A 109,123-nucleotide genomic window follows, 5' to 3' on the forward strand; every position below is an offset into this window, starting at 1 on the left:
TGCCCTGGCCCTCGATCCGCCCGCCCGCCCAGTCGCCGTCGTAGACATAGCCGTCGTGGCCGCGGAAGGTGCCCTTGCCCTGGCGCGCGTCGTTCGCGAAGCCGCCTTCGTAGACATCGCCGTTGGCATAGGTGACCTTGCCGGTGCCGTGGCGCTTGCCATCGGCCAGAAGCCCCTCGTAGACGTCGCCGTTGGGCTGGGTCAGCTTGCCGAGGCCGTTGATCTGGCCTTCCTTCCAGGCGCCTTCGTAGATCAGCCCGTCCGCGGTCGTCAGCTTGCCCTGTCCGGCGCGCTGGCCGCGCAGCATGTCGCCCTCGTAGACGGCGCCGTCGGGGTAGGTGATGCGGCCCTTGCCTTCCTTCACCCCCATCACCCAGTCGCCTTCGTAGACATAGCCGCCGGGGCTTTCCATCCGGCCCTTGCCGTGGTGCAGCGCCTTGACGAAGCCGCCGGTGTAGGTGACGCCATTGGCATAGCGGGCCACGCCCTCGCCCTCGATCTCGCCTGCGACCCAGTCGCCCTCATAGGTGCCGCCGTCGGCGAAGGTGATCTTGCCCTTGCCCTGCGGCTTGCCCTTGACGAAGGCGCCCTCGTAGACCGAGCCGTTCGGATAGCGCGCGATGCCCTGGCCGAGGATCTCGCCCTCGACCCAGTCGCCGGAGTATTCGTAGCCGTTGGGCAGCCGGTAGGTGCCGCGTCCGTGCTGCTTGCCGTCCTTGAAGGTGCCTTCGTAGATGCCGCCGTCCTCGTACTGCTTGGACACCACATCCTGCGCCGCAGCCGGGCCCCAGGCGCAGGCAAGCGCCAGCGCCAGACCACAAGCCGCAATACCCTTCGTCACCATGACTGCCCCCGCAATACCCGATTGCTCCGCCGGAACCATCCCCGGCGAAGCGTCTTGCCGGAAGCCTATTGAAGGGTAGAGGCAGAGGCAAGCACCCCGCGCCTCGTGCCCCGGTCCCGCGCCGGGTGGCCGCCTTGCCGCTTCCGCTGGCGCGCCAGTCTGCTAAGAGGGGGCAAACGCATGGGGTGCCGCATGTCCGACACGTTCCGCCTGACGCTCGCGCAGCTCAACCCGACGGTGGGCGCGATCGCGGCCAATGCCGCGAAAGCTCGCGCCGCCTGGGAGGCCGGCAAGGCCGCGGGTGCGGCCATGGTCGCGCTGCCCGAGATGTTCGTCACCGGCTACCAGACCCAGGACCTGGTGAAGAAGAACGCCTTCACCCGCCACGCCATGCGCGCGGTCGAGGAGCTTGCGCGCGATTGCGCCGATGGGCCGGCACTGGGCATCGGCGGGCCCTGGCTGGACGACGAGGGACGGCTTTTCAACGCCTGGTACGTGTGCGAAGGCGGGCGCGTCGCGGCCCGCATCCTCAAGCACCACCTGCCGAACTACAGCGTCTTCGACGAAAAGCGGCTGTTCGAATCGGGCCCGGTCTCCGGCCCCTACCGGATCGGCCCGCTCCGCATCGGCACGCCGATCTGCGAGGACGCGTGGTTTCCCGACGTCTGCGAGACGCTGGCGGAGACGGGGGCCGAGATCCTTCTGGTCCCCAACGGCTCGCCCTATTACCGCGGCAAGTTCGACCGGCGGGTGAACCTGATGGTGGCCCGCGTGGTCGAGACCGGCCTGCCGATGGTCTACCTGAATTTCGTCGGCGGCCAGGACGACCAGCTGTTCGACGGCGGGTCCTTCGTGATCAACCCCGGCGGCGCGCTGGCCGCCCAGCTGCCGGTCTGGGAAGAGACGATCGCGCATGTCGATTTCACCCGCCATGCCGACGGCTGGCGGGCCGAGACGGGCGCGCGTGCGGTCCACCCCGGCGAGTGGGAACAGGACTATCGCGCGATGGTCCTGTCGCTGTCGGACTACATGGCGAAAAGCGGCTTCGGGAAGGTGCTGCTTGGCCTGTCGGGCGGGATCGACAGCGCCCTTGTCGCCACCATCGCCGCCGACGCGCTCGGCCCCGGGAACGTCCGCTGCGTCATGCTGCCCTCGGAATTCACCTCCGCCGATTCGCTCGAGGATGCCGCCGCTGTCGCAGCCGCGCTGGGCTGCCGGCTTGACACCGTGCCGATTTCCGGGCCCCGCGCGGCGGTGACCGAGGCGCTGGGGCCGCTCTTCGAGGGCACGCCCTTCGGCGTGGCCGAGGAAAACGTGCAGTCGCGCCTGCGCGGCCTTTTGCTGATGGCGATCTCGAACAAGTTCGGCGAGATGCTGCTGACCACCGGCAACAAGTCCGAGGTGGCGGTGGGCTATGCCACGATCTACGGCGACATGGCGGGCGGCTACAACCCGATCAAGGACCTTTACAAGATGCGGGTGTTCGAGACCTGCCGCTGGCGCAACGCCAACCACCGCCCCTGGATGAAGGGGCCGGCGGGCGCGGTCATCCCCGGGCGCGTGATCGACAAGGCGCCCTCGGCCGAACTGCGCGCGAACCAGAAGGACGAGGATTCGCTGCCGCCCTATCCGGTGCTGGACGCCATCCTAGAACGGCTGATCGAGGGCGACATGGCGGTGGCCGAGATCGTCGCCGAGGGCTTCGACCGCGCCACGGTGAAGAAGGTCGAACACCTCGTCTACATCAGCGAGCACAAGCGCTTCCAGGCCGCGCCGGGGGCGAGGATCACGCGCAAGGCGTTCTGGCTCGACCGGCGCTATCCGATCGTGAACCGCTGGCGCGACGAGGGCTGAGGCTTTGCCCCCGGCTTGACCCCGCTGAGGGGGCGGGCCAAGGTCGCGCGGACACAGCCGAACCGGGGGACACATGCGAACGACAAGACTGGGGGCGGGTGGGCCGGAGGTGTCGGCCCTCTGCTTGGGAACGATGACCTGGGGCAACCAGACGCCCGAGGCCGAGGCGCATGCCCAGATCGACCGGGCGGGCGAGCGCGGGGTGACCTTCATGGACACCGCCGAGATGTATCCGGTCAACCCGGTCCGGCGCGAGACGGTGGGACGGACGGAAGCGATCATCGGCAACTGGATCGCGAAGGGCGGGCGGCGCGACGACTGGGTCATCGCCACCAAGATCGCGGGCGAGGGGGGGCTTGCACGCGATCCGGGCGAGATCATCGATGGCCCGACGATCCGAAAGGCGCTCGAAGGGTCGCTCCGCCGGCTCAGGACCGACCATGTCGACCTCTACCAGTTTCACTGGCCGAACCGGGGCAGCTACTTCTTCCGCAAGCACTGGGCCTATGACCCCTCAAGCCAGGACCGCGCGGCGACGCTGGCGAACATGGCGGAGTGTCTGGAGACGATCGCGGCCCTGGTGCGCGAGGGCAAGATCGCCCACTGGGGCCTCTCGAACGAGACCGCCTGGGGCATGGCGCAGTGGCTGCGGCTGGCCGATCAGGGGCTTGGGCCGCGTCCCGTATCGCTGCAGAACGAATATTCGCTGCTCTGCCGGCTTTACGACACCGACCTGGCCGAGCTTGGCCACAACGAGGCGGTGACGCTCATGGCCTTCTCGCCGCTCGCCACCGGACTTTTGACGGGCAAGTATGCGGGCGACGTGACGCCGCCGCTGTCGCGCCGGTCGCTGAACCCCGATCTGAGCGGGCGGATCACGCCGCGCGTCTGGGGGGCCGTCGACGCCTACCTGGGTATCGCGCGGGACGCAGGGCTCGACCCGGCGCAGATGGCCATCGCCTGGACGCTGACGCGGCCCTTCCCGGCCTTGCCGATCATCGGCGCGACGACGCTGGCGCAGCTTGACGTGGCGCTGGGTGCTGCGGACCTGGCGTTGCCGGCCGAGGTGCTGGCGGCGATCGCGGGCGCCCACCGGGCCCATCCCCTGCCTTACTGAGGCGGCCCGGCCCGGAGCGCGCTGGCGGTACCGCCGAAACGGGCGCGGAAGGCGCGGGCAAAGGCGGCCTGGCCCGAAAACCCGGTACGCAGGGCGATCTCCTGCAGCGGCAGGCGGCTGTCGGTCACCATCCGCCGCGCCTCCTCGAGCCGGAGGTCAAGGAAGAAGCGCCCAGGCGAGGTTCCGAGGCGGGCGCGGAACAGCATCTCCAGCCGGCGCGGCGACAGGCCGATCCGGCGCGCGATCTCGGCCACCGGCAGGGGGTCTTCGACCGCGGCCTCCATCATCGCCACGGCGCGGCCGAGCGCGGGGTCGGCGCGGGCGATGCGGGCGGCCGACATCGTGCGCTGCGGCGCCGCGGCGGCGTGGACGGGTTCGTAAAGAAGCGTGCCCGCGACGCTCAGCGCCAGTTCCGCCCCCTGCCGCGCGCGGATCAGGTCGAGCATCAGCTCAAGGCTCGGCGCGGCGCCCCCGGTGGTGATGCGGTCGCCGGAGACGACGTAGCGGTCGCGGCGCACGTCGATGGCCGGGAAGGCGGCGGCGAAGGCTTCCAGATCCTCCCAGTGGACGGTGGCGCGGACGCCGTCGAGAAGGCCCGCGCGGGCGAGAAACCAGGCCGCGCCGTCGACCGCCGCCATGGCGCGCAGGCGCGGTGCCAGACGGCGGAGACGCGCCAGCAGCGCCGGCGTGGCCTGTTCGGCCAGCCGGAAGCTCGCCACCAGCACCAGCAGGTCGCAGTCGATGCGCTCGCCTAGCGGTTCGGTCGGCACCTCGATCCCGGCGGTCAGGCGGACCGGGCCGCCCGCGACCGAGTAGTAGCGCCAGAGGTAGTGGCTGCGCCCGGCGCGACGGTTGGCCACGCGCATCGGGTCAACCACCGAGGCGAGGGCAAGCGCGTTCGTCTCCTCCATCACCAGGAGGCCGACGTTGAGGGGGGCGTGATCGGCGGCGAAGATGGTTGCGGGTTTCATCAAGCGATTTCGTATTGCGCAAAGGCAGGTGCACGCAAGCCCGGATGGCATCCGCCCTTGCGCTTTTCGCCCGCGCGTGCGGAGACTGCGACAAACAGGCAAGGGGGCGGGGCGATGCGCAAGGGGCTGAGGTTGGCCGTGGTTCTGGCACTGCTGGCGGGGTGCAGCGTTGGCCCGGTGGCGCCTCTGCGCGACCCCGGCGTGCCGCTGACGTCGCTCGCACTCTTCGACCCGGCGCGGATGGCGGGCGAGTGGCATCTGGCGGCGGCCTTCGCGGGCGATGTCGGCTGCGGGCCGGTCTCCGAACGCTGGGTGCCAAGGGGCGACGGATCGCTTGCGGTGACGGGCAGCGCCTGCCGCGACGGCCGCAGGGTCGCGCTCGACACGGTGGCGATGCCCTCCGGTCCGGGGCGGTTCACCCGCCGCGGCGCGCTGGGGGCAGAGTCGCTGTGGATCCTCTGGGCCGATGCCGACAACCGGGTTGCGGTCGTGGGAACCCCGGACGGAAGCTTCGGGCGCGTGCTGACGCGCGAACCGGTGCCACGCGGCGACCTGATGCAGGCGGCGCGCGACGTGCTGGACTTCAACGGCTACGATCTGGCCCGGCTGGTCGCGGCGACGCCCTGACCTCGTCCTGCAAGGTCTTGAGGAGCGCGGGGAAATCCCGCGCGCCGACTTCGGCCTCGCGCACCAGCCAGTCGAAGTGCTGGGTGATCGCGCCGACCCGCTGGCTGTCGCGAAAGGCGACATAGTGGCGGCCGAGGTAGATCACCGCCAAGAGCGGGCCGAAGACGGTGACGGGCGCCGAGAACACCCGCCGCGCGTCGAAGACGTAAAGCCTCAGGCGCGGATAAAGCTGGTCGCTGATCTGGGCCAGCCGGTCCAGTTGCGCCGCCCGGACCGGGGCGGGCAGGCCGGCATAATAGCCCTCGGCCCGGGCGAAGGCGCGCAGTTCGTGGAGCGGCATGGCAATCTCGTAATCCGAGCGCGCCGAGCGCATCCACTCCAGCCGGTCCTCGCTCGCCCCTATGGCCTGATCGGCGCTGCGGCCCAGTTGCGGCTCGTACTCCCAGCGCAGCATCTCTCGGGTCTTGAGCATGTCGGGCAGGGTCGCGGGCACATGGCGCACCTTGTAGCCGGCCGCCTCCTGGTGCCAGCCGAAAATCGTCTCGTCGATGAGCGCGCGCGGCGCCTCGGTCAGGGTGAGCGAGGTCGCCAGCAGGTTCGCCAGCGGTTCGGGCCGTTCGGTCAGGCCCAGCAGCCAGTCGGCCGAGACGGCCAGCGCCGCCGCGCATTCGGCCACCACCTGCGCGTTCGGAAGCCGCGCCGTGCCGCCCGCCAGAAGCTGAGAGATCGTGGACCGGTCCACCCCCACCTTGCGGGCCAGGCCGCTTTGCGTCTCGGCCTTGTCGGCCATGGCCTGAGAGAGCCGTTCGCGGAACAGCGCGGCGCGATCTCGTTTGTCTGTCTTTTTCAGCATGTGATGATTTTAATCACGGATGATGAGAATTGTTAATCATATTCCGGATACGAAATCTTCGCCCGCCGTCCTAACACGGAAAAAACGGCAGAGGGGCAACATGGACACGCGCGGGCGCACGATTCTGAAGGCGATCTTGTGGAACCTGCTGGGGCTGGTGTCGATGTCGCTGGTCGGGCTTTTGATGACGGGGTCGGCCGCGCTGGGCGGGGCGCTTGCGGTTGCGAACACCGCCCTGGGGTTCGCCGCCTATGTCCTTTACGAACGCTGCTGGGCGCGAGTGTCCTGGGGGCGCCTCGGCGCGGCCGGAGGGCGACGCCATGTCTGAGCGCCAGGGCGGGGTCGAGTGGCCGACGTTTCTTCTGCTGGTGGCGGTGCACCTGGGCTGGGTGCTTGCGACGACGGTGCTGGCAGATATCTGGTTGCCGCTCGCGCTGGCCGTCCTGGTGCTGGCGATCGTCCTTCATTCCTCGCTTCAGCACGAGGTTCTGCACGGCCACCCGTTCCGCATCCGCTGGCTGAACGAGGCGCTGGTCTTCCTGCCGGTGGGGCTCGCCTATCCCTACGGGCGTTTCCGCGATACGCACCTCGCGCATCACCGCGACGAACGGCTGACCGATCCCTATGACGACCCGGAGTCGAACTTCCTCGACCCCGCGGTGTGGGATCGGCTGCCGCGCTGGCGCCAAAGGCTCCTGCGGTTCAACAATACGCTGGCCGGGCGGATGCTGGTCGGGCCGGGGATCGGGGTGGTGTCCTTCATCGCCGGCGACCTGCGCACCCTGCGTTCGGGCGACCGCGTGGCCGCGCGGGCCATCGCGCGCGACTGGGCGCTGCATGGCGCGGGGCTGGTGCTGGTCGCGCTCTGGATCGGCGCCACCGGCTTTCCCTGGGGGGCCTACCTTCTGGCGACCTACGCGGGCATGTCGATCCTGAAGATCCGCACCTACCTGGAACATCGCGCGCACGAACTGGCGCGCGGTCGCACGGTGATCGTGGAAAAGGGGGGCATCCTGCCGTTCCTCTTCCTCAACAACAACCTCCACATCGTCCACCACACCAAGCCCGGCGTCGCCTGGTACCGCTTGCCACGACTTTACGCGGAGAACCGCGCGGCGTTCCTGCAGCGCAACGACGGATATTTCTACGCCTCGTACGGAGAGATCTTCCGCCGCCACCTGCTGAAGGCGAAGGACCCCGTGCCGCATCCGCTGATGCGGCGGAAGTGACCTTTCCCCCCGCGCCGCCGCGTGCGACAAGCGTCGGGCGGGAGGGGCCATGGAACTCTGGATCGTCTTCACACTGGCCGCGGCGGCGATGCAGACGCTGCGCTTCATGCTGCAGAAGGTGCTGCAGGGCGCGGGCCTGTCGACCGGGGGGGCCACCTTCGCGCGGTTCCTTTTCGCCGCGCCGGTCGCCTGCGCCTGTGCAGGGGGCGCGCTCTGGCTCGGCGGGGAGGGGCTTCCGGCGCCCTCGGCGCGGTTCTGGGGCTTTGTCGTGGTGGGTGGCCTCGCGCAGATCGTCGCGACCTTCCTGACCGTGGCGCTGTTCGCGCTGCGGAACTTCGCCGTCGGCGTTGCGTTTACCAAGACCGAGACGGTGCAGGTCGCGCTTTTCTCCGCGCTGGTGCTGGGCGAGCCGGTCAGCGCCTTCGGCTGGGTGGCGATCGGCATCGGCCTTCTGGGCGTGCTGATGCTGTCGCGCGGGCCGGGTGCGGGGGCGCGGATCATCGGCCGCCCCGTCGTCTACGGGGTGCTGGCGGGCGGCCTCTTCGGCATCTCCGCCGTCGGCTACCGCGGCGCCACGCTCGACCTTCTGCCGCTGCCGTTCCTGACCCGCGCGGTCGTGGCGCTGGCGGCGGCGACGGTGCTGCAAAGCCTGGCCATGGGCCTCTGGCTGATCTGGCGCGAGCCTGGGGAGTTGTCGCGCGTGCTGGCGCGCTGGCGGCGCACCGTGCCGGTCGGGCTGACCGGCGTTTTCGGCTCAATGGGGTGGTTCGCGGCCTTCTCGCTCCAGAATGCCGCCTATGTCCGCGCGGTGGGGCAGGTGGAGATTGTCTTTACCCTCATCGCCTCGTCGTTGTTCTTCCGCGAACGGCTCAGGCTGCGCGAAGGCGCGGGCATCGCGCTTGTCGTCGGCTCGCTCCTCCTGATCGTGCTCGCGCTCGGCTAGGCTCAGGCGAGGCGGCGGAACGTCGGCCGGTCGGTCGAATTGTCGAAGAAGGGCACGCTGTCGGGCCGCCCGCCGCGCGCCAGAAGCGCGCCGACCTCGGCCAGAACCACCTCGGTGATGAAGGGCAGGTTCAGCCGCCGCGCCTCGGTGATTGGCACCCAGTGCAGGTGCGACAACTCGTCCGAGGCGCGGGAAAAGTTGTCGGGATCGCCCACGATATCGTCGGCGGAGGCCAGGAAGAAGCGCGCGTCGAAGCGGCGGGTGCGGCCCGGCGGGGTGATCGCGCGGAAGACGAAGGCGAAGGGCCCGGCATCGGGGCGGTGGCCGCTTGCGGCAAAGCCCCGCCAGTCGTCGGGAACCGCGCCGGGCCAGTCCCCGCGCGCGCCGAGGATCAGGCCGGTCTCCTCCCACAGCTCGCGCACGGCGCAGGCCGCGAGCGCCGCGCCAAGGCCGGGTTCCGCGACCTCGCCAAGGCGGCGCTGGCAGGTTTCCGGCAGCGGCCGCGCCAGCGGCACGGCGGCATCGGTCGGGTCGAGCGCGCCGCCCGGAAAGACATATTTCGAGGGCATGAAGGCCGCACCGGCGCCGCGCTGGCCCATCAGGACCGAGGGACCGGCCCCCGCGTCGCGCCACAGGATCACCGTGGCCGCGTTGCGGATGGCGGTCTTGTCGGGCGCGGTCGACGCCTCAGACATGCTCTGGCAGGCCGAAGCCGTGCATGCGCTTGGCCCACTGGATCGCGACGAAGACGCCCTTGAGCCGCGGCAGGAGGTAAAGCGACAGCGCGACGCAGCCGATCGCGAAACTGGTCGAGAGAATCCAGGGGTCGGGCTGGTACTTGGTGAAAACCCAGAGCAGGAGCGGCGCCATCAGGTGGCCGACGATGATGATGGTGACATAGGCCGGGCCATCGTCGGCGCGGTGATGGTGCAGTTCCTCGCCGCAGACGGCGCAGCTTTCGCGCACCTTCAGATAGCCGGTGAGCAGCGGGCCCGATCCGCAGTTCGGGCAACGGCGGCGCCAGCCGCGCAGCATGGCCGGCTTGATCGGCCGTTCGGTTTCGTCGGTGTCGGTCATGATCTCGCGTATCCCTGTGCGGCGCATGTAGCACCCGCCGCCCGTTTTGGGAAGCGCGACCGCCTTGCGCCGGAATGTCGCGGGCCTTGGCGACGGAAACCGGGCGCCGGTGCGTTTGACTTGCTGAGGGCGCACAGGACGTCCGGCGATTGCAAGCAGGAGATGACGATGAAGACCAGAACGATTCTCGTGGCGCTGACCTTGGGTGGCGCAATGATCGGTGCGGGGATTGCCGGTGCGCAGGGCATGGGCCAGGGGATGGGCCAAGGCCAGGGCATGGGCCAGGGAATGGGCATGGGTCAGGGACTGGGCCAGGGCATGGGCATGGGCATGGGCATGGGCTTTGGCCCCGATGACGAGATGATGGGGGGCATGATGGGCGCGATGATGCCGGATTTCGCGACCCTTGACGCCGACGGCGACGGCAAGGTCAGCGCCGAGGAGTTCGCGGCGTACCGGCTGGCCATGGTGTCGGGGATCGACGCCGACAAGGACGGAAAGATTTCCGCCGCAGAGCTTGAGGCGCACATGACCGCCCGCATGGCCGAGCGCGTGAAGGCCATGGCCGAAGCGCGGATCGCCGCGCAGGACCTTGACGGCGACGGCGCGCTCGGCCTTGAGGAGCTGATGGCTCCGCCGATGCCCGCGCGCATGTTCGACCGCGCCGATGCCGATGGTGACGGCGCGGTGAGCGCGGACGAGTTCGAGGCGGCAAAGGCGCGCATGCAGTCGATGCGCGAGGGCCGCGGCCGCGGCGACCGCCAGGGGCACGGCTACGGCCACGGCGGCGGGCACGGCCACGGCATGCATGACGGCGGCATGGGATACGGCGGCCACATGCATGACGGCGGCGGCTGGTTCGGGTGGGGTGCGCCCGACATGTGGAACCGCTAGGATCGCGGCATGAGGTTTCCCTTCCCGTGTGCCGGACCTGCCGGCGCACGGGGCTATGAACGAAGGGCGGGGCAGTCGCGTGCAGTCGGCGGCAGGACGGAAGGCGCGGGAAGGCGCGGGCGAGGCTGCCTCGGACGAGGTGCTTCTGGCGCTTTACGGCGCGGGCGATCCCGCCGCGGCCCGAAGCCTGGCAGACCGGCTTGCCCCGCTCGCCTTCCGGGTTGCGCAGCGCATGCTGGGCGATGCCGCAGAGGCCGAGGACATCGCACAGGAAGCGATGCTGCGGCTCTGGCGGGCAGCACCCGGATGGCAGCCGGGCGGCGCGCGGGTGTCGACCTGGCTTTACCGCGTGGCGGTGAACCTGGCGACCGACCGGTTGCGCCGCCGCCGCACGGGCCCGCTCGACGAGGCGGGCGAGGTGGCGGACGGAAGGCCCGGCGCGGTCTCGGCGCTGATCGAGGCGGACCGGGCCCAGGCCTTGGGCGCGGCGCTGATGTGTCTGCCCGAACGGCAGCGTCAGGCGGTGGTGCTGCGCCATCTGGAGGGCCTCGCCAACCCCGAGATCGCCGAGATCATGGACGTGGGCGTCGAGGCGGTGGAAAGCCTGACCGCGCGCGGGCGGCGCGCCTTGCAGGCGGCACTGTCGGGACGGCGCGATGAACTGGGATACGAGGAGGGCTGAGATGCCTGAAGAGATGGAGCTTGAGACGTTCTTCGCCGCGGCGCGGGCCGATCCGCCGGCCCCCTCGCAGGCGCTTCTGGCGCGCATCGCGGACGAGGGACGCGCGCTGCAGCCGCGGGGGCGGCCCCTTGTGGCTCCGGTACCGCCGCGCGGGAAAGGCACCTTCAGGTCGGTGCTGGACAGCATTGGCGGCTGGCCGGTCCTTGGCGGGCTGATGACGGCGGGATGTGCGGGGTTGTGGCTTGGCCTGTCGGATGCCGGCGGGCTTGGCGGTTATGTCTATGCCGGGGGGTCCGAGGGCTGGCTTTACGGGCCGGCGGACCTGGTCGCGCTGGCGGTGACGGAGGATGGGGTATGAACGAGACGCTCAAGGCCGGGGGCGGTGCCGGGCGCGGCGTGACGGTGGCGCTTGTGGCCTCGCTCGCGCTCAATCTGCTGCTCGGCGGGCTTGTCGCCGGGGCCGCGGTCCGGCATCACCGCGACATGGGGCCGGGCGACCGCGGCGGGCTGGCCTTTGCGCCCTATTTCGAATCGCTCGGCCGTGCAGACCGCGCCGCGATGCGCGAAGAGATGCTGCGCCGGATGCCCGCCCTGCGCGAGATGCACCGCGAGCGGAGCGATGATGTCCGTGCCTTCCTTGAGGTGATCCGCGCCGACCCCTTCGACCCCGAGGCCGCCGGGAAGGTGCTGGAGCACCAGCTTGGCCGCGCGTCCAGGCGGCTTGACGAAGGGCGGGAACTTTTCCTCGAACGTCTGGCCGCGATGACGCCGGAAGAACGGCTGGCCTATGCCGACCGGCTGGAGCAGGCGCTGGGTCGCAAGCGCGACTGACACCGGGCAGATCGCCGGTCGCGCCGTGGCGCGGGCCGGCGGGCGGCCAGGGATACGGCCAGGGGAGCGGCCGGGGGTGCGGCGCCGGCCGAGAGAAGGGCGGCGAAGGTCGTGCCTTTCCCGCCGGTGCCGCGCGGCCGGGTTTGCCCCGAAACATTTCGATGGACGACCCTTCCGCAGGGTTCAGGCGGCGCTGCGGCTGACCGTCACCTGGTTGCGCCCTTCGGTCTTTGACCGCAGGAGCGCGCGGTCGGCCGCGTCGAGCAGGACGTCGACCGAGGGCGATGCCTGCGCCGCGCCGCCCATCGCCAGCCCGATCGAAAGGGTGACGCGGGCGCTGTCGCCGTTGGGCAGGCGCACTGGCAGTTCCTCGACCGCGCGCCGGATGCGCTCGGCCAGGGTGCGCGCCGCGCCGGGCGCGGTTTCGGGGGCCGCGACCACGAATTCCTCACCCCCGATGCGGGCGGCAAGGTCGTCCGGGCGCAGGTTGGCGCGCAGGCGCCGGGCCACCTCGACCAGGACGGCGTCGCCCGCGGCATGGCCGAAGCTGTCGTTGACCGCCTTGAAGCGGTCGAGGTCGAGGACCATCACCGCCAGCGCCGTGCCGGAGCGGCGCGCGGCCTCGTCCATCCGCGCCAGCTGGGGCAGGGCGTAGCGGCGGTTGTGAAGGCCCGTCAGCGGATCGGTCACCGCCAGCCGCAGCCCGTCGGCGAGCGAGGTGCGAATCCGGTCCGCGCGCCGCTTGCGCGCCAGCTGGCAGGAGAGTCTCAGCGCGATCTCGGCGGGCGGCGCGGCGCCGTCGATCAGGTCGTCGGCCCCGAGATCGAGCGCGATGGCCGCCAGCGATCCGGCCGAGCGGGGCAGAAGCAGGCAGACCGCCGAGTGGCGGCTGGCCGGGCGCGAGCGCAGGTCCGACAGAAGTCGCAACGTCGCCTCCGGCCGGTCAGCCTCCATGGCGACGAGAAAGACGTCGGGCACCGGGCCAGCGGCCGAAAGGCCGAGTGCGGCGGTGTCGTCGAGCACGACGATGCGGTCAGCCGTCGCCCGCGCCAGCGCTCGGCGAAGGGCAAGGCCGCGGTCGAGCCGCGGGGTGACGATGGCGACCTGTCCCGGCGCGTCGAACCCCGGTTCGGTTTCTCCGAAGCCGGGAACCGGACACATGGCGCCCCCGATGCCGAACTGCGCGCCGGCATCGCGCGCGCGCAGGAGCGAGCGCAGGCGGGCGAGAAGGAGCGAATCGTCGATCGGCTTCCAGAACACCTCCGCGGCGCCGGCGCGCAGCGACTCGATCCGGCGCGCCTCGTCCTGCCGCGCGGTCACCATCACCACCGGAATCTCGCGGGTGAGCGGGTCGGCCTTCAGCCGCGCGCAGACCTCCGGCCCGCTCATGTCGGGCAGTTCGACGTCGAGGAGGATGAGATCGGGCCGCGCCTGGCGGGCCAAGGCGATCGCCTCGCCCCCGCAAGCGGCCTGAAGCGTCTCGTAAAAGGCCGAGGCAAGCTTGACCTTGAGCACGATCCGGTTCGTCGCGATGTCGTCCACGATAAGGATGCGCTCTGCCATGATACCCGTCTACCCGCTTTACTTGTTTGCACTGTCCGCACATCCTGCGCCCGAACTGGTTAACAAAAGATTTCGGGGCGGCGGCGAAATTGAGCAAGATCCGGCAGGAAGGGGCAGGTGCCGAAACCGTGGCGATCGGGGCGCTGGGCTGGATCGCGGGCGACGCGGAGTTGCTCTCGACCTTCCTCGGATCGTCGGGGTTGATGCCCGAGGATCTTCGCCGGCGCGCGGGCGAACCCGAAGTCCTGGCCGCGGTCCTCGATTTCCTGCTTCTGGACGACGCCTGGGTAATCGCCTTCTGCGATTCCGCGGGGCTGGGCTATGACCGGGTTCGGCAGGCGCGCGCCGCCCTGCCGGGGGCCGCACCCGACTGGGGATGATCGCCGCGTGCGGCGGGGGCTGATCGCCGCGAGCGGCAGGGGCTGATCACCCGGTCGGCCCTTGCCAGCCCTGGGCGAATCCGCCAGTGTCGCGCGGCTTTCAGGGCGGAGGAACCGATGCGCGCGATCCGGGGTCTGGTGTTCGACAAGGACGGAACGCTCTTTGATTTCCGCGCGACATGGAGCGTCTGGACCCGCAGGCTTCTGCTGGAACTGACCGCGGGCGAGGAAGCCCGTGCCGCGGGAATCGGCCGGGCGATCGGCTATGACCTCGCCACCGGCGATTTCGCGCCCGACAGCTACGTCATCGCCCACACCCCGTCCGAGATCGCGGATGCGATGATGCCGCATCTGCCGGGGACGGATCGCGCCGCACTTGTGGCGCGCATGTCCTCGCTGGCGACCGAAACCGACCTGGTCGCCGCGACCGACCTGCCGCCGCTCTTTGCCACGCTGAAGGGGGCGGGGCTCAGCATCGGCCTGGCCACCAACGATTTCGTCGTGCCCGCGCGCGCGCATCTCGAACAGGCCGGGGTGACGCGCTATTTCGATTTCGTGTCGGGCTTCGACAGCGGCTATGGCGCCAAGCCGGAGCCGGGGCCGCTTCTGGCCTTCGCAGCCAGCGCGGGCCTGGACCCGGCCGAGGTGGCGATGGTCGGCGACAGCGTGCATGACCTTGTCGCGGGGCGTGCCGCCGGGATGCAGACCGTCGGTGTCCTGACCGGGATCGCGGGACCGGACGAGCTTGCCCCCCATGCCGACGTGGTCCTTCCCCACATTGGCCACCTGCCGGACTGGGTCGCGCGTGCCGGCGCGGCGGCTGCGGCGGGCTGAAAGCGCAAATACGACACATTCTGTCGCGAAAGTTGGCGAACCCCGCGCACCGGCCTTCGATTGTGCAGGAAAGACGGGGGAGGCCGCGATGTCCGACGATCTGAAACGCAAGCGCAGCGGGGGACGCACCGGCAACGCGCGGCGCGCCGGTGGCCAGGCGATTTCGCAGATGTCCTGGCGCATCCCGGTCAACCCCGACCGGCCGATCGAGCCGATGGGACCGGAGGGGGTCGAGGCGATCCACAAGGGCGCCATGCGCATCCTCAAGGACATCGGCATCCGCTTCCTCAACGACGAGGCGCTGGGCCTGTTCGCGCAGGCGGGATGCCGGGTCGAGGGCCAGACCGTTCGGATGGACGAGGATTTCGTGATGGAGATGGTGGCCCGCGCGCCGGCCGAGTTCACCATCACCCCGCGCAACCCCGACCGGATCCTGCCGATGGGCGGCAAGCACATCCTGTTCGGCAACGTCTCCTCGCCGCCGAACTACTGGGATCTGGAGCGCGGCAAGGTCTCGGGCTTCATGGACGGGTTCCGCGACTTCATCAAGCTGACGCAGTATTTCAACTGCATCCACTTCGCCGGCGGCTACCCGGTGGAGCCGATCGACATCCACCCCTCGGTGCGCCACCTCGACTGCGTCTACGAAAAGCTCGTCCTGACCGACAAGGTCGTGCATGCCTACAGCCTCGGCAAGGAGCGGGTCGAGGACGCGATGGAGATGGTGCGCATCGCCGGCGGCCTCAGCCATGAGGAGTTCCGTGCGACGCCGCGGATGTTCACCAACATCAACTCCGTCTCGCCGCTCAAGCACGATTTCCCGATGATCGACGGCGCGTTGCGGCTGGCACGGGCGGGGCAGGCGGTGATCGTGACGCCCTTCACGCTGGCAGGAGCGATGGCGCCGGTGACGATGGCGGGCGCGGTGACGCTCTCGATCGCCGAGGCGCTCGCGGCCATCGCGCTCATCCAGTATGTCGCCCCCGGTGCGCCGGTGATGATCGGCACCTTCACCTCCAACGTCGACATGAAGTCGGGCGCGCCCGCCTTCGGCACGCCCGAATACATGCGCGCGACCCAGATGACCGGGCAGATGGCGCGTTTCTACGGGCTGCCGCTCCGGTCTTCCGGCGTCTGCGCGGCCAACATCCCCGACGGCCAGGCGATGTGGGAAACCTCGAACAGCCTCTGGGCGGCGGTGCAGTCGGGCACCAACCTCGTCTATCACGCCGCCGGCTGGCTCGAGGGTGGGCTGATCGCCAGCCCCGAGAAGTTCATCATGGACTGCGAAGTGCTGCAGATGATCCAGCGCTACATGGAGCCCGAGGTCTGGGCGACCACGCCCGAGGACATCGCCATCGGCACCATCGCCGAGGTGGGCCCCGACGGCCATTACTTCGGCTGCCAGCACACGCAGGACCGCTACACCACCGCCTTTTACCAGCCCTTCGTCAGCGACTGGCGCAACTTCGAGGCCTGGCAGATCGACGGCGCGGTGTGGACGCCCGAACGCGCCCACCGGATCTTCCGCGCGATCATGGCCGAGTTCGAGGCTCCGCCGATGGATCCGGGTGTGCACGAGGAACTCAGCGCCTTCGTCGCCCGCCGCAAGGCCGAGGGCGGCGCGCCCACCGACTTCTGAGCGCCGGAGCCGCAGCGGGCCGCATGGGGCCGCAGCGATCTTTGCCTTTTCTTAACCCGGCGGACGCTAGGCTTGCGCGAGGAGGGCAGGCTGGCCATGCACGGACTCATCAATCGCTCGATCCAGTGCTTCCTGCGCGACACCTACGGGGCCGCGCTATGGACGCGCGTGGCCGCGGCTACGGATGTCTCGGCCGAGGGGTTCGAGACCATGCTGACCTATGCCGAGGCGCTGACAGACCGGGTGATCGACGTGGCCGCGCGCGAGCTTGACCGGCCGAGGGAGGCGCTGCTGGAGGATCTCGGGACCTACCTCGCCTCGCTCGAACCGCTGCGCCGGCTTCTGCGCTTCGGCGGCGTCGACTACATCGATTTCCTTCATTCGCTCGACGAACTGACCGAACGCGCGCATCTTGCGGTGCCCGAACTTGATCTGCCCGACATCCGCTTGATCCCGGTCGGCCCCGACCGCTACCGCCTCGCCTGCGCGGGGCGTCGCGGCTATGGCGCCGTCTTCGCGGGCATCCTGCGCGCGATGGCCGACGATTACGGCGCGCTCGCGCTCATCGACGCCGAGGAGGGGGCGGAGGCGGTCGGGATCGAACTGTTGCAGTCCCGCTTCGCCGAGGGGCGGCGGTTCGACCTCGCACTCGGGAGCGGGCGATGATGGATGGCCCGCCCCGCCCCGCGCCGGCCGCGATCCCGCTGGACGGGCTGGCGCGGCTCTTGCCGATGCACGCGGTCCTGTCCGAAAGCGGCCATGTCCGCGCGGCCGGCCCGACGCTGCGGCGCATCTGCGGCGACATCGACCTTGTGGGCCGCCGATTCCTCGACTTGTTCGAGGTCACGCGACCCCGGCCGGCCCAATCGCTGTCCGATCTGTTTGCCATCAGTGACCGCAAGATCATGGTCCGCTTCCGCGCCGACCCCGCGCGCCAGCTTCGCGGGCACCTGGTGTGCCTGGGGCCGGGCGAGGGGGCGATCGTCAACCTGTCCTTCGGCATCTCCGCCGCCGAGGCGGTGCGCGACCACGGGCTGAGCCATGCGGATTTCGCGCCCACGGACCTGACGGTGGAACTGCTCTACCTGACCGAGGTCAAGGCGGCGGTGATGGGGGAGCTGAAATCGCTCAACCAGCGCCTGCAGTCGGCCCGCAGGACGGCCGAGGCGCAGGCGCTGACCGACCCGCTGACAGGGCTGTCCAACCGCCGCGCCTTCGACCTGGCGCTGGACCGCGCCGTCGCCGGGGTGGCGCGCGGCGCGACCTTCTCGGTCCTGCATCTCGACCTCGACCGGTTCAAGCAGGTCAACGATGCGCTTGGCCATGGCGCAGGCGACGTGGTCCTGACCGAGGTCGCCCGCATCCTGCGCGCGCAGTTGCGCCAGAACGATGTCGTCGCCCGGGTCGGCGGGGACGAGTTCATGGCGATCCTGACCGGCGCGACCGAGATTGACACGTTGGCCGGGATCTCCGGGCGGATCATTGCGGCGCTGGAACAGCCGATCGACTACGACGGCGCCACCTGCCGGATCTCCGGCAGCATCGGCATCGCCCGTTCGGTCAGCTACGACCGCCCCGATCCGCGCCGCCTGATCGAGGATGCGGACGCGGCGCTCTATCACTCCAAGCACATGGGGCGCGGCCGCACGACGATCGATCGCCCCGACCGCGACGCCGCCGCCTGAGGCTGGACCTGCGGTCGGTCTGCCGCGCGGGCGGCAGGCCGGACATGTCCGGAGCGGAGGGGAAGAATGGCCCGGCGCGGAGGGCGCCGGGTGTGGCCCCCGAACGGGCATTCGCGTGGTATTCAACCGCGGCGGCGCGGGGAAGGGCGCGCCCGCCCACGCAGGTCGCGCGCGGTCTGGCGGCGCCTTTCTAGCGGCGGCCTTGCCGCACGACGGGGCCGGTGCCGGTGCGGTCGATCCACTCCGGGCCGTGACGGGAGCCGGTGCCGATGCCCCTGCCGGTGGCCGGCACGGGCGGGACCGGAGTGGTGCGCCCCCGCCCCCCCTTCTGCCTCTCGCCTCTTCCCGGTCGCGTCCGCGCGTTGCCCGCCCTCGAACGGTCCCGTCCCCGCTCGCCGGCGGGGCAGCCGGTGTGCCCTGGCAGCGGCGCGGGGCGGGGCAGGAACGGGGCCAACTGCGCGCGCCGCGCGGTCTCGCGCCGCCCGCAGCCGCAGAGCGTCGACCCGAAAGGGGCGAATCCGGTTGCCATCGTCGTCGGTTCGTGACGGATTTACCCCTGCGGGCGCGCAGCGGCGGAGGATGGCGATGGGGAACACGGGCGGCGGCACGGGCGGCGGCACGGGGCGACTGCGGGGCAAGACGGTGGTGATGACGGCCTGCGGGCAAGGCATCGGGCGCGCCGCCGCGATCGCCTGCGCAGGCGAGGGCGCGCGCGTGATCGCCACGGATGTGAACACGGAGCTTCTGCGAGGCCTTCAGGGCATGGAGACCGCACGGCTCGACGTGACCGATCCCGCGGCGATCCTCGCCTTCGCGGCCGAGGTGGACGGGATCGACGCGCTTTTCAACGTCGCGGGCTTCGTCCACCACGGCAGCATCCTTGAACTGACCGACGCCGACTGGGACGCCGCCTTCACGCTCAACGTCACCTCGATGATGCGGATGACGCGGGCCTTCCTGCCGGGGATGCTGGCGCGCGCAGAGGCCACGGGAACGGCCGCGATCCTCAACATGGCCTCCATGGCGTCCTCGATCAAAGGCTTTCCGAACCGCACCGCCTATGGCGCGACAAAGGCCGCGGTGATCGGGCTTACCAAGGCGGTGGCGGCGGATTACGTCCGGCAGGGGCTGCGCGTGAACGCGATCTGCCCCGGCACGGTCGACACGCCGTCGCTGCGCGGGCGCATCGCCGCGCAGGCCGACCCGGCGCAGGCGGAGCGCGACTTCATCGCCCGCCAGCCGATGGGGCGGCTTGCCACGGTTGACGACATCACCCCGCTTGTCGTCTATCTGCTGTCGGACGAAAGCCGCTATGTCACCGGGCAGGCGATGCTGGTGGACGGTGGTGCCACGATCTGAGAACAGCGACGGGAACGGGACGATGAAACTTGTGCGCTTTGGCCCGGCGGGGCAGGAACGGCCGGGGATGCTCGACGGCGCGGGCCGCGTGCGCGACCTGTCGGGGCGGATCGACGACCTTGCGGGGGCCGCACTTCTGCCCGAAGGCCTTGCCGCACTTGCCGCGCTCGACCCCGAAAGCCTGCCGCTGGTGCCCGGAACCCCGCAGGCCGACCTCAGGCTTGGCCCCTGCGTCGGCCGGATCGGCAAGTTCGTCTGCATCGGGCTGAACTATGCCGACCACGCCGCCGAAAGCGGCCTGCCGGTGCCGCCGGAGCCGGTGATCTTCAACAAGTGGACCTCGGCGGTCATCGGGCCGGACGACGACGTGGAGATCCCGCGCGGATCGGTCAAGACCGACTGGGAGGTGGAACTGGCCGTCGTCATCGGCAGGCCCGGCCGCTACATCGAGGAGGCGGAGGCACTGTCGCATGTCGCCGGCTACTGCGTGGTCAACGACATTTCCGAACGCGATTTCCAGATGAATCGCGCCGGCACCTGGGACAAGGGCAAGGGCTGCGACACCTTCGGGCCGATCGGCCCCTGGCTGGTGACACCGGATGAGGCGGGTGACATCGACGCCCTGCCGATGTGGCTTGAGGTCGATGGACACCGCTACCAGGACGGATCGACCGCGACGATGGTCTTCCGCGTGCCCTTCCTGATCCACTACGTCAGCCAGTTCATGTCGCTCCAGCCCGGCGACGTGATCTCCACCGGCACGCCGCCGGGGGTGGGCATGGGCCAGAAGCCGCCCGTCTACCTGAAGGGCGGCGAGGTCATGCGCCTCGGCATCGCGGGGCTGGGCGTGCAAACCCAGAGGGTCCGGCCGCCCCGCTGATCGGGCCCGTCAGTCCGGCCGTTTCGTCGTCGGCGCGCCACCCTCGAACCAGTTGGGCCTTGAATAGTCGCAGGGCGCCTCCTGCATCTGCAGGTGAAGGCCGGTCCCGGTGTAGGGATGGGCGCGGGCCAGATCCTCGTCGAACTCGATGCCGAGGCCGGGCGCGTCGGGGACGATGACATGGCCGTCCTCCCACCGGATCGAGTTCTTTATAAGCTTGAGGTGGAAGGCGCCGCCGGTCTCGATCGTCTCGACCATGAGGAGGTTGGGGATCGAGGCGCCAAGATGGATGTTGGCCGCCCATTCGACCGGCCCGGCGTAAAGGTGCGGCGCCATCTGGGCGGTGAAGACCTCGGCGATGGCGGCGATCTTCTTGCATTCCCAGATACCGCCTGCGCGGCCGAGTGCCGGTTGCAGGATGCGCGCGCCGCCGGTGCGGAGCACGGTGGCGAACTCGGCCTTGGTGGTGAAGCGTTCGCCGGTGGCGACGGGAATGCGCACCGCCTTCTGCACCTCGGCGAAGTCCAGGAGGTTGTCGGGCGGGATCGGTTCCTCGTACCAGAGCGGTCCGTAGGGTTCGATCGCCTGCGCAAGCCGCACCGCGCCCGCCACGTTGAACTGGCCATGCGTGCCGAAGAGAAGGTCGGCGCGGTCGCCCACCGCCTCGCGGATGCGCTTGCAGAAGAGGGCGGAGCGGCTGATGTCGGACTGGCTCGGATCGTGCCCGCCGCGGATCGTGTAGGGACCGGCGGGGTCGAACTTCACCGCGGTGAAGCCCATGTCGACGAAGCGCGCCGCGGCCTCTGCGGTCATGTCGGCATTGACCCAGAACTCGCCCGATTCCTTGCCCGGTTCGGGGTAGAGATAGGTGTAGGAGCGCAGGCGTTCGTTGATCTTGCCGCCGAGAAGCGCGTGGACGGGCCGCCCGCGCGCCTTGCCGAGGATGTCCCAGCAGGCGATCTCCAGTCCCGAGAAGGCGCCCATGACGGTCAGGTCCGGCCGCTGGGTGAAGCCCGAGGAATAGGCGCGGCGGAACATCAGCTCGATCATCTCGGGGCTTTCGCCCGCCATGTGACGGTTGAAGACGTCGGTGATCACCGCCTCCATCGCCTTCGGCCCGACCGAGGAGGCGTAGCATTCGCCGTAGCCCGTGATGCCGTCGTCGGTCGTCAGCTTGACGAAGATCCAGTAGCGCCCGCCCCAGCCGGGGGCAGGGGGGGCGACGGTGAAGATCTCGAGATCCTTGAGACGCATGGTTCCTCCGGTTCTGGCGGGGAGCGGGGGGCTTCGCGCCCCCCGGGACTGGGTTCCCCAGTCCCCCCCCCCCCGCGGGATATTTGGGAAAAGAAGAAGTCAGAAGATCAGGACATTGCGGCGGGCAGCTCCCGATCGGGTGTCGGCGATGGCGTCGTTGATCGCGTCGAGGGGCCAGCGGCCGGAGACGAGTTCGTCGAGCCGGAGGCGGCCCTGGCGGTAGAGATCGAGGATCCAGGGGATGTCGCGGGCAAGGACCGTGTCGCCCATGAAGGAGCCGGCGATGGCCTGGCCGGTGGCGGCGAGGACCACCGGTTCCCAAGCCGATGTGGCGCCCGAATGCGGCATGCCGACCGCGACGAGGCGGCCACCGGGGGCGAGGTAGCGGGGGGCGGTGTCGTAGGCGGGGATGGCGCCGACGGTGACGAGGACGGCGTCGGCGCCGCGGCCGGCGATCTTTCGGGCGGCGGACCAGGGCTTCGGGTCGGTGGCGAGGATCCCGTCGGTGGCGCCGAAATCGCGCGCGGCCGCGAGCTTGGCGGGGTTGGTGTCGACGGCGATGATGCGTGCCGCGCCGGCAAGCCGCGCGCCCTGGATCGCGTTCAGCCCGACCCCGCCCGCGCCGATGACCACCGCGACCTCGCCCGGGCGGATGCGGGCGGTGTTGACCGCGGCGCCGAGTCCGGTGATGACTCCGCAGGAGAGGAGGGCCGCCGCCGCCATCGGGATGCCCTCGGGCAGGGGGGCGATCTGGCTTTCATGCACGACCGTGCGTTCGGCGAAGGCGCCGCAGTCGAGGCCCTGCACCACCGGCGATCCGTCGGCGCGGGTGAAGGGCGGCGGCGTCCGTGGCGGATCGGCGCAGAGGGTCGGCCGTCCCGAGGCGCAGCGCGCGCAGCGGCCGCAGGCGCGGATCAGCGTGACGAGGACCGCATCGCCCGGTGCTGCGCCGGTGACGCCCGGACCCACGGCGGTGACACGGCCCGCTGCCTCATGTCCGAAGACGGCCGGAAGGTCGCCGCCCCAGCCGCCGTCGATATAGGTGATGTCGGAGTGGCAGATCGCGCAGGCCTCGATCGACACCTCGACCTCGCCGGGGCCGGGCGCGCGCAGGGTCAGGGTCTCGACCCCGAGGGGCGCGCCGAAGGCATTGCAGACCGCCGCTTTCACCTGAGTCATGGCCGCTCCCCCCCGTTCCGCCTCAAGTCTGGCGGGTGGGCAGGGCGGCCGCGCGCGCGGGCGCGACAAGGATCAGGACGCAAACGACCATGATCGCGGCCGAGAGCATGAACGGGGCGCCGGGCCAGTGATGGGGGGCGCCGGCGCGGGTGAAATGGGCGAAGATCCAGGTCATCAGGAGCGGCGAGGCGGTGGAGGCCACCGCCGAGACCGAGGCGATCACGCCCTGCAGCTCTCCCTGCTGGTCCTCGGGGGTGAGGTTGGTCATGCGGCCCTGCATCGCCGGGCCCGCGACATCGCCGAGTGCCGCGACGGGGGTGAAGGCGATGGCCCAGAAGCCCGAGGTGACGAGGCCGTAGAAGCCGAAGGTCAGCACATGCATGGCCGATCCGTAGACGGCCGTCCGCTCCTCTCCCCAGATGCGGGTGGCGGGGCCGACGCCGAGGCCCTGGACCAGCGCCATGAAGATGCCGAAGAAGGCGAGCGAGAGGCCGTTCCACCAGCCGTCCCAGCCGAACTGCGCGGCGCCGAAGTAGGACCAGACCGCCGGGTAGGCGGTGAAGCAGACGGTGTAGAGGAACATGACCACCAGGTAGCGGCGCAGTCCCGGCAGGTGGCCGATGGCGCGGAACGAGGCGAAGGGATTGGCGCGGGCGATGCTGATCGCGCGGCGGCGGTTTTCGGGCAGGCTTTCGGGCAGGATGAAGTACCCGAAAACGAAGTTCGCGGCGGCAATCGCGGCGGCGGCGTAGAAGGGCGCGCGCACGTCGAGGACCGAGGCCGCGCCGCCGATCAGCGGGCCGAGGACGAAGCCCACGCCGAAGGCCGCGCCGATCAGGCCGAAGTTGCGGGCGCGCGCCTCGGGGCCGGAGACGTCGGCCACGTAGGCGCCCGCGGTCGCATAGGTGGCTGCGGTCGCGCCTGCGACGACGCGCGCGGCCAGCAGCAGCCAGACCGACTGCGCCAGCGCCATCACCAGGTAGTCGAGCGCCATGGTGGCAAGTGCGGCCAGCATCACCGGCCGGCGGCCGAAGCGGTCCGAAAGGTTGCCGACGACCGGGCCGCAAAGGAACTGCATCGCCGCGAAGGCGGTGGCGAGAACTCCGCCCCACAGCGCCGCATCGGCAAGCGAGGCGCCGGTCACGTCGCGCATGAGGTCGGGCATCACCGGAAAGATGATGCCGATGCCGATGGAATCGATGGCGACGGTCGCCAGGATGAAGATGAGGGCAAGGCGGTTCTGCATGGGGGTCCCGGCCCGCGGAAATGCTCGCCGGGCGGGGCCACGCTAGCGAAGGCCGGGCGCGGAGGGAAGGGGGGCCGTGCCGGCGATGTCCGAGAGCATCCGTGCCAGGCGCGCGGGCGCGGTCAGGAAGGGGGAATGGCCGCAGGGCAGGCGGCTGACGGCGGGGCCGAAGGGGCGCGCCATTTCGGCCTGGTACTCGGGGGGGATGGTGTGGTCGTCCTTGCACAGGATGTAATGGCGCGGCTGCGGCGGGGTCTCGGTTCCGGCGGGCAGCGGGGTTGCCTGCGGGGCGATCGGCTCGGGGCAGAGGCGGGGCAGGGCGTCTGCGACCGCGCCTTCGGGGCAGTCGTGGTAGAAGGTGCGCCGGGCGCCCGCGGGATCGGCGGAATAGGTCACCCCGCCCGAATCGGCGCGGACCACGCCGGCAAGCGGCTGGCGCGGCCCGGCGCGGCGCAGGTCGATCATCGACCGGCCGGGGACGGGGACATAGGCGCAGAGGTAGATCACCTGCCCGATGCGGCCGGGCGCAAGGGCTGCGGCCAGCGTGGCCGGATAGCCGCCGGCGGAATGGGCGACGAGAACGGCCGGACCGTCATGGAAACAGGGGTCGTCGGTGGCGGCGAGGATCGCGTCGGCGTAGCCCTGAAGCGTGGCCACCGCCGCGGGCGTCGGGTCGCTGCCGTGGGCGGGCAGGTCGATGGCGCGGGCGGCATGGCCAAGGCGCGCCAGCGCCTCGGCGGTCGCCCGCCAGCACCAGGCGCCGTGGCAGGAGCCGTGGATCAGCAGGAAGCGTGCCATGCCCGACCCTCAGACATGGCCGATCCCGCGCAGGAAACCGGCGAGGACCGCGGCAAAGTCCTCGGGCGCCTCGACCGGGGGCAGGTGGCCCGCGCCGCGGATCAGGTGGAAGCGGCTGCCGCGCACCAGGTCGGCGGTCTCGCGCACGAGGTCGGGCGGCGTCGATCCGTCCTCGGACCCGGCGAGGACGAGTGTGGGGAGCGTCAGCCCAGAGGTGGGGGTGAGGAAGTCCGCCCCCGCGATGGCGGCCGAACAGCCGGCGTAGCCGTCGGCCGGCGTGCGCACCAGCATCGCGCGCCAGCCCTTCAGCTCCGCGGTTTCACGAAACCGGCGCGAGAACCAGCGCTGCATGACCGCGTCGGCGATACCCTCGATCCCCTCGGCTCGGACCGCCGCGATGCGGTCGGCCCAGATCTGCGGCGTCCCGATCTTGGCGGCGGTGTTCGACAGGACCATGGCGCGCACGAGGTCCAGCCGCTTGACCGCCAGCCCCTGCGCGATCAGCCCGCCCATCGACAGGCCGACGAAGGCGCAGTCGCGGATGTCCAGTGCCTCCAGCAGGCGTTCCGCGTCGCGGATGAGCGCGCCCATCGCGTAGGGCCCGGCGGGGCAGGCCGAAAGGCCGTGGCCGCGGGTGTCATAGCGGATCAGCCGGAGGCCCGCGGGCATCAGGGGCACGATCTTGTCCCACATCCTGAGGTCGCTGCCGAGCGCGTGGGAGAAGACCACCGGCGCTCCGGCGAGGTCGCCATCCTCGCGCCAGTGGATATGGGTGTCGCCGAGGTCGAGGATGTTCATGCGTCCCCCAGCATCGACAGGGCGCGAGAGAAGACGGCCGGATCGACGTTGCCGCCCGAACAGACGGCGATCACCGTATCGCCCTCGATGTCGTCGGAGTGGTAAAGGGCCGCCGCCAGCGCCACCGCGCCGCCCGGCTCCACCACGATGCGCAGATGGGCGAAGGCCATCGCCATGGCGCGCAGCGCCTCCTCCTCGGTCACGACAAGGCCGGGGCCGGCGAGACCGGCGAGGATCGGGAAGGTCAACTTGCCCGGCTCCGGCGTCACGATCGCATCGCAGAGCGAGCCGGACAGGCGGGTGTTGCGCAGGATCCGGCCCGCGGCGAGCGAGCGGGCGGTGTCGTCGAACCCCTCGGGCTCGGCGGTGCGCAGGCGAAAGCCCGGCGCCTCGGCCTCGAGCGCGAGCGCGATTCCGGCGGACAGGCCGCCGCCGCCGCAGGGCACCGCGACCTCGGCCCGCGTCACGCCAAGTGCCGCCGCCTGCCGCGCGATCTCGAGCCCGGTGGTCCCCTGTCCCGCGATCACCAGCGGGTCGTCGAAAGGCCGGATCAGCGTCAGGCCGCGCGCCGCGGCGATGGCGGTGCCGATGGCGTCGCGATCCTCGGTCGCGCGCTCGTAAAGCACGACCTCGGCGCCCAGGGCGCGGGTGTTGGCGATCTTCACCGCCGGCGCGTCCGAAGGCATGACGATGACGGCGGGCGCGCCATGCGCCGCGGCCGCGCGGGCAACGCCCTGCGCGTGGTTGCCCGAGGAATAGGCGATGACGCCGCGCCGGCGATCCGCCTCGGGCAGGGCGGAAACGGCCGACCAGCCGCCGCGCGCCTTGAACGACCCGGTGTGCTGAAGGCATTCGGCCTTCACCAGCACCCGCCGCCCGGCGATGGCGTCCAGCGCGGGGGAGGTCAGCAGCGGCGTTTCCCGCACTGCGCCCCTGAGGCGCGCCTCGGCCGCACGGATCATGTCGATGTTCATCGGATGCGCTCCAGCCAGGCCCGGATCGCCTCCAGGCTTTCGGGTTCGTCGAGGAACGGGACATGGGCGCGGCCGGGCACCTCGGCGAATATCATGTCGGGCCGACGGCGCCGCATGTCGGCAGCCGTATCTGGGGTCAGCAGGTCGGAGTTCGCGCCCCGGACCAGCGCCAGCGGCAGGCCCGCGCAGGCGTCGAAGAGCGGCCAGAGATCGGCCACCGGCGCGCGGTAGCCGGCCAGGAAGCTCTCGCGCAGCGCGGGGTCGTAGCGGATCGTCAGCCCGGCCGGCGTCTCCTCGTAAAGCTGGCGGGCGAAGTCGGTCCAGCGTTCGGGCGGGACGCCCTCGAACCCCGGCATGGTGCGGGGCAGCTTCGCCACCAGGTCGGCGATGGTGCGCGCCGCCGGGTTGCGCCCGACATAGTCGCAGATGCGGTCCAGCCCCGCGCGCTCGATCACCGGGCCGATGTCGTTCAGGCAAAGGCCCGCCAGCCGGTCCCTCGCGGTCGCGGCCAGCGCCATGCCGATCAACCCCCCGCGCGAGGTGCCGAGGATCGCCGCCCGGCCGATCCCCAGGTGGTTGAGAAGCTCCAGTGCATCCTGCGCCTCGCGCGGGATGGTGTAGCTTTCCGCCCCCGTCCAGTCCGACGCGCCGCGGCCACGGTAATCCGCCCGGATCAGGCGGACGCCGGGGAGGTACGGCGCCAGGAAGTCGAAATCGGTCGAGGACCGGGTGAGGCCCGCAAGGCAGAGGACGGGCGTGCCCGAGCCCTCGTCCCGGTAGGCGAGGCGGGCGCCGTCCGAGGCGGTGAAATGCCGAAGCGTCATGCGCGGGCGAGGTCCGGGATCGAGGTCAGATCGGCCAGCACGTGGTGCGGCCGTCCGGGCAGCCGGTCCATCGGCTGGCCTGCGCGGTTCACCCAGGCCACGCGGAAGCCGTAGGCCGAAGCTGCCGCCGCGTCCCATCCGTTCGAGGAGACGAAGAGCACCTCGTCCGCGGAACAGCCGAAGCGGTCGGTGACCAGACGGTAGACCGCCGGCGCGGGCTTGAAGACGCCCACGCTTTCGACCGACAGCATGTCGTCGAGCAATGCGCCAATGCCCGCCGAGGAGACCGCGCCGCGGAGCATGTCGGGCGAGCCGTTCGACAGGATCGCGGTGGCAAACCCCTCCGCCTTCAGCCGCGCGAGCATCGCCGGCACCTCCGGATAGGCCGGCAGTTCCCAGTAAAGCGCCAAGAGCCGCTCCCGCGTTTCGAGGTCGGTCAGCCCCGAGGCCTCGAGCGCCCAGTCAAGCCCGTCCTGCGTGACCTGCCAGAAGGGGATATGGGCGCCCATGACCGCGCGCAGCCAGCTGTATTCCAACTGCTTGCGCCGCCAGTCGTCGGCCAGCCGCGGCCAGGCGGCGGCCAGCGCCCCTCGCCCCGGTTCGGCGGCGGCGAGCCGTGCAGCGGCCGCCACGTCGAAAAGCGTTCCATAGGCGTCGAAGATGCAGACCTTGATCGGCATGGTGTCCTCCCTCGGGCGGCAGACTGACGGCGCCGCCGGGCAGGTGCAAGGGCGGAATCGCCCCGCGCGCAGCCTCGTGATCGCGCCGGCGGGCAGGATGGACGGGGCCACTGGCCCCAGCGCCGGTTCCGTGCTGAAACAACCTGGCAGGCAGAAGCGAAACGGAGGCCGCGATGACCAGCCCGTTCGAGCGTCTGAAGGCGCTGCTGAGGGAATCCCGCGCAGAGATCGACCGCGATCTGGCCGAGGGGCGCGCGCGTCTGCGCTACCGGATGGAGCGGGGCCGCGCGGTCTTCGACACTGAGATCCGCGACGCGCACCGCGCCATCCGCGAACGGCTGCCAGGCTACATCCTGCATGCCCGACCGCGCGTGGTCCTGACCGCGCCTGTCATCTACGGGCTGATCGTCCCCTTCGCAGCCCTCGACCTCTGCGTCGCGGTCTATCAGGCGATCTGCTTTCCCGTCTATGGCATCGCCAGGGTGCGGCGCGGCGACCACATCATCATCGACCGCCACCGGCTGGCCTATCTGAACGGCCTGCAGAAGCTGAACTGCCTTTACTGCGGCTATGTCAACGGGGTGATCTCGCTGGTGCGCGAGGTGGCGGCGCGAACCGAGCAATACTGGTGCCCGATCCGCCATGCCGTGAACCCAGCCGACCCGCATGACCGCTACGGGGACTTCACCGACTACGGCGACGCCGAGGCGTTTCAGTCGCGAAACAAGGCGTTGCGCGAGGATCTTCACCCCGATCGCGACGCGCGCGAGCGCTGATCAGAGGTTTTCCGCCTGCGGCATGCCCAGGACGTGGTAGCCGCCGTCGACCCGGATGATCTCGCCCGTGGTGCAGACGCCGAAGTCGGAACAGAGATAGACCGCGGTGCCGCCGATCGCCTCAAGCGTCGCGTTGGCGCGCAGGGGTGCGTTCGCCTCGGTATGGCGGAAGGTCGCGCGCGCCCCGCCGATGGCCGCGCCGGCAAGCGTCTTCATCGGGCCGGGCGAGATCGCGTTGACGCGGATCTTCTGCGGGCCGAGGTCGTTGGCGAGGTAGCGTGTGGCACTTTCCAGCGCCGCCTTGGCCACGCCCATCACGTTGTAGTTGGGCGTCACCCGGTTCGAGCCGCCATAGGTCAGCGTGATCAGGCTGCCACCGTCCGGCATCAGGTCGGCCGCACGGCGCGCGACGTCGATGAAGGAATAGCAGGAGATCACCAGAGAATTGCAGAAGTTGTCCCGGCTGGTGTTGATGAAACGGCCGGTCAGCTCGTTCTTGTCCGAGAAGGCGATGGCGTGGACGAGGAAATCCATCGTGCCCCAGCGATCCTTCAGCGCGCCGAAGCAGGCCGCAAGGCTTGCGTCGTCGGTCACGTCGACATCGACCAGGAAATCCGACCCGACCGAGGCGGCAAGCGGTTCCACCCGTTTCCCGAACGCCTCGCCCTGGTAGGAGAAGGCAAGCTCTGCGCCCTCTGCCGCAAGCGCCGAGGCGATGCCCCAGGCGATGGACCGCTCGTTCGCGACGCCCATCACCAGACCGCGCTTTCCCGTCATCAGTCCTGCCATGTCAGGTCACCCGAGATATTTGCTCATCACGAGGGTTGCGTTGGTCCCGCCGAAGCCGAAGCTGTTGGAGAGCACGCTGTCGATCTCGACGCCGTCGCGCCGTTCCGTCACGATCTCGGACGGGTCGAGCGCGGGGTCGAGCGTGGTGATGTTGGCCGAGGCGGCGATGAAGCCCTTGTTCATCATGATCAGCGAATAGATCGCCTCGTGCACGCCGGTGGCGCCCAGCGAATGGCCGGTCAGCGACTTCGTCGAGGCGACGGGGGGTGTGGTGCCCTTGCCAAAGACGCGGCGGATCGCCTCCATCTCGGTCACGTCGCCCACCGGGGTCGAGGTGCCGTGGCTGTTGATGTAGTCGATCCGGCGCCCCTCGGGCAGGGTCGCGACAGCCAGCCGCATCGACCGTTCGCCTCCTTCGCCGGACGGGGCCACCATGTCGTAGCCGTCCGAGGTGGCGCCATAGCCCGTGACCTCGCCGTAGATCTTCGCGCCGCGCGCAAGGGCGTGGTTCAGCTCCTCCAGCACCACGACGCCACCGCCGCCGGCGATGACGAAGCCGTCGCGGGTCGCGTCATAGGTGCGCGAGGCCGTCGTCGGCGTGTCGTTGTACTTCGAGGACATCGCCCCCATCGCGTCGAAAAGGCACGACAGCGTCCAGTCCAGCTCCTCGCCGCCGCCGGCGAAGACCACGTCCTGCTTGCCCATCTGGATCAGTTCGGTGCCGTTACCGATGCAATGCGCCGAGGTGGAGCAGGCCGAGGTGATGGAATAGTTCACGCCCTTGATCTTGAACGGCGTGGCAAGGCAGGCGGAGTTGGTCGAGGACATGCAGCGGGTGACCATGAAGGGGCCCATCTTCTTCGGGCTGCCCTTGTTGATGACCGCGTCGAAGGCGACGAAGAAGTTCTTGGTCGACGGCCCGCCCGACCCCATGATGAGGCCGGTGCGGTCGTTCGACACCTCGGCCTCGGTCAGGCCGCTGTCGGCGATCGCCTGTTCCATGGCGATGAAGTTGAAGGCCGCGCCATCGCCCATGAAGCGCAGGTTGCGCTTGTCGATATGCTCCTCAAGCACGATCTGCGGCTTGCCGTGGACCTGGCAGCGGAATCCGTGTTCGGCGTATTCGGGGGCAAAGACGATGCCCGAGCGGCCCGCCCGAAGCGAGGCCTCGACCTCGGCGGCGTTGTTGCCGATGGGCGAGACGATCCCGATCCCGGTGATGACGACGCGGCGCATGTAGGCTCCCCTGAACTTCTTTCAGCCTGTGTAGGGCAGAGGGTGGCGGTGGGCAAGCGGTGACGCGCGCCCGGTGACCCGCGGGCAAGTCGCGCGCGGGCCGGCCGCGCTCAGTTGGCGCTGAGCGCCACCTTCATGTCCTTGACCTGGTAGATGACCTCTCCGTCCGCCTCGACGATGCCGTCGGCCACGCCCATGGTCAGCCGCCGGGTCTGGATCGCCTTGGTGAAATCGACCTTGTAGGTCAGCATCTTGCGGTCGGGGCGGACCATGCCGGTCAGCTTGACCTCGCCCACGCCGAGCGCGTAGCCGCGCCCCTCCCAGCCGCGCCAGCCGAGGTTGAAGCCGGTCAGCTGCCAGAGCCCGTCAAGGCCGAGGCAGCCGGGCATGATCGGGTTGCCGGGGAAGTGGCAGGCGAAGAACCACAGGTCGGGGCGGATGTCGAATTCGGCCACCACATGGCCCTTGCCGTGCAGCCCGCCGTCTTCCGAGATGTCGGTGATGCGGTCCATCATCAGCATCGGCGGTTCGGGCAGTTGCGCGTTGCCCGGCCCGAACAGCTCTCCGCGCGCGCATTTCAGCAGGTCTTCGCGACCGAAGCTCCTCGGGTATGGTGACATCCGGTCAAGTCCCTGTCCGATCCATGTTTCCAACCCCTCTAGCACCGCCGCGCAAGGCCATGCAAGGTCGCTGGACAGGGGCGATGCGCCGGTTCCCGTCTGGAATGATTGAAATTCGCATGCCTGTCGGTCTAAATGGAGGCAGTCGAGGACGGGAGCGGCGAATGGACGATATCGCGGTCGCGCGTGCGGAAAGCTGGCTGGCCGATGCGGGGCTGAGGCCCACGCGGCAGCGCCTTGCGCTGGCGACGCTGCTGGTCGGCGACGGAGAGCACCGGCACGTGACGGCCGAAAGCCTGCACGCCTCGGCCCGTCAGGCCGGCGAGGGGGTATCTCTGGCCACCGTCTACAACACGCTCCGCGCCTTCTGCGAGGCGGGGCTGATGGCCGAGATTACAGTCGACGGGTCGCGCAGCTATTTCGACACGCGGCTGGACGATCACCCGCATTTCTTCTGGGAAGAGACCTCGCAGCTTGTCGACGCCCCGAAAGAGGAGCTTGAGATCGCGCGCCTGCCCACGGCGCCGCAGGGCGGGGAGGTTTCTCGGGTGGATGTCGTGATCCGGCTCAGGCGGCGCTGATCAGCGCGGGTGCCTCAGGGCCAGTATCACGGCCGCAAGCGTCGCCCCCAGCGCGTTGAAGACCAGATCGAGCGCGGTGTTGTAGTAGCCGCCGACGTTGGTGTCGGCGATGCCGAGGACGGCGACGAACTCGATGATCTCGTTCACCGAACCGAGCCCCATCGCCCCCAGTGCGGAATAGACCGGCAGCGTCCAGCCGCGCGCCGTGCCGGGGTGGTTGCGCTGCATCAGGTGCCAGAGCAGCCAGGCGGTGGTGCCGAAGCCGTAGGCGTGGACGACCTGGTCGTACTTGAGCAACCGCATCTCGCCGCTGCCGCCAAGCGGCAGGACGGTCAGGTTGTAAAGCACCGACCCATCCACCGGAACGCCGCCGCCGGCCATGTGCGCCAGCCCCCAGAGCGACAGCGCCCAGAGGAGCGCAGGCGGAAACTCCGCCCGCCGGATCGTCGCGCCCACCAGCGCGATCAGGCCGGCCATGGTGACGAGATACCAGATGAACTCGTGGTTGCCGATCGACAGGAACCAGGCCCCGAAACCGGCCGCATAGGCCAGCGTGAAGGCCAGGACCATCCATTCGCCGGCTCTTATCCGCATGCGGATGCCCCTTTCCTCAGAACCATTGCCCCGGCTCCATCAATCCCGCGTCCATCAGTTGCTGCGCCCGCCATTCGAAGCGGGCCGAGCGCGGCCAGACAAATCCCGTGACCGCGTGGCGCGAGGCCGGGTTGCGCCGCAACGCCTTGGCGGTGCGGAACGAGGCGATGGCGGCGGTCAGGTTGTGGTGCCACGGGCAGGCGAAGGTGTTCATTTCCTCGACCGACAGCCGGTGGTCGGGCAGGAGCCTGAGGCCCGGTTCGGTGCGGAAGAGCGCGATCCGGTCGATGCGCCGCCGCGTCCAGGGCACATGTTCCTCGAAGCGCCACTTCAGCCCGCCGAAAAGGTCGACCTGACGTTCCTGCTCGACCTCGGTCTCCTCGTCCCAGCGCGGCAGGGGGTAGTAGCCGGCGGTGTCGAACATCGCCTCCTCGACCGACACGCCCGAGGGCGCGCGGCCAAGATCGCCGGCGTAGAGGTCGACGACGGTGCAGAGCATCGCGCCGCGCCGTTCCTCGGTGTGGAAGGTCAGCATCTCGCCCACGCTGCGGGTCTCGGCGAAGGGGTAGAAAAGGTATTCGGCGTTGTAGCCGTAGTAGAGCCAGGTGCCCGGCGGGGCGGCGTCGATGACCGCGTTCACCGCCGCGGGCACCGCGCCTTCGGCCCGGGTGTCATGGCGGATCGCCCGCACGGTCGCGGCGAATTCATCGGGCAGGTCGATCCCCTCGGGCAGGAAGGCCAGCACCTGCCGGAAGCCCGCGGCGAGGTGGTGGCGCAGGGTCGAGGGCAGTTCCACCTCGTCCTCCGCGAAGAGGAGCGCGACCGGACCGCGCGCCAGAAGTGCGCGATCGCGGTTCAGGAAATGGGCAAGTCCCTGGGGTATCATGATGCTCCGATCCGCCTTTGCGCGCCAGATTCCGGCATGCCGCGCGCCGTTGCAAGCCCCCGCGTGGGGTGCCCGGCATTGCGGGCGGGGGGCTTTGGCTGTAGGAAACGCCGGTCCGAAGCGCCGGGGCCCCCGCGATGTCAGAACCGAAGAAGCTTTTCATCAAGACCTACGGCTGTCAGATGAACGTCTACGACAGCGAGCGCATGGCCGAGGCTCTGGGCGCGGAAGGCTATGTCACGACCGAGGTGGCCGAAGAGGCCGACATGGTGCTTCTGAACACCTGCCACATCCGCGAGAAGGCGGCCGAGAAGGTCTATTCCGACCTGGGCCGGCTGAAGCCCCTGAAGGCGGCGAAGCCCGACCTGAAGATCGGCGTCGCCGGCTGCGTCGCGCAGGCCGAGGGGGGCGAGATCCTGCGGCGGATGCCGCTGGTCGATCTGGTCGTCGGCCCGCAAAGCTACCACCGCCTGCCGGCGATGGCGAAGGCGGCGCTCAGGGGAGAGAAGCCGGTCGATACCGAGTTCCCCGAGGAGGACAAGTTCGACCACCTGCCCGACCGCCCGCGTGCGGCGGTGCGCCCGACCGCCTTCCTGACCGTGCAGGAGGGCTGCGACAAGTTCTGCGCCTTCTGCGTGGTGCCCTACACCCGTGGAGCCGAGGTCAGCCGTCCGGCCGCGCGCATCCTCGCCGAGGCGCGGGGGCTGGTGGAGAAGGGCGTGCGCGAGATCACGCTGCTGGGCCAGAACGTCAATGCCTATCACGGCGCCGGGCCGGCCGATGCGGGCGGCGGCGACTGGTCGCTGGCGCGGCTGGTGCGGGCGTTGGCCCGGATCGACGGGCTTGAGCGCATCCGCTACACGACCTCGCACCCCAACGACATGACCGACGACCTGATCGCCGCGCATGGCGAGGAGGCAAAGCTGATGCCGTATCTGCACCTGCCGGTGCAGTCGGGGTCCGACCGCATCCTGAAGGCGATGGCGCGCAAGCACACGGCGGCCGACTACCTGCGCCTGATCGAGAAGATCCGTGCCGCGCGCCCCGACATGATGATGTCGGGCGATTTCATCGTCGGCTTCCCCGGCGAGACGGAGGCGGATTTCGACGCGACGCTCGACCTGATCCGGGCGGTCGGCTACGGCATGGCCTATTCGTTCAAGTACTCCGCCCGCCCCGGCACGCCGGCCGCGGAAAAGGCGCCTGTCGCGGCCGATGTCGCCGATGCGCGGCTCCAGACGCTCCAGGCGCTGATCACCTCGCAGCAGCGCGCCGCGCAAGAGGCGATGGTCGGGCGCGAGGTCTCGGTCCTGTTCGAGAAGGCGGGCCGGCTGAAGGGGCAGATGGTGGGCAAGTCCGATTACCTGCACGCCGTGCACGTCAAGACCGACCTGCCCGCCGGAGCCATCGCGCGGGTGAGAATCGTTTCCTCCGCCCCGAACTCCCTGGCTGGCGAGGTTGCCGCGGCCTGATCGGCGTCGCGAAAGTCCGCAGATCCCGCCGATTGGGCATGAAGCGGTGCATATGCGGCCGGCATGCCTCCGGCTTGATCGCTTTTGCGCAACAGTCCGCGATCCAAGGCCACAAGCCCTTGCGTGGCGCGCCAATGGGGGGCACCATTTCTGTATGGACCCTCTCTCAAGGAGACACGTTTGGGCATCTCTGCCTTGACCCCCCCGCCGAGACCGGAAGATCTGCACGAGACGCTTCTGGAGTTTCCCGACAATCGACTTCTGATCGACCTGTGCGGCGAGTTCGACCGCAACCTCGCCCAGATCGAACACCAGTTGGGGGTCCACATCCTGCGACGCGGCAATCACCTCGCGGTTGTCGGCGGGGCCGAGGGGCGGGGCAGGGCGGCGGCGGTGCTGCAAACGCTTTACGGTCGACTGGAAACCGGGCGCGGCATCGACGCGGGCGAGATCGACGCGGCGATCCGGATGGGGGACATGGGCATTCCCAATCCGCCAAGCCTTGACGAACAGCTCGAAATGTTCGCCGCTGGGCGGATGGAGATCCGCACCCGCAAGAAACAGGTCGAACCGCGCACCGAGGCGCAGAAGGCCTATGTGAAGAACCTATTCCAGCACGAGCTTGCCTTCGGCATCGGACCGGCGGGCACCGGCAAGACCTATCTCGCCGTCGCCGTGGGTGTGACCATGTTGATCGGCGGGCATGTCGACAAGATGATCCTCAGCCGCCCGGCCGTCGAGGCGGGCGAGCGGCTGGGCTTCCTGCCCGGCGACATGAAGGAGAAGGTCGATCCCTACATGCAGCCGCTTTACGACGCGCTGAACGACTTTCTGCCCGCCAAGCAGGTGCAGAAGCTGATGGAGGAGAAGCGGATCGAGATCGCGCCCTTGGCCTTCATGCGCGGCCGGACGCTCGCCAATGCCTTCGTCGTCCTCGACGAGGCGCAGAACGCCACCACCATGCAGATGAAGATGTTCCTGACCCGCCTGGGCGAGGGCTCGCGCATGGTCGTGACCGGCGACCGCACGCAGGTGGACCTGCCGCGCGGCACCGCCTCGGGCCTGGCCGACGCCGAGCGCATTCTGGAGGGCGTGAGGGGCGTCAGCTTCAACTACTTCACCGCCAAGGATGTCGTGCGCCATCCCCTTGTCGCCCGCATCATCGAGGCCTATGACCGCGACGATGGAGCCGCTGGTTGACACATTGATCGAGGACGCGCGCTGGGCCGCGTTCGGGCTGGAGGATCTGGCCGAGGCGGCGGCTGCCGCGACGCTGGCCGCCGCGGGCCTGCCCGCCGAGGGGTTCGAGATCAGCCTGCTGGGTTGCGACGACCGCCGGATCGCCGATCTGAACGCCGATTTCCGCGGCAAGCCGCAGCCGACCAACGTGCTGTCCTGGCCTTCGGAGGAACGCGCGGCGGACACCGACGGGGCAAGACCCGCGCTGCCGCGGCCGGGGCCTGCCGGCATGCCCGAGGAACTGGGCGACATCGCCATCGCCTGGGAAACCTGCGAACGCGAGGCGGCAGAACAGGGCAAACCCCTGCGCGACCATGTCACCCATCTTGTCGTTCACGGGACGCTGCACCTTCTGGGATACGATCACGTTCGCGATGGCGATGCCGCATTGATGGAGCGGACGGAAGTCCGCATACTTGAAGCCATGGGGCTCTCGAACCCATATGAGTGAGCCGGGGCCGGATGGCCCTGCAATTCGGAAAGGACAGATGGGCGAATCCGCAGACGGGTCGCAGTTCGCAGACAGCGCTGACGACCCCGCAGACAGTAGCGCGCAGAAGGGCTTTTTCGGCCGGATCTTCAGCGCCCTCACCCCTTCGGAACCCGACAAGGACGAAGGCCCCGCCACCACAAAGGGCGAAACGCCGGCCGCACTTCCCGCGTTGCCGGGGATTGCGAACCTGCGCCGGTTGCGCGTCGACGACGTGGCGATTCCCAAGGTCGAGATCGTGGCGGTCCCGGTCACGATCAGCCTGACCGATCTTGTCGCGAAGTTCCGCGACAGCGGCTTTTCGCGCCTGCCGGTGTTCAAGGGCACGCTGGACAGCCCGCTCGGCATCATCCACCTCAAGGACCTAGCGCTGCAACAGGCGTTTTCGGATGCGAAACCGAAGTTCTCGCTCAGGAAACTGTTGCGGCCGCTGCTCTATGCGCCGCCCTCGATGCCGATCGGCGTGCTTCTCCAGAAGATGCAGAGCGAGCGGATCCACATGGCGCTTGTCATCGACGAATACGGCGGCGTCGACGGTCTCGTGACCATCGAGGACCTGATCGAGACGGTGATCGGCGAGATCGAGGACGAACACGACACCTCCGAATCGGGGCTCTGGACGCAGGAGAAGCCGGGGCAGTACCTGGTGCAGGCGCGCGCGCCGCTTGAGGAGTTCGAGGCAGAGATCGGCATGAAGCTTGCCGACGAGGAAGAGGGCGAGGAGATCGACACGCTGGGCGGCCTTGTCTTCATGCTGACCGGGCGCATCCCCGCGCGGGGCGAGGTCGTGCCGCACGAAAGCGGGGCGGAGTTCGAGGTGGTGGACGCCGATCCGCGCCGGATCAAGCGGCTGCGCGTGCGGCTGCCGAAATCCCGGGGCTGAAGTGCCGCTGATCCGCGCCTTCGCCCGCGCGGGCCGGCCCGGCCTGCGCCGGTTGGGCGCGATGGCCCTGCTCGGCGCCGGCGTGGCCGCGGGGCAGGCCCCCTTCGGCCTGTGGTGGCTTTCGCTCCCCGCGCTTGTCGTCCTGACCGGGGCGGTCGCGGCGGAGGAGCGGCGCGCAGAGCGCCTCTGGCTCGCCTGGGCGGCAGGCACGGGCTATTTCGCGCTGTCGCTCTTCTGGATCGTCGAGCCGTTCCTGGTGGAGCCGGAAATCCACGGCTGGATGGCCCCTTTCGCCCTTTTCTTCATGTGCACGGGGATGGCGCTTTTCTGGGGGCTGGCCGGCTGGGTGGCGGGAATTGGCCGGTCGCGGGCCGGGCGGGCGGCGGGCTTTGCCCTCGGGCTGGCGCTCGGCGACCTCTTGCGCGGCTACGTTCTGACCGGGTTTCCCTGGGCGCTGCTGGGGCATGTCTGGATCGACACGCCGGTGGCGCAGGCCGCCGCCCTGATCGGCCCGGTCGGCCTGTCGCTGATGACCACGCTGGCGGCGGCGCTGCCGGCGCTGGGGCGCGACCGTGCGGGGCAGGTCCGGGCTTCTGCGGTGGCCCTGGCGGCCCTGGGCCTGGTCTGGGTCGCCGGCGATGCGCGTCTGAGCGCCGAGAGCCCCGCGCCCGAGCGACCCGTCCGCGTGCGCCTTGTCCAGCCCAATGCCGAGCAGTCGCTGAAATGGCAGGGCGAGATGTGGCGCGTCTTCCTCGAGCGTCAGATGACGCAGACGGCCGAACCCGCCGAGGCGCCGCTGGACCTGATCATCTGGCCGGAAACCGCGGTGCCCTACCTGCTGGAGGATTCCTCTGCGCTGTTCCGGCAGATGGCGGCGGCCTCGGGCGGGGTGCCGATCGTGACCGGCATCCAGCGCGCCGAGGGCTCGCGCTATTTCAACAGCCTCGTCGCGCTCGACGGCGCGGGCGAGGTCGTGGCGCTGCACGACAAGGCGCATCTGGTGCCGTTCGGGGAATACATCCCCTTCGGCGACCTTCTGGTGCCCTTCGGCATCCGCGCCTTCGCCGCGCAGGAGGGGTTCGGATACACGCCGGGCGGGGGTCTGCGCACGCTCGACCTCGGGCGGGCGGGGCATGTGCTGCCGCTGATCTGCTACGAGGCGATCTTTCCCCAGGACCTGAACCGGGCCAAGGGCCGCGCCGACTGGATCCTCCAGATCACCAACGACGGCTGGTTCGGGGATGTCTCCGGCCCCTACCAGCACCTCGCCCAGACGCGGTTGCGCGCCATCGAACAGGGCCTGCCGGTGGTGCGCGTCGCCAATACCGGGGTCTCGGGCGTGATCGACGCCGCGGGGCGGGTCGTCGCCACCATCCCGCTGAACAGCGTGGGCACGCTCGACATCTTGGTGCCTCCCGCGCGCCCGCGCCCGCCTTACGCCCGGACGGGCGACGGGCCGATCGCGATCCTTATTCTTGCCGGCCTTCTGCTTCCGGTTGCGCGGCGGCGATTTGGCCGTTGACCACGGGCCATGGTCCGGATAGTCAATCTCGTCGTACCGTCACAACGGCTTCCTGGCGTGACGGGGTAACCCCAATGGAGCACTTCATGTCCCGTCAGAATTATGTCTTCACCTCCGAATCCGTGTCGGAGGGCCACCCGGACAAGGTCTGCGACCGCATTTCCGATGCCGTCCTCGACGCCTTCCTGGCCGAGGAGCCGAATGCCCGCGTTGCCTGCGAGACCTTCGCCACGACGAACCGCGTGGTCGTCGGCGGCGAGGTGGGGCTGTCCAGCAAGGAAAAGACCAAGGCGATGATGGAGCGTATCGACGGGATCGTGCGCGCCTGCGTCAGGGACATCGGCTACGAGCAGAAGAAGTTCCACTGGGACAAGATCAAGGTCCACAACTACCTGCACGAGCAGTCGGCGCATATCGCGCAAGGGGTGGATCGCGACGGCGCGGGCGACCAGGGCATCATGTTCGGCTACGCCACGCGCGAGACGCCGGACTTCATGCCGGCGCCGATCCAGTATGCCCATGCGATCCTGCGTCGCCTGGCCGAGGCGCGCAAGTCGGGCGCCGAACCGACGCTGGGCCCGGACGCGAAAAGCCAGCTCTCGCTGCGCTATGAAAACGGAAAGCCGGTCGAGGTGACCTCGATCGTGCTCTCGACCCAGCACACGTCGAAGCGCCAGACCTCGAAGGTGATCCGCGGCATCGTGGAGCCCTATATCCGCGCGGTCCTGCCCGACGGCTGGATCACCAGGAAGACCGTCTGGCACGTGAACCCGACCGGCACATTCGTGATCGGGGGTCCGGACGGCGACGCCGGGCTGACCGGGCGCAAGATCATCGTCGACACCTACGGCGGGGCGGCCCCCCATGGCGGCGGGGCGTTTTCGGGCAAGGACCCGACCAAGGTGGACCGTTCGGCGGCCTATGCCGCCCGCTACATGGCCAAGAACGTGGTCGCCTCGGGGCTGGCCGACCGCTGCACGCTCCAGCTGTCCTATGCCATCGGTGTGGCCAAGCCCCTGTCGATCTACGTCGATACCCATGGCACCGGCCAGGTTCCCGACGCCCAGATCGAGAAGGCGGTGGCCGAGGTCATGGACCTGACCCCGCGCGGCATCCGCACGCATCTGGGCCTTGACCGGCCGATCTACCAGCGCACGGCGGCCTATGGCCACTTCGGTCGCGCGCCGGAGGCCGACGGCGGCTTCAGCTGGGAACGCACCGACCTGACCGAGGCGCTGAAGAAGGCGGTCTGATCGGCGCGCGGGCGGGGGGGCTTTCTCCCCCCGGACCCGCGCAGGATATTCGCGCAACGAAGAAAAGGCCGTTCGCGGGCGGCCTTTGCGGAGGGGTGACATGGCCAAGACGGATGTCTCGGGGCTGACGCAGCTGGGGTCGGAGACGAAGATGCCGGCCTCACCCGAGGAGGCGCTGCTGGAGCGCGTGCCGGCCGGGCACTCGGGAACGCAATACACGGTGCGCTTCACGGCGCCCGAGTTCACCTCGATGTGCCCGATGACCGGGCAGCCCGACTGCGCCCATATCGTGATCGACTATATTCCGCGCGACTGGCTGGTCGAAAGCAAGAGCCTGAAGCTCTACCTGCATTCCTTCCGCAACCACGGCGCGTTCCACGAGGATTGCACCATCGACATCGCCAAGCGCCTGGTGGCACTGCTCGATCCCGAATGGTTGCGCATTGGTGCCTATTGGTATCCGCGCGGGGGAATTCCGATCGACGTCTTCTGGCAGACCGGCGCGCCCCCCGCGGGGGTATGGATCCCCGATCAGGGGGTGGCGCCCTATCGCGGCCGGGGCTGAGCGCCGCATCCCCGGCTTGACGGCCGCGCCGGCGCCCGCTAGGTCGCCGCATCCCTGCGCGAAGGTGCCGATGACCGATCCCGTGCTCCCCCAGCCCGAGTGGCGCAACTTCTACGGCCGCCGCCACGGCAAGACGCTGAGGCCCAGCCAGAAGACCTACCTGTCGGAGGATCTGGCGACGCTCCGCCCTTCCGGAGTGGCGCGGGAAGAAAACCCCGACCGCCTGCCGATCGACCCGGCCGCGATCTTTGGCGACGCCCGGCCGGTCTGGCTCGAGGTGGGATTCGGCGGCGGCGAGCACATGGTCCACATGGCGGCGCGCTATCCGCAGGTGGGGATCATCGGCTGCGAGCCCTTCGTCAACGGCGTGGCGATGCTTCTGGGCAAGATACGGACGGCGGGGGTGGAGAACCTCGCGGTCTATCCGGGCGACGCGCGCGACGTGATGGAGGTGCTGCCCGCGGCCTCGGTGGCGCGCGCCTTCCTCAACTACCCCGACCCCTGGCCGAAGCGTCGCCACCACCGCCGCCGCTTCGTGACCGCCGAACATCTGGACCCGCTGGCCCGGGTGATGGCGCCGGGGGCGGAGTTCCGCGTCGCGACCGACATTCCCGACTACGTGCGCCAGACGCTTGAGGAGGTGCCGCGGGCCGGCTTCCGGCTGGAGGCCGAGGGCGGCACGCCCTGGCCGGACTGGATCTCCACCCGATACGAGCAGAAGGCGCTGCGCGAGGGGCGGGTGCCGCACTACCTGACCTTCCGGCGCGACGGGGGCTAGCCGAACAGCGGTTGCGCCAGCAGGTAGCGTTCAATCACCGGCAGCGCCGCGGCGCCGATGGCGCGGGCGTTGCGGCCGACGGCGGCCTCGGTGATGACGGGTTCGCCGATGCCCTGGGTATCAATGGTGCGCAGGGCCGCGCGCGTACGCGCGACGATGGCGGCGCGCACCGCGTCGGGGCAGTTGGCGTCGATGATCACCGTCTCGAAGTCGATCACCGACGACACCGCCACGGCGCCGAGGGCAAGGTGGCGGGCGGTGTGGTCGAGCCAATCGTCGAGCGGGGGGCCAAAGGCGGACCAGTCGGCGTCCGGGCGCCAGATCAGCGAGGGGTCGAGGCCCGACCGTTCCAGCCGGCGTTCGAGGAGATAGAGCGAGGCGTGGTGGATCAGTTGCTGCGCGCCCGTCTCCGTCGCCACCGGGATCGAGCCGAAGGCGCCGGCGTTGCCGGTGCGGCCGGCATAGACGGTATCGTTCAGCACCACGCCGCCGCCGATGAAGGAGCCGATGAAGAAATAGGCGTAGTCGGCGAACTCGCGCCCGCGGCCGAAGACGTGTTCGGCGGTGCAGGCGGCGGTGGCGTCGTTCTTGATCGTCACCGGCAGCCCGGTGATCGCGGCGACGGCCGCGGCCACGTCGAAGTCACGCCAGAGCAGCATGTCTTCCTTCGGGGCGTGGACAACGTCGAGCCAGTTCCAGAGTTCGAACGGTTCTGCCACGCCGATTCCAGCCACGCGGCGGCGTTCGTCGGCGGACAGCCCCGACAGGATCGCCTCGAAATGGTCGCGCAGGAAGGCGGTCAGCACCGCCGGGGTGGGGTAGGGATAGGTCCGCTTGATCTGCGCCCGGATGGTGCCGACAAGGTCGATGAGGACAAGGTCGATGCTTTTCCTGCCGATGTTCAGGCCGAGGGAGAGCACCCCGTCGGGCCTGAGCGTCATCGGGATCGAGGGTTTGCCGACCTTGCCGCGAATCGGTTCGCCGCGCACCAGCAAACCGTCCTTTTCAAGCGCGCGGATGATGATCGACACGGTCTGCGCCGACAGGTTGGAGCGGCGCGCGATCTCGGCGCTGGGCAGGCCGCCATGCCGCTGGATCAGCGAAAGGACAAGCCTTTCGTTGTGATCGCGGATCCCGGACTGGTTGGCGCCCCCCATGGGGTCGCGGATGGTGGTGGCGTCCATGGCCCGTGCCTGACCGGTTGCTTCGGCGAGGTCAAGTTTGACGATGTTAATTAATAAATCAAGTTTATTTATTTATTGACAGGGACCCCCGACTCGGCCCATATCTCGAGGCGGGGCAGGCCAGTGACGAATGGTCCGGAAAGCGGATCGGGGCAGGGGCCCGCCACGTTCGATCCACGGGAGGATGACATGACGAAATTTCTGACGGGCGCCGCGGTCGGCGCGCTTCTGATCGGTGCCGCCTCGGCCGCTTCGGCCGACAGCGCCTGCCTGATCACCAAGACCGACACCAACCCCTTCTTCGTCAAGATGAAGGAAGGTGCCGCGGCCAAGGCGGCCGAGCTTGGCATCGAGTTGAAGACCTACGCCGGCAAGATCGACGGTGACCATGAAAGCCAGGTTGCGGCGATCGAGGCCTGCGTGGCCGACGGCGCCAAGGGCATCCTGCTGACGGCGTCCGACACCAAGGCGATCGTCGACTCCGTGAAGGCCGCGCGCGACGCCGGCGTGCTGGTGATCGCGCTCGACACGCCGCTCGACCCGATCGATGCGGCGGACGCGACCTTCGCCACCGACAACTTCCAGGCCGGGCTCCTGATCGGCCAGTGGGCGAACGCCACGCTCGGCGCCGATGCGGCGAACGCCAAGATCGCGCTTCTCGACCTCGCCATCTCGCAGCCCTCGGTGGACGTGCTGCGCGACCAGGGCTTCCTGCAAGGCATGGGCATCGACCTCGGCGACCCGAACAAATGGGGTGACGAGACCGATCCGCGCATCGTCGGCAACGAGGTGACCGCGGGCAACGAGGAAGGCGGGCTGAAGGCCATGGAGGCGCTTCTGGCCAAGGACCCCGACATCAACGTCGTCTACACCATCAACGAACCCTCGGCCGCGGGCGCCTACGAGGCACTGAAGGCGGTCGGCAAGGAAGGCTCCACGCTCATCGTGTCGGTCGACGGCGGCTGCCCGGGCGTCGCGAACGTCAAGGACGGGATCATCGGCGCGACCTCGCAGCAATACCCGCTGCTGATGGCTTCGAAGGGGATCGAGGCGATCGCGGCCTTCATCAAGGACGGGTCGAAGCCTGCGCCTACCGAAGGCAAGGACTTCTTCGACACCGGCGTGGCGCTTGTCACCGACAAGCCGGTCGAGGGCGTCGAGTCCATCGACACCGCCAAGGGCACCGAACTCTGCTGGGGTTGACCCACGGCAAGGACGTCGCATGATGATGGAAAGGGGCGGCCCGCGCGCCGCCCTTTTTCTCAGGTACCGATATCTGGACAGGGGAGGGCGGAGATGGCCGCGCAACAGGACGCCGGGACGGGTTTCGAGGAGGGGCTGAAAGGCGCCTCGGAGAAGGTCGCCGAGTTTCACGAGCGCAAGAGCGCGCTGAAGCGTGTCCAGCACTGGCTGCACCAGACGCCCTCGGCGGTGCCGATGATCGTGCTTGTGGCTTCGGTCGTGGTCTTCGCCATCCTGTCGGAGAATTTCTTCAAGGCCGCGACGATGTCGACGATCCTCCAGCAGATCGCCATCGTCGGCATCCTCGGCTGCGCGCAGACGATCGTCATCCTGACCGCGGGCATCGACCTGTCGGTGGGCGCCATCGCGGTCTTTTCCTCGGTGCTGATGGGGCAGCTCAGCTTCCGCTACGGCCTGCCCGCGCCGGCGGCGGTGGTGCTTGGCCTCGCGCTCGGCACCGCGATGGGGGCGATGAACGGCTATCTCATCGCGCGGCTCAGGCTGCCTCCCTTCATCGTCACGCTCGGCACCTGGCAGATCCTGCTGTCCTCCAACTTCATCTTCTCGGCCAACGAGACGATCCGCAGCCAGGACATCGCGACACAGGCGCCGCTGCTGCAGTTCTGGGGCGGAGCGATCCAGCCGGGCGGGGTCAAGGTGCTTTACGCCGTGTTCCTGATGATCGCGCTGGTGCTGGTCATGTCCTACGTGCTGCGCCACACCGCCTGGGGGCGCCATGTCTACGCCGTTGGCGACGACGCCGAGGCGGCCAAGCTTGCCGGGGTGCGGACCGATCGCGTCCTCATCCAGGTCTACGCGCTCGCCGGGCTTTTCTGCGCCATCGCGGGCTGGGTCATGATCGGCCGCTTCGGCTCGGTCTCGCCCACCGCCTCGACCGGCCAGTTGGGCAACATCCAGTCGATCACCGCCGTGGTGATCGGGGGCATCTCGCTTTTCGGCGGGCGCGGCTCGATCCTCGGCATGTTCTTCGGGGCGCTCATCGTCGGCGTCTTCGAGATGGGCCTGCGCCTTGTCGGCACCGACCCGCAATGGACCTTCTTCCTCATCGGCGCGCTGATCATTGCCGCCGTCGCCGTGGACCAGTGGATCAGAAAGGTGGCTGCGTGATGGAACCGATCCTGAAAGCCCGCAATCTCGTCAAGCGCTACGGCCGGGTCGTGGCCCTCGACCACTGCGACTTCGACCTGATGCCGGGGGAAATCCTTGCCGTGATAGGCGACAACGGCGCGGGCAAGTCGACGCTGATCAAGGCCGTATCCGGCGCGGTGACCCCGGACGAGGGCGAGATCTGGCTCGACGGGCGGAAGGTGTCCTTCGCCAGCCCGCTCGAGGCGCGGGGGGCGGGGATCGAGACCGTCTACCAGACGCTGGCCATGTCGCCCGCGCTGTCGATCGCGGACAACATGTTCATGGGGCGCGAGATCCGGAAGCCCGGCATCATGGGCAGCCTGTTCCGCCAGCTTGACCGCCCGGCGATGGAGAAGTTCGCGCGCGAAAAGCTGACCGAACTGGGGCTGATGACGATCCAGAGCATCAACCAGGCGGTCGAAACGCTCTCGGGCGGCCAGCGCCAGGGGGTGGCGGTCGCGCGTGCGGCGGCCTTCGGCTCGAAAGTGGTGATCCTCGACGAGCCGACGGCTGCCCTTGGCGTCAAGGAAAGCCGCCGGGTGCTGGACCTGATCCGCGACGTGCGCGCGCGGGGTATTCCGATCATCCTGATCAGCCACAACATGCCGCACGTGTTCGAGGTCGCCGACCGCATCCACATCCACCGTCTGGGCCGCAGGTTGTGCGTGATCCGGCCGGGCGATCACTCGATGTCGGACGCGGTCGCGTTCATGACCGGCGCCAAGGACGCGCCGACGGAGGCTGCCGCCGCCTGAACGGCGGGCCGGTCAAATTGGCCGGGTTACTCGGGCTGGAAGCCGCCGATCAGTTGGCGCAGTCCGATCCAGGCGCCGACCGCGATTGCGGCCAGCGTCACCGGCCCCGACCAGGCCAGCGCGGCGGTCGCGGTCAGGCCCTGTCCGACCGAGCAGCCCATGGCGAGCACGCCGCCTATGCCCATCAGCGCGGCCCCGCCCACCTGCCGGCCCAGCTCTCGCGGGTCTTCGCAGGCTTCCCACTGGAAAAGCCCGCGGATCATCGAGCCCGCCAGCGCCCCGGCCATGACCCCCACCACCGAGCCGACCGAGAATGTGATCCCGCCCGCGGTCGAGGTCATCAGGAAGATCAGCGTCCGGCCGACCGGCGCGGTGAAGGACGGGCCCTCGACCGCGACCTCGTTCAGGCTCGCCTCGGCCAGCCAGCTTGTGCCGGCAAAGCACCAGACGACGGCCAGCCCCGCCGCGACACCCCAGGCGATCATCCGCGGCCGCGCCCGCAGGGGCGGGTAGGAAAGCGCCCAGGCCAGCGCAAGAAGCGCCGTCGCGGCGACGGTGACGGCGGCGGGTATGCCAAGGGTCGCCAGATCGTGCACCACGCCCTGCGGCTCCAGCGCCTCGGGCTGCGGGAAAAGCGCGACGCGGAGCGGGGCCAGCGGCCCGGAAAGCGCGATGAAGCCGAAGATGCCCATCACCACGACGACCACGAGCGAACGCAGGTCGCCGCCGCCAAAGCGCACCAGTGCCCCGAAGCCGCAGTTGCCCGCCATCGCCATCCCGTAGCCGAAGACAAGTCCGCCCACGACCGAGGCGAGCGGGTTCCAGGCGATGGCGTGATAGATGCTGCCGCCGATGTCGATCCAGCCCGCCATCGTGCCCGCCTGCGTGCCGAGGATGGCCGTGCCGAGGACGATGCCCCAAAGCCGCATCCGGCTCTGATCGCGGCCGTAGATCGCGCTTTCCAGCGCGCCGAGCGTGCAGAAATCCCCCAGCCGCGCGGCAAGGCCAAGGACAACCCCGCCCACCAGCCCGACAAGGGCTGCCATCAGGCCGAACGGCATGGATTCCATCGCGCTTCCTCCCTTGCTTCCGTCCGGCCTGCCGTCAGTCCGGTTCGCAGAACAGCCGTGACAGAAGATTGACCATCTCGGACACCTTCGGATCGAGGATCGAGTAGAAGATCGCCTGCCCCTCACGGCGGGCGCTGACCAGCCCCTCCAGCCGCAGGCGCGCAAGCTGCTGGCTGACCACAGCCTGCCGCGAGGACAGGAGGTTTTCAAGCTCGGTCACGCTTTTCGGGCCGCTCTTGAGGTGGCACAGGATGGTCAGGCGCCCGTCATGCCCCAGCGCCTTGAGGAAGGTCGCGGCCTCCTGCGCCCTGCCGACGAGGGCGGCCAGGTCGTCCGCTCCGCCCTGCGGCGTGGCTATCATGCGCTCCTCGCCCAAGCCCGTGGTTCCCCCTGCTGCTTCCCTTTCATGCCGGGGCGCGCCGGTTTGGGCAAGCCCGCGATTGCTGTCATCGGGTCGCAACGCGCCCGGCCGCCGCTAGTCGAGGGGCGATGCCCCGGCCCCGCGCAGCAGGGAGCCCAGAAGCGGCCAGAAGAAATCCTCGCCCGGGTAGCCTTCGAGACGCCCGGCCTCGACCCCGTCCGCGACGACGACGAAGGTCGGGGTGAATACGGGATGCGCCGCCAGCGTGATACCCGCGGGCAGGGCAGAATGCAGGTCGAGCCGCCTGAGCGGCGCGGCCCGCCCCTCGGCTGTCAGCGGGTATTCCGGGGCGACTTCCGCGTTCCAGCGGGCGCAGTAGAGACAGCCCGGCTGTTCGAACATCAGAAGCTCCAGCCCCGCCGCGCGGGCCGTCGCCGCGGGCAGCATCGCAAGCAGGAGGGCAAGGGTCGCGCGAAGAGCCATGTTGACAGATCATATTAACATATAAATATTCTAATGTAACCTGATCGCGCAGGCAAGCGTCACCGGGCGGGACCACGACATGATCGAGATTTCCTTTGGCGGTGCGCTCCTGGCCGGGTTCCTGGCCTTCTTTTCGCCCTGCGTGCTGCCGATGGTGCCCTTCTACCTGTCCTATCTGGCCGGGGTCTCGGTCTCCGAGCTTGGGGCCTCGGGCGGGATCGCGCCCGCGGCGCGGCGGCGGCTGGTCCTGCGCACGGTTGCCTTCGCTCTTGGCGTGACCACGATCTTCATGCTCCTCGGACTGGCCGCGACGGGCGTTGGCCGCGGGCTTGCGGCCTGGATGGACACGCTGTCCTGGGCCGCGGCGGCGGTGCTGATCCTCTTCGGGCTGCATTTCCTCGGCATCCTGCGGATCGGGCTGTTCTACCGCGAGGCGCGGTTGCAGTCCGACCGGCGCCCCACCACGCTTGCGGGGGCCTACGTCCTCGGCCTTGCCTTCGGCTTCGGCTGGACGCCCTGCGTGGGCCCCGCGCTCGCCGCAATCCTGATGATCGCGGGGGGCATGGGAGAGGTCTGGCGCGGCGGCGCGCTTCTGCTGGTCTTCGGGCTGGCGATGACCTCGCCCTTCGTCCTCGCCTCGGCCTTCGCCGGCCCGTTCCTGTCGTGGCTGGGGCGGCACCGCGCCATCGTGCGCCACGTCGAGACGGCGACGGGGATACTGCTCATCGTCTTCGGCGTCCTCATCGCCACCGACAGCGTCAACCTGATCGCCGACTGGATGATCCGCAATTTCGACTGGTCGGCCACCGTCACCTGAAAGGAGCACTGCCATGAAGCCCCTTCGCACCCTTGCCGCGGCCCTGATGCTCGCCGCGACCCCGGTCGCGGCCGTCGAACTGGGCGACGACGGCCTGCACAAGCCCGACTGGCTGCGGGAAACCTTCAAGGACCTGCGCGAGGATCTGGCCGAGGCGAATGCCGAGGGCAAGCGCCTGATGGTCATCATCGAGCAGCGCGGCTGCATCTACTGCACAAGGATGCACGAGGAGGTGTTCCCCGATCCTGCCATCGACCGGCTGATCCGCGATCACTACTTCGTGGTGCAGATGAACCTTTTCGGCGATGTGGAGGTCACCGACTTCGACGGCACCGTCCTGCCCGAAAAGGACATGGCGGCACGCTGGGGCGCGATGTTCACGCCGACGCTGATCTTCCTGCCCGAAGAGGTGCCCGAGGGGCAGACCGCCGCCGATTCGGCGGTGGCGATGATGCCGGGCGCCTTCGGCAAGGGAACCACCGAGGCGCTGCTCGTCTGGGTGCGCGACCACGGCTACGAAAGCGGCGAGCATTTCCAGAAATTCCTGGCCTCGCGCGTGAATTCCGGCGGCTAGGCGCCTGATTGATCAGCATATATAGGAATATTCACAGATGCATATATTTTTGTTGCCTGCCGATGCCGATGGCGTCTAGTCTTCAGGGCAGGGAGAGATCAGGGAGGATCGCTATGACAAGCCGGCTTTGGCTCGCGTCCTGGGTGGCTCTGGCGGCAACAGTGCCGGCAACCGCCGAAACCGCGCCGGGTGAGGTAAGCTATGTGGAGGGCGCGGTGGCCGCGTCCTTGAGCGGTGCGGCCGGTGATCCGGCGGCCGGCGTCAAGGTGATGACCACGAACGCGCAGGGCAACTGCGTGGCCTGCCACCAGATCGCGGCGCTGCCCGACGTGCCGTTCCAGGGCAACATCGCCCCGGCGCTCGACGGGGTGGCAGACCGTTATGACGAGGGCCAGCTGCGCGGCATCGTCGCCAACGCGAAGATGACCTTCGATGGCACCTTCATGCCCGCCTTCTACAAGACCGCGGGCTTCGTGCGGCCGGGCGACGCCTACACGGGCAAGGCCGCGCCGGAAGACCTGCCGCCGATCCTGACGGCGCAACAGATCGAGGACGTGGTGGCCTACCTGCTCACGCTGAAGGAGTGAGGGGCGGGACATGACGGGCCAGAGGATTTCAAGGAGATGACCATGAGGATTTCCAGACGCGATGCCATCCGGGTCGGACTTGGCGGCATGGCCGCGCTGGCGCTTCCCGGCGCCGGCATGGCCGCGACGGTCGAGGAACTGACCGCCGCCTTCACCGGCGGGGCCACGGCGGGCGAGGGCGGGATCACCCTGACCGCGCCCGAGATCGCCGAGAACGGCAACACCGTTCCGGTCGAAGTCAACGCCCCCGGCGCGACGGCGATCATGCTCTTGGCGACGGGGAACCCGGAACCGGCGGTGGCGACCTTCACCTTCGGGCCGGCCGCCGGCAGCCAGCGCGCCGCCACCCGCATCCGCCTGGCCAAGACGCAGGACGTGATCGCGATGGCGAAGATGGCCGACGGGTCGATCGTGCAGGCTTCGGCCACCATCAAGGTTACCATCGGCGGCTGCGGCGGCTGAGGATCAGGAGCGAGAAACATGGCAAAAGACGCAAAACCCCGCGTGAAGGTTCCGAAGTCGGCGGCCGCCGGCGAGGTCGTCACGATCAAGGCCCTGATCAGCCACAACATGGAATCGGGCCAGCGCAAGGACAAGGACGGCAACCTCATCCCGCGCTCGATCATCAACCGCTTCACCTGCGACCTGAACGGCGTGAACGTCGTCGACGTGACGCTGGAACCCGCGATCTCGACCAACCCGTATTTCGAGTTCGACGCGAAGGTCGATGCGGCGGGCGAGTTCAAGTTCACCTGGTACGACGATGACGGCTCCGTCTACGAGGACGTCAAGCCGATCGCGATCGCCTGAGCGCCGCGCAACACGTCGGGGAGGAGACGCAATGCAACGCAGAACCACACGCCTTGTCGCAGCAGCGGCGTTCGGGATCGCCCTTGCGGGCGCGGCCGGTGCCGATCCGGTGGACGACACGCTGGAAGTCACGACCGAGGACGGCACGATCACGCTGACGACGACGGCGCCCGCGCCCGATCACCTGAAGGACGCGTTCGATACGATCTATTCGGGCTGGCATTTCCGCGACACCGACACGCGCGACATGCAGCGGGACGATTTCGACAACCCCGGCATGGTCTTCGTCGACCTCGGGCAGGAGAAATGGAACGCCGCGATCGGCGCGAACGGCGAAAGCTGTGCGGGTTGCCACGAAGGCCCGGAAAGCATGAAGGGGCTGCGCGCGGTCATGCCGCGGGTCGACGAGAAGACCGGCAAGCTGATGATCATGGAGGACTACGTCAACACCTGCGTGACCGAGCGCATGGGGCTGGAGAAGTGGGGCACCACCTCGGGCGACATGAAGAACATGCTTGCCCTCATCTCCATGCAGTCGCGCGGCGAGATCCAGAACGTCGCCATCGACGGCCCGGCCGCGGAATACTGGGAAAAGGGCAAGGAGATCTACTACACCCGCTTCGGGCAGCTGGAGATGTCCTGTTCCAACTGCCATCAGGACTACGCGGGCTACAACATCCGCTCCGACCACCTCAGTCAGGGGCAGATCTCGGGCTTTCCGGTCTACCGGCTGAAGGACGCGGGCCTGGTGTCCGCCCAGCAGCGGTTCGTCGGCTGCGTCCGCGATACCCGGGCCGAGACCTTCAAGGCCGGTTCGGACGAGTTCAAGGCGCTGGAGCTTTACGTCGCCTCGCGCGGCAACGGCCTGATGATCGAGGGCGTCGGCGTCCGGCACTGAACGACCGAAGGCCGCCGGTTCCGCCGGCGGCCTTCCCCCCCAACGACCTCGCAGAACCGGCGGCCGGTCCGATGCGCAGGCGCGCAGGCTTTCGCATGTGCGGACCGCAAGGAGAAATACATGATCACGCGGCGGGAATTCCTTCAGGCCGGCATGGCGGCCTCTGCCATCGTCGGGGCCTCGGGCCTTGGCAACTGGTCGCGGCTCGCCGCGCAGCAGGCGCTGACGCAGGACCAGCTTCTGCAGTTCGACGACTTCGGCAACCTGACGCTGATCCACATTACCGACATCCACGCCCAGTTGAAACCCGTCTGGTTCCGAGAGCCGGAGTGGAACATCGGCGTGGGCGAGGCGAAGGGCCGGCCGCCGCATGTGGTGGGCCGCGCGTTCCAGGAGATGTTCGGCATCGCCCCCGGCAGCCCGGAGGCCTATGCGCTGACCCATGAGGATTTCGCGGCCCTCGGCAAGACCTATGGCCGGATGGGGGGCATGGACCGGGTGGCGACTGTGGTCAAGGCGATCCGCGCGGCGCGGCCCGATTCGATCCTTCTGGACGGCGGCGACACCTGGCAGGGCTCCTACACCTCGCTGATGACTAAGGGGCAGGACTGCGTCAACGTGATGAACGCGCTTGGCGTCGAGGCGATGACCAGCCACTGGGAATGGACCTACGGCACCGGGCGGGTGAAGGAGATCGTCGAGACGCAGCTGAACTTCCCCTTCCTCGGCGCCAACATCTTCGACGTCGAGTGGGACGAACCCGCCTTTGAGCCCTACCGGATCTTCGAGAAGGCGGGGTTGCGCATCGCTGTCATCGGGCAGGCCTTCCCCTACATGCCGATCGCGAACCCCGGCTGGATGTTCCCCGAATACTCCTTCGGCATCCGTGAGGAGCGGATGCAGGAAGTGGTGGACGAGGTGCGCGCGGCGGGTGTCGATCTGGTGGTCTGCCTCAGCCACAACGGCTTCGACGTCGACCGCAAGATGGCCGGCCGCGTCAAGGGCATCGACGTGATCCTGTCGGGCCACACCCATGACGCGGTGCCCGAGCCGATCCTTGTCGGCGACACCATCCTGATCGCCAGCGGCAGCCACGGCAAGTTCGTCAGCCGCGTCGATCTCGACGTGCGGGACGGCCGGATGATGGGCTTCCGCCACAAGCTGATCCCCATCTTCTCCGACGTGATCGCGCCGGACCCGGACATGGCCGCGCTGATCGACGCCGAGCGCGCGCCCTTCAGGGCCGAGCTTGAGGAGAAGATCGGGACGACCGAGAGCCTGCTCTACCGGCGCGGCAACTTCCAGGGCACCTGGGACGACCTGATCTGCGACGCCATCCGCAACGAGCGCGACGCGCAGATCGCGCTCTCGCCCGGCGTGCGCTGGGGCGCCTCGCTCCTGCCCGGCGACGCGATCACGCGGGAAGACATCCACAACGTCACCTCGATGACCTATGGCGCCTGCTACCGCACGGAGATGACCGGCGAGACGCTGAAGACCATCCTCGAGGATGTGGCCGACAACATCTTCAACCCCGATCCCTATTACCAGCAGGGCGGCGACATGGTGCGCGTCGGCGGAATGGCGTTTACCTGCGACGTGTCCCAGCCGATCGGCAGCCGCATCGGCGCCATGACCCTGACCGACACCGGAGAGGCGATCGACGCGGCAAAGACCTACACCGTCGCCGGCTGGGCCAGTGTCAACGAGGGCACCGAAGGCCCGCAGATCTGGGACGTGGTCGAGGCGCATGTGCGCAAGCTCGGCACCGTCAGCCTGTCCCCCAACACCTCGGTCAGCGTGACCGGCCTCTGAGACCAGGGAAGGAGCGTTCGCCATGACCGACGAACCCGCCGACAACGACATTCCGGGCGCCTCGCGCCGGACATTCCTGAAAGGCGGCGCCGCCCTTGGCGCCGGCGCGCTGGCCGGTGCGGCCGCCCGCGCCGAAAGCCCCGATCCCCTGATCACCGAGGTGCAGGACTGGGCCACCTCCTTCGGCGAGGCGGTGGACGCGACGCCCTACGGGATGCCCATCCACTTCGAAAGCCACGTGGTCCGGCGCAACGTCGAATGGCTGACCGAAAGCCCGGTCTCCTCGATCAACTTCACGCCGATCCACGCGCTCGAAGGCACCATCACCCCGCAGGGCTGCGCCTTCGAGCGCCACCATTCGGGCGCGATCGAGCTGTCCAAGGCCGATTACCGGCTGATGATCAACGGGCTGGTCGACCGGCCCCTCGTCTTCACCTTCGAGGACCTGATGCGCTTCCCGCGCGCCTCGCTCGTCGCGTTCTGCGAATGCGCGGCCAACGGCGGCATGGAATGGGGCGGGGCGCAGCTTGAGGGCTGCCAGTTCACGCAAGGCATGATCCACAACATGGAATACGTGGGCGTTCCGCTCAGGCTCCTGCTGGCCGAGGCCGGGGTGCAGCCCGAGGGCAAGTGGATCTATGCCGAGGGGGCGGACGCCTCGTCGAACGGCCGCTCGATCCCGATGGAGAAGGCGATGGACGATGTGATGGTGGCCTTCTACGCCAACGGCGAGGCGCTCCGGAAGGAGCACGGCTATCCGGCGCGGTTGGTGGTGCCGGGCTGGGAAGGCAACATGTGGGTGAAGTGGCTGCGCCGCATCGGCGTCTACGACCAGGCGGTCGAAAGCCGCGAGGAGACGTCGAAATACACCGACCTGATGCCCGACGGTCGCGCGCGCAAGTGGACCTGGGTGATGGACGCGAAATCGGTCATCACCTCACCCTCGCCGCAGGCGCCGGTGCGCCACGGCAAGGGGCCGCTCGTCATCACTGGCCTCGCCTGGTCGGGGCACGGAAAGGTCGCGCGGGTCGATGTCTCGCTCGACGGGGGGCGCAACTGGCAGGAGGCGCGCATCACCGGCGAGGCGAAGCCGAAGGCGCTGACGCGCTTCCACCTCGACATTGACTGGGACGGGTCGGAACTCCTGCTGCAATCCCGCGCGGTCGATGAAACCGGCTACGTGCAGCCGACCAAGGACGCGCTGCGCGCGATCCGCGGCCTCAACAACGTCTATCACAACAACGGCATCCAGACCTGGTGGCTGAAGCCGGACGGGGAGGTCGAGAATGTCGAGGTTGCCTGAGCGTCTTGCCGCCGCGGCACTTGCCGGCGGTCTTATGGCCGGGCCGGCACTGGCCGAAGGCCTGGGCCTTGGCCGCCCGGCGCTGCCCGAGGAGATTGCCGCCTGGGATGTGGCGGTGCTGCCCGACGGCACCGGCCTGCCCGAAGGGTCGGGCGATGTCCTGACCGGGGAAGAGGTCTTTGCCGACAAGTGCGCGAGCTGCCATGGCGAGTTCGCCGAGGGGCTGGACAGCTGGCCCGTCCTTGCCGGCGGCGAGGGCACGCTGACCGACCGCCGCCCGGTCAAGACCATCGGCAGCTACTGGCCTCATCTCTCGACGGTCTGGGACTATGTCCATCGCTCCATGCCCTTCGGGGCGGCGCAGACGGTCAGCGTCGACGAGGCCTATGCGATCACGGCCTTCCTTCTCTACTCGAACGGGCTGGTCGAGGATGATTTCGTCCTGACGCGGGCGAATTTCACCGAGGTCGCGCTGCCGAACGCGGAAGGCTTCTACTCCGACGACCGGGCCGAGACGGAATATCCGCTGTTCAGCGCGGCACCCTGCATGGCCGATTGCGGCCCCGAGGTGAAGGTGACCAAGCGCGCGGTCGAGCTGAACGTGACGCCGGAAGACCCCGACGGCCGCCCGGCCGGGACGCTGCCCGCGCTGACCACCACCGCGGCGGCGGTCCCTGCCGAAGCGGCGACCGTGGAGGCCGCGGCCGAAGACCCCGCCGCCGAGGTGGCGGGCGAACCCGCCGCCGCCGATCCCGCGCTGGTCGAGGCGGGGGAGAAGGTGTTCAAGAAATGCGCCGCCTGCCACAAGGTCGGCGAAGGGGCGAAGAACGGCACCGGCCCGCACCTGAACGGAGTGCTGGGCCGCACCGCGGGCACTCTCGAGGGCTTCCGCTATTCCAAGGCGATGGCCGAGGCGGGGGCGGGTGGTCTGACCTGGGACGAGGCCGCGCTCAAGGCCTATCTCGAGAACCCGAAGGCCTTCGTGAAGGGCACCAAGATGACCTTCGCGGGCCTGAAGTCGGAGGAGGACCGCGCCGCCATCATCGCCTATCTGGCGACACTGGCGCCCTGACGGGGCGGGCGCATCCCGCGCCCGTCCGCAAGAGTGCAAGGGGGATCACCGATGCGCCTGACCCGCAGGACCCTTGTCGCCGCCGGCGCATCGGCGGTCGGCCTTCTGGCCGCGCCCGCCGCCTTCGGGCAGGCGCGCGCGCGTGTCGTCGTGATCGGTGGCGGCGCGGGCGGGGCGAGCGTGGCGCGCCATCTGGCGCTCTCCGCCGCCGAAGCGGTCGAGGTCACGCTGGTCGAGGCCAGCCCGGTCTACACCACCTGCTTCTTCTCCAACCTCTACCTCGGCGGCCTGTTTCCCTTTGATAACCTGCAATTCGGCTACGACGGCCTGACGGCTGCGGGCGTGACGGTCATCCATGACCGCGCCACCGGCGTCGACCGCGACGCGCGGACGGTTACGCTGGCGGGCGGCGCGGTGCTGCCCTATGACCGCCTCGTCCTGTCGCCGGGGATCGACTTCCGCGACGGCGCCGTGCCGGGCTGGACGCTGGCCGACGCCGAGGTGATGCCCCACGCCTACAAGGCCGGGCCGCAGACCCTGCTCCTGCGCAGGATGGTGGACGCGATGCCCCAGGGCGGGCTTTTCGTGATGATCGCGCCGCCCAACCCCTACCGCTGCCCGCCCGCGCCCTATGAACGCGCCTCGATGGTCGCGCACCGGCTCCGCGCCACGAACCCGACGGCGAAGATCATGATCCTCGACCCCAAGGACAGCTTTTCCAAGCAGACACTGTTCGAGGACGGCTGGCTGAAGCATTACGACGGCATGGTAGAGTGGGTGAACCCCGAATTCGGCGGCGCCGACGTGGAGGTGCGCCCCGCCACGATGGAGGTGCTGATCGAGGGCGAGGCGCAGAAGGTCGATGTCTGCAACGTGATCCCCGCGCAGAAGGCGGGCGCCATCGCCGATCTTGCCGGGCTGACCGACGACAGCGACTGGGCGCCCATCGACCCGGCCAGCATGCGCGCGCGGGACGATGCGGATGTCTGGGTGCTGGGCGACGCGGCGCAGGCCGCCGAGATGCCCAAGTCCGCCGTCGCCGCGCATTCGCAGGCGGGCGTGGCGGTGGCGGCGATCCTGGGCGACCTGAGTGGCCGGCCGGTTCCGCCCGCGCTTTACGTCAACACCTGCTGGTCGGCGCTGGCGCCGGACGATTCCGTCAAGGTTGGCGGCGCCTATGAGCCCGCGGCGGACCACATCGCCGCCGCCGAAAGCTTCATCAGCGCGGCGGACGAGGATGCCGAAACCCGCCGCCTGACCCATGCCGAAAGCTTCGGCTGGTATGCCGGCCTGACGGCCGAGATCTTCGGCTGACCCCCCCCCCCGGAAGGACCGCCCATGCTGACCCGCCGCCATTTCCTTGCCGCTTCCTCCGCCCTCATGGCCAGCCCCGTGACCCGCCTCTGGGCGGCGAGCACGCTCGACCTTGGCGGGGCGCGGCTCGACACGCTCTCGGACGGCAACCTGGTCCTGCCCGGCGACTTCATCCTCGGCGGCATGCCGCAGGCGGAGATGGAGGCGATCGTCGGGAAATACGGCCTGCCGATCGACCGGCTGACGCCGCCCTGCAACGTCACGCTCTGGCGCGACGGCACCAACACCGTCCTTTTCGACGCCGGCTCCGGCCCGGACTTCCAGCCCACCGCCGGCAAGCTCGCGGAGGCGATGGAGGCGATGGGGCTGACGGTCGAGGAGGTGACCCATGTCGTCTTCACCCATGGCCATCCCGATCACCTCTGGGGGCTTCTGGACGAATTCGACGAGCCAGTGTTCCCGAATGCCGAACACGCCATCGGCGCGGCGGAGTTCGATTACTGGACCGACCCGGACACCGTGAACACCATCGGCGAGGCGCGCACCGCCTTTGCCGTCGGCGCGGCCCGGCGACTTGCGGTGATCGCCGACCACGTCCGCCGTCTGGCCGACGGGGAGGAGGTGCTTCCCGGCCTGACGGCGCGCCTGACGGCGGGGCACACGCCGGGTCACCTGTCCTTCGACCTTGACGGCGGGCCGGTGCCGGTCAGCATCCTTGGCGATGCGATCGGCAACCACCACGTCGCGTTCGAACGCCCGGACTGGGCATCGGGGTCCGACCAGGACAGGGACATGGCCGCCGCGACGCGGGTGGCGCTGTTGGACCGGATCGTTGCCGAGGGGCGGGTGATCGCCGGCTTCCATCTGCCCGAGGGCGGGATCGGCCGGGTGGAACGGGCCGAAGCGGGCTACCGCTTTGCCGCCGAAGTCTAGGCCGCGACCAGCCGGGCGCGCTGATCGACGACAAGGTCGGTCAGCATCGCGCCGATCCACATGCAGAAAAGCGCGAGCCACGCGGTCGCGGCAAAGATCGACCCGCCGGTGACGCCCGCGCCGATGGCGCAGCCGCCCGCCAGCATGGCGCCGAAGCCCATCAGGACCGCCCCGGTCATCGCGCGGCGCATCTGGCTTTCGCCGTCGAATCCCTGGAAGTGCAGCCCGCCCTTCAGCGCCGCCGACACCAGCGCGCCCGCGAAGACGCCCGGCACCAGCCCGATGTCGAAGTCGAGCGCGGGGCTCTCGGTCAGGAAGAACATCAACGTGTCGGCCGACGGACCGGAGAACGAGGCGGAGGTGACGCTGACCGGATCGAAGGCGACCTGCGCCAGCGAATGGGTCAGCACCCAGCCAAGCGCCACAGCGAAGCCCACGCCCGAGGCGAAGACCAGCCGCGACCAGCCAAGGCCGTTGCGGAACGCAAGCCACAGCGACAGCGCGGCGATGGCAAGCCCGAGGGCAAGTCCCGAGACGTCGGGCAGGCCAAGCGCGCTGACCAGATCGACGTTGCGCCCCCCCGGCGTGACCCAGAGTGCCGCAAGCCATTGGCGCAGGGGGGCCAGCCAGCCATGGCGGGCCATCTGCGCGGCGACCGCGAAGATCAGCCCCGCCACCACCGAACGCAGGTTCCCGGTCGCCGCCAGCACCAGAAGCCGGCCCGAACAGCCGCGCGCCAGAACCATACCCGCGCCGAACATCAGCCCGCCGATGATCGCCCCGGACCACGACCCGGCAATCGCCATCATCCGCGCGTCCTCGGGGCGGAACAGGCCAAGGTGGCGTGCGCCCTGCACCCAGATCACGGCGGTGGAGAAGGTCAGGAGCCAGACCGCCATGCGTTCGCCAAGCTGTCCGCGCGCGAACTCGACCGCCGCCGCGCGCAGGCAGAAGGCCGAGCGTTCGGCGGCAAAGCCGAAGACCGCGCCGGTCGCGAGGCCGAGCAGTGCCGCCAGCAGCGGTTCCTCGAAGATGTCGAGAATGGCGGTCAGGTCCATGGGCGCCTCCTCGCTTGGGCCTACGGCCGCGGGAGGGGGGGCGCCTTGATCTGGATCAGGCCGCGGCGATGTAGGCCGAGAGCACCGGGCGGACCCCCTCGGACCAGAGCCGTCCCAGCGCCGCCTCGAAGGCCGCGGCAAAGCGCTCGTCCTGCCCAAGGTCGCCGAAGATGCGCGCATGGCCAAGGAAGGCCTGCGCGTCTCCCCGCGCCGCCAGCGCCCGCGCCTTCAGCCCGGCGTGGTCGTCGTCGTTGGGCGGGATCGCGTGGCCGGCCTCGTCGGTCCCCGCGCAATAGCGGCACCAGAGCGCCACCTCGAGCGCGAGGCCCGCGATCGGCCGCCCGGCGGAGAGCGCATCGCGCAGCGTCGGCAGGATGAACTTCGGCTGCCGGTTCGATCCGTCGAGGCAGAGCCGCGGGATCGTGTCGCCGACACGCGGGTTCGAGAAGCGCTCGATGATCTTGTCCCGATAAGCCTGGTAGTCGACCCCGGCGATGGGGGCGAGGGTCGGGATGATCTCGCGCCGCTCCAGAGCATCGAGCCAGGCGCGGATCAGCGGGTCGGCCATGGCGTCGTGGACGAAATGGTGGCCGATCAGCGCGGAAGGGTAGGCGATGGCCGCGTGCCCGCCGTTCAGGATGCGCAGCTTCATCAGCTCATAGGGCGCGACATCGGTGACGAATTCGGCGCCGACCGCCTCCAGCGCGGGGCGGCCTTGCGGGAAATGGTCCTCCAGCACCCATTGACGGAACGGCTCGCACACCACTGGGGCGGCATCGACAAGGCCGAATGTGTCTGCCACCATCGCACGTTCGCGGTCCGAGGTCGCGGGCGTGATGCAGTCGACCATGGAGTTCGGGAAGGCGACGTTCGCCGCGATCCAGTCGGCCAGGCCCGGGTCCGACAGGCGGGCAAGCCCGATGACGGTGCGGGCCGCGACATGGCCGTTTTCGGGCAGGTTGTCGCAGGACATGACGGTGAAGGGCCGGGTCCCCGCGTCCCTGCGGCGGCGGAGCGCCAGCACGATCATGCCGAAGACGCTCTGCGGCGCATCGGGCGTGGCCGCATCGCGCGCCATGTCGGGATGGGCGGCGTCGAAGCCGCCGGTCAGCGCGTCGACGTAATATCCCCCCTCGGTGATGGTCAGCGAGACGATGCGGATCGCCGGGTCGGCCATCGCGGCGACGGTCGCGGGCGGGTCGACCGGCACGAAATCGGTCATCGAGCCGATGACGCGCGCGTTCAGCCCCGCGGGGTCAAGCTCGACCACCGTGGTCAGCCAGTCCTGAGCAGCCAGCCGCTCGCGCATCGCCGCGTCCCCGGCCCGGACGCCCGCGCCGCGGATCGCCCAGTCGTGATCGTGGCCCAGTGCGAACAGCCGGTCGAGGTAATGGGCCATGTGCGCGCGGTGGAAGTTGCCGACCCCCACATGCAGGATGCCGGGGCGCAGGGAAGACCGGTCGTAGCCGGGTGCCGCGACGCCCGCGGGCAGATGGGCAAGGGCGGCAGCGTTCAGGTGCAGTGTCATCAGCTCATCCAGTTCCCGCCGTCGACGTTGTAGGTCTGCGCGACGATGTAGCGGGCCTCGTCCGTGGCGAGGAAGATCGCCATGCCGGTCAGATCCTCGGCCACGCCCATGCGTCCGAAGGGCACCGCCGCGCCGACCTCGCGCTTCTTCTGGCCCGGCGCCTTGCCCTCGTATTGCGCGAAGAAGGCGTCGACGCCGTCCCAATGCTCCCCGTCCACCACGCCGGGCGCGATGGCGTTCACGTTGATCCCGTGCGCGATCAGGTTCAGCCCGGCCGACTGGGTCAGGCTGATGACCGCGGCCTTGGAGGCGCAGTAAACCGCGACAAGGCTTTCGCCGCGCCGGCCGGCCTGGCTGGCCATGTTGATGATCTTTCCGCCGCGTCCCCGTGCGATCATGCCCTTCGCCACCGCCTGCAGGGTGAAGAGCGTGCCCGCGACGTTGACCGCGAAGATGCGGTCGTAGTCGGTGCGGGTGATCTCGACAATCGGGGCGGCGGAGAAGAGGGCCGCGTTGTTGATCAGGATGTCGATGCCGCCGAAGGCCGCCTCGACCGCGGCGACGGCGGCTTCGATGCTGGCCTGGTCGGTCACGTCCATCCGCACCGCCATGGCGGCGGGGCCGATCCCCGCCGCGGCCGCCGCTGCGGCGTCGTGGTTGATGTCGGCGATGGCCACCCGCGCGCCTTCGGCCGCATAGGCCTGGGCAAAGGCAAGGCCGATGCCGCGCGCCGCCCCCGTGATCAGCGCCGTCTTCCCGTCTAGCCGTCTCATGCGATGCGCGCGCCTTCCCTGTCGAAGCGGTGGATCTTGTCGGCCTCGGGCGTCAGGAACACCGCGTCGCCGTGGTGCAGGTCGACCTCACCGCCCGCGCGCACGGTGATCGCGTCGGCAAGACCGGTGCCGGTGACGTGGAAGAACGTGTCGGAGCCCAGATGTTCCGAGACGCCGACGCGCCCGCGCCACGCGCCCTCGGTGGTGGAGACGGCGATGTGCTCGGGCCGGATGCCGATGGCGTGCGCGCCATGGGCCGCGGCCTCGGCGCCTTCGATGAAGTTCATCCGCGGGCTGCCGATGAAGCCCGCGACGAAGCGGTTGCGCGGCGCCCGGTAAAGCTCGAGCGGGCTGCCCACCTGTTCCACCCGCCCGGCCTGCAGGACCACGATCTTGTCGGCCATGGTCATCGCCTCGACCTGGTCGTGGGTGACATAGACCATCGTCGTCTTCAGCCGGTTGTGCAGTTCGGAGATTTCGAGCCGCATCCCCACCCGCAGCGCCGCATCGAGGTTCGAGAGCGGTTCGTCGAAGAGGAACGCGGCCGGTTCGCGCACGATGGCACGCCCGATGGCGACGCGCTGGCGCTGGCCGCCCGACAACTGGCCGGGGCGCCGGTCGAGGTAGGGGGTCAGGTTCAGCACCTCGGCCGCGGCCTCGACCTTGCGGTCCTGTTCGGCCTGCGAAAGCCCCGCCATGCGCAGGGGGAAGGCGATGTTCTTGCGCACGCTCATGTGCGGGTAAAGCGCGTAGGACTGGAACACCATGGCGAGCCCGCGCTTCGCCGGCGGCACTGCGGTGGCATCGGTGCCGTCGATGCGGATCTGGCCGCCCGACACGTCCTCAAGCCCCGCGATCAGGCGCAGCAGCGTGGATTTCCCGCAGCCCGAAGGGCCGACGAAGACCACGAACTCCCCGTCCTCGATCGTCAGGTCGAGGGGCGGGATCACCTCCACCTCGCCGAAGCGCTTCGTCACCTTGTCAAGCGTGATGCGTCCCATGTCGTGTTCCCTATTTGACGGCGCCGAAGGTCAGGCCGCGCACAAGCTGCTTCTGGCTGAACCATCCCATGATCAGGATGGGCGCGATGGCCATCGTCGAGGCGGCGGAAAGCTTGGCGTAGAAAAGGCCCTCGGGGCTTGAATAGCTGGCGATGAAGGCGGTCAGTGGTGCCGCCTTCGCGGCGGTCAGGTTCAGCGTCCAGAACGCCTCGTTCCAGGCTAGGATGATGTTGAGAAGCACGGTCGAGGCGATCCCCGGCACCGCCATCGGCGTGAGGACGTAAAGGATCTCCTCGCGAAGGCCCGCGCCGTCCATCCGCGCGGCCTCGAGGATCTCGGCCGGGATTTCCTTGAAGTAGGTGTAGAGCATCCAGATGATGATCGGCAGGTTGATCATCATCAGCACGAAGACGAGGCCCGACCGCGTGTCGAGAAGCCCGAAGTCGCGGAACATCAGGTAGAAGGGCACCAGCACCCCGACCGGCGGCAGCATCTTTGTCGAGAGCATCCACATCAGCACGTCCTTCGTCCGCCGGCCCGGCACGAAGGCCATCGACCAGGCGGCGGGGATCGCGATGACAAGGCCGAGAAGCGTCGATCCGACCGAGATCGTGACCGAGTTCAGGAAGTGCTTGAAGTAGTCCGACCGCTCCTGCACCGTGGCGTAGCTTTCCGCCGTCCAGGCCGAGGTCAGCACCTCGATCGGCGTGCGGATCGCGTCGCCCTCGGACTTGAAGCTGAGGATGACGATCCACAGGATCGGGAAGAAGATCAGGACGCCGACGGTCCAGGCGGCGGCGGTGGTCAGGGCCTTGCGGCGGGGGGTGACGGCACGGGCCATGGGCTTCTCCCTCACGCGTCCAGGTTCTTGCCGATCATCCGCATCAGGAAGATCGCGACGATGTTTGCCAGCACGATGGCGACGACACCCCCCGCCGATCCGCCGCCCACGTCGAACTGCAGCAGCGACTGGACGTAGATCAGGTAGGTGAGGTTGGTGGAGGCCGTGCCCGGCCCGCCGTTGGTGGTGACGAGGATCTCGGCGAAGACCGACAGAAGGAAGATCGTCTGGATCAGGATCACCACGGTGATCGCGCGCGCCAGATGCGGCAGGACGATGAACCAGAAGCGCTTCAGGGGCGGCGCGCCGTCCATCTCGGCGGCCTCAAGCTGCTCGCTGTCGAGCGACTGGAGCGCGGTCAGCAGGATGAGCGTCGCGAAGGGCAGCCACTGCCAGCTCACGATCCAGATGATCGAGGCGAGCGGCGCCTGCGACAGGAAGTCGTAGGGCTGAAGCCCCAGCGCCTTGGCGATATGGGCGAAGATGCCGTTGACCGGGTTCATGAACATGTTCTTCCACACCAGCGCCGAGACGGTGGGCATGACGAAGAAGGGTGCGATGACCAGGATGCGCACGACCCCCTGGCCCCAGATCGGCTGATCGAGCAGCAGGGCCAGAAGGATGCCCCCGGTCACGGTGATGAGGAGGACGCCGCCGACCAGAAGCAGCGTGTTCCAGATTGCGTCGAAGAAGGCGGGATCGGTCAGGAAGAAGCGGTAGTTGGTCAGCCCCGTCCACTCCTCCATCCCCGGCATCAGGAGGTTGTAGCGCAGGAACGAGAAGTAGAGCGTCATCGCGAGCGGAACGATCATCCAGCCCAGAAGCAGGATCACGGCGGGCGAGATCATCAGGCGGGCGGCGGAGCGGGAAGCTTTCGTGGCCATCGGTGATCCTCGGCTGAAGTCGGCGGGTGACATCGGGCGGGCCGTCGCCCCGAAGGGCCGGCGCGCGAAGCCTGTGCCAATTCCTGACGGTTGGATAGGGCGCGGTCGCGCCGGAGGGGAAGGGGGCCGCCCCCCAAGGGAAAGGGACGGCCCGGGGTCCGGGAGGACCTACTTGATGTAGCCGGCCTTGGCCATCTCGCGCTCGGTCAGCGCCTGCGCGTTGGCCAGCGCATCGGCCGCCGAGGTCTGGCCGGCAAGGGCCGCCGAGAACTGCTGGCCCACCGCCGTGGCGATGCCCTGGAATTCCGGGATCGCGACGAACTGCACGCCGACATAAGGCACCGGATCGACCGTCGGGCTGGTCGGGTCGGCCGAGTTGATACTGTCGAGCGTCATCTTGGCGAAGGGCACCGTCTGGTATTCCGGGTTCTCGTAAAGCGAGGTGCGGGTGCCCGGCGGGACGTTGGCCCAGCCTTCGTTCGCCGCCACCAGCGCGAGGTAGTCCTTCGAGGTCGCCCAGGCCACGAACTTCTTGGCCGCGTCAACCTTCTGCGAGCCTGCCGGGATCGCCAGCGACCAGGCCCAGAGCCAGTTGCCGCGCTTGCCGAGCCCGTTGTCGGGCGCAAGCGCGAAGCCCACCTTGTCGGCCACGGTCGAGTCCTTCGGGTTGGTCACGAAGGACGCGGCGACCGTCGCGTCGATCCACATCCCGCACTTGCCCTGCTGGAAGAGCGCCAGGTTCTCGTTGAAGCCGTTGTTGGATGCGCCCGGAGGTCCGGCCTCGTTCATCAGGTCGAGGTAGAAGTTGAGCGTGTCGGCCCAGGGCTTCTGGTCGAACTGGGGTTTCCAGTCCATGTCGAACCACTTCGCGCCGAAGCTGTTGGCGGTCGCGGTCAGGAAGGCCATGTTCTCGCCCCAGCCGGCCTTGCCGCGAAGGCAGATGCCGTAGACCTCGTTCGCCTTGTCGGTCATCTTGATCGCGGCGTCGCGGATGAACTCCCAGGTCGGCGCCTCGGGCATCGTCAGCCCCGCCTTCTCCATCAGGTCGGTGCGGTACATGACCATGGAGCTTTCGCCGTAGAAGGGTGCCGCGTAAAGCTCGCCCTCCACCGTCAGGCCGCCGCGGATCGCGGGCAGAAGGTCGTCGATGTCATAGTCGGCGGGCAGGTCGTTCAGCGACACCAGCCAACCCTGCTTGCCCCAGATCGGAACCTCGTAGGTGCCGATCGTCATGACGTCGTACTGTCCACCCTTGGTGGCGATGTCGGTCGTCACGCGCTGGCGCAGGACGTTTTCCTCAAGCGTGACCCATTCCAGCTCGATATCGGGGTTCTTCGCGGTGAAATCGGCGGTCAGGCCCTGCATGCGGATCATGTCGCCGTTGTTCACGGTCGCGATGGTCAGTGTCTCGGCCTGGGCGAGTGCCGCCGTCGCACTGAGCGCGGTTGCGCCCAGAAGGGCGCGCATCGTCAGATTCATCTGTTCCTCCCTGTCCCTGTGTGGGCAAATGCCAATCAGGTGAGCAATTATTCGCAAATCGAGTGAGTCGAGTCAATGCCCCGCGCACCAGCGTGGCAGGTCCGGCGCAGCCTAGGCGTGACGCGCCGGTCAAGATGCTGATTTCGGGCGGCTTTCCCTCAGCCGGAGGCGAGCAGCGCCTCGGCTGTCGCCTCGTTGGTGATCATGCCGTTGACCAGCCGCCCGCGCAGCGCGGCGCGGAAGGCGGGCACCTTGGACGCGCCCACCGCCACCGCGATGACGCGCCGTTCCGCCGCCTTGGGTAGCGGCACCGAGGCGACGCGGGCGTTGAACGGGCAGTCGAGCACATGGCCCTCGCGGTCGTAGATCCAGCTGGTGATCTCGCCCACAGCGCCCTGCGCGACAAGCGCGTCCATCTCCGCCTCGGGCATGAATCCGTCGACGACAAGCGGGGCGGTGCGTCCCATCTGGCCGATCCCGACCAGCGTCAGGTCCGCTTTCTGGCAGAGCGCCACCGTGTTGCGCACCGCTTCCTGCGCGTGCAGCGTCCGCAGCTCCGCCTGGTCGCGGGCAACGACCGGCAGCGGATAGGGATAGTGCATCGCGCCGACCCGCTCGGCCATGGCGATGGTGGCGTTGTAGGGGGTGGCCGACCCGTCGCTCATCATGTTGCCGAGAAGCGAGACGATGCGGTGCTGCGGGCAGGCCATGCGCGGCACCTGCTCGACCGTCGCCTTCAGCGCGCGCCCGGTTCCCAGCGCGATGATCCGTGGCGCATCGGATTTCAGCACGCGTTCCAGTTCGGCCGCGGCGGCGATGGCGATGCCGGTCAGAAGGCCCGGCGCGCCGGGGTCCGAGGGGACGACATCACAGGACTGCAGCGCGAAACGTTCGGTCAGCGCGCCCGCAAGGTCCATGCAGCGCCCGATCGGGTGGTCGATGCGCACCTTCACCAGCTTTTCGGATACCGCCAGCGACACCAGCCTCTGCACCGTCTGGCGCGACAGTGACAGTTTGCGCGCGATCTCGTCCTGGGTGTTGCCGGCGACATAGTAAAGCCAGCCGGCGCGGGCTGCGTCGTCAAGGCGTGTCGTTTCCGGGGTGAAGCGTCCGACGGTCAAGGTTCGCGGTCTTTCCTGGCAATCTCCTCCAAGAGGTGGGGGAAATCGCGCCAGTTGTCAAAGCTTCGCACGTCGAAGGGCGCTTCCGGGGGCTCGCCCCCCATGTGGCCGCCGCCGGTATAGGCAAGGTGCAGCATCCCCGCCGCCCGCGCCGCGATCAGGCCGGGCAGGCTGTCCTCCACCACCAGCGTGTGCGCCGGCCGCGCGCGCATCCGCTCCGCCGCGTGCAGGAACAGGTCGGGGGCGGGCTTGCCGCGGGCCACCTCGCTGGCAGTGAAGACATGCGCGCCAAAACGCCCCGCCAGCCCCAGCAGGTCGAGCGTCCGCGCCACCCGCGGCGGGCTCGACGAGGTGGCGACGCAGGCCGGCACCCGAAGCAGGTCCAGCATCCCGGTCACACCCTGCGTGGGCGCCAGTTCGGTCTCGAACCGTTCCAGCAGCCGCTCGCGGTAGCGCGCTTCGAAATCCGGGGGCAGGGGATGGCCCAGATCCTCGCGGATGGTGCGCGCCACGGTGGGAAAGCTGCGGCCGAGGAAATGCCGGCGCACATAGGCCGCGTCGATGGTCACGCCCTCGCGCGCCAGTTCCTCGATCAGCACGCGGGAGGAGATGACCTCGCTGTCCGCCAGTACGCCGTCGCAGTCGAAGATGATGAGGTCGAGCGTCATCGGAAAGGGGGCGGGGCCTTGCCGCCGCGCCGGGCCGCGGTCATTTCAGGCCCATTTCGGCGGCCACCGCCTGCAACCGGGCCTGCGCCGCGGCGTCGCCCGCAAAGACCGCGCGTGCCCTCTCCAGCGCCGCCCGCGCCGCCTCGGCCTCGCCCAGGACGATGCGCGCGCGGATCAGCCGGTGCCAGCCCTCGAGGTCGTCGGGCGCCTGTTCCAGCCGCGCGGCCAGCCCCTCGACCATGCCGCGGATCATCACCTGCCGGTCTGCGGCACTCATCTCCTGCGCGGCGGCGATGTCGGCGGCGGTGGGGCCGGGTGCCGTCGGCGTCTCCGCAAAGCCCGGCTGCCCGGCCAGGTCGATCCCGGCCGCCGGCGCGCGGTCGCGGATGCGGTCGCGCAGTTCGCCCGTCCAGGCCGCATCGGCCGGCGCGCCCTTCAGGATGTCGAGCCAGAGCGTCACCGCGCCTTTTGCGTCGCCCGCCTGATCCATGGCCAGCCCCTGGAAGAAGCGCGCGCGCGGGTTCCGCGGGTCGGCCGCCAGCGCCCCGGCAATCGCGGCGTTTGCCCGGTCCGTCACCCGGTCACCATCGGCGCGCACCAGCGCCTCTGCCCTGAGCGACAGGATCTCGGCGTCGCCGGGGGCAAGCTCGGCCGCGCGGGCATAGGCCGCCGCCGCCTCCTCGAACCGGCCGGTGCCGGAATAGGACCAGCCGAGCATCTTCCAGCCGTCGAGGTTGTCAGGCTCCGCCTCAAGCCGGGCAGCGAGGCGCGCGATCATGGTGTCGACATCGGCAAGTCCCGGCGCCTGCGGGCTGGCCGCAGCGGTGCCGGGCGCGGGTGTCATCGCGCCGGTCGGCGGCGGCAGCAGGAGTTGCGGCTGAGGCGGCAGGGGTGCGGCGCGCGGCGCGCCCGCGGCCAGTTCGGGCCGGCCCGTCGCGCCGTAGAGGAGCGCGCTGCCGACCACGACCCACCCCACCGTCACCGCGGCCACGGCGACCTCCGTGCCCTTCGCCAGTCCCCTCATCGCGTCCCCTTCCGCCTTGCGCGCGGCCGCCACCACGCGCCGTTCGATCTCGCGCCGCGTCGCCGCGGCATCCTCGGCCGATACAGTGCCCTCGGCCACGTCGCGGTCAAGCTGGCGCGCCTGTTCGCGAAAGACCTCGATCCCCGCGACAGCCGGACCCCCGTCCGCGCGCCGGCGCAGGAAGGGCAGGGCGACCGTCAGCGCCGCGAGCGCCGTCAGGCCCGTCAGCGCCAGCCACAGCGTCATCGCTCACGCCCCTCGTCCAGAAGGGCGGTGGCGAGCGCCCGGTCCGCCTCGCTCATCTCCGGGGCGGGGGCGGGCGCGCGCCGCCGCCAGAGCCGGGCAAAGCCGAAGACCGTCAGCATCAGGAACAGCACCGGGCCGGACCAGAGGAGCCAGGTCAGCGGCCGGACCGGCGGGTTCAGCAGGACATAGGTGCCGAAGCGGTCGACCAGAAAGGCCACCGCCTCGGCGTCGCTGTCGCCGGCGACCAGCCGCTCGCGCAGGATCACCCGCATGTCGCGCGCGATGGCCGCGTTCGAATCGTCGATCGACTGGTTGCGGCAGACCACGCAGCGCAGGTCGCGGCTGAGCGCGCGCGCCCGCGCCTCAAGCGCGGGGTCGGCCAGCACCTCGTCGGGCAGGACGGCGTGGACGGGCAGGGGTGCCAGCGCGGGCAGGGCCAGCACAAGCAGAAGCGCCAGGCAACCGAGCCACGCCCTCATGCCGGTTCCCCCTGCGCTACGGGCCGGGCCGAGAAGGCGCCGACGCGGAAGCGCCGGTCGGCCAGCGACAGCGCCCCGCCAAGCGCCATCAGGAGCGGCCCGAACCAGATCAGGAGCACGAAGGGGTGGTGGTAGATGCGTGCCCCCCACTTGCCCCCGTCCGAGGCGCCGCTGACCGAGACGTAGAGGTTGCTGAGGAACCGGGGCGCGATCGCCGCCTCGGTGGTGACGCGCCGGCTGACCGGGTAGAATCGGCGCTGCGCCTCGAGCGTGGTGACGGGCGCGCCGCCACGGCTGACATCGAAGACCGCCCGCTCGACCTCGTAATTCGCCTCGAGCGCCACCGCGACGCTGCGCAGGGTGAAGACATAGCCGCCCGCGGTCGCACTTTCGCCCTCGGCCAGCGCGACGATGACCTCCTCTTCCCAGAGCGTGACGCAGGTGATGCCCGCGACCAGAAGGCCAAGCCCGGCATGGGCGGCGGCCATGCCCCAGGTCGCAAGCGGGGTGGTGCGCAGGAGCGCCCAGGTGCGCGCGGCCGGCAGGCGGAAGGGCTGGATGCGGGCAAGGATGATCCAGAAGCTGCCGATGACCAGCCAGAAGGCCAGCCCCAGCCCCAGCGCCGCACCAAGGCCCGCCGCGCCGAAGGCGGCGAGCGACCCGCCGGCCACCACCGCCGCACCCGCCAGCGGCCAGCCGAGCCGCGCCAGCGCCGCGCGCAGGTCGTCGCGCTTCCAGCGCAGGAAGGGGCCCGCGGGCAGCGCCAGGCAGAGAAGCACCATGATCGGCCCGAAGCTGCGGTTGAAGTAGGGCGGCCCGACCGAGATCTTCTCCGGCCCGATCAGTTCGACGAAAAGCGGGTAGAAGGTGCCCAGGAATACCGTCGCCGTCGCCACCACCAGAAGGATGTTGTTGAGGATCAGCGCGCCCTCGCGGCTGACCGGGCGGAAGGCGGCTGAGGGGTCGAAACCCTGCGCGCGGGCGGCAAAGAGCGTCAGCGCGCCGCCGGTGAAGGCGACGAGGATCGCCAGCACCCCGATGCCGCGCGCGGGGTCGGTGGCGAAGGCGTGGACGCTGGTGAGGACGCCCGAGCGCACCACGAAGGTGCCGATCAGGCTGAGCGAGAAGGTCAGGATCGCCAGCAGGATCGTCCACACGATCAGCGTCTGGCGCCGCTCCACCACCAGCGCGGAATGCAGGAGCGCGGTGCCCACCAGCCAGGGCATGAAGCTCGCGTTCTCGACCGGGTCCCAGAACCACCAGCCGCCCCAGCCCAGTTCGTAGTAGGCCCAGTAACTCCCCAGCGTGATGCCGACGGTCAGGAAGATCCAGGCCGCCAGCACCCAGGGCCGCACCAGCCGCGCCCAGGCCGCGTCCACCCGCCCCTCGATCAGCGCGGCCACCGCGAACGAGAACACGACCGAGAAGCCGACATAGCCGAGGTAGAGGAAGGGCGGGTGCAGGATCAGCCCGATGTCCTGCAGCAGGGGGTTAAGCTCCATGCCCTGCTCCGGCGCGGGGTGAAGCCGGGTGAACGGTCCCGAGGTGAAGAGGCTCAGCGCCAGGAAGGCCGTCGCGATCATGCCCTGAACCGCCAGGGTGCGGGCCTTCAGCGTCGCGGGCAGCGCCCGGCCGAAGAGCGCGACCGCCGCCCCGAACAGCGCCAGGATCAGCACCCACAGAAGGAGCGAGCCCTCGTGGTTGCCCCAGGCCGCCGACAGGCGGTAATGGAGCGGCATCGTCGCATTGGCGTTGTTGGCGACGACCAGGACCGACAGGTCGGCCTCGGCGAAGGCCGCCAGCAGCATCGCGAAGGCCAGCGCCACGAAGCCGAGTGTCGCGACCGCGGCGGCATCGGCAAAGCGCATCAGCACCGGATTGCGCCGCCAGGCGCCGAAAAGCGGCAGCAGCGACTGCGCCGCCGCGACCATCAGCGCCAGGATCAGGGCGAACTGCCCGACTTCAGCCGTCATGCGGCCGGCCCCCCCGATGCGGGGCCGTCCCCCGTCGCGCGGGGCGAGGGGGAAGGATGCACGCGCCGGTCACTTGTAGAGCGAGAACTCGATCCGGCGGTTCCTGCCCTTGTTGAAGGCGGAATCGTTCGGAACCATGGGATGCGCCTCTCCGAAGCCCGCCGAGTAGAGCCGGCGCCGGTCGACACCGCGGCTGGCCAGGTAGTCGACGACCGATTGCGCCCGCTTTTCGGACAGCGCCTGGTTGTAGGCGTCGGAGCCGTCGTCGTCGGTGTGCCCCGAGATCAGGAGCCGCAGGCCGGGGCAGCGTTGAACGATGTCTACCACGGTCCCGAGCAAGAAGTCGCTTTCCTGATCGAGCCGCGCGCTGCCCGAGGCGAAATAGATGTTGCCGGTCTCCGACAGGATCTCGAACCGGCCCACGCATTCCTCGTAGGTAAACTCGCCCTGCGTCTCAAGCGCGGCCGAGGGCTGGGGCGCCGGCTCTGCCGCCCCTTCGGCAGCCGCTGGGGGTGTCGCGACGACGGTGCCGGCCTCGGCCACCTGTGCCGCTGCCCCCGCCACGCGGCGGTTGAAGGTGAACTGGTAGGTGATGTTCATCTCGGGCACGATGGTGAAGCCGCCCGCGGTCTCCGCGATCTTGCGCAGGTTGTTGCCAAGCTGGAAGTCGTCGACCTTGAACAGGATCGGATGGGCCGAGGCCGCCACGAAGCGGTCGTTGCCGTCCGGGGTGATGATCGCGTCGGTGACCAGCCGGTTCGAAGCGCCGTGAATCTCCATCGTGAAGGGGAACTGCACCTGTTTCTGCCCGCCAGGGGCCAGCCCCGCGGCCATGTCCGGCGTCAGTTGCGCCGTCACCACCGCCTCGGGGAACTTGAAGGTCTCGAAGAACAGGAACCGCATCCGCACGTTGCGCAGGTCGTTGCGGGTGTCGACGGATTCGAGCTTGACGTTGATCGTGGCCTTGCCGTCCGCCTCGATCGAACTGGCGAAGGTCGCGAAGGAGTGGGTTTCGACCACGTCCTGCCCGTCGACGTTCTTGATCGAACTGAAGCGGATGAACGAGGTCGCGGGATCAAGGTCCCAGCCGGGGGCGAAGGGGCTGTCCTGCGCTACGGCCGCCGGCCCCGAGAGCAGAACGCAGAGCGCCGTGAAGACCGCGGCCAAACGGCCATCGAGTTGCCAAAATCCCCTGCCAAACAATTCCCTGCCCTCGCTGGTTGCCCGCAAACCGGTCGTTGCACGGGACAGGACCCAGATGACCCAAAGGCCGGAAGATCGAATCACGCGCGCACCTGGCAAGGCAAGGTTAGCCGTGCCCCGTGAGCTTGCCAAACACTCGTTGCCGTCGGGTAAGGCCGCGGCGGCGCCGTCTGTCGCGTTCGGCATCGCCCATGGCGTTGCCCTGTTGCGGCGGGGGGCCCTGGGGGCGTATCCTGCGGGCCAGCGCCGAACAGGACCGGGTCAATGACATTGTCTCGTCTGCTTGCCTTTTTCGTCCTCCTCCTCTCGCTCGCCGCGACCGGCGCGCGGGCCGAGCTTGTGCTGGCCAACAGGGGTGACCAGGGCGAACGGCGCATCGCGCTGGTGATCGGCAACGGCGGCTACCTATCGATCGGCGGGCTCGACAATACCGTCAACGACGCGGCCCTGATGGCCGACACGCTGACCGGCGCGGGCTTCGATGTGACGAAGCTTCTGGACGTGGACCAGAACGCGATGAAGCGCGGCATCGCCAACTTCGGCCGCGCGCTGCGCGAGGCCGGGCCCGAGACGGTCGCGCTGTTCTACTACGCCGGCCACGCCGTCCAGTCCTTCGGCAACAACTACCTTCTGCCCGTCGATGCGGCGATCCGGGACCAGGCCGACCTCGACCTTGTGGGGGTGGAGGCGGGCTGGATCCTGCGGCAGCTTTATTCCGCCCGCGTGCGCACCAACATCGTCATCCTCGATTCCTGCCGCAACAACCCGTTCCCGAACGTGATGGGGTTCCATGACCAGGGCCTGGCCGAGATGAACGCGCCGACCGGCACCTTCATCGCCTATGCGACCGCGCCTGGCAGCGTCGCGCTGGACGGGCTGACCGGCAACAGCCCCTACACCAGCGCGCTTGCCGACGCGATCCGGAGCGAGCGGGCGTCGATCGAGCTTCTGTTCAAGAAGGTGCGGGTGAAGGTGCTGGAAACCACCGGGGGGGCGCAGACGCCGTGGGAAAGTTCCTCCCTGACCGAGGATTTCCTGTTCCACCCCGCCGCGGCACCGGCCACCGCGCCGGCTGCGCCCGCGGCACCGGGAACCAATGCCGAAGAGACGCTCTGGACCTCGGTCAAGGACAGCGGCGACCGCACGCAGGTCCAGCTTTACCTATGGACCTTCCCGCAGGGCGCCCACCGGACCGAGGCAGAGGCGCTGCTGGCCGCACTCGCCCAGCCGAAGCCGGCCGCCCCCGCACCCGCGGACGGGCAGGGGGCGGTCGAGGTCACCTTCACCTCGCCCATCGCAGGAGGGGAGCCGCAGATCGTCGGCAAGTCGATCCAGGAACTGATCAAGTCGCAGCCGCTCTACCCCCCGTTCGAGGGCGTGCCGGACGAGCTGTGGAAGGGCCAGCAGTGCACCAACTGCCACGAATGGACGATGGAGCGGATCTGCGAACAGGCGCGGTTCTACATCACCGAACAGGCCGAACGCTCGCTCGACAAGCCCCATCCGCTCGGCACCGAGTTCAAGCAGCACCTGCGCAACTGGGCGATGGGCGGATGCCGCTAGGCTCTGCCGCCCGGTCCGGCCCGCCGCCTCAGAACGATTTCGACACCCCGGCCACCAGATAGAATTCGCGCTGGCGCACGCTCGTCGTCGCGGTATCCCGGTCCGACCAGCGGCCGCCCGCGTCGAATTGCAGGCTCGTCGTGCGGTCGATGCGATAGCGGAAGTTGACCGAAGGCATGACGAAGGTTTCCTCGCCGTCGTCCATGTCGCGATAGCCGAGCCGCAGCCGCGGGCTGATGTGCATGTGGTCGCCCAGCGGGATGCGGATCGATCCGTCGGCGACGTAAAGGCTGCTGTCCTCGGCATCGGCATAGCGCAGGCCGAGGTTCACGCGGTCATCCGGCCGGAAGATGTCCGACCCGGTGAAGCGGACGCCGTAGTAGCCCCGCACGCCGTCGTCGTCGACCGCCGCGACCCCGCCAGATGCGGGCGTGCCGCTGTTGTGGTAAAGCGTGCCGTCGAGCGACAGGTCCCAGGTCTCGTTCAGCTTGCCGTAGTAGGTGAGCCCCACGGTCGTCACCTTGGCCGAGCGGTCGATCGCCAGATCCTCGACCGCATCCTCTCCGAACAGCAGGATCAGGTCGTCGACCGTGTCGGCGGTCTGCCCGATCAGCGCATTCTCGAGGTTCAGCGTCGGACTGCGGTAGTAGGACAGCCGGCCCGTGACGCGCGCGCTGTTCTCCAGCGTCGCCGCCCCGGTCAGAAGGACGCGGCTGATCTCCTGGAACTTCAGGTCGTATTCGGCGTTGCCATAAAGGCTGAAGCGGTCGAAGGAGCGTTCGTATTCCACCCCCAGCGCGTGGCGGTAGGTCAGCGATCCGTCCCGTTCCATCGCGGTGTAAACCGTCAGGTCGCCGGCGCCGCCCAGATCCTCCCAGGTGGCACTCGCGCCCAGAAGCCAGCGGTCGCCCGACAGGAAGTCGTCGCGCGAGCTTTCCACCACCCGGCCCAGCACCGTGCCCAGCGTCACGCCGCCGGTCGGCCAGCGCAGCGACACGCCATCGGTCCGGTAGGCGATGGCGCGCGGGTCGAGCCGCTGGCGACCGACGGTGATGACGCCGCCCGAGACCTTGTCCTCGAAGGCGACATAGGCCTCCGACAGGCGCAGGTCGCTCTCGCTGTCCTCGAAGTCGTGGTCGGCGATGCCGGAGAATGTCAGCCGCATCTCGCGGTCGCCGCGGGTGACGATGCGGGTGTAGTTCAGCCCGGCGACCAGCGCGTTCTCGAAGGTGTCGTCCTCTTCCTCGGGCTCGTCCGGGTCGGGGACAAGCTCGGTGATCTCGGTCGTGCCCTCGTTGTAGCGGTAGGTCAGGGTGAACAGGCCGCGGTCCTTCACCGTCGTCCCGGTCGAGGCCGCGTCCGCCGTGGCCGCGGTCTGGGCGGCCGAGCGCCGCGGGGCCGCGGGCCGCACTGCGGCGGGGCCGGGGGCGGCGGCGGTGGCGATGGACGGGGCAGGCGGGTTCTGCGGGATCGGCGAGGCGCCGGACAGAAGCCCGTTCAGCCGGTCCTGCACCCGCGCCGCGCCGTCGCCGTTGGGATACTTCTGAAGATAGGTCTCGTACTCCGCCTTGGCATGGGCCAACTGCCCGTTCGCCTCGCGGATATTGCCCAGAAGCTCCTGCGCGCGGGCGCTGTAGGCGTGCTCGGGCATCGCGGTCAGCCGCGTCAGAAGCTGTACGGCGTGGATGTATTCCTGCGCGTCGATCGCCTGCTGGGCCTGTTGCATCAGGTTCTCGACCGCGGCACTCGGCGCGGCGGTCTGCGCGGCGGAAAGCTCTGCCTGCCCGATCTGAAGCGCCAGGACCATCAGGCCGATGCTCTTGATCCTCTTCATCCTCTGCCCCCGTCTGGTTCAGGAGTGGGCCGGCCCTTGCGGCTCGTTTCCCCGGTGTCGCGCGCGTCCCGTTGCGGGCACACGCCGTGTTTAGTCATGGTGTCCGACGCCACGCCCATCAAAAGCCGGTGTGGCAGCCGCGGCAGTCGTCGATGATGTCATGCGTCTGGCGCCCCGATCCGGGGTTGTTCGGATTGAGCGTCGAGTCGGCGAAAGTGAAGTGGCAGTCGACGCAGTCGCTGTTGTCGGTGGCCACGATGTGGTTCATCACCGGGGTCGGCGGCTCGCCCGCGTTGTGGCAATCGGTGCAGTCGTTCGAGGTAATCGCGCTGACCACATGGAAATCCGGCTGCGTCGGCGCGCCCCAGTTGTTGCCCGGAACGTGGCAGCTTGCGCAGTTCAGCGTCGTCTCGTCGTGGTCGAGCATCGCCGCCGCGAACGAGGAGGTGTCGTGGCAGGCCGCGCAGTCGTCGGTCGTTTCGGTGTGCCAGACGGGCTGGGTCGGCGCGGTGAAGGTGTTGCCGGCGAAGTGGCAGGTGGCGCAGTCGCCGATCGTCTCGGCGTGGTCCACGTCCAGCGCCGCCGTGAAGCTGTCGGTCGAGCCGTGGCAGGCGGCGCAGTCGTCCGTCGTCGGCATGTGGTCGCCGGGCTGGCTGGGTGCGCCGAAGGTGTTGCCGGCGAAGTGGCAGGTGGCGCAGTCGCCGATCACCTCGCCATGGTCCACGTCCAGCGCCGCCGTGAAACTGTCGGTCGAACCGTGGCAGGCGGCGCAGTCGTCCGTCGTCGGCATGTGGTCGCCGGGTTGGCTCGGCGCGCCGAAGGTGTTGCCGGCGAAGTGGCAGGTGGCGCAGGGCTCCGCCGTCTCGGCGTGATCGAAGGTGCGCCCGATCGAGAAGGCCATCGTGTTGTGGCATTCCGCGCAGTCCTGCGACACCGGCGGGTGGCTCGGCGGCTGCGATTCCGCGCCCCAGGGGTTGCCGTCGAAGTGGCAGGACACGCAGGCGCCCGGCACCGCGTCGTGGTCGAGATTGACGACGGTGAAGCTGCGCTCGAAGAAGGGTGTGTGGCAGCTGTCGCAGGTTTCGGGCGCGGGGATGTGGTCGACCGGCTTGCCCATCGCGGTGGTGCCGTTGTGGCAGTTGGCGCAGGGCTGGTCGATCAGCAGGTGGTCGACCGAGGCCCCGGCGAAGGTCAGCGTGCCGTGGCACGAAGCGCAGTCGTCCGGTGCCTCGATGTGGTCGGCGGGCTGGCCCGGCGCGGTGGCGCCGTTGTGGCACGAGGCGCAGGAGCCGATGACGTCGCGGTGGTCGACGCGCACGTCCTTGCGGTTCGTGGTGACGTGGCAGTTGTCGCAGCTGTCGGTGGCCGGAATGTGGTTCGCCGGCTTGCCGCGCGCCTTGGCTCCGTTGTGGCAGGTGACGCAGTCCTGGCTGATGGCGGTGTGGTCGAAGGCGAAGGGCACGAAGTTGCGCGAGGTGTGGCAATCCTGGCAGGCGTTGCCGACCGGCGGGTGCGAGGCGGGCTTGCCCCGCGCGATCACGCCGTTGTGGCACGAGGCGCAGTCGCTCGGCGTGCCGGCGGTTGTGTTGTTGACGTGGCAGGCCTCGCAGAAGATCTCGGCATGGCGCCCGGTCAGCGGGATGCCCCCCGCCTGCACGTGATCGAACCCCGGCATCGAATTGGCGCTGTCCTGCGCCGCGGCCGGTCCCGCGACGGACAGGATCACGGCGATGAGGAGCGCCACGAAAATTCCGATGGCGGCCGCGCCGCTACGCCGTGCCCTGCCGATCGACGGTCCGAATGGCCGATGGATCATCCCGCACTCTCCACGCTGCCCAGCCGACTGCTTCAATTTGTCACGCCCAATCACGTTTTCTTGACGCTAGGGCGGGGTTTCCCTTGGGTCAACGGTTTTGAGCGGCACGCGCGGGGGCGCCGGCAGAAGGCCCGGAACTGTCACCTCAATGCCGCATGATGTCGCGGCAGGGGGCGCGCGGCCCCCCCGGCTCCCCCCCATGGACGCCCTGATGCGCTTGCGCTATCAGCGGGGCGCAAGTTGACAGGGAGTTGCGCATGTCCGGCCACGGTGAACCGGTTCCGATGACCGCCCGCAGATCGGGCGCCCTTCGCGGCGTGGCCGAGGTGCCGGGGGACAAGTCGATCTCGCATCGCGCGCTCATCCTCGGCGCGCTGTCGGTGGGCGAAACCCGGGTCTCGGGCCTCCTCGAAGGGCAGGACGTGCTCGACACCGCCAAGGCGATGCGCGCCTTCGGGGCCGAGGTGACGCGGCTGGGCGCGGGCGACTGGTCGGTTCATGGCGTCGGCGTCGGCGGTTTCGCCGAACCGGCCGACGTGATCGACTGCGGCAACTCCGGCACCGGGGTGCGGCTCATCATGGGGGCGATGGCGACCTCGCCCGTGACCGCGACCTTCACCGGCGACGCATCCCTGCGCAAGCGCCCGATGGGGCGCGTGACCGAACCGCTCGCGCTCTTCGGCGCGCGCGCCTACGGGCGCCACGGCGGGCGTCTGCCGATGACCGTCGTCGGCGCGGCGGAGCCGGTTCCGGTCCGCTATACCGTGCCGATGCCCTCGGCGCAGGTGAAATCGGCCATCCTTCTCGCCGGGCTGAACGCCCCCGGCGAAACCGTCGTGATCGAGAAGGAGCCGACGCGCGACCATTCCGAACGCATGCTGCGCGGCTTCGGCGCGCAGCTGACGGTCGAGGACGCGCCCGAGGGCCGCATCATCACCCTGACCGGGCGCCCCGAACTGAGGCCGCAGACGGTCGCGGTGCCGCGCGACCCGTCCTCGGCCGCCTTCCCGGTCTGCGCGGCGCTGATCGTCGAGGGCTCCGACATCCTGGTGCCCGGGGTCAGCCAGAACCCGACCCGCAACGGCCTTTACACCACGCTGGTCGAGATGGGCGCCGACATCGCCTTCGAGAACCCGCGCGAGGAGGGGGGCGAACCCGTCGCCGACCTGCGCGTGCGCTTTTCCGCGCTCAAGGGGATCGAGGTGCCGGAGGACCGCGCGGCCTCGATGATCGACGAATACCCGGTGCTGTCGGTCGTGGCCGCCTGTGCCGAGGGCACGACGGTGATGCGCGGCGTCAAGGAACTGCGCGTCAAGGAAAGCGACCGCATCGACGCGATGGCGCGGGGGCTAGAGGCGATGGGCGTGCGCGTCGAGGAAGACGAGGATACGCTGATCGTGCACGGGATGGGGCCGGGCGGCGTGCCCGGCGGCGCGACCGCGAAGACCCATATCGACCACCGGATCGCCATGTCCTTCCTTGTCCTCGGCCTTGCCGCGCAAAAGCCCGTCAGCATCGACGACGGATCGCCCATCGCCACCTCTTTCCCGGTGTTCGAGGGGCTGATGGCGGGCCTTGGCGCGCAGATCGTGCGGTCCAACGCGTGATCTTCACGGTCGCCATCGACGGGCCGGCGGCGGCGGGGAAGGGCACGATCTCGCGCGCGGTGGCGGCGCGTTTCGGGTTCGCGTATCTGGACACGGGCCTGCTTTACCGGGCCGTGGGCGCCAAGGGTGGCGATCCGGTCGAGGCCGCGCGCACCTTGTCGGAGGCCGACCTGGCCCGCGATGACCTGCGCACGCTGGAAGCCGGGCAGGCGGCAAGCCGCGTCGCCACCATCCCAGAGGTTCGCGAGGCGCTCGTCGACTTCCAGCGCCGCTTCGCCCGGCGCGACGGCGGCGCGGTCCTTGACGGGCGCGACATCGGCACAGTGATCTGCCCCGAGGCGGAGGTGAAGCTATACGTCACCGCGAGCGCGCAAGTCCGCGCCCACCGCCGCTGGCTGGAGGTCGGCGGCGACGAGGCGCAGGTTCTGGCCGAGGTGATGGAGCGGGACAAGCGGGACGCGGATCGGGCGGTGTCGCCGTTGAAGGCTGCGGCGGACGCGGTGGTGATCGACACGAGCGATATGGGAATCTCAGAAGCGGTCGCCACCGCGATCGACATCGTTCGTGCGCGGATCGGCGGCTGAGGGCCCCGCTCGGGCCGTTGCAGGACGCCGCCACTAGCCCAATCTCCTTGCGTCCTTGGCCGCATGCCGCTATAGCGCCCCCATCCTGAGGCAGGAGTCGCGAGCACCGGGCTATCGTCCGGGCGACGCGGCTTTTTGTCGTGGGGCCAGCAAAGACCGGCGGAGCCAACCGCATGGCCAGTCAAATCGCTTGAAAAGGAACTGAACACGCATGTGCGCTAAAGCGACCATGGAGGAATTCGAAGCCCTCCTGAACGAAAGCTTCGAGATCGACACCCCGGACGAAGGTTCGGTCGTCAAGGGCAAGGTCATCGCCATCGAGGCGGGCCAGGCCATCATCGACGTCGGCTACAAGATGGAAGGCCGCGTCGACCTCAAGGAATTCGCAGCCCCCGGCCAGACCCCCGAGATCGCGGTGGGCGATGAGGTCGAGGTCTATCTCGACCGCGTCGAGAACGCCCGCGGCGAAGCCGTCATCAGCCGCGAGAAGGCCCGCCGCGAAGAGGCCTGGGACCGTCTCGAGAAAGCCTATGCGAGCGAGGAGCGCGTCGACGGCGCCATCTTCGGCCGCGTCAAGGGCGGCTTCACCGTCGATCTCGGCGGCGCCGTGGCCTTCCTTCCCGGTTCGCAGGTCGATGTCCGCCCGGTGCGCGACGCCGGCCCGCTGATGGGCATGAAGCAGCCGTTCCAGATCCTCAAGATGGATCGCCGCCGCGGCAACATCGTGGTGTCGCGCCGCGCCATCTTGGAAGAAAGCCGCGCCGAACAGCGCGCCGAAGTCATCGGCAACCTGACCGAAGGCCAGGTGGTCGACGGCGTGGTCAAGAACATCACCGAATACGGTGCGTTCGTCGACCTTGGCGGCGTTGACGGCCTGCTGCACGTCACCGACATGGCCTGGCGCCGCGTCAACCACCCGTCCGAGATCCTGAACATCGGCGAGACCGTGAAGGTCCAGGTGATCAAGATCAACAAGGAAACCCACCGCATCTCGCTCGGCATGAAGCAGCTTCAGTCCGACCCGTGGGATTCGGTCGAGGCGAAGTTCCCGCTCGGCTCCGTCCACAAGGGCCGCGTGACGAACATCACCGACTACGGCGCATTCGTCGAACTGGAAGCCGGTGTCGAGGGCCTCGTCCACGTCTCCGAGATGTCCTGGACCAAGAAGAACGTGCACCCGGGCAAGATCGTCTCCACCTCGCAGGAAGTGGACGTCATGGTGCTCGAGATCGACAGCGCGAAACGCCGCGTCTCGCTCGGCCTCAAGCAGACCCAGCGCAATCCGTGGGAAGTCTTCGCCGAGAAGCATCCCTCGGGCTCTGTCATCGAGGGCGAGGTCAAGAACATCACCGAATTCGGTCTGTTCGTCGGCCTCGAGAACGATATCGACGGCATGGTGCACCTCTCCGACCTCAGCTGGGAGAGCCGCGGCGAAGAGGCGATCCAGTCCTACCGCAAGGGCGACGTGGTCAAGGCCGCGGTCACCGAGGTGGACGTCGAGAAGGAGCGTATCTCGCTCTCGATCAAGGCGCTGGATGCCGACACGTTCTCGGATGCGGTTGACGGCGTGAAGCGCGGCTCGGTCATCACCGTGACCATCACCGCGATCGAGGATGGCGGCATCGAGGTCGACTACAACGGCATGAAGTCCTTCATCCGCCGTTCGGACCTTGCCCGCGACCGCGCCGACCAGCGGCCGGAGCGTTTCCAGGTGGGCGACCACGTGGACGTCCGCGTCACCAACGTCGACAGCAAGACCCGCAAGCTCGGCGTGTCGATCAAGGCGCGCGAGATCGCCGAAGAGAAGGAAGCCGTCGAACAGTACGGTTCCTCCGACTCGGGCGCCTCGCTCGGCGACATCCTCGGCGCCGCGCTGAAGGGCCAGAAGTAAGACAGGGGCCACCCGGCCCCGGCAAGGCCCCGCGCACCCGCGCGGGGCCTTTTCGTCTGTTCCGAATCATCGGCGTGGAGGCCTCTTTGCCGCGATGCGGCATTTGTCTTGCCGCATTGCGGCGTCCGGCAGAGGCGCGCGGGAGCCGGGGAATTCACGCTTTCGGCGCGGGAAGGCAAGCCTTTCCAAAGGCTTTCCTGTTTGTCGACCGGGATTTTGCCCCTATAGTCTCGGCAATGAAAAACGGCGGCGGCCGCAGGGCGAGTCGTTCGCGCAGGGGGGTTGCATGATCCGGTCCGAACTGATCCAGAAAGTCGCCGAGGAAAATCCGCATCTGTTCCAGCGCGATGTCGAAAGGATCGTGAACACGATCTTCGAGGAGATCGTGGGCGCGCTGGCACGCGGCGACAGGGTCGAGCTTCGGGGCTTCGGCGCGTTCTCGGTCAAGCGGCGCGATTCCCGTCAGGGGCGCAACCCGCGCACCGGCGCCTCGGTCGACGTGGATGAAAAGCATGTACCCTTCTTCAAGACCGGCAAGCTCCTGCGCGACCGCCTGAACGGCGGCTGACGGGCCGATGCTGCGCTTCCTGAAATGGATATTCCTGGCCCTCCTGGGCCTCGTCCTGCTTGCGGTGGCCTCCGCCAACCGCGACCCGGTGCTGCTGCGGCTGCTTCCGGCCGAGGTCGACAGCTTCTTCGGCTTTGGCCTCGCGATCGAGGTGCCGCTGTTCCTCGCCATCTTCGCGGGCATTGTTGCGGGCCTCGGCATCGGCTTTGTCTGGGAATGGCTGCGCGAGGCCAAGCACCGCAGCGCCGCGAGCCAGCACCGGCGCGAGGCCGGGCGCCTTGCACGTGAGGTGGATCGCCTCAAGTCCCAGAAGGATGAACCCGAGGACGAGGTTCTGGCACTTCTGGACAGCAAGGGCACCCGCTAGGGCCCGCGCGGCATTTGTGGCGGCGCGGAATTTCGGCTAGAGCGTCGCCATGGACACCGCCGTCAAGATCTGCGGGCTTCGCGAAGCCGCCCATGTCGCCGCCGCCGCCGGGGCCGGCGCGCGATATGTGGGTTTCGTCTTCTTCGCCCGCTCGCCCCGCAATCTCGCGCTGGCCGATGCCGCCGCGCTGGCGCTCTCCGTGCCCGAAGGCGTGGCCAAGGTCGCGCTGACCGTCAACGCCACCGATGCAGAGCTTGACGCGATCACCGGTGCCGTGCCGCTCGACATGCTTCAGTTGCACGGGCAGGAAAGCCCCGCGCGGGTGGTCGAGGTGCGCGCCCGCTACGGCCTGCCGGTGATGAAGGCGGTGGGCCTTTCCGATGCCGCCGATCTTGCTACGCTCGACCTTTACCAGACCGTCGCCGACCAGATTCTCGTCGATGCCAAGCCGCCTAAGGGGGCGGAACTGCCGGGCGGCAACGGGCTGGCCTTCGACTGGCGGCTGCTGCTGGGGCGGGTCTGGCGACGGCCCTGGATGCTCGCGGGCGGGCTGACGCCGGAGAACGTGGCGCTCGCCATCCGCTCCACCAATGCCCGCCAGGTCGATGTCTCCTCGGGCGTGGAAACCGCGCCCGGCGTCAAGGATGCCACCCTCATCCGCGCCTTCTGCAAGGCCGCCCTCGGATGATCCGCTTCCGCCCCGCGACCGAGGCGGACGTGCCTGCCGTGGTGGCGCTTCTCGCCGACGACCCGCTTGGCGCCCGGCGCGAGGCCGGCGATGCCGGGGCTTACCTCGCCGCATTCCGCCGGATGGAGGGCGAAGGCGCCAACCACCTGATCGTCGGCGAGGCGTCGGGCCGGATCGTCGCCACCTACCAGATCACCTTCATCTCCGGCCTGTCGCTTCGGGCGACGCGCCGGGCGCAGGTGGAATCGGTGCGCGTCGCGGCCGACCTGCGCGGGCAGGGGATCGGCGCCGCGATGATGCGGGACGCCGAGGCGCGCGCCCGCGCGGCGGGGTGCCGGCTGATGCAGCTGACCACCAACAAGACCCGCGCCGATGCCCACCGCTTCTACGAAAGCCTTGGCTTTACCCCATCCCACATTGGCTATAAACGCGATCTGAATTGAGAGGAGGCGACAATGGCCGAGGACCTGATCAACAGCTTCATGAAGGGGCCGGACGAACGGGGCCGCTTCGGCATCTTCGGCGGGCGCTTCGTGAGCGAAACCCTTATGCCGCTCATCCTGGACCTCGAGGCGGAGTACGAGAAGGCCAAGACCGACGCCACCTTCTGGGCCGAGATGGACTGGCTCTGGAAGCACTACGTCGGCCGCCCCTCGCCGCTCTACTACGCAGAACGGCTGACGACGCACCTCGGCGGCGCCAAGATCTACATGAAGCGGGACGAGCTGAACCATACCGGCGCGCACAAGATCAACAACGTGCTGGGCCAGATCATCCTCGCCCGCCGGATGGGCAAGACCCGGATCATCGCCGAAACCGGCGCCGGCCAGCACGGCGTGGCGACCGCGACCGTCTGCGCCAAGTTCGGGCTGAAGTGCATCGTCTACATGGGCGCCCATGACGTCGAACGGCAGGCCCCGAACGTCTTCCGCATGCGCCTTCTGGGGGCCGAGGTCGTTCCCGTCACCTCGGGGCGCGGTACGCTCAAGGACGCGATGAACGACGCGCTCAGGGACTGGGTGACCAACGTCCGCGATACCTTCTACTGCATCGGCACGGTGGCGGGGCCGCACCCCTATCCGGCGATGGTGCGCGACTTCCAGTCGATCATCGGCAAGGAGGTGCGCTGGCAACTGGCCGAGCAGGAGGGCGAGGGGCGGCTGCCCGATACCGTGATCGCGGCGATCGGCGGTGGCTCCAACGCGATGGGGCTGTTCTATCCGTTCCTCGACGATCCGTCCGTGCGCATCATCGGCGTGGAAGCCGGCGGCAAGGGCGTGGACGACCGGATGCAGCATTGCGCCAGCCTCACCGGCGGGCGTCCGGGCGTCCTGCACGGCAACCGCACCTACCTCTTGCAGGATGCGGACGGCCAGATCCTCGAAGGCTTCTCGATCTCGGCCGGCCTCGACTATCCCGGCATCGGGCCGGAGCATTCCTGGCTTCACGACACCGGGCGGGCCCAGTATGTCTCCATCACCGACCAGGAGGCCCTGGGCGCCTTTCAGCTCTGCTGCGCGCAGGAGGGAATCATCCCCGCGCTCGAACCCTCGCACGCGCTGGCCCATGTGATGAAGATCGCGCTGGACCTGCCGAAGGACCACATCATCGTCATGAACATGTGCGGGCGCGGCGACAAGGACATCTTCGCGGTGGCCAAGCACCTCGGGTTCGAGATCAAGACCTGAGGCGCGGCGCGCCCGTCCGACCCTGACCCATGCCGAAGGGCGCCCCGCCGGGCGCTCTTTCGCATTCGCCTGCAACCCCGCCGCAAACCGAAATATCACGCCCCTAAACTCAGGTTTATGCGCCCTCATCCCGGGGTTTAGAGACCCGGCGATAAACCTGGGGCAGATTTCAAGGGCGGGAATTCGCGGTCCTTGTGGTGGGGCGCCGGACGGTAGTGCCCGCGCCGACAAGACGGGCGGGCCAGCAACAGAGGCCAGCACCGGTACGACCACAGACAGGACCAAAGAAAACAGCAGGAGCAAAGACGATGTTCAGAACCCTTCTCATGACTTCCGCCACCGCCGCCTTCATCGCGGCCGGCGTGGTCGCCTCGACCGGCCCGGCGCTCGCGCTGACGACGGACGAGGTGATCTCGGACCTCCAGGCACAGGGCTACGACCGCATCGAGGTCAAGGTCGGCCCGACGCAGATCAAGGCGGAGGCGTCGAACGGCACCGACAAGGTCGAGTTCGTCTATGACAAGGAGACCGGCGAACTGCTCAAGAGCGAGGCCTATCCCGGCCAGGGCGGCGACGTCGACCCGGGCATCGAGATCGACAACGAGGACGACGACTTCCTGGACGACGACGACGATGATGACGACGACAGCGACGACGACAGCGACGATGACAGCGACGACGATGAAGATGAAGACGACAGCGGCGACGACGACGATGACGACGACGACAACTCCGGCCATGGCGGCGGCGACGATGACGACGACCACTCCGACCACGACGGTGGCGACGACAAGGACGACGACTGAACCTTGCGGCCGCCCCCTGCACCGGGGGCGGCCCGCCGGGGCCTTGCGCCGGTGGGGCGCATTGCGGATAGTGCGGGCAGGGGCGGGAACGCTCCGACGGGGACGCAGGCGATGAAGCGACGGCAATTCATGCTGACGGCGGCCGCGATGATGATCGCGGCCCATCCTGCGTTTGCGCAGGACATCGTCGGAACCATCACCCAGCAGTTGCGCGTCCAGGGCTACACCTCGATCTCGGTGACGCGCACCTTGCTGGGCCGGCAGCGGATCTTCGCCCGCAGCAGCGAATATCAGCGCGAGATCATCGTGAACGCCCGCACGGGCGAGATCCTGCGCGACTACTGGACCGTGCTTTCCGGCGCCTCGGTGTCCTCGGACGGGGGCATGGCGATCGTCGAGGGGGGCTCCGGATCCTCGTCGTCGTCGTCGGCGGCGGACGATGACGATGACGATGACGACGACGCTGATGATGACGACGACGCTGATGATGACGAGGACAACTCCGGCCCCGGCAGCAGCGACGACGACGAGAAGGACGACGACAACTCCGGTTCGGGCAGCAGCGATGACTGAGGTCTTGCGCCCCCCTCCGAAGCCACCGGCCGGCCGGAGCCCTGCGGCGAAAGGATCGCCCGGGTGACAGGCAAGATCGTTGTAGCCGCCATTCTTTTCATCCAGTCCGTTTGTGCGATCTTCTTCGTCTCGGACATTGTCCTGTCCGTTTTCAACATCTACGCCTCTCCCATCCCCTGGCAGACGCGCGAGTACCTGGAGATCGGCGCCGCGCTTGGTCTGGTGATGGGGCTGGTGCTGGGCGCCATGGTCATTCATCACAACCACCGCGAACGCCGCCGCGCCGAGGAAAAGCTGCGCCGCGCCTCGGGTGCGTTCATGGAACTTCTGGCCGAACGCTTCGACGAATGGGGCCTGACGCCCGCCGAACAGGACGTCGCGCTGTTCGCCATCAAGGGGATGAGCACGGCCGAGATCGCCCAGTTGCGCAGCACCTCCGAGGGCACGGTGAAGGCGCAGACGAACGCCATCTACCGCAAGGCGGGGGTGGCCGGGCGGCCGCAGCTTCTGAGCCTTTTCATCGACGACCTGATGGAAGAGGGCCCGCTGAGCCGGATCGAGGCGAAGGCGGGCTAGGCGTCCTCGCCGCAGTCCTTCAGAACCGCGAGCGGCACCACCTCCAGCGCGCGCCGGTGCGTCGCCGCCAGCCGGACGCGGGGCGCGCATCCCTCGTCATGGGCCTGCATGAAGCGCGCGGCGCAGAGGCACCAGCGGTCGCCCGGCCTCAGTCCGGGAAACCGCATCTCGGGGCGCGGGGTCGACAGGTCGTTGCCCACATACTTGGAATAGGCCAGGAACTCGGCCGTCATCACCGCGCAGACGGTGTGGCTGCCGCGGTCCTCGGCGCAGGTGTTGCAGTGGCCGTCGCGGAAGAAGCCGGTCAGCGGCGCGTTCGAACAGGGCTCAAGCCGCGTGCCCAGAACGTTGACGCTGTCATCCTTCTCGATCATGCCGCGGTCCCCGTGGTTGCGGGCGCATCGGGCGGAGGGGCCCGCCAGTCCACCCAGCGGCCGTGAAAGTCGGCGCGCCCGAGGTCGATCCTACGATCCCCCGGCCAAAGCCGCAACGTCAGCGCCGCGCCATTCGCCCCACCGGTCGCCCCGCCATCCGCCTCCATCCCGAACCAGGCAAGCGGTGCGTCCGCCGCCGCGTGCTGGCCCGCAGCCTCGATCAGGGCGCGCCCGCGGGCCTGAGATTCGGGCGGGAAATACTGCCAGGCCACCGTCGTATAGATCAGGTGAAGCGTGCCGGGCACCGGGGCAAGCCGGCCCGCCAGCCAGTCGATCGCGTCGCCCCGGTCGGGCGCCGGTCCCGCGACCGCGAGCGCCGCATCGGTCAGCGCCCGCCGCTCCTCCTGATCGGGCCAGAGATAGGCGCGCAGCCGCAGCCGGTCCTCCGCCCGCGCCGGGTCGAGCGGGTTGAGGTCGACGCCCGCCCGGCCAGCGACCCGGAACGGCACCCGCGGCGGCAGCGCCCCCCGCCAGTCGGGACTGAGCGTCAGCGCCGGCTGCGCGGCCCCGAACATCACCGCCCCGGCCCTGAGCGCGAAGCGGTCGAAGGACAGGTTCAGCCCCGCACTCGCCCCCAGTTCCGACAGGCGCAGGGGCAGGGCATTTGCCGCCGCCAGCCAGTGCGCCAGCGCGATCAGCACGGCGGAGCGGCGAACCTCGTTGGTCTGCGGCGGGCTGTCGATGAAGCGCCCGATGGCCTCTGCCTCCGTTTCCAGCGCGCGGGCGACGGCGGACCACAGCGCCGCCTCCGTCGCGCTCGCCGGCGGATAGACTGCGCCGAGGCCGGCGTGGCCCGAGAGCTTCAGCGCATGCAGCGCCCCCGCCAGCCGCAGCGGCACGGAGGCGCCGCGCGGCCCAGGATCGCCGGGCCAGTCGAAGAGCCGGTCGGTCAGCGCCGTTCCGGGGGCCAACCGTTCGGCCAGCAGGGCCATCAGACGCGCCATGAAGGGCGAGCCGAGGGCGGCACACTGCGCCGCCTGATCCGAGAGAGCCGCGCGCAGGCGGTCTGCGTTCACCGGAAGCGGTCCATGAGCTTTTGCAGCGTGCTGCGCGTGTCTGTCGGCGCCTCGGGGGAGGGGGCCGCAACAGGGGCGGGGGCGGGATCGGCTGGCTTGCCAGTGCCCGCGGTCCCGGTCGAAGAGCGCGGCGGCGCTGTCCTAAGCGCCACTGCATTCTGGAACCGCGCCGCATCGCCCTCGGCCAGCGCCGGGGCGCCGTCGGAGATGCCGCGCAGCAGGTCCTCGATCCAGTCGGCGTCGGCCTTGGCGAAATCCGACAGGACCCAGGGCGCCACGCGGTCCTTGTGCCCCGGATGGCCGATGCCGATGCGCACGCGCTGATACCCCTCGCCGATATGGGCGTGGAGTGAGCGCAGGCCGTTGTGGCCGGCATGCCCGCCGCCGGTCTTGACCCGCAGCTTTCCCGGCGCGAGGTCCAGTTCGTCGTGAAAGACGATGACCTCGGCCGGCTCGACCTTGAAGAAGCGCAGCGCCTCTCCGACCGACTGGCCGGACAGGTTCATGAAGGTCTGCGGCTTCAGGATCGCCACCCGTTCCCGCCCCAGCCGCCCCTCGCTCAGCATGCCCTGGAACTTGCCGCGAAAGGGGGGGAAGTCGTGGTCGGCGGCGATCCGGTCCACGGCCATGAAGCCGATATTGTGACGGTTCCGGGCGTATTTCGGACCCGGATTTCCAAGGCCCACGAAAAGCCGCATGGGATCATCCTTCTCTTGCGGGGCAGGCTAGGGTGCCGGCCGCGAAGATGCAACGCCCCACGCCGGCGCGCCCGCCGCGGGCGATGGGGCGGCCCGCAAACGAAAACGCAGGGCCGCGAGGGGCCCTGCGCCAGACTGTCGCCGGGAAAGCCGATCAGGCTTCGGCGGCAGCACCTTCCTCGTCCGAGGACCGCAGGCCCGAGGGCGCCGCGATGTTCGCGATGACGAAGTTGCGCGCGATCGTCGGCTTCACGCCTTCCGGCAACGCCACGTCGCCGATGTGGATGACATCGCCGATCTCGCGCCCCGTCAGGTCGACGGTGATGTGATCGGGGATGTCGCCCGCGGTCACTTCCAGTTCGACTTCCGGGCGCACGATGGTGACGGTGCCGCCCTTCTTCAGTCCCGGGGCCTTCTCGTGGTTGATGAAGGTCACGTGGATGAAGAGGTTGACGCGGGTCGTGCGGCGGATGCGCATCAGGTCGACATGCGTCGGCAGGTCCTTGACCACATCGCGCTGGACGCCGCGGCAGATCACCCGCACGTCGTCCTGGCCGTCAACCTTGAGGTTGAACAGCGTCTGCAGGAAGCGGCCGGCCTTCAGGCGCTTCAGCAGGGTATAGTATTGGATGTTGATCGGCAGGGGCTCTGCGCCGCCGCCGTAAACGATGCCGGGTACGTAGCCCTCACGACGAGCTTGACGAGCGGCCCCCTTGCCTGTCCCCGTCCGTACCTCGGCGACAAGATCAGGGATCTCACCAGCCATTGGTCTCTCCATAGATGTAAAGGGCATCCTCCAAGGGTGCATGCCCATGAGCGGCGGGCTATAGAGGCATTTCCCGGCGAAGGAAAGCGCAAAATGCGGGGGCGCGTGTCGCGGGCGGAAAAGTCCGCGCGGCCTTGCCCGCGCTAGAAGCGGGGGATACGGAGTGTCCGCCATGTCCCTCTTGCGCCAGATCCGCCTTGCCCGCGCCCCCATCGTCGCCTTCGCCGCGATGGGGATGCTCTGGGGCGCCTTCGCGGCGCTGGTGCCCGATGTCAAGGCGATGCTGGGCGCCTCGGACGCGGAATACGGCATGCTTCTCTTTGCCACGCCGCTGGCCGCGGTCGCCGCGATGCTGGCCGCCCCCGCGCTCGCCCCCCGGCTGGGGCGGCATGTCCTGCCGGTGTCGATGGCGCTGCTGGCGCTGTCCTTCCTGCTGCCGGGCTGGATGTCGGTTCCGGTCCTCTTCGCGGTCGCGATGCTTGCGGTGGGGGCGAGCAACGGTTTTCTCGATGTCACCATGAACGCCCGCGTCAGCGCGCTGGAACTGTCGCACGGGCTGCACCTGATGAACCTCAACCACGCCGCCTATTCCTTCGGCTATGCCGGGGTGGCGGTGGCGACGGGGGCCGCGCGCGCCGCCGGGTACGCCCCGGGCGAGATCCTGAGCGTGGTCGCGCTGGTGATCGGGGCGCTCGCGCTCCTGACGGTGGAGCGGGGGCCTGACATCAACGGCTTCGACCGCGCGGCGGGTTTCGGCGGGCGGCTTGGCGCGCTGCCGGTCTGGGGCGGGGTGATCGTGCTGATCGCCTTCCTGTCCGAGAACGCGGCCGAGAACTGGTCGGCGCTCCATATCGAGCGCACGCTCGGCGGGTCGGTGCAGGAAGGCAGCTTCGGCCCCGCGGTCATGGCGCTGACGGCGGGGCTTGGGCGCATCGCCGGGCAGGTGGTCGCCGCGCGCGTGGCCGAGGCGGTGCTGATGCGCTGGGGCGTCCTGCTTGCCGCCGCGGGCATGGTGCTGACCGCGCTGGCCCCTGCGCCCGCGGTCGTGCACATGGGGCTTGTCGTGACCGGGCTTGGCGCCTCGGTCATCGCGCCGACGGCCTTTTCGGTGGTCGGGCGGCTGTCGGACCCCGGGCGGCGCGCGCTGATGATCGCGCGGGCCACCACGCTCGGTTATCTCGGCTATTTCTTCGGTCCGCCCGCGCTTGGCCTCGTGGCCGAGATGTTCGGCCTGCGCGCGGCCTTCCTCGGCATCGCCGGGGTGATCCTGGCCGTCCTGTGGCTGTTCCCGCGGCTTCTGGCCTGCGGCGGCAGGGGCGCCGCGCCGGAAGACCGGCCCGAGGCACCGGCAGCATGACGGGGCGGGGGGGCACCATGGCCACGCTGATGGAGGCGGCGCGGCTGTCGCGCGCGCCGAGCCTGGGGCTGATGGCGGTGGGCGTCTTCTGGGGCGCCTTCGCCGCCTACATCCCCGAGATCAAGGTGCGCGCCGCCGCGCCGGACGCCGCCTTCGGGCTGGCGCTGATGATGGCCGCGGCCGGCTCCATCGTCTCGATGCAGGCGGCCCCGCGGGTGCTTGCCCGGTTCGGCCGCGCGACCATGCCGGCGGCGGGCGCCTTCGCCGCCCTCGTGGCGCTTGCACCGCTTGCAGTCGGCGACACCGTGGGGCTTGGCGTGGCGCTCTTCTTCATGGGGGCCGCGATCGCGATGATCGACATCACCGCCAACATCCGCCTCTCGCTCGAGGAGGCGGCGCGCGGGGTGCATCTGATGAACCTCTGCCACGCGGGCTTTTCCTTCGCCTTTGCCGGGGCCGCCTTCGCCGCCGCCGAGGCGCGCCGGAGCGGCTGGCCGCCCGAGGCGTTCCTGCCGCTCTCGGCCTTGGTGGTCCTGGCGCTGGGCCTGGCCACGCGCGAGGGCGCGGGCTGGCGCGCGCCGCCCGCGGCGCCCAACGGGGCGGGGCGGTCGGACGGGCTTCTGCGTGCAATCCTGCCGGTCGCGGTCCTGCTGTTCCTCGCCTTCGTCTGCGAGAACGCGACCGACAACTGGTCCGCGCTCCATATCGAGCGGACCCTGGGCGCCGAGGCGGGCTTCGGCGGCTACGGCCCGGCGATGCTGGGGCTGACCATGGGGATCGGGCGACTTTGCGGGCAGGTCGCCGCGCAGCGCCTGGGCGAGGCGGGGCTGATCTTCGGCTCCGCCCTCGTGGGCACGTTCGGCGCCATCGTCACGGCGATTGCCTGGGCGCCCTGGGTCGGGGTCCTGGGCGTGGCCTGCATCGGCCTTGGCGCTGCCGTCACCGTGCCCTCGGCCAACACGATCCTCGGCCGCCTCGTCCGGCCAGACCAGCGCGGGCTGGCCCTGTCGCGGGCCTGGATCTTCGGCTTCGCCGGGTTCTTCGTCGGCCCCTCGCTGATGGGGCAGGTTTCCGCCGCCTTCGGGCTGCGCTGGGCCTTCGGCGCCATCGCCATCCTGATGGCGCTGATGCTGCCGGTCGCCCTTGCCCTCGGCCGGATGGAACGGCGCCGCTAGTCAGGTGTAGGCGTCGAGAAACCCGCGGGGCAGCAGCACGTTGTGCCGCCCGACCGCCGCGATGTCGCGTTCGCCGCAAAGTGCCATCGAGGTGTCCAGCTCCTTGCGGATCACCTCGAGCGCGGTCGTCACGCCCTTTTCGCCCATCGCGCCAAGGCCATAGACGAAGGCGCGCCCGATCATCGTGCCCTTCGCGCCAAGCGCCACCGCCTTGAGCACGTCCTGCCCCGACCGGATGCCGCCGTCCATCCAGACCTCGGTCCGGTCGCCGACCGCCGCCACGATCTCCGGCAGCATCCGGATCGAGGACAGCGCCCCGTCAAGCTGGCGCCCGCCGTGGTTCGACACCACGATCGCATCGGCGCCGACGCCCACCGCGCGCTCCGCATCCTCGGCGTCGAGGATGCCCTTGAGGATGACCTTGCCGCCCCACTTGTCGCGCAGCTTCGCGATCTTGTCCCAGTCAAGCGCCGGGTCGAACTTCTGCGCCGTCCAGGACGAGAGCGAGGCCGGGTCGTCCACCCCCTCGACATGTCCGACGATGTTGCCGAAGAAACGCCGCTTCGTGCCCAGCATCTCCAGCCCCCAGGCCCATTTGGTGGCCAGGTTCAGCATCGTCGGGATGGTCAGCTTCGGCGGGGCCGAAAGGCCGTTCTTCAGGTCCTTGTGGCGCTGGCCGAGGATCTGCAGATCGACGGTGATGACCAGCGCCGAACAGCCCGCGGCCTTCGCCCGCCCGATGATCCGCGCGTTGAAGTCGTCGTCGTTCAGCGTGTAGATCTGGAACCAGAACGGTTTGGTGGTATGCGCCGCGACATCCTCGATCGAGCAGATCGACATGGTGGAGAGCGTGAAGGGCACGCCGAACTTCTCGGCCGCGCGCGCCGCCTTGATCTCCCCGTCCGCGTTCTGCATGCCGGTCAGGCCCACGGGGGCGAGCGCCACCGGCATCGCCACCTCCTGCCCGATCATCCGCGTCGCGACCCGACGGCCGGTCATGTCGCGCGCGATGCGCTGGCGCAGGCGGATCGCGGCAAAGTCGGTGGAGTTCTCGCGGAAAGTCTGTTCGGTCCAGCTGCCCGATTCCGCGTAGTCGTAGAACATCCGCGGCACCCGCCGGCGATAGAGGCGCTTTAGATCGTCGATGCAGGTGATGACGGGCATGGGAACCTCTCGCGTGAACTGGTAAAGTTTCATTACCAATTTATGCCGATCAGTGCAAACCCCTTGCGCATGGCCGCGTCCCGATGCCGCGCGGGCGGCCTCGGGTGAAAGTGTCGCGGACAGCGAAGGCGGCTCAGGCGCTGTGGGCGCCGTCCGCAAGGCCCTTCACGAAGGCGAGGATCTCGGGGACCTTGTGACCCTGTTCGACCATCTTCACGATGGCCGATCCCACGACCGCGCCGTCGGCGACCGAGGCGATGGCGCGCGCGGTCTCCGGCGAGCGGATGCCGAAGCCCACGATCACCGGCAGGTCGGTCGCCGCCTTGATCCGCGCGACCTCGGGGCCGACGTCGGCCGCCTCGGCCGCCGCCGCGCCGGTGATGCCGGTGATCGAGACGTAGTAGACGAATCCGGAGGTGTTCTGCAGCACCTTGGGCAGGCGGCGATCGTCGGTGGTTGGCGTGGCGAGGCGGATGAAGTTGAGCCCGGCCCTTTGCGCGGGGATGCAAAGCTCGTCATCCTCCTCGGGCGGCAGGTCGACGACGATGAGGCCGTCGACGCCCGCGGCCTTCGCATCGGCAAGGAAGCGGTCGACGCCGCGCGAATGGATCGGATTGTAGTAGCCCATCATCACGATGGGCGTGGTGTCGTCGTCCTTGCGGAAGGCCGCCGCCATGTCGAGCGTCTTCTGAAGCGTCTGCCCGCCGTCGAGCGCGCGCTGCCCGGCAAGCTGGATCGTCGGGCCGTCTGCCATCGGGTCGGTGAAGGGCATGCCAAGCTCGATGACGTCGACGCCGGCGGCGGGCAGGCCCTTCATCAGCGCCAGCGAGGTTTCAAGGTCGGGGTCGCCGGCCATGATGTAGGCGACGAAGGCCTTGCGGCGCTCGGCCTTCAGGGCGGCAAACTTGCGGTCGATCCGGGTCATGCGACGTCTCCTTGAGCCTTGGCGCGCGCGCCTTGGCTCTTGCAGAAAAGCGCAGGGAAAATCAATGGGGCTCGGATCGGGCCGGCAAGTCGCTCAGAACGACCGGCGCAGGCGCAGCGATACCGCGTTCACGCCCGGGTTTCGCTCCGATGTCCCCGCGTTCGACTTGTGGGTAAGGGCCAGGGAGATCGCCGTGGTGTCGTTGAGCCGGCGCCCGATGCCGACAAGGCTGCGGATCTCGAAGTTGCTGCCAAGGTCGTTGCCGTCGCCGCTGTCGCGGAAATAGCCGGGCATGACGCTGGCCTCGACGAACCAGCGGTCGCGCAGCGGCCAGAGCGCGGCCGGCCCGCCGCCGATGAAGAGGTCGCCCTCGGAATGGGCGACGATGGCGGCGGCGATGGACCAGTCAGCCCCGGCGAAGTGCCAGCGCGGGCGGGAATGGACCTCTAGCTCCAGGATCGCGCTGTTGCTCGCGGCGGGTTCGTTGAAGTCGGAATAGCCCAGCCCGAAGACGAGGTCGGCTGCCGCGGCCGGAATCGGCCCGGCCAGGGCGAGCGCGATCAGGGCAGGGCGCAGCAGCGCCGGTAGCAGGCCGGCAGGACGAAGCGGGACGGAAGGGCGCATTCTGGAACTCGGGCTGTCGTGACACCTGACCCAGATGTCGGGGATGGGCCGTCGATGGGCAAATGACATGCCATCACAACCGCTCCATCGGCCTGTGAGGGCCCCCGGGAAGGCCGCGCTTGCGCCCCCCGGCGCGCCGGACTAAAAGCGCCGCGACCGTGGCAGGAGTGGCGCAAATGGGTTTCAGGATGGGCATCGTCGGGCTGCCGAACGTGGGCAAGTCGACGCTTTTCAACGCGCTGACGCGAACCGCCGCCGCGCAGGCCGCAAACTTCCCCTTCTGCACCATCGAGCCCAACGTGGGCGAGGTCGCGGTGCCCGACGCGCGGCTGGAACGCCTTGCTGCCATCGCCGGGTCGAAGCAGATCATCCCGACGCGCATCACCTTCGTCGATATCGCGGGCCTCGTGCGCGGCGCGTCCAAGGGCGAGGGGCTCGGCAACCAGTTCCTCGCCAACATCCGCGAGGTCGACGCCATCGCCCATGTGCTCAGGTGCTTCGAGGATGGCGACGTGACCCATGTCGAGGGCCGGATCGACCCCATCGCCGACGCCGAGACGATCGAGACCGAACTGATGATCGCCGACATGGAGAGTATCGAGCGGCGGCTGGCCAACATCGCCCGCAAGATCAAGGGCGGCGACAAGGAGGCGGTGGCGCAGGAACGGCTGATGAAACAGGCCCTCGCCGCGCTGGAAAACGGCCAGCCCGCGCGCACCGTCAAGGTGGCGGAGGAGGACGAGAAGGCCTGGCGCATGCTCCAGCTCCTGACCGCCAAGCCGGTCCTCTATGTCTGCAACGTCGAGGAGGCGAAGGCCGCCACCGGCAATTCCCAGTCCGACCGCGTGGCGGCGATGGCGGCGGCGCAGGGTGCGGGCGTCGTCGTGATCTCGGCCAAGATCGAGGAGGAACTGGCGCAGATGCCCGCCGAAGACGCGGCGATGTTCCTTGAGGAGATGGGCCTGCACGAGGCCGGGCTCGACCGGCTGATCCGCGCGGGCTACGACCTGCTCGGCCTACAGACCTATTTCACCGTCGGCCCGAAGGAGGCCCGCGCCTGGACCATCGAGAAGGGAACGCTGGCCCCGGCGGCAGCCGGCGTCATCCACGGCGACTTCGAACGCGGCTTCATCCGTGCCGAAACCATCGCCTACGACGACTACGTTGCCGGCAACGGAGAGGCCGGCGCGCGCGAGGCCGGCAAGTTCCGGGTCGAGGGCAAGACCTACGAGGTCAAGGACGGCGACGTCCTGCACTTCCTCTTCAACGCCTGAGGCGTGCTCAGCCCTCGGGCGAGAACTGCGCGCTGACGGCAAGCCAGCCCTCGGCGCCCTCGCGGAGGAGTGCGGCCAGGATCACGCCGACCCGCCCCGCATCGCTTCCGTCCGGGTGCGAGAGCCCGGACAGCACGAAGCGCTGGAGAACCTGCGCGACACCTGGCGCGACCGCGCGCAGCCGCGTCCGCCCCGTCACCAGCTTTACGCGCGCGAGCGTTCCGGCAAGTTCGGCGGCCAGCACCTCCTCAACCGCCTCGCGCCCTTCGGCCCAGGCCCCGGTCAGGGACACGAAATCCGCGTCCGGCGTGAAAAGCCGCCCGACCGCGCCAAGATCGCGGGCGGAGAAGGCGTTGGCGAAGGCGCGCGGGAAATCGGCCGGGTCGGCAAGGCTCATTGCGAAACCTCCACGACCTTGCCGGGGTTGAGGATGCCGTCGGGGTCAAGCGCGCGCTTGATCCGCGCCATGACATCCCAGGCCTCCCCGTGTTCCAGCGCCATCAGGCCCTTCTTGCCCACGCCCACGCCATGCTCGCCGGTGATCGTGCCGCCCAGCCGCAGCGCGCGTTCCGCCAGCCGCCGGGTCACCTCCTTGGCGCGGGCCAGTTCCCCGGCGTTGCCGCGTTCCAGGAGCAGGATGGCGTGAAAGTTCCCGTCGCCGACATGGCCGAGGATCGGGCCTTGCAGCCCGAGGTCGGCGATGTCGGCGCGCGTCTCCGCCACCGCCTCGGCCAGGCGCGAGATCGGCACGCAGATGTCGGTCACCATCCCCATCGAACCGGGGCGGGCGGCGATGCAGGCGCGATAGGCCCCGTGCCGCATCCGCCAGAGCCGGTTTCGCTCCTCCGTCGTCGTGGCCCAGTCGAAGCCGAGGCCGCCGAACCCCTCGGCGATCTCGCCGAAGCGGCGGGCATCCTCGGCGGCCGAGGCTTCCGAGCCGTGGAACTCCACCATCAGGTGCGGCAATTCGGGAAAGGCCGTCCCCGACTGCGCGTTGAAGATGCGCGCCACGGTTTCGTCCACGAACTCGATCCGCGCCATAGGGATCGCGGACTGGATCGTGGCGATGACCGCCTCGACGGCGGCGGCGAAATCGGGGAAGGCGCAGACCGCGGCCGACACCGCCTCGGGCTGGCCATGCAGGCGCAGCGTCAGTTCGGTGACAAGGCCAAGCGTGCCCTCGGAGCCGACGAAAAGCCCGGTCAGGTCATAGCCGGCCGAGGACTTGCGCGCCCCCGACCCGGTGCGGATCACCCGCCCGTCGGCCAGCACCACCTCAAGCGCCAGGACGTTGTCGCGCATCGTGCCGTAGCGCACCGCCGTGGTCCCCGAGGCACGCGTGGCGGCCATCCCGCCCAGCGTCGCGTTCGCCCCCGGATCGACCGGAAACATCAGCCCGGTCGCCCGCAACTCCGCGTTCAGCCCCTCGCGTGTGATACCGGGCTGGACCACCGCCTGCATGTCGCCGGGCCGCACTTCCAGCACCCGGTTCATGCGCGCGAAATCGACGACGACACCGCCCGCAAACGCCAGCGCATGCCCCTCGAGCGAGGTGCCCGCCCCCCAGGCCACCACCGGGCAGCCGTGGCGGGCGCAGATCGCGACAAGGCGCGCCACCTCCTCGGTCGTCTCGGGCCAGGCCACCGCGTCGGGCGGGGTTTCGGGAAACCAGGTCTCGTTCTGACCGTGCTGGGCCAGATCGGGCTTGGACCGGCTCAACCGATCCCCTAGAAGAAGCGTCAGTTCGGCAAGCGCCGCGTCGTGGGGCATGGTGTCCTTCCGGCTGGTGGCGCGGGCGACCCTAGGCCAAGCGGGCGGGCCGGGGAAGCCCCCGGCATCGCCGCCCGCGGAAAGGTGCCGGATGGGGACGCCGGGGCAGGACAGCTTGCGCCGCATCGCCGGCGACTGGCGCGCCGCGGGGGCACGCGCGCTCGCCGTCATGCGGGCCGCGGGGCCGAGCCAGATCCAGTTCTGGTTCATCGCGCTGGCCCTCGGGGTGGCGGCGGGCACGGCGGCGCTTTTCTTCCGCAAGGCGATTTCCGCGATCCAGACCGCGATCTACGGCACCGACGATGTCCTTCTCGCCTCGGCGGCGGAGTGGCTGCCGTGGTGGTGGATCCTCTCCATCCCGGCCCTCGGCGGGCTGGCCGTCGGCCTCATCCTGCATCGCTTCACCCCCGACGGGCGGGTGCGCGCCGTGGCCGACGTGATCGAGGGCGCGGCGCTCCGGCAGGGCCGGGTGGAGCGGCGCGCCGGCGTGGCCTCGGCCCTTGCCTCGCTCATCACGCTCTCCACCGGCGGCTCCTCGGGACGCGAGGGGCCGGTCGTGCACATGGCCGCCGTCATTTCCACCTGGGTCGCGCGGCGGATCAACGCGAACGGGATCACCGGGCGCGACCTTCTGGGCTGTGCCGTCGCCGCGGCGGTCTCGGCCAGCTTCAACGCCCCCATCGCCGGCGCGATCTTCGCGCTCGAGGTGGTGCTGCGCCACTTCGCCGTCCATGCCTTCGCCCCCATCGCCATCGCCGCGGTCGCGGGCACGGTCATCAACCGGATCGAATACGGCGGCGTCACCGAGTTCATGCTGCCGGGCGAGGGCGGGATCGCCTTCTTCTGGGAACTGCCGGCCTTTCTCCTGCTCGGGGTGGTGTCGGGCCTTGTCGCGGTGGCGCTCATGCGCGCGGTCTTCCTGGCCGAGGATCTCGGCGACCGCCTGCAGCGCGCGACGGGCCTGCCGCGCTGGCTGCGCCCGGCGCTGGCCGGCGCCATCGTCGGCGCCATCGCCATCGCCTTTCCCCATGTGATCGGCGTGGGTTACGAGACCACGTCGGCCGCGCTGACCGGCCGCATCGGCCTGGCGACCGCGATCCTCTACGCGGCGGTCAAGGTCGTCGCCGTCGCCGTCACCCTTGGCGGGCGCATGGGGGGCGGCATGTTCTCTCCCGCGCTGGTCGTGGGCTCGCTCACCGGCCTCGCCTTCGGCCTGATCGCGACCGGCCTCCTGCCCGAGGTATCGGGGGCCGAGACGGTCTATGCGCTGGCCGGCATGGGCGCGGTCGCCGCCGCCGTCCTCGGCGCGCCGATCTCGACCACGCTCATCGTTTTCGAGATGACGGGCGACTGGGAAACCGGCATCGCCGTGATGGCGGCGGTGTCGCTGTCGACCGCGCTCGCCTCGCGCCTGGTGGAGCGGTCCTTCTTCCTGACGCAACTGGAACGGCGCGGGGTGCGGCTGGCGGCCGGCCCGCAGGCGTACCTTGCCGCCACCATTCCCGTCGCCCGCGTTCTTCGCCCGCGCGAGGCACCCCGCGCGGCACCCGCGGACGCCTGCCGCGACCTGATCGCGCAGGGGTTCCTCTTGACCGACGCGCAGACGCTGGACGCGGCCCTCCGGCTGTTCGAAACCTCGGGCGCGGAGTTCCTGCCGGTGGTGCGCGCCACCGCGCTGGAAGGCCCGCCCGAACTGCTCGGCGCGGTGTTCGAGGCGGACGCCCTGCGCGCCTACACCCGCGCGCTGGCCGACACCGCCGCCGAGGAGCATAGCTAGGGCGCGACTAGATCGCGGCCGTCGCCTTTTCGAGCCACCGGCGCGCCCCGTCCGACAGGCGCGGCCCGATCTTCGCGCGCACCTCGGCGTGGTAGGCGTTCAGCCAGTCGCGCTCCCCCGCCGACAGTGCGGCGGCATCGACCAGCCGCAGGTCCACCGGCGCGAAGGTCAGGGTGCGAAAGGCCAGCATCCGGCGCTGCGCGTCGCCGCCGGGCAGGAGGGGCGCCTCCTCCACCACGACGAGGTTCTCGATCCGGATGCCAAAGGCGCCCTCGCGGTAGTAGCCCGGTTCGTTCGACAGGATCATGCCGGGCTCAAGCGGCACGTCCGACAGCCGCGACAGCCGCTGCGGCCCTTCGTGGACCGAAAGATAGGCGCCGACGCCGTGGCCGGTGCCGTGGTCGAAATCCTGCCCGGCGAGCCAGAGGTGGTAGCGCGCCAGGCTGTCCAGATGCGCGCCCGCCACGCCGCGCGGCCAGCGCAGGCGCGAAATCGCGATCATGCCCTGCAGGACGCGGGTGAAGCAGGCGCGCACCTCGGGATCCACCGGGCCGACCGGTACCGTGCGGGTGATGTCGGTCGTCCCGTCCAGATATTGCCCGCCCGAATCGATCACCACGACCTCGCCCGGCAGGATCGGGCGGTCGCTCTCCTCGGTCACGCGGTAGTGCATGATCGCGCCGTGCGGGCCGGTGCCACAGATCGTCTCGAAGCTGATGTCCTCCAGCGCGTTGGTCGCGCGGCGGAACCCTTCAAGCGCGCGGACGGCGTCGATCTCGCTCAGTCCGCCCCCCGCTGCGGCGCGGTCGAACCAGGCGAGAAACTCCACCATCGCGGCGCCGTCGCGTAGGTGCGCCTCGGCCATGCCGGCGATCTCGGCGGCGTTCTTGCGCGCCTTGGGCAGGATGCAGGGATCGGAGCCCCAGGCGACGGCGATGCCCGCCTCCTTCAGGATGCCCGACACCGCAAGGGGGGCGGTCGTCCGGTCCACCCGGACCGGGCCGGAGAGTGTGCGCAGCGCGGGCTCGAACGCCTCGGGCGGGCGGATGGTTATGTCGGGGCCCAGATGGGCGCGGACCGCGTCCGAAAGCTTGTCGCCCGCGACGAACAGGGTCACATGCCCGCCCGCCTCGAGGATCGCGAAGGCGTGGACGACCGGGTTGCGGGGAATGTCGGTGCCGCGGATGTTGAGAAGCCAGGAAATCGAATCCGGCAGCGTCAGGATCGCCGCCGCCTGTCCGGCGCGTGCGAGATCGTCGCCGAGGCGTGCGCGCTTGTCGGCTGCGGCCTCGCCCGCGACCTCCAGCGGGTGGGTACGGATCGGGCCCAGTGGCGGGGGCGGCTGATCGGGCCAGACAGAATCGACAAGATTCCTTGTCTCGCAGATCTCTATGCCGGTATCCTCAAGTGCCGCGCGAAGATCCTCGATCTCCTTCGCGGTGTGAAGCCACGGGTCGAAGCCGACCTTGCCTCCGCCAGGCAGCATCTCCTTCAGCCAGTCGGCCGGCTTCACCTCGGGCCAGTTCACCGGGGTGAAATGGGTCAGATCGACCTGCACCTTCACCTGCGTGCGGTAGCGGCCGTCGACGAAGACCCCGGCAATCGCCGGCAGCACGATGCAGAACCCTGCCGATCCGGTAAAGCCCGTGAGCCAGGCCAGACGTTCGTCACGGGGGGAGACATATTCACCCTGATGCGCGTCGGCGCGCGGCACCAGAAAGCCATCCACCCCGGCGCCGGCCATGACCGCGCGCAGCGCGGCGAGGCGGGCGGGGCCCTGTTCGGGGGAGGCGGAGGCGTGGAAGGTCTGGAACATGCGCTTCTTGATCCCTGTCGCGGCGGCAAGACCTCAGCCCGCCTTCCTGATCCCCATCACCCGCGCCCGCGCGCGCGGGTCGCTGTCAAAGAGACTGGCCAACTGCTCGGTCATGGCGCCCGCCAGTTGCTCGACGTCCGTGATGGTCACCGCGCGCTGATAGTAGCGGGTCACGTCATGGCCGATGCCGATGGCGATCAGTTCCACGGCCTTCTTCCGCTCCACCATGGCGATCACGTCGCGCAGGTGCTTTTCCAGGTAGTTCGCGGCATTGACCGACAGCGTGGAGTCGTCGACCGGGGCGCCGTCCGAGATCACCATCAGGATCTTGCGCTGTTCGGGCCGACCGATCATGCGCCGGTGCGCCCATTCCAGCGCCTCGCCGTCGATGTTCTCCTTCAGGAGTCCCTCTTTCATCATCAGCCCGAGGTTCGAGCGTACCCGCCGCCACGGCGCGTCGGCGCCCTTGTAGATGATGTGGCGCAAGTCGTTGAGCCGCCCCGGCTGCTGCGGCCGGCCCTGCGCCAGCCAGCGTTCGCGCGACTGCCCGCCCTTCCAGGCGCGGGTGGTGAAGCCGAGGATCTCCACCTTGACCTGGCAGCGTTCCAGCGTGCGCGCCAGCACGTCGGCGCAGATCGCGGCGATGGAGATCGGCCTCCCGCGCATCGAGCCGGAGTTGTCGAGGAGCAGCGTCACGCAGGTGTCGCGGAACTCGGTGTCCTTCTCGACCTTGAAGGACAGCGGCGTGGTCGGGTTCGCCACCACGCGAGCAAGGCGGCCAGCGTCGAGAATCCCCTCCTCGCGGTCGAATTCCCAACTGCGGTTCTGCTGCGCCTGAAGCCGGCGCTGAAGCTTGTTGGCCAGCCGGCTGACCGCGCCCTTCAGCGGGTCGAGCTGCTGGTCGAGATAGGCCCTAAGGCGTTCAAGCTCGGCCGGTTCGGCCAGATCCTCGGCCTTGATTTCCTCATCGAAATCAGTTGTGTAGACGGAATAGTTCGGGTCCGCGTCGGAATGCGGCGCGGGCGGCGGCGGCTCCAGCGGGGCATCGCTCTCGGGAAGCTCGGCCTCCTCGCCGTCCTCCATCTCGGCGGCCTCGTCCATCATTACCTTGGACTGGGAACTGTCCTGCTGGTCCTCCTGGCTCTGGTCAGGTTCGGCGTCGGCCTCTTCGCTTTCGCTTTCCTCCTGACCTTCGGAGGTGTCGGGCTGGTCCTCGGTCTCCTCGCCCTCACCCTCCTCCTCGTCCTCGAGGTCGGGGTCGTCGCCAAGCTGGTCGCCGTAGCCCAGGTCCTTGATCACCTGGCGGGTCAGCCGGGCAAAGGCCGCCTGGTCGGCCAGCACCTCGTTGACATGCTCCAGCGTGCCGCCCGCCTGCTCCTCGATGAAGGGGCGCCAGAGGTCCATCACGTTGCCCGCGCCGCCCGGCATCGGCCGCCCGGTGGCAAGATGGCGGATGAGATAGCCCGCGGCCTGCGCCAGCGGCGCCTCCTGCGCGGAGCGGATCTGGGAATAGCCCTTGCGCTCAGCCTCCTGCGCGATCTTGGCGTCGATGTTGCCGAGCGTGCCGGGCATGGAGCGCGCGCCCACCGCCTCGCAGCGGGCGGTTTCCATCGCCTCGTAAAGGTCGCGCGCCATCTGGCCGGTGGGGGAATACTTCGCGGCCACCGCGTCGTCGTGGTGGCGCCGGCGCAGTGCCAGCGCGTCGGCGGTGCCGCGCGCGATCAGCACTTCTTCCCGCGTCATCCGGCGCGAGACCTGCGGCAGGCGCATCGCGTCCGCCGTCATGCCCGGCGGATCGACGGAATAGGTGACGGTCAGGTCAGGGTCGTCCGCCAGCGTCTTCGTCGCCTCGGCGAGCGCCTTCTTGAACGGATCGGCGGGGTTGTCGGAGGTTCGGGTCATGGGGCGCAATCAACCACCATGACCGGGGCGCCGCAAGGGCCGAGTGAGGCAGGGGCGCAGTCCATCTCAGGTCTGCATCCGGATCGTGGCCGTCCCGTCGACGACAACATTGGCGCCCGAGACGAAGCCGGCCCGCGGGCTGGACAGGAAAACCGCCACGTTGGCGATGTCTTCCGCCGTGGCCATCCGGCCCATCGGGTTGAAGGCGAGGTTCTGGGCAAAGCCTTCCGGGTCTTCCTGGCGCACCTTGTCCCAGAACCCGCCCGGAAACAGCGTCGTCCCCGGAGAGACGACATTGGCGCGAATCCCCCTTGCCGCAACATGGCGCGACAACGACTTGATGTAGAAGAACAAAGCCGCCTTCATCGTGCCGTAGGAGACGCCGTCGTAGCCATAGTCCTCGATCCCCGAGATCGAGGAGATGGCGACGATCGACCCGGCACCGGAGCGTTCCAGATGGGGGATGGCGGCCTCTGCCGCCGCCCGCGTGTGCATCAGGTCGACGCGGAAGGCGGCCTCGAAATCCTCCGCCGTGGTGCCCGATGCCATGGCGCTGGTGTTGGCGACGACCCCGTCAAGCCCGCCCATGTGCCCTGCCGCGTCCCGGACAAAGGCCGTCAGCGCGGCCTCGTCTGCCACGTCCAGCGCGCGTCCGAAGGCGCGGACGCCCTTCGCCTGCAGCGAGGCCACCGCCTCCTGTACCGCCGCGTCGTCGCGCGCGCAGAGCGAGACGTCCGCACCCTCGTCGGCGAAGGTTTCGGCGATGGCCCGCCCGATGCCGCGCGTGCCGCCGGTGATCAGGAAGTGCTTGCCCTTCAGGTGCAGGTCCATGGGATCTCCCTCGGTTCAGAACGCGCCGGGGGCGGTGGGCATGTCCGCCACGTCTTCCAGCCTGCAGCGGCCGGTGGCCAGGTCGGCCAGCACCCCCACATGCACGTCCAGCGCATCGATCACGCGGTAGCCGGGGTCCTGCCCGTCGAAGGCGAGGTTGAGGTCGGTTCCCGCCAGAACGATCGCCTCGGCCCCCAGGTCATCGACCAACCGCCGCCCGGCGTCGATGAACAGCCGGCGCTGCTCCGTCGTGCAGGTACCGGCTACGGCCATCTCCTGATAGGCCTGCCCAAGGGTCTCGATCTCTGCGTCAAGGGCCACCGCCTCAGTCCGGCGCAACTGGCCGTAAAGCCGCGTCCGCATCACCACGCGGGTGCCCAGAAGGCCGACCCGACGGATGCCCTCGCGGCCGAAGAAATCGTCTAGCGGCGCGACCGCGGACACCAGCGGCAAGGACGAGACGGCGCGCGTTTCGTCGTAGCAGAAATGCCCGCCCAGCGAGGTGATCGCGACGCAATCCGCGCCCGCCGCCCGCAGCCGGTCGATCAGCGGCATGTATTCTTCCGCCTGCTCGGCCCGGCGATCGGAAAGGTTGTTGCGGATCAGCACGTTGATGTCGGGCGTATGGGCGATGGTCAGATTGACCGCGCCGCCCCGCCGCGCCACCTCGGCGGTCAGGCGCTGATAGTAGACGACCGTCGCCGCGACGCCAATGCCACCGATCAGGCCGATGTGCATGGCGTCACCGGATGCTTTGGCTCGCCGCGCTCTCCGGCAGTTCCTCGTCGAAGCAGCGCTGGTAGAACTCGGCCACGGTCTTGCGCTCCAGCTCGTCGCACTTGTTCAGGAAGGTCAGCCGGAAGGCATAGCCCAGGTTGCGGAAGATCTCCGCGTTCTGGGCCCAGTTGATGACGGTCCGGGGGCTCATGACGGTCGAGAGATCGCCGTTCATGAAGGCGGTGCGCGTCAGGTCGGCGACGGTGACCATCTGGCCGATCTGCCGCCGGCCCTTCTCGGTGTTGTAATGCGGGTTCTTGGCCAGCACGATGGCGGCCTCGGCGTCGTGGGACAGGTAGTTCAGCGTCGCGACCAGCGACCAGCGGTCCATCTGCGCCTGGTTGATCTGCTGGACGCCGTGGTAAAGCCCGGTCGTGTCGCCCAGACCAACCGTGTTCGACGTCGCGAACAGCCGGAAATAGGGGTTCGGCGTGATGATCTCGTTCTGGTCGAGAAGCGTCAGCTTGCCGTCATGCTCCAGCACGCGCTGGATCACGAACATCACGTCGGCGCGGCCTGCATCATATTCGTCGAAGACGATGGCGACGGGGTTCCTCAGCGCCCAGGGCAGGATGCCCTCGTGGAACTCGGTCACCTGCTTGCCATCGCGCAGCTTGATCGCGTCCTTGCCGATCAGGTCGATCCGGCTGATGTGGCTGTCGAGGTTGACGCGCACGCAGGGCCAGTTCAGCCGTGCCGCCACCTGTTCGATATGGGTCGATTTCCCCGTGCCGTGATAGCCCTGGATCATGACGCGGCGGTTGTAGGCAAAGCCCGCGAGGATGGCCAGCGTGGTGTCGGGGTCGAACTTGTAGGTGTGGTCGACCTCGGGCACGCGGTCGCTGCGGTCGGCGAAACCCTTCACCTTCATCTCGGTGTCGATCCCGAAGACCTCGCGGACGGAGATCTCCTCGGTGGGTTTCGCGGTCGTGTCCAGCATCGTCTTGCCCATTCTGATCAAGGGCCCCAAGGGGCGGGGCCGCCACCCGCGATTGATGGATCATATCGCCGGGGGGTGCAAGGGCACGGGGGGCGAATTCCGCGCGCCAGATTGCCACAAACGATGGTGCCAGCGTCTGCGCAAGCCCTGCACGAAACCTGCGCGGAGGCTGCGCCGGTGGCGTGCCAGAACCCTGGGAACGCAGCCCCAAGGCAAGAGGTTCCCATGCTCTCCAGCCCCCACATCCGGATCGCGGCCCTTTTGGGGGCCAGCGGCGGAACGGTCATGTTCGCGATCAACCTGACCGCCAACGCGGTGGCGGGCCCCGACGACTGGCTCCGGCTGAGCGCGATGGCGGCACTTGGCGCCTTCGCGGGCGGCCTGCCGGTGGCGGCACTCTTCGGGCGCGCCGGTCGGGCGGGTGCCGCCCTCGCGCTGGTCGGCGCGGTGGTGGCGACGGCGTTCGGCGCCGGCCTCGGCGCGGCGCTGGCACTCTGGCCCGGCGAAAGCCTCGCGGGGCTGATCCTCGGTCCGGTGTTCGTGGCCGCCTCGGTCGCCACCTCGCCCGCGGTCGGCGCGGCCTGGACGCTCTCGATGATCGGCGTCCAGATCGACGCGCGGCGGGCGCGGGGCCGGATCGGGGGTCAGATCACGACATTGCGATCCCGCGCGGACAAAGGCTGAGTGACCCCGGCGCCGGTTTGCGGCATGATGGCGGCCATGCCGTCACCGAGCCCGGAGGGGCCCATGCTCACCCGCAGAACCATGCTCGCGCTTGTCGGCGCGGGGCTTGCCGGGGTATCCCCCTCGGCCCGCGCCCGCGCCGAGGGCGAATTCGAATTCACCCTCACCGATGCCGAATGGCGCGCCCGCCTCAGCCCCGCGCAATACCGAGTCCTGCGCGAGGAGGCGACGGAACCCGCCTTCTCAAGCCCGCTCAACGACGAACACCGGGCCGGCCTCTTCCACTGCGCGGGATGCGACCTCGCCCTCTTCGACGCGGCGACGAAATACGACAGCGGCACCGGCTGGCCCTCCTTCTGGGCGCCGCTTCCCGACGCGGTGTCCACGAAGGCGGACTGGGGTCTCCTCGGCCGGCGGACCGAGGTGCACTGCCGGCGCTGCGGCGGCCATCTCGGCCATGTCTTCGACGACGGACCGAAGCCGACCGGCAAGCGTTACTGCATGAATGGCCTGGCCCTGGCCTTCCGCCTGGCCTGATCGCCCGGACCCCGCCCTGGCCCTTCTTCTTTTCGCAAATATCCCGGGGGTCCGGGGGCAGCGCCCCCGGCGGCCTCGCGGCTGGCCCCGCGCGGTCACTCCTTGAAGTTGCGGCTGTCCTTGATCTGGTCCCAGGCCCAGACGACCTCCTGCAGGCGCTCCTCGTCCGAGCGGTCGCCGCCGTTCATGTCGGGGTGAAGATCCTTCACGAGGCTCTTGTATTGCCTGCGAATTTCCACCTTCGTCCAGGTATCCCTGGCCTCCAGGATGTCCAGCGCCTTGCGCTCGGTCGGGGGCAGCTTCCGCCCCGCGGAACGGCCCGGGTTCTGGGTGGCGTTCGCCCCCAGAAGCTCCATCGGGTCGGCGATGCCCAGCCGGGCCCAGGCGCGGTCCTCGGTTCCGCGTTTCCCGAAGGGCTTGGTCTCGCGGCCCCAGACGCGGTCCTTGTCGATGAAGGTCTCGAACTCTTCCTCGGTCGTTCCCTGGAAGAAGTTCCACTTCAGGTTGTACTCGCGCACGTGGTCGCGGCAGAACCAGTAATAGTCGTCAAGCGAGTCGGGCGACTTCGGGGCGCGGTACTGCCCTGCCTCGGCGCAGCCGGCGTGGTCGCACAGGCGTGTCGATGTCTCGAAGGCGCCGGACATGCCGCGCTTGGCCTTGGCGCGGCGCTTCTTGTCCGACGCGGCCGAAATGTCGAAGCCGAAGGGGTCGTTCCTGCTCATCCTGCCTACCGAAAGCTCGCACTGCGACTCGGGGCACCGAGTGTAGGGCTTTTGGCCGGGCTTGGAAGGGGCAGGATGCAAAAAAGTCGGTGATATCATTCACCGCGCGGACCCACGCGCCGATGCGCGCGTGGGCGTGCCGGGGAACGCCGGGATCAGCTGGCCAGAAGCGGCAGCGCGGGTCGACGCGTCATTATCGGGCGGTTGGTGCCGGCGCCGGGGTTGAGCACGCGGACGCGGCGCGGTTTGACCTCCGGTTCGCGCCAGGCTTCGACGCTTTCGCCCGGGCGCGGTCCGATGAGAAGCGGCACATGCGCGCGGATGTCGGTCGGGCGGCGGAACACCATGAAGGATTCCTCGCGCTGGCGCATCCTGCCGAACCAGCCGCGCATCAGGATCGGGCGCATCTCGAGCCCGATGAATTCCCAGCCGGCGTCAGCCAGAAGGTCCATTTCGCGAGAGGTGAGGTCGGAGAGGGTGCTGCGGCCGGCTTTCGCGGATTTGCCACGGCGAACAGGCTTGGGAGCCTGGAAATACTTGAACTCGTACATCTGGGGTCACCACTTAACAACAACCTGAAGGTGCAGGACATTTCCTTGCCTGGCAAGTCTCTTGCGCCCGTCCTTGAGCGGCAGGCCCGGCGCAAGTCCCGCGAATCTTCACGATTCGTTATCGTTGTCAGAGGGTTAATGCGGTTAACCTTGCGGCAAGCGAGGCCCGGTTGGCCTGTCCGGCGAGAACCGATTGTCCATGTCGGGTGAAGAATGGCGCGCAACTTGCGCGAATGTTCGCGGACTGACCGCGGCCATGACATCTCACCCCAACGTGATTCCCTCGCGAGCGTGCGGGCAGGGCGTCAGTCGCCGTCCTTGCTCAGGCGCGGTTCCTTGCGCTCCAGGATCAGCGGCTCCCAGGCCGGCGTGCCTTCGGGCGTGCGCGCCGCGGTGAAGGACGGGCGCGGGGTTTCCGAGGGCGTGGCGGCAAAGCTGTCGCCGATCGGCCTGCGGAAGATCATCAGCGTCTGGT

114 protein-coding genes and 1 riboswitch (2 of these 115 only partly in view) are annotated in these 109,123 nt (G+C 69.3%); of the genes, 59 read left to right on the top strand and 55 right to left on the bottom strand.

Going from position 1 to position 109,123, the window contains the following annotated elements; genetic code table 11:
- On the bottom strand, positions 1 to 844 hold the 5' portion of the coding sequence (locus N5I32_RS02450) for an MORN repeat-containing protein (RefSeq protein WP_261493799.1). 641 nt of this gene lie to the left of the window's left edge; only the first 844 of its 1,485 coding nucleotides appear in the window; it begins with the start codon at positions 842 to 844; its stop codon lies beyond the left edge, outside the window.
- A gap of 192 nt (positions 845 to 1,036) precedes the next feature.
- Here N5I32_RS02450 and N5I32_RS02455 point away from each other — a divergent pair, with 192 nt between their 5' ends.
- Together N5I32_RS02455 and N5I32_RS02460 are read left to right on the top strand one after the other, a co-directional pair.
- Positions 1,037 to 2,698 (top strand): NAD+ synthase, encoded by a 1,662-nt coding sequence (locus tag N5I32_RS02455; RefSeq protein ID WP_261493800.1) that lies wholly within the window; start codon positions 1,037 to 1,039, stop codon positions 2,696 to 2,698.
- A gap of 73 nt (positions 2,699 to 2,771) precedes the next feature.
- Complete coding sequence (locus N5I32_RS02460) at positions 2,772 to 3,815, top strand: aldo/keto reductase (RefSeq protein ID WP_261493801.1); 1,044 nt, start codon at positions 2,772 to 2,774, stop codon at positions 3,813 to 3,815.
- On the opposite strand, the gene N5I32_RS02465 is transcribed toward N5I32_RS02460, so the two are convergent.
- Complete coding sequence (locus N5I32_RS02465; RefSeq protein ID WP_261493802.1) at positions 3,809 to 4,786, bottom strand: GlxA family transcriptional regulator; 978 nt, start codon at positions 4,784 to 4,786, stop codon at positions 3,809 to 3,811. The two genes, N5I32_RS02460 and N5I32_RS02465, sit on opposite strands and share 7 nt — an antisense overlap.
- A 114-nt stretch (positions 4,787 to 4,900) precedes the next feature.
- Here N5I32_RS02465 and N5I32_RS02470 point away from each other — a divergent pair, with 114 nt between their 5' ends.
- Positions 4,901 to 5,413: a lipocalin/fatty acid-binding family protein gene (locus N5I32_RS02470; protein ID WP_261493803.1), complete on the top strand. Its 513-nt coding sequence runs from the start codon at positions 4,901 to 4,903 to the stop codon at positions 5,411 to 5,413.
- Here the strand turns inward: N5I32_RS02470 and N5I32_RS02475 are convergent.
- Positions 5,370 to 6,266 (bottom strand): helix-turn-helix domain-containing protein, encoded by an 897-nt coding sequence (locus N5I32_RS02475; protein ID WP_261493804.1) that lies wholly within the window; start codon positions 6,264 to 6,266, stop codon positions 5,370 to 5,372. The genes N5I32_RS02470 and N5I32_RS02475 overlap by 44 nt on opposite strands.
- Before the next feature lie 100 nt (positions 6,267 to 6,366).
- Between N5I32_RS02475 and N5I32_RS02480 the strand changes: the two genes are divergently transcribed.
- From N5I32_RS02480 to N5I32_RS02490, 3 genes are read left to right on the top strand one after another with little or no spacing between them, the layout of a single operon-like run.
- Entirely contained in the window at positions 6,367 to 6,594 is a 228-nt protein-coding gene (locus N5I32_RS02480; RefSeq protein ID WP_261493805.1) for a DUF2061 domain-containing protein, read from the top strand.
- Entirely contained in the window at positions 6,587 to 7,495 is a 909-nt protein-coding gene (locus N5I32_RS02485; RefSeq protein WP_261493806.1) for a fatty acid desaturase, read from the top strand. The genes N5I32_RS02480 and N5I32_RS02485 overlap by 8 nt, the downstream gene beginning before the upstream one ends.
- A 49-nt stretch (positions 7,496 to 7,544) precedes the next feature.
- A complete protein-coding gene (locus tag N5I32_RS02490; protein ID WP_261493807.1) occupies positions 7,545 to 8,438 on the top strand; it encodes a DMT family transporter in 894 nt (297 codons plus the stop codon).
- A gap of 2 nt (positions 8,439 to 8,440) precedes the next feature.
- Here the strand turns inward: N5I32_RS02490 and N5I32_RS02495 are convergent, their stop codons facing one another.
- Both N5I32_RS02495 and N5I32_RS02500 read right to left on the bottom strand, forming a co-directional pair.
- Positions 8,441 to 9,133, bottom strand: a complete 693-nt coding sequence (locus tag N5I32_RS02495) for an NUDIX hydrolase (RefSeq protein WP_261493808.1) — start codon at positions 9,131 to 9,133, stop codon at positions 8,441 to 8,443.
- On the bottom strand, positions 9,126 to 9,515 hold the full coding sequence (locus N5I32_RS02500) for a DUF983 domain-containing protein (protein WP_261493809.1): 390 nt from the start codon (positions 9,513 to 9,515) through the stop codon (positions 9,126 to 9,128). Before N5I32_RS02500 ends, N5I32_RS02495 begins: the two co-directional genes overlap by 8 nt.
- Positions 9,516 to 9,683: 168 nt before the next feature.
- On the opposite strand from N5I32_RS02500, the gene N5I32_RS02505 reads away from it, so the two are divergent.
- From N5I32_RS02505 to N5I32_RS02520, 4 genes are read left to right on the top strand one after another with little or no spacing between them, the layout of a single operon-like run.
- Complete coding sequence (locus tag N5I32_RS02505) at positions 9,684 to 10,409, top strand: EF-hand domain-containing protein (protein ID WP_261493810.1); 726 nt, start codon at positions 9,684 to 9,686, stop codon at positions 10,407 to 10,409.
- Positions 10,410 to 10,464: 55 nt separating this feature from the next.
- Positions 10,465 to 11,091 carry an RNA polymerase sigma factor gene (locus N5I32_RS02510; RefSeq protein WP_261493811.1) on the top strand — a complete coding sequence of 209 codons (627 nt, stop codon included), beginning with the start codon at positions 10,465 to 10,467 and terminating at the stop codon, positions 11,089 to 11,091.
- Between the two features lies 1 nt (position 11,092).
- Positions 11,093 to 11,449, top strand: a complete 357-nt coding sequence (locus N5I32_RS02515) for a hypothetical protein (protein ID WP_261493812.1) — start codon at positions 11,093 to 11,095, stop codon at positions 11,447 to 11,449.
- Positions 11,446 to 11,922 carry a periplasmic heavy metal sensor gene (locus N5I32_RS02520; RefSeq protein WP_261493813.1) on the top strand — a complete coding sequence of 159 codons (477 nt, stop codon included), beginning with the start codon at positions 11,446 to 11,448 and terminating at the stop codon, positions 11,920 to 11,922. The genes N5I32_RS02515 and N5I32_RS02520 overlap by 4 nt, the downstream gene beginning before the upstream one ends.
- A gap of 183 nt (positions 11,923 to 12,105) precedes the next feature.
- On the opposite strand, the gene N5I32_RS02525 is transcribed toward N5I32_RS02520, so the two are convergent.
- Positions 12,106 to 13,485 carry a diguanylate cyclase gene (locus N5I32_RS02525; RefSeq protein WP_261493814.1) on the bottom strand — a complete coding sequence of 460 codons (1,380 nt, stop codon included), beginning with the start codon at positions 13,483 to 13,485 and terminating at the stop codon, positions 12,106 to 12,108.
- 89 nt (positions 13,486 to 13,574) lie between these two features.
- Here N5I32_RS02525 and N5I32_RS02530 point away from each other — a divergent pair, with 89 nt between their 5' ends.
- From N5I32_RS02530 to N5I32_RS02560, 7 genes are all read left to right on the top strand, one after another.
- Positions 13,575 to 13,865 carry a DUF3572 domain-containing protein gene (locus tag N5I32_RS02530; RefSeq protein WP_304504711.1) on the top strand — a complete coding sequence of 97 codons (291 nt, stop codon included), beginning with the start codon at positions 13,575 to 13,577 and terminating at the stop codon, positions 13,863 to 13,865.
- Positions 13,866 to 13,982: 117 nt separating this feature from the next.
- Entirely contained in the window at positions 13,983 to 14,699 is a 717-nt protein-coding gene (locus tag N5I32_RS02535) for an HAD family hydrolase (protein ID WP_261493815.1), read from the top strand.
- Between the two features lie 88 nt (positions 14,700 to 14,787).
- Positions 14,788 to 16,341 (top strand): trimethylamine methyltransferase family protein, encoded by a 1,554-nt coding sequence (locus tag N5I32_RS02540; protein WP_261493816.1) that lies wholly within the window; start codon positions 14,788 to 14,790, stop codon positions 16,339 to 16,341.
- A gap of 96 nt (positions 16,342 to 16,437) precedes the next feature.
- Positions 16,438 to 17,007 (top strand): heme NO-binding domain-containing protein, encoded by a 570-nt coding sequence (locus N5I32_RS02545; protein WP_261493817.1) that lies wholly within the window; start codon positions 16,438 to 16,440, stop codon positions 17,005 to 17,007.
- The gene (locus N5I32_RS02550) at positions 17,007 to 18,026 is read left to right on the top strand and encodes a diguanylate cyclase domain-containing protein (protein WP_261493818.1); all 1,020 of its coding nucleotides are present in this window, start codon (positions 17,007 to 17,009) and stop codon (positions 18,024 to 18,026) included. Before N5I32_RS02545 ends, N5I32_RS02550 begins: the two co-directional genes overlap by 1 nt.
- A gap of 585 nt (positions 18,027 to 18,611) precedes the next feature.
- Positions 18,612 to 19,385 (top strand): SDR family oxidoreductase, encoded by a 774-nt coding sequence (locus N5I32_RS02555; protein ID WP_261493819.1) that lies wholly within the window; start codon positions 18,612 to 18,614, stop codon positions 19,383 to 19,385.
- A 22-nt stretch (positions 19,386 to 19,407) separates the two neighbouring features.
- Positions 19,408 to 20,265 carry a fumarylacetoacetate hydrolase family protein gene (locus N5I32_RS02560; RefSeq protein WP_261493820.1) on the top strand — a complete coding sequence of 286 codons (858 nt, stop codon included), beginning with the start codon at positions 19,408 to 19,410 and terminating at the stop codon, positions 20,263 to 20,265.
- A gap of 9 nt (positions 20,266 to 20,274) precedes the next feature.
- Here the strand turns inward: N5I32_RS02560 and N5I32_RS02565 are convergent, their stop codons facing one another.
- The 8 genes from N5I32_RS02565 to N5I32_RS02600 all read right to left on the bottom strand — a co-directional run bounded on the left by N5I32_RS02565 (position 20,275) and on the right by N5I32_RS02600 (position 28,018).
- Positions 20,275 to 21,519 (bottom strand): mandelate racemase/muconate lactonizing enzyme family protein, encoded by a 1,245-nt coding sequence (locus N5I32_RS02565; RefSeq protein WP_261493821.1) that lies wholly within the window; start codon positions 21,517 to 21,519, stop codon positions 20,275 to 20,277.
- A gap of 99 nt (positions 21,520 to 21,618) precedes the next feature.
- The gene (locus N5I32_RS02570) at positions 21,619 to 22,698 is read right to left on the bottom strand and encodes a Zn-dependent alcohol dehydrogenase (RefSeq protein WP_261493822.1); all 1,080 of its coding nucleotides are present in this window, start codon (positions 22,696 to 22,698) and stop codon (positions 21,619 to 21,621) included.
- A gap of 22 nt (positions 22,699 to 22,720) precedes the next feature.
- Positions 22,721 to 23,944: a TCR/Tet family MFS transporter gene (locus tag N5I32_RS02575; RefSeq protein ID WP_261493823.1), complete on the bottom strand. Its 1,224-nt coding sequence runs from the start codon at positions 23,942 to 23,944 to the stop codon at positions 22,721 to 22,723.
- 42 nt (positions 23,945 to 23,986) lie between these two features.
- Positions 23,987 to 24,742: an alpha/beta fold hydrolase gene (locus tag N5I32_RS02580; RefSeq protein WP_261493824.1), complete on the bottom strand. Its 756-nt coding sequence runs from the start codon at positions 24,740 to 24,742 to the stop codon at positions 23,987 to 23,989.
- Between the two features lie 9 nt (positions 24,743 to 24,751).
- Positions 24,752 to 25,540 (bottom strand): 3-oxoadipate enol-lactonase, encoded by a 789-nt coding sequence (gene pcaD / locus N5I32_RS02585; RefSeq protein WP_261493825.1) that lies wholly within the window; start codon positions 25,538 to 25,540, stop codon positions 24,752 to 24,754.
- A complete protein-coding gene (locus N5I32_RS02590; protein ID WP_261493826.1) occupies positions 25,537 to 26,514 on the bottom strand; it encodes a threonine ammonia-lyase in 978 nt (325 codons plus the stop codon). The genes pcaD and N5I32_RS02590 overlap by 4 nt, the downstream gene beginning before the upstream one ends.
- Positions 26,511 to 27,338 (bottom strand): alpha/beta fold hydrolase, encoded by an 828-nt coding sequence (locus N5I32_RS02595; RefSeq protein WP_261493827.1) that lies wholly within the window; start codon positions 27,336 to 27,338, stop codon positions 26,511 to 26,513. Before N5I32_RS02595 ends, N5I32_RS02590 begins: the two co-directional genes overlap by 4 nt.
- The gene (locus N5I32_RS02600) at positions 27,335 to 28,018 is read right to left on the bottom strand and encodes a haloacid dehalogenase type II (RefSeq protein WP_261493828.1); all 684 of its coding nucleotides are present in this window, start codon (positions 28,016 to 28,018) and stop codon (positions 27,335 to 27,337) included. The genes N5I32_RS02595 and N5I32_RS02600 overlap by 4 nt, the downstream gene beginning before the upstream one ends.
- Before the next feature lie 173 nt (positions 28,019 to 28,191).
- Here N5I32_RS02600 and N5I32_RS02605 point away from each other — a divergent pair, with 173 nt between their 5' ends.
- Positions 28,192 to 28,794: a hypothetical protein gene (locus tag N5I32_RS02605; RefSeq protein ID WP_261493829.1), complete on the top strand. Its 603-nt coding sequence runs from the start codon at positions 28,192 to 28,194 to the stop codon at positions 28,792 to 28,794.
- Here the strand turns inward: N5I32_RS02605 and N5I32_RS02610 are convergent, their stop codons facing one another.
- The 3 genes from N5I32_RS02610 to fabA all read right to left on the bottom strand — a co-directional run bounded on the left by N5I32_RS02610 (position 28,795) and on the right by fabA (position 31,439).
- Positions 28,795 to 29,583: an enoyl-ACP reductase FabI gene (locus N5I32_RS02610; RefSeq protein WP_261493830.1), complete on the bottom strand. Its 789-nt coding sequence runs from the start codon at positions 29,581 to 29,583 to the stop codon at positions 28,795 to 28,797. It abuts the gene before it with no gap.
- Positions 29,584 to 29,589: 6 nt separating this feature from the next.
- Positions 29,590 to 30,819, bottom strand: coding sequence for a beta-ketoacyl-ACP synthase I (gene fabB, locus N5I32_RS02615; RefSeq protein WP_261493831.1), 1,230 nt, complete (start codon positions 30,817 to 30,819; stop codon positions 29,590 to 29,592).
- Positions 30,820 to 30,929: 110 nt separating this feature from the next.
- The gene (gene fabA / locus N5I32_RS02620) at positions 30,930 to 31,439 is read right to left on the bottom strand and encodes a bifunctional 3-hydroxydecanoyl-ACP dehydratase/trans-2-decenoyl-ACP isomerase (protein WP_261493832.1); all 510 of its coding nucleotides are present in this window, start codon (positions 31,437 to 31,439) and stop codon (positions 30,930 to 30,932) included.
- A gap of 164 nt (positions 31,440 to 31,603) precedes the next feature.
- On the opposite strand from fabA, the gene irrA reads away from it, so the two are divergent.
- A complete protein-coding gene (irrA, locus tag N5I32_RS02625; protein ID WP_261493833.1) occupies positions 31,604 to 32,020 on the top strand; it encodes an iron response transcriptional regulator IrrA in 417 nt (138 codons plus the stop codon).
- On the opposite strand, the gene N5I32_RS02630 is transcribed toward irrA, so the two are convergent.
- Both N5I32_RS02630 and N5I32_RS02635 read right to left on the bottom strand, forming a co-directional pair.
- On the bottom strand, positions 32,021 to 32,614 hold the full coding sequence (locus N5I32_RS02630) for a DUF2238 domain-containing protein (protein WP_261493834.1): 594 nt from the start codon (positions 32,612 to 32,614) through the stop codon (positions 32,021 to 32,023).
- Between the two features lie 16 nt (positions 32,615 to 32,630).
- On the bottom strand, positions 32,631 to 33,500 hold the full coding sequence (locus N5I32_RS02635) for a glycosyltransferase family 2 protein (protein WP_261493835.1): 870 nt from the start codon (positions 33,498 to 33,500) through the stop codon (positions 32,631 to 32,633).
- A gap of 137 nt (positions 33,501 to 33,637) precedes the next feature.
- Here N5I32_RS02635 and miaB point away from each other — a divergent pair, with 137 nt between their 5' ends.
- From miaB to trmB, 8 genes are all read left to right on the top strand, one after another.
- Positions 33,638 to 34,972: a tRNA (N6-isopentenyl adenosine(37)-C2)-methylthiotransferase MiaB gene (miaB, locus tag N5I32_RS02640; protein WP_261493836.1), complete on the top strand. Its 1,335-nt coding sequence runs from the start codon at positions 33,638 to 33,640 to the stop codon at positions 34,970 to 34,972.
- Between the two features lie 180 nt (positions 34,973 to 35,152).
- The gene (locus tag N5I32_RS02645; RefSeq protein ID WP_261493837.1) at positions 35,153 to 36,172 is read left to right on the top strand and encodes a PhoH family protein; all 1,020 of its coding nucleotides are present in this window, start codon (positions 35,153 to 35,155) and stop codon (positions 36,170 to 36,172) included.
- A complete protein-coding gene (gene ybeY, locus N5I32_RS02650; RefSeq protein WP_261493838.1) occupies positions 36,156 to 36,662 on the top strand; it encodes an rRNA maturation RNase YbeY in 507 nt (168 codons plus the stop codon). The genes N5I32_RS02645 and ybeY overlap by 17 nt, the downstream gene beginning before the upstream one ends.
- A gap of 37 nt (positions 36,663 to 36,699) precedes the next feature.
- Positions 36,700 to 37,584 (top strand): hemolysin family protein, encoded by an 885-nt coding sequence (locus tag N5I32_RS02655; RefSeq protein WP_261493839.1) that lies wholly within the window; start codon positions 36,700 to 36,702, stop codon positions 37,582 to 37,584.
- Between the two features lies 1 nt (position 37,585).
- On the top strand, positions 37,586 to 39,106 hold the full coding sequence (gene lnt, locus N5I32_RS02660; protein ID WP_261493840.1) for an apolipoprotein N-acyltransferase: 1,521 nt from the start codon (positions 37,586 to 37,588) through the stop codon (positions 39,104 to 39,106).
- Between the two features lie 33 nt (positions 39,107 to 39,139).
- Positions 39,140 to 39,188, top strand: a riboswitch (SAM-SAH riboswitch).
- Positions 39,189 to 39,192: 4 nt separating this feature from the next.
- Positions 39,193 to 40,359, top strand: a complete 1,167-nt coding sequence (metK, locus tag N5I32_RS02665) for a methionine adenosyltransferase (RefSeq protein WP_261493841.1) — start codon at positions 39,193 to 39,195, stop codon at positions 40,357 to 40,359.
- Positions 40,360 to 40,459: 100 nt separating this feature from the next.
- Positions 40,460 to 40,924: a preQ(1) synthase gene (gene queF, locus N5I32_RS02670; protein ID WP_261493842.1), complete on the top strand. Its 465-nt coding sequence runs from the start codon at positions 40,460 to 40,462 to the stop codon at positions 40,922 to 40,924.
- 70 nt (positions 40,925 to 40,994) lie between these two features.
- Entirely contained in the window at positions 40,995 to 41,702 is a 708-nt protein-coding gene (trmB, locus tag N5I32_RS02675) for a tRNA (guanine(46)-N(7))-methyltransferase TrmB (RefSeq protein WP_261493843.1), read from the top strand.
- Here trmB and N5I32_RS02680 read toward each other — a convergent pair.
- Positions 41,699 to 42,886, bottom strand: coding sequence for an ROK family transcriptional regulator (locus N5I32_RS02680; protein ID WP_261493844.1), 1,188 nt, complete (start codon positions 42,884 to 42,886; stop codon positions 41,699 to 41,701). The genes trmB and N5I32_RS02680 overlap by 4 nt on opposite strands.
- 189 nt (positions 42,887 to 43,075) lie before the next feature.
- Here N5I32_RS02680 and N5I32_RS02685 point away from each other — a divergent pair, with 189 nt between their 5' ends.
- The 3 genes from N5I32_RS02685 (at position 43,076) to N5I32_RS02695 (ending at position 46,032) form a co-directional block, all read left to right on the top strand.
- Positions 43,076 to 44,089, top strand: a complete 1,014-nt coding sequence (locus N5I32_RS02685; protein WP_261493845.1) for a sugar ABC transporter substrate-binding protein — start codon at positions 43,076 to 43,078, stop codon at positions 44,087 to 44,089.
- Between the two features lie 93 nt (positions 44,090 to 44,182).
- Entirely contained in the window at positions 44,183 to 45,256 is a 1,074-nt protein-coding gene (locus tag N5I32_RS02690) for an ABC transporter permease (protein ID WP_261493846.1), read from the top strand.
- Entirely contained in the window at positions 45,256 to 46,032 is a 777-nt protein-coding gene (locus tag N5I32_RS02695; protein WP_261493847.1) for an ATP-binding cassette domain-containing protein, read from the top strand. The genes N5I32_RS02690 and N5I32_RS02695 overlap by 1 nt, the downstream gene beginning before the upstream one ends.
- A 26-nt stretch (positions 46,033 to 46,058) precedes the next feature.
- Here N5I32_RS02695 and N5I32_RS02700 read toward each other — a convergent pair whose 3' ends face one another.
- The 3 genes from N5I32_RS02700 to N5I32_RS02710 all read right to left on the bottom strand — a co-directional run bounded on the left by N5I32_RS02700 (position 46,059) and on the right by N5I32_RS02710 (position 47,946).
- A complete protein-coding gene (locus tag N5I32_RS02700; RefSeq protein ID WP_261493848.1) occupies positions 46,059 to 47,102 on the bottom strand; it encodes a YeeE/YedE family protein in 1,044 nt (347 codons plus the stop codon).
- Positions 47,103 to 47,136: 34 nt separating this feature from the next.
- On the bottom strand, positions 47,137 to 47,463 hold the full coding sequence (locus N5I32_RS02705; RefSeq protein WP_261493849.1) for an ArsR/SmtB family transcription factor: 327 nt from the start codon (positions 47,461 to 47,463) through the stop codon (positions 47,137 to 47,139).
- Between the two features lie 114 nt (positions 47,464 to 47,577).
- On the bottom strand, positions 47,578 to 47,946 hold the full coding sequence (locus N5I32_RS02710) for a thioredoxin domain-containing protein (protein WP_261493850.1): 369 nt from the start codon (positions 47,944 to 47,946) through the stop codon (positions 47,578 to 47,580).
- 79 nt (positions 47,947 to 48,025) lie between these two features.
- On the opposite strand from N5I32_RS02710, the gene N5I32_RS02715 reads away from it, so the two are divergent.
- From N5I32_RS02715 to N5I32_RS02765, 11 genes are all read left to right on the top strand, one after another.
- Complete coding sequence (locus N5I32_RS02715) at positions 48,026 to 48,763, top strand: cytochrome c biogenesis CcdA family protein (protein WP_261493851.1); 738 nt, start codon at positions 48,026 to 48,028, stop codon at positions 48,761 to 48,763.
- Positions 48,764 to 48,776: 13 nt separating this feature from the next.
- Positions 48,777 to 49,337, top strand: coding sequence for a SoxW family protein (locus N5I32_RS02720; RefSeq protein WP_261493852.1), 561 nt, complete (start codon positions 48,777 to 48,779; stop codon positions 49,335 to 49,337).
- A gap of 113 nt (positions 49,338 to 49,450) precedes the next feature.
- Entirely contained in the window at positions 49,451 to 49,924 is a 474-nt protein-coding gene (gene soxX / locus N5I32_RS02725; protein ID WP_261493853.1) for a sulfur oxidation c-type cytochrome SoxX, read from the top strand.
- A gap of 42 nt (positions 49,925 to 49,966) precedes the next feature.
- Positions 49,967 to 50,386, top strand: a complete 420-nt coding sequence (soxY, locus tag N5I32_RS02730) for a thiosulfate oxidation carrier protein SoxY (RefSeq protein ID WP_261493854.1) — start codon at positions 49,967 to 49,969, stop codon at positions 50,384 to 50,386.
- An 18-nt stretch (positions 50,387 to 50,404) separates the two neighbouring features.
- The gene (gene soxZ / locus N5I32_RS02735) at positions 50,405 to 50,734 is read left to right on the top strand and encodes a thiosulfate oxidation carrier complex protein SoxZ (RefSeq protein WP_261493855.1); all 330 of its coding nucleotides are present in this window, start codon (positions 50,405 to 50,407) and stop codon (positions 50,732 to 50,734) included.
- Positions 50,735 to 50,765: 31 nt separating this feature from the next.
- On the top strand, positions 50,766 to 51,632 hold the full coding sequence (gene soxA / locus N5I32_RS02740) for a sulfur oxidation c-type cytochrome SoxA (protein WP_261493856.1): 867 nt from the start codon (positions 50,766 to 50,768) through the stop codon (positions 51,630 to 51,632).
- 120 nt (positions 51,633 to 51,752) lie between these two features.
- Positions 51,753 to 53,447, top strand: a complete 1,695-nt coding sequence (gene soxB / locus N5I32_RS02745) for a thiosulfohydrolase SoxB (protein WP_261493857.1) — start codon at positions 51,753 to 51,755, stop codon at positions 53,445 to 53,447.
- 22 nt (positions 53,448 to 53,469) lie between these two features.
- Positions 53,470 to 54,750 (top strand): sulfite dehydrogenase, encoded by a 1,281-nt coding sequence (gene soxC, locus N5I32_RS02750; RefSeq protein ID WP_261493858.1) that lies wholly within the window; start codon positions 53,470 to 53,472, stop codon positions 54,748 to 54,750.
- Positions 54,734 to 55,822, top strand: coding sequence for a c-type cytochrome (locus tag N5I32_RS02755; protein WP_261493859.1), 1,089 nt, complete (start codon positions 54,734 to 54,736; stop codon positions 55,820 to 55,822). The genes soxC and N5I32_RS02755 overlap by 17 nt, the downstream gene beginning before the upstream one ends.
- A 51-nt stretch (positions 55,823 to 55,873) precedes the next feature.
- On the top strand, positions 55,874 to 57,136 hold the full coding sequence (locus N5I32_RS02760) for an NAD(P)/FAD-dependent oxidoreductase (protein WP_261493860.1): 1,263 nt from the start codon (positions 55,874 to 55,876) through the stop codon (positions 57,134 to 57,136).
- A 24-nt stretch (positions 57,137 to 57,160) separates the two neighbouring features.
- Complete coding sequence (locus N5I32_RS02765) at positions 57,161 to 58,069, top strand: MBL fold metallo-hydrolase (protein WP_261493861.1); 909 nt, start codon at positions 57,161 to 57,163, stop codon at positions 58,067 to 58,069.
- On the opposite strand, the gene N5I32_RS02770 is transcribed toward N5I32_RS02765, so the two are convergent.
- From N5I32_RS02770 to N5I32_RS02830, 13 genes are all read right to left on the bottom strand, one after another.
- The gene (locus N5I32_RS02770; protein ID WP_261493862.1) at positions 58,066 to 59,127 is read right to left on the bottom strand and encodes a YeeE/YedE family protein; all 1,062 of its coding nucleotides are present in this window, start codon (positions 59,125 to 59,127) and stop codon (positions 58,066 to 58,068) included. The two genes, N5I32_RS02765 and N5I32_RS02770, sit on opposite strands and share 4 nt — an antisense overlap.
- Before the next feature lie 55 nt (positions 59,128 to 59,182).
- The gene (locus tag N5I32_RS02775; RefSeq protein ID WP_261493863.1) at positions 59,183 to 60,655 is read right to left on the bottom strand and encodes a mannitol dehydrogenase family protein; all 1,473 of its coding nucleotides are present in this window, start codon (positions 60,653 to 60,655) and stop codon (positions 59,183 to 59,185) included.
- A complete protein-coding gene (locus tag N5I32_RS02780) occupies positions 60,655 to 61,428 on the bottom strand; it encodes an L-iditol 2-dehydrogenase (protein WP_261493864.1) in 774 nt (257 codons plus the stop codon). Before N5I32_RS02780 ends, N5I32_RS02775 begins: the two co-directional genes overlap by 1 nt.
- A complete protein-coding gene (locus tag N5I32_RS02785) occupies positions 61,425 to 62,429 on the bottom strand; it encodes an ABC transporter ATP-binding protein (RefSeq protein WP_261493865.1) in 1,005 nt (334 codons plus the stop codon). The genes N5I32_RS02780 and N5I32_RS02785 overlap by 4 nt, the downstream gene beginning before the upstream one ends.
- A gap of 10 nt (positions 62,430 to 62,439) precedes the next feature.
- A complete protein-coding gene (locus N5I32_RS02790) occupies positions 62,440 to 63,270 on the bottom strand; it encodes a carbohydrate ABC transporter permease (RefSeq protein ID WP_261493866.1) in 831 nt (276 codons plus the stop codon).
- Between the two features lie 11 nt (positions 63,271 to 63,281).
- Entirely contained in the window at positions 63,282 to 64,154 is an 873-nt protein-coding gene (locus tag N5I32_RS02795) for a carbohydrate ABC transporter permease (protein WP_261493867.1), read from the bottom strand.
- A 168-nt stretch (positions 64,155 to 64,322) separates the two neighbouring features.
- Positions 64,323 to 65,633, bottom strand: a complete 1,311-nt coding sequence (locus N5I32_RS02800; protein ID WP_261493868.1) for an ABC transporter substrate-binding protein — start codon at positions 65,631 to 65,633, stop codon at positions 64,323 to 64,325.
- A gap of 158 nt (positions 65,634 to 65,791) precedes the next feature.
- Entirely contained in the window at positions 65,792 to 66,754 is a 963-nt protein-coding gene (locus tag N5I32_RS02805; protein ID WP_261493869.1) for a sugar-binding transcriptional regulator, read from the bottom strand.
- Entirely contained in the window at positions 66,751 to 67,422 is a 672-nt protein-coding gene (locus N5I32_RS02810) for an HAD family hydrolase (RefSeq protein ID WP_261493870.1), read from the bottom strand. The genes N5I32_RS02805 and N5I32_RS02810 overlap by 4 nt, the downstream gene beginning before the upstream one ends.
- 40 nt (positions 67,423 to 67,462) lie before the next feature.
- Positions 67,463 to 68,692, bottom strand: a complete 1,230-nt coding sequence (gene ccmI, locus N5I32_RS02815) for a c-type cytochrome biogenesis protein CcmI (protein ID WP_261493871.1) — start codon at positions 68,690 to 68,692, stop codon at positions 67,463 to 67,465.
- Entirely contained in the window at positions 68,689 to 69,171 is a 483-nt protein-coding gene (locus N5I32_RS02820) for a cytochrome c-type biogenesis protein (RefSeq protein WP_261493872.1), read from the bottom strand. Before N5I32_RS02820 ends, ccmI begins: the two co-directional genes overlap by 4 nt.
- A complete protein-coding gene (locus tag N5I32_RS02825) occupies positions 69,168 to 71,144 on the bottom strand; it encodes a heme lyase CcmF/NrfE family subunit (RefSeq protein ID WP_261493873.1) in 1,977 nt (658 codons plus the stop codon). The genes N5I32_RS02820 and N5I32_RS02825 overlap by 4 nt, the downstream gene beginning before the upstream one ends.
- 69 nt (positions 71,145 to 71,213) lie before the next feature.
- Entirely contained in the window at positions 71,214 to 72,311 is a 1,098-nt protein-coding gene (locus tag N5I32_RS02830) for an OmpA family protein (RefSeq protein ID WP_261493874.1), read from the bottom strand.
- A gap of 300 nt (positions 72,312 to 72,611) precedes the next feature.
- On the opposite strand from N5I32_RS02830, the gene N5I32_RS02835 reads away from it, so the two are divergent.
- Complete coding sequence (locus tag N5I32_RS02835; RefSeq protein WP_261493875.1) at positions 72,612 to 73,910, top strand: caspase family protein; 1,299 nt, start codon at positions 72,612 to 72,614, stop codon at positions 73,908 to 73,910.
- Between the two features lie 28 nt (positions 73,911 to 73,938).
- Here the strand turns inward: N5I32_RS02835 and N5I32_RS02840 are convergent, their stop codons facing one another.
- Complete coding sequence (locus N5I32_RS02840) at positions 73,939 to 75,744, bottom strand: tol-pal system YbgF family protein (protein WP_261493876.1); 1,806 nt, start codon at positions 75,742 to 75,744, stop codon at positions 73,939 to 73,941.
- A gap of 118 nt (positions 75,745 to 75,862) precedes the next feature.
- Complete coding sequence (locus N5I32_RS02845; protein ID WP_261493877.1) at positions 75,863 to 77,560, bottom strand: hypothetical protein; 1,698 nt, start codon at positions 77,558 to 77,560, stop codon at positions 75,863 to 75,865.
- Positions 77,561 to 77,817: 257 nt separating this feature from the next.
- Here N5I32_RS02845 and aroA point away from each other — a divergent pair, with 257 nt between their 5' ends.
- The 11 genes from aroA (at position 77,818) to N5I32_RS02900 (ending at position 86,908) form a co-directional block, all read left to right on the top strand.
- Entirely contained in the window at positions 77,818 to 79,167 is a 1,350-nt protein-coding gene (aroA, locus tag N5I32_RS02850) for a 3-phosphoshikimate 1-carboxyvinyltransferase (protein ID WP_261493878.1), read from the top strand.
- Positions 79,164 to 79,751 carry a (d)CMP kinase gene (locus N5I32_RS02855; RefSeq protein WP_261493879.1) on the top strand — a complete coding sequence of 196 codons (588 nt, stop codon included), beginning with the start codon at positions 79,164 to 79,166 and terminating at the stop codon, positions 79,749 to 79,751. Before aroA ends, N5I32_RS02855 begins: the two co-directional genes overlap by 4 nt.
- Before the next feature lie 211 nt (positions 79,752 to 79,962).
- Entirely contained in the window at positions 79,963 to 81,642 is a 1,680-nt protein-coding gene (gene rpsA / locus N5I32_RS02860; protein ID WP_261493880.1) for a 30S ribosomal protein S1, read from the top strand.
- Positions 81,643 to 81,928: 286 nt separating this feature from the next.
- Positions 81,929 to 82,210 (top strand): integration host factor subunit beta, encoded by a 282-nt coding sequence (gene ihfB / locus N5I32_RS02865; protein WP_261493881.1) that lies wholly within the window; start codon positions 81,929 to 81,931, stop codon positions 82,208 to 82,210.
- A gap of 7 nt (positions 82,211 to 82,217) precedes the next feature.
- Positions 82,218 to 82,577: a LapA family protein gene (locus N5I32_RS02870; protein WP_369414232.1), complete on the top strand. Its 360-nt coding sequence runs from the start codon at positions 82,218 to 82,220 to the stop codon at positions 82,575 to 82,577.
- A 49-nt stretch (positions 82,578 to 82,626) separates the two neighbouring features.
- Complete coding sequence (locus tag N5I32_RS02875) at positions 82,627 to 83,265, top strand: phosphoribosylanthranilate isomerase (protein WP_261493882.1); 639 nt, start codon at positions 82,627 to 82,629, stop codon at positions 83,263 to 83,265.
- Positions 83,262 to 83,708: a GNAT family N-acetyltransferase gene (locus N5I32_RS02880; protein WP_261493883.1), complete on the top strand. Its 447-nt coding sequence runs from the start codon at positions 83,262 to 83,264 to the stop codon at positions 83,706 to 83,708. Before N5I32_RS02875 ends, N5I32_RS02880 begins: the two co-directional genes overlap by 4 nt.
- Before the next feature lie 12 nt (positions 83,709 to 83,720).
- A complete protein-coding gene (gene trpB / locus N5I32_RS02885) occupies positions 83,721 to 84,953 on the top strand; it encodes a tryptophan synthase subunit beta (RefSeq protein ID WP_261493884.1) in 1,233 nt (410 codons plus the stop codon).
- Positions 84,954 to 85,261: 308 nt separating this feature from the next.
- Entirely contained in the window at positions 85,262 to 85,759 is a 498-nt protein-coding gene (locus tag N5I32_RS02890; RefSeq protein ID WP_261493885.1) for a PepSY domain-containing protein, read from the top strand.
- A gap of 111 nt (positions 85,760 to 85,870) precedes the next feature.
- Positions 85,871 to 86,332 (top strand): hypothetical protein, encoded by a 462-nt coding sequence (locus N5I32_RS02895; RefSeq protein WP_261493886.1) that lies wholly within the window; start codon positions 85,871 to 85,873, stop codon positions 86,330 to 86,332.
- Between the two features lie 63 nt (positions 86,333 to 86,395).
- Entirely contained in the window at positions 86,396 to 86,908 is a 513-nt protein-coding gene (locus N5I32_RS02900; RefSeq protein WP_261493887.1) for a helix-turn-helix transcriptional regulator, read from the top strand.
- Here N5I32_RS02900 and N5I32_RS02905 read toward each other — a convergent pair.
- The 4 genes from N5I32_RS02905 to N5I32_RS02920 all read right to left on the bottom strand — a co-directional run bounded on the left by N5I32_RS02905 (position 86,905) and on the right by N5I32_RS02920 (position 89,822).
- Positions 86,905 to 87,282 (bottom strand): DUF2237 family protein, encoded by a 378-nt coding sequence (locus N5I32_RS02905; protein ID WP_261493888.1) that lies wholly within the window; start codon positions 87,280 to 87,282, stop codon positions 86,905 to 86,907. The genes N5I32_RS02900 and N5I32_RS02905 overlap by 4 nt on opposite strands.
- Positions 87,279 to 88,358 (bottom strand): DUF2332 domain-containing protein, encoded by a 1,080-nt coding sequence (locus tag N5I32_RS02910; protein WP_261493889.1) that lies wholly within the window; start codon positions 88,356 to 88,358, stop codon positions 87,279 to 87,281. Before N5I32_RS02910 ends, N5I32_RS02905 begins: the two co-directional genes overlap by 4 nt.
- On the bottom strand, positions 88,355 to 89,056 hold the full coding sequence (pth, locus tag N5I32_RS02915) for an aminoacyl-tRNA hydrolase (RefSeq protein ID WP_261493890.1): 702 nt from the start codon (positions 89,054 to 89,056) through the stop codon (positions 88,355 to 88,357). The genes N5I32_RS02910 and pth overlap by 4 nt, the downstream gene beginning before the upstream one ends.
- Before the next feature lie 154 nt (positions 89,057 to 89,210).
- On the bottom strand, positions 89,211 to 89,822 hold the full coding sequence (locus N5I32_RS02920) for a 50S ribosomal protein L25/general stress protein Ctc (protein ID WP_261493891.1): 612 nt from the start codon (positions 89,820 to 89,822) through the stop codon (positions 89,211 to 89,213).
- Positions 89,823 to 89,994: 172 nt separating this feature from the next.
- Between N5I32_RS02920 and N5I32_RS02925 the strand changes: the two genes are divergently transcribed.
- The gene (locus N5I32_RS02925) at positions 89,995 to 91,179 is read left to right on the top strand and encodes an MFS transporter (RefSeq protein WP_261493892.1); all 1,185 of its coding nucleotides are present in this window, start codon (positions 89,995 to 89,997) and stop codon (positions 91,177 to 91,179) included.
- Positions 91,180 to 91,196: 17 nt separating this feature from the next.
- Positions 91,197 to 92,354, top strand: coding sequence for an MFS transporter (locus N5I32_RS02930; protein ID WP_261493893.1), 1,158 nt, complete (start codon positions 91,197 to 91,199; stop codon positions 92,352 to 92,354).
- On the opposite strand, the gene N5I32_RS02935 is transcribed toward N5I32_RS02930, so the two are convergent.
- The 3 genes from N5I32_RS02935 to N5I32_RS02945 form a co-directional block, all read right to left on the bottom strand.
- Positions 92,355 to 93,518: an alpha-hydroxy acid oxidase gene (locus N5I32_RS02935; protein WP_261493894.1), complete on the bottom strand. Its 1,164-nt coding sequence runs from the start codon at positions 93,516 to 93,518 to the stop codon at positions 92,355 to 92,357. It abuts the gene before it with no gap.
- 133 nt (positions 93,519 to 93,651) lie between these two features.
- Positions 93,652 to 94,443, bottom strand: a complete 792-nt coding sequence (gene trpA / locus N5I32_RS02940; protein ID WP_261493895.1) for a tryptophan synthase subunit alpha — start codon at positions 94,441 to 94,443, stop codon at positions 93,652 to 93,654.
- A gap of 93 nt (positions 94,444 to 94,536) precedes the next feature.
- On the bottom strand, positions 94,537 to 95,067 hold the full coding sequence (locus tag N5I32_RS02945; protein WP_261493896.1) for an acyloxyacyl hydrolase: 531 nt from the start codon (positions 95,065 to 95,067) through the stop codon (positions 94,537 to 94,539).
- Between the two features lie 176 nt (positions 95,068 to 95,243).
- Between N5I32_RS02945 and ychF the strand changes: the two genes are divergently transcribed.
- The gene (gene ychF, locus N5I32_RS02950; RefSeq protein WP_261493897.1) at positions 95,244 to 96,341 is read left to right on the top strand and encodes a redox-regulated ATPase YchF; all 1,098 of its coding nucleotides are present in this window, start codon (positions 95,244 to 95,246) and stop codon (positions 96,339 to 96,341) included.
- 7 nt (positions 96,342 to 96,348) lie between these two features.
- On the opposite strand, the gene N5I32_RS02955 is transcribed toward ychF, so the two are convergent.
- Entirely contained in the window at positions 96,349 to 96,738 is a 390-nt protein-coding gene (locus N5I32_RS02955; RefSeq protein WP_261493898.1) for a YybH family protein, read from the bottom strand.
- Positions 96,735 to 98,111 carry an FAD-binding oxidoreductase gene (locus N5I32_RS02960; protein ID WP_261493899.1) on the bottom strand — a complete coding sequence of 459 codons (1,377 nt, stop codon included), beginning with the start codon at positions 98,109 to 98,111 and terminating at the stop codon, positions 96,735 to 96,737. Before N5I32_RS02960 ends, N5I32_RS02955 begins: the two co-directional genes overlap by 4 nt.
- Before the next feature lie 91 nt (positions 98,112 to 98,202).
- On the opposite strand from N5I32_RS02960, the gene N5I32_RS02965 reads away from it, so the two are divergent.
- Entirely contained in the window at positions 98,203 to 99,888 is a 1,686-nt protein-coding gene (locus N5I32_RS02965; protein ID WP_439648171.1) for a chloride channel protein, read from the top strand.
- Between the two features lie 7 nt (positions 99,889 to 99,895).
- Here the strand turns inward: N5I32_RS02965 and N5I32_RS02970 are convergent, their stop codons facing one another.
- From N5I32_RS02970 to cobS, 5 genes are all read right to left on the bottom strand, one after another.
- Positions 99,896 to 101,704 carry an aminopeptidase P family protein gene (locus tag N5I32_RS02970; protein ID WP_261493900.1) on the bottom strand — a complete coding sequence of 603 codons (1,809 nt, stop codon included), beginning with the start codon at positions 101,702 to 101,704 and terminating at the stop codon, positions 99,896 to 99,898.
- 33 nt (positions 101,705 to 101,737) lie between these two features.
- Positions 101,738 to 103,606: a cobaltochelatase subunit CobT gene (gene cobT / locus N5I32_RS02975; protein ID WP_261493901.1), complete on the bottom strand. Its 1,869-nt coding sequence runs from the start codon at positions 103,604 to 103,606 to the stop codon at positions 101,738 to 101,740.
- A 66-nt stretch (positions 103,607 to 103,672) separates the two neighbouring features.
- Entirely contained in the window at positions 103,673 to 104,437 is a 765-nt protein-coding gene (locus N5I32_RS02980; RefSeq protein WP_261493902.1) for an SDR family NAD(P)-dependent oxidoreductase, read from the bottom strand.
- Between the two features lie 15 nt (positions 104,438 to 104,452).
- The gene (locus N5I32_RS02985; protein WP_261493903.1) at positions 104,453 to 105,175 is read right to left on the bottom strand and encodes an aspartate/glutamate racemase family protein; all 723 of its coding nucleotides are present in this window, start codon (positions 105,173 to 105,175) and stop codon (positions 104,453 to 104,455) included.
- Positions 105,176 to 105,179: 4 nt separating this feature from the next.
- Positions 105,180 to 106,154 carry a cobaltochelatase subunit CobS gene (gene cobS / locus N5I32_RS02990; RefSeq protein WP_439648172.1) on the bottom strand — a complete coding sequence of 325 codons (975 nt, stop codon included), beginning with the start codon at positions 106,152 to 106,154 and terminating at the stop codon, positions 105,180 to 105,182.
- A 225-nt stretch (positions 106,155 to 106,379) separates the two neighbouring features.
- Between cobS and N5I32_RS02995 the strand changes: the two genes are divergently transcribed.
- Positions 106,380 to 106,838 (top strand): hypothetical protein, encoded by a 459-nt coding sequence (locus tag N5I32_RS02995; protein ID WP_261493905.1) that lies wholly within the window; start codon positions 106,380 to 106,382, stop codon positions 106,836 to 106,838.
- 63 nt (positions 106,839 to 106,901) lie between these two features.
- Positions 106,902 to 107,375, top strand: a complete 474-nt coding sequence (msrB, locus tag N5I32_RS03000) for a peptide-methionine (R)-S-oxide reductase MsrB (RefSeq protein WP_261493906.1) — start codon at positions 106,902 to 106,904, stop codon at positions 107,373 to 107,375.
- Positions 107,376 to 107,470: 95 nt separating this feature from the next.
- On the opposite strand, the gene N5I32_RS03005 is transcribed toward msrB, so the two are convergent.
- From N5I32_RS03005 to N5I32_RS03015, 3 genes are all read right to left on the bottom strand, one after another.
- A complete protein-coding gene (locus N5I32_RS03005; protein WP_261493907.1) occupies positions 107,471 to 108,097 on the bottom strand; it encodes a J domain-containing protein in 627 nt (208 codons plus the stop codon).
- A 155-nt stretch (positions 108,098 to 108,252) separates the two neighbouring features.
- Positions 108,253 to 108,648 (bottom strand): hypothetical protein, encoded by a 396-nt coding sequence (locus N5I32_RS03010; protein ID WP_261493908.1) that lies wholly within the window; start codon positions 108,646 to 108,648, stop codon positions 108,253 to 108,255.
- A 305-nt stretch (positions 108,649 to 108,953) separates the two neighbouring features.
- Positions 108,954 to 109,123: the 3' portion of a DUF4177 domain-containing protein gene (locus N5I32_RS03015; RefSeq protein ID WP_261493909.1), read on the bottom strand. 202 nt of this gene lie beyond the right edge of the window; the window shows 170 of its 372 coding nt (coding positions 203–372); its start codon lies beyond the right edge, outside the window — the gene reads right to left on this strand; the stop codon is at positions 108,954 to 108,956.

It is taken from the genome of Albidovulum sediminis (assembly GCF_025380365.1).
In the GTDB taxonomy this organism is placed as follows: domain Bacteria; phylum Pseudomonadota; class Alphaproteobacteria; order Rhodobacterales; family Rhodobacteraceae; genus Albidovulum; species Albidovulum sediminis.

Coding starts and splice junctions, on each gene's coding strand:
- N5I32_RS02520 (WP_261493813.1), top strand. CDS start 11,446: ATGAACGAGACGCTCAAGGCCGGGGGCGGTGCCGGGCGCGGCGTGACG.
- N5I32_RS02540 (WP_261493816.1), top strand. CDS start 14,788: ATGTCCGACGATCTGAAACGCAAGCGCAGCGGGGGACGCACCGGCAAC.
- N5I32_RS02995 (WP_261493905.1), top strand. CDS start 106,380: ATGCTCTCCAGCCCCCACATCCGGATCGCGGCCCTTTTGGGGGCCAGC.
- N5I32_RS02875 (WP_261493882.1), top strand. CDS start 82,627: ATGGACACCGCCGTCAAGATCTGCGGGCTTCGCGAAGCCGCCCATGTC.
- N5I32_RS02925 (WP_261493892.1), top strand. CDS start 89,995: ATGTCCCTCTTGCGCCAGATCCGCCTTGCCCGCGCCCCCATCGTCGCC.
- N5I32_RS02600 (WP_261493828.1), bottom strand. CDS start 28,018: ATGCCGATCAAGGTCTGCATCTTCGACGCCTATGGAACGCTTTTCGAC.
- N5I32_RS02870 (WP_369414232.1), top strand. CDS start 82,218: ATGCTGCGCTTCCTGAAATGGATATTCCTGGCCCTCCTGGGCCTCGTC.
- N5I32_RS02695 (WP_261493847.1), top strand. CDS start 45,256: ATGGAACCGATCCTGAAAGCCCGCAATCTCGTCAAGCGCTACGGCCGG.
- N5I32_RS02505 (WP_261493810.1), top strand. CDS start 9,684: ATGAAGACCAGAACGATTCTCGTGGCGCTGACCTTGGGTGGCGCAATG.
- N5I32_RS02945 (WP_261493896.1), bottom strand. CDS start 95,067: ATGCGCCCTTCCGTCCCGCTTCGTCCTGCCGGCCTGCTACCGGCGCTG.
- ccmI (WP_261493871.1), bottom strand. CDS start 68,692: ATGACGCTGTGGCTGGCGCTGACGGGCCTGACGGCGCTCGCGGCGCTG.
- ybeY (WP_261493838.1), top strand. CDS start 36,156: ATGGAGCCGCTGGTTGACACATTGATCGAGGACGCGCGCTGGGCCGCG.
- ihfB (WP_261493881.1), top strand. CDS start 81,929: ATGATCCGGTCCGAACTGATCCAGAAAGTCGCCGAGGAAAATCCGCAT.
- aroA (WP_261493878.1), top strand. CDS start 77,818: ATGTCCGGCCACGGTGAACCGGTTCCGATGACCGCCCGCAGATCGGGC.
- N5I32_RS02835 (WP_261493875.1), top strand. CDS start 72,612: ATGACATTGTCTCGTCTGCTTGCCTTTTTCGTCCTCCTCCTCTCGCTC.
- soxX (WP_261493853.1), top strand. CDS start 49,451: ATGACAAGCCGGCTTTGGCTCGCGTCCTGGGTGGCTCTGGCGGCAACA.
- N5I32_RS02980 (WP_261493902.1), bottom strand. CDS start 104,437: ATGGACCTGCACCTGAAGGGCAAGCACTTCCTGATCACCGGCGGCACG.
- N5I32_RS02525 (WP_261493814.1), bottom strand. CDS start 13,485: ATGGCAGAGCGCATCCTTATCGTGGACGACATCGCGACGAACCGGATC.
- soxZ (WP_261493855.1), top strand. CDS start 50,405: ATGGCAAAAGACGCAAAACCCCGCGTGAAGGTTCCGAAGTCGGCGGCC.
- N5I32_RS02555 (WP_261493819.1), top strand. CDS start 18,612: ATGGGGAACACGGGCGGCGGCACGGGCGGCGGCACGGGGCGACTGCGG.
- N5I32_RS03005 (WP_261493907.1), bottom strand. CDS start 108,097: ATGAGCAGGAACGACCCCTTCGGCTTCGACATTTCGGCCGCGTCGGAC.
- N5I32_RS02795 (WP_261493867.1), bottom strand. CDS start 64,154: ATGGCCACGAAAGCTTCCCGCTCCGCCGCCCGCCTGATGATCTCGCCC.
- cobT (WP_261493901.1), bottom strand. CDS start 103,606: ATGACCCGAACCTCCGACAACCCCGCCGATCCGTTCAAGAAGGCGCTC.
- cobS (WP_439648172.1), bottom strand. CDS start 106,154: ATGCTGGACACGACCGCGAAACCCACCGAGGAGATCTCCGTCCGCGAG.
- N5I32_RS02515 (WP_261493812.1), top strand. CDS start 11,093: ATGCCTGAAGAGATGGAGCTTGAGACGTTCTTCGCCGCGGCGCGGGCC.
- N5I32_RS02765 (WP_261493861.1), top strand. CDS start 57,161: ATGCTGACCCGCCGCCATTTCCTTGCCGCTTCCTCCGCCCTCATGGCC.
- N5I32_RS02480 (WP_261493805.1), top strand. CDS start 6,367: ATGGACACGCGCGGGCGCACGATTCTGAAGGCGATCTTGTGGAACCTG.
- N5I32_RS02800 (WP_261493868.1), bottom strand. CDS start 65,633: ATGAATCTGACGATGCGCGCCCTTCTGGGCGCAACCGCGCTCAGTGCG.
- N5I32_RS02955 (WP_261493898.1), bottom strand. CDS start 96,738: ATGAGCCTTGCCGACCCGGCCGATTTCCCGCGCGCCTTCGCCAACGCC.
- N5I32_RS02680 (WP_261493844.1), bottom strand. CDS start 42,886: ATGGACGCCACCACCATCCGCGACCCCATGGGGGGCGCCAACCAGTCC.
- N5I32_RS02820 (WP_261493872.1), bottom strand. CDS start 69,171: ATGAGGGCGTGGCTCGGTTGCCTGGCGCTTCTGCTTGTGCTGGCCCTG.
- pcaD (WP_261493825.1), bottom strand. CDS start 25,540: ATGAACATCCTCGACCTCGGCGACACCCATATCCACTGGCGCGAGGAT.
- soxA (WP_261493856.1), top strand. CDS start 50,766: ATGCAACGCAGAACCACACGCCTTGTCGCAGCAGCGGCGTTCGGGATC.
- N5I32_RS02890 (WP_261493885.1), top strand. CDS start 85,262: ATGTTCAGAACCCTTCTCATGACTTCCGCCACCGCCGCCTTCATCGCG.
- N5I32_RS02460 (WP_261493801.1), top strand. CDS start 2,772: ATGCGAACGACAAGACTGGGGGCGGGTGGGCCGGAGGTGTCGGCCCTC.
- N5I32_RS02960 (WP_261493899.1), bottom strand. CDS start 98,111: ATGCCCCACGACGCGGCGCTTGCCGAACTGACGCTTCTTCTAGGGGAT.
- N5I32_RS02985 (WP_261493903.1), bottom strand. CDS start 105,175: ATGCACATCGGCCTGATCGGTGGCATTGGCGTCGCGGCGACGGTCGTC.
- soxY (WP_261493854.1), top strand. CDS start 49,967: ATGAGGATTTCCAGACGCGATGCCATCCGGGTCGGACTTGGCGGCATG.
- N5I32_RS02970 (WP_261493900.1), bottom strand. CDS start 101,704: ATGTTCCAGACCTTCCACGCCTCCGCCTCCCCCGAACAGGGCCCCGCC.
- N5I32_RS02605 (WP_261493829.1), top strand. CDS start 28,192: ATGACCAGCCCGTTCGAGCGTCTGAAGGCGCTGCTGAGGGAATCCCGC.
- ychF (WP_261493897.1), top strand. CDS start 95,244: ATGGGTTTCAGGATGGGCATCGTCGGGCTGCCGAACGTGGGCAAGTCG.
- N5I32_RS02700 (WP_261493848.1), bottom strand. CDS start 47,102: ATGGAATCCATGCCGTTCGGCCTGATGGCAGCCCTTGTCGGGCTGGTG.
- N5I32_RS02550 (WP_261493818.1), top strand. CDS start 17,007: ATGGATGGCCCGCCCCGCCCCGCGCCGGCCGCGATCCCGCTGGACGGG.
- irrA (WP_261493833.1), top strand. CDS start 31,604: ATGGACGATATCGCGGTCGCGCGTGCGGAAAGCTGGCTGGCCGATGCG.
- N5I32_RS02630 (WP_261493834.1), bottom strand. CDS start 32,614: ATGCGGATAAGAGCCGGCGAATGGATGGTCCTGGCCTTCACGCTGGCC.
- N5I32_RS02465 (WP_261493802.1), bottom strand. CDS start 4,786: ATGAAACCCGCAACCATCTTCGCCGCCGATCACGCCCCCCTCAACGTC.
- N5I32_RS02840 (WP_261493876.1), bottom strand. CDS start 75,744: ATGAAGAGGATCAAGAGCATCGGCCTGATGGTCCTGGCGCTTCAGATC.
- N5I32_RS02510 (WP_261493811.1), top strand. CDS start 10,465: ATGAACGAAGGGCGGGGCAGTCGCGTGCAGTCGGCGGCAGGACGGAAG.
- N5I32_RS02780 (WP_261493864.1), bottom strand. CDS start 61,428: ATGAGACGGCTAGACGGGAAGACGGCGCTGATCACGGGGGCGGCGCGC.
- soxC (WP_261493858.1), top strand. CDS start 53,470: ATGACCGACGAACCCGCCGACAACGACATTCCGGGCGCCTCGCGCCGG.
- N5I32_RS02720 (WP_261493852.1), top strand. CDS start 48,777: ATGAAGCCCCTTCGCACCCTTGCCGCGGCCCTGATGCTCGCCGCGACC.
- pth (WP_261493890.1), bottom strand. CDS start 89,056: ATGCGGCTTTTCGTGGGCCTTGGAAATCCGGGTCCGAAATACGCCCGG.
- N5I32_RS02845 (WP_261493877.1), bottom strand. CDS start 77,560: ATGATCCATCGGCCATTCGGACCGTCGATCGGCAGGGCACGGCGTAGC.
- N5I32_RS02535 (WP_261493815.1), top strand. CDS start 13,983: ATGCGCGCGATCCGGGGTCTGGTGTTCGACAAGGACGGAACGCTCTTT.
- N5I32_RS02785 (WP_261493865.1), bottom strand. CDS start 62,429: ATGGGACGCATCACGCTTGACAAGGTGACGAAGCGCTTCGGCGAGGTG.
- fabA (WP_261493832.1), bottom strand. CDS start 31,439: ATGTCACCATACCCGAGGAGCTTCGGTCGCGAAGACCTGCTGAAATGC.
- queF (WP_261493842.1), top strand. CDS start 40,460: ATGGCCAAGACGGATGTCTCGGGGCTGACGCAGCTGGGGTCGGAGACG.
- msrB (WP_261493906.1), top strand. CDS start 106,902: ATGCTCACCCGCAGAACCATGCTCGCGCTTGTCGGCGCGGGGCTTGCC.
- N5I32_RS02575 (WP_261493823.1), bottom strand. CDS start 23,944: ATGCAGAACCGCCTTGCCCTCATCTTCATCCTGGCGACCGTCGCCATC.
- N5I32_RS02685 (WP_261493845.1), top strand. CDS start 43,076: ATGACGAAATTTCTGACGGGCGCCGCGGTCGGCGCGCTTCTGATCGGT.
- N5I32_RS02610 (WP_261493830.1), bottom strand. CDS start 29,583: ATGGCAGGACTGATGACGGGAAAGCGCGGTCTGGTGATGGGCGTCGCG.
- N5I32_RS02485 (WP_261493806.1), top strand. CDS start 6,587: ATGTCTGAGCGCCAGGGCGGGGTCGAGTGGCCGACGTTTCTTCTGCTG.
- N5I32_RS02710 (WP_261493850.1), bottom strand. CDS start 47,946: ATGGCTCTTCGCGCGACCCTTGCCCTCCTGCTTGCGATGCTGCCCGCG.
- trmB (WP_261493843.1), top strand. CDS start 40,995: ATGACCGATCCCGTGCTCCCCCAGCCCGAGTGGCGCAACTTCTACGGC.
- N5I32_RS02705 (WP_261493849.1), bottom strand. CDS start 47,463: ATGATAGCCACGCCGCAGGGCGGAGCGGACGACCTGGCCGCCCTCGTC.
- N5I32_RS02635 (WP_261493835.1), bottom strand. CDS start 33,500: ATGATACCCCAGGGACTTGCCCATTTCCTGAACCGCGATCGCGCACTT.
- N5I32_RS02475 (WP_261493804.1), bottom strand. CDS start 6,266: ATGCTGAAAAAGACAGACAAACGAGATCGCGCCGCGCTGTTCCGCGAA.
- N5I32_RS02560 (WP_261493820.1), top strand. CDS start 19,408: ATGAAACTTGTGCGCTTTGGCCCGGCGGGGCAGGAACGGCCGGGGATG.
- N5I32_RS02655 (WP_261493839.1), top strand. CDS start 36,700: ATGGGCGAATCCGCAGACGGGTCGCAGTTCGCAGACAGCGCTGACGAC.
- N5I32_RS02715 (WP_261493851.1), top strand. CDS start 48,026: ATGATCGAGATTTCCTTTGGCGGTGCGCTCCTGGCCGGGTTCCTGGCC.
- soxB (WP_261493857.1), top strand. CDS start 51,753: ATGATCACGCGGCGGGAATTCCTTCAGGCCGGCATGGCGGCCTCTGCC.
- metK (WP_261493841.1), top strand. CDS start 39,193: ATGTCCCGTCAGAATTATGTCTTCACCTCCGAATCCGTGTCGGAGGGC.
- trpB (WP_261493884.1), top strand. CDS start 83,721: ATGGCCGAGGACCTGATCAACAGCTTCATGAAGGGGCCGGACGAACGG.
- N5I32_RS02965 (WP_439648171.1), top strand. CDS start 98,203: ATGGGGACGCCGGGGCAGGACAGCTTGCGCCGCATCGCCGGCGACTGG.
- N5I32_RS02565 (WP_261493821.1), bottom strand. CDS start 21,519: ATGCGTCTCAAGGATCTCGAGATCTTCACCGTCGCCCCCCCTGCCCCC.
- N5I32_RS03010 (WP_261493908.1), bottom strand. CDS start 108,648: ATGTACGAGTTCAAGTATTTCCAGGCTCCCAAGCCTGTTCGCCGTGGC.
- N5I32_RS02595 (WP_261493827.1), bottom strand. CDS start 27,338: ATGACGCTTCGGCATTTCACCGCCTCGGACGGCGCCCGCCTCGCCTAC.
- N5I32_RS02770 (WP_261493862.1), bottom strand. CDS start 59,127: ATGGACCTGACCGCCATTCTCGACATCTTCGAGGAACCGCTGCTGGCG.
- N5I32_RS02810 (WP_261493870.1), bottom strand. CDS start 67,422: ATGACGCTCGACCTCATCATCTTCGACTGCGACGGCGTACTGGCGGAC.
- N5I32_RS02755 (WP_261493859.1), top strand. CDS start 54,734: ATGTCGAGGTTGCCTGAGCGTCTTGCCGCCGCGGCACTTGCCGGCGGT.
- fabB (WP_261493831.1), bottom strand. CDS start 30,819: ATGCGCCGCGTCGTCATCACCGGGATCGGGATCGTCTCGCCCATCGGC.
- N5I32_RS02760 (WP_261493860.1), top strand. CDS start 55,874: ATGCGCCTGACCCGCAGGACCCTTGTCGCCGCCGGCGCATCGGCGGTC.
- N5I32_RS02880 (WP_261493883.1), top strand. CDS start 83,262: ATGATCCGCTTCCGCCCCGCGACCGAGGCGGACGTGCCTGCCGTGGTG.
- N5I32_RS02825 (WP_261493873.1), bottom strand. CDS start 71,144: ATGACGGCTGAAGTCGGGCAGTTCGCCCTGATCCTGGCGCTGATGGTC.
- N5I32_RS02895 (WP_261493886.1), top strand. CDS start 85,871: ATGAAGCGACGGCAATTCATGCTGACGGCGGCCGCGATGATGATCGCG.
- N5I32_RS02920 (WP_261493891.1), bottom strand. CDS start 89,822: ATGGCTGGTGAGATCCCTGATCTTGTCGCCGAGGTACGGACGGGGACA.
- rpsA (WP_261493880.1), top strand. CDS start 79,963: ATGTGCGCTAAAGCGACCATGGAGGAATTCGAAGCCCTCCTGAACGAA.
- N5I32_RS02935 (WP_261493894.1), bottom strand. CDS start 93,518: ATGCCCGTCATCACCTGCATCGACGATCTAAAGCGCCTCTATCGCCGG.
- N5I32_RS02690 (WP_261493846.1), top strand. CDS start 44,183: ATGGCCGCGCAACAGGACGCCGGGACGGGTTTCGAGGAGGGGCTGAAA.
- N5I32_RS02905 (WP_261493888.1), bottom strand. CDS start 87,282: ATGATCGAGAAGGATGACAGCGTCAACGTTCTGGGCACGCGGCTTGAG.
- trpA (WP_261493895.1), bottom strand. CDS start 94,443: ATGACCCGGATCGACCGCAAGTTTGCCGCCCTGAAGGCCGAGCGCCGC.
- N5I32_RS02570 (WP_261493822.1), bottom strand. CDS start 22,698: ATGACTCAGGTGAAAGCGGCGGTCTGCAATGCCTTCGGCGCGCCCCTC.
- N5I32_RS02775 (WP_261493863.1), bottom strand. CDS start 60,655: ATGACACTGCACCTGAACGCTGCCGCCCTTGCCCATCTGCCCGCGGGC.
- N5I32_RS02545 (WP_261493817.1), top strand. CDS start 16,438: ATGCACGGACTCATCAATCGCTCGATCCAGTGCTTCCTGCGCGACACC.
- N5I32_RS02790 (WP_261493866.1), bottom strand. CDS start 63,270: ATGGCCCGTGCCGTCACCCCCCGCCGCAAGGCCCTGACCACCGCCGCC.
- N5I32_RS02455 (WP_261493800.1), top strand. CDS start 1,037: ATGTCCGACACGTTCCGCCTGACGCTCGCGCAGCTCAACCCGACGGTG.
- N5I32_RS02590 (WP_261493826.1), bottom strand. CDS start 26,514: ATGAACATCGACATGATCCGTGCGGCCGAGGCGCGCCTCAGGGGCGCA.
- miaB (WP_261493836.1), top strand. CDS start 33,638: ATGTCAGAACCGAAGAAGCTTTTCATCAAGACCTACGGCTGTCAGATG.
- N5I32_RS02580 (WP_261493824.1), bottom strand. CDS start 24,742: ATGGCACGCTTCCTGCTGATCCACGGCTCCTGCCACGGCGCCTGGTGC.
- N5I32_RS02495 (WP_261493808.1), bottom strand. CDS start 9,133: ATGTCTGAGGCGTCGACCGCGCCCGACAAGACCGCCATCCGCAACGCG.
- N5I32_RS02490 (WP_261493807.1), top strand. CDS start 7,545: ATGGAACTCTGGATCGTCTTCACACTGGCCGCGGCGGCGATGCAGACG.
- N5I32_RS02930 (WP_261493893.1), top strand. CDS start 91,197: ATGGCCACGCTGATGGAGGCGGCGCGGCTGTCGCGCGCGCCGAGCCTG.
- N5I32_RS02470 (WP_261493803.1), top strand. CDS start 4,901: ATGCGCAAGGGGCTGAGGTTGGCCGTGGTTCTGGCACTGCTGGCGGGG.
- N5I32_RS02500 (WP_261493809.1), bottom strand. CDS start 9,515: ATGACCGACACCGACGAAACCGAACGGCCGATCAAGCCGGCCATGCTG.